Genomic DNA, 115,343 nt, shown 5'->3' with positions numbered 1-115,343 from the left:
GCACGCTATGTTCGCCATTGTCAAGCCAGGCGAGGCCCTGCATTTCGAATATTCAACATCCAAAGGGGTCGCGGCATGAGCGATAATATCCACAAGCGTCCCAGCATGGGCAGCATCATCCGCCGCATGTTCATCGGCCCGGCCGGGTTGCGCGCGGGCTGGGCGCTCGCGATTTTCCTCGTCCTCGCCGCAGCCATGGTTGCCCTCATTGGCTTTATCGTGCGTATCGCCATCAATCATCTCGATCCGGCTTTCGGCAAGCTAATCCTGAAGGTCATGCATGGCGCCGCCCATGCCCCGGTCGCGTTCGTGCTGACCAATGAAGGGCCATTATTACTGGCCTATGCCGGTGCTTTGGCCGTCATGACCTTGATCGAGCGTCAATCCTTCACCGCCTTCGGCTTGGGCGGGATCAGGCGGTGGCAACGGCTCGGTGCTGGATTTTTCTGGGGGTTCACCGCGTTGAGCCTGCTGATTTTCCTGCTCTGGAGCACCGGTCACCTCGTATTTCTCGCCCATCCGGTGCAGCCCGGTGCCGTATTGCGCAGTGGCGTGTTTTGGCTGATCGGCTGTGGCGTCATCGCGCTGGCGGAAGAAAATCTATTTCGCGGTTATTTGTTATTCCGGTTGAAAACCGGCATCGGCTTCTGGCCCGCGGCGGTCTTACTCGCGCTCCTGTTCGGTCTGGCCCATGGCGGCAACGCGGGCGAAACCCATCTCGGCGAAATTTTCGCAGGGCTTTATGGATTGGTGATTTGTATCAGTATTGCCTACACGCGTTCACTCTGGTGGGCAATCGGCTTTCACGCCGCCTGGGATTGGGCCGAATCTTATTTCTACGGCACGTCGGATAGTGGGATGATTTCGCAAGGGCGTTTGCTCGCAACAGCCCCGCGCGGCAATATTTATTGGAGCGGCGGCCCTACCGGGCCGGAAGGCAGTGTTTTCGCCTTCGTCGCGTTAGCCTTCGCGGCCCTGGTCATGGTCATCACTCTCCGCAACGCGCCGATGGAAGCGCGTGCGAAGGATGCTAAACCCGGTTGATACTTATTTCCGGCGTGACTTGGCCGGCACCGCCGGGGCTGCCGGCTTCGTGCCGAGGCCGATTTTCTTGGCGAGGTTCGAGCGTTGTTGCGCATAATTGGGGGCCACCATCGGATAGTCGGTGCGCAAATTCCAACGTTCACGATATTGCTCCGGCGTCATCCCGTAAGACGACTTCAAGTGACGGCGCAGCATTTTCAGTTTCTTGCCGTCTTCCAGACAAATAATATAGTCAGGGAACACGGATTTTGCGGGATTAACCGCCGGTTCCGGCCGTTGCGCGGCCTTGGTTTCCGCCGTCGGCTCACCCGCCAGACTGCGATAGACTTCACGGATCAATCCGCCCAGCGCTTCGGACGGCACCGAGTTGTGCGACACATGGGCAGAGATGATTTGCGCAGTCAGATGTAGAAGCTGCGCGTTCTCGGGTTCTTGCGACATAGACGATCCTTCGATATTGATAATTGGAATATGAATAGCCAGGGTGCTTAGGCACAAACATTGTATCCGTGCAAGCGCTAAAGTCAGTGTAAATTATGTCAATGTTTTGGCTGTTGAGACATGTGCCCGTCACGCGGACAGGAAGTAGGTTGATGATGAATTCGGTTCGTTCCAGTATATTAATTGAGTCTTCCGAAACGGAAACCCGTTCTGGCCTGCCCGCCCATGACCGCGCGATCGATATTACCGCCGAAACCTGCCCAATGACTTATGTGCGCACCAGACTTGCATTGGATGTGATGCAAACCGGCCAAATATTGCTGGTTCGATTACTTGGGGCAGAACCGCTGTCTAATGTCCCGCGCGCCGCGACCGATCAGGGCCATGACGTGTTAGACCGGATCGATTTAGATGATGGCAGCGCCGTCCTGGTGATTCGCAAAGGTTAGCCATAACCGTGCTGGAACATGTCCATCACGAGGCCGCCCTTCGCGTTATGATCGGCCTGCTTGGACCAGCAAAACCAAACCAAGCGAGCATGACATTACATTAAAATAACAATCGTTTCATCGGCACTCCCAATGATCGTACGATTTTTAATGGCCAATCGGTTCGCCGTCCGCCTCGATCTGATCACGCAGCGTCACATCCGCAACACCCAGGCAAAGCAGCAACGCCAACAGCGAAAACCCGCTTGCCAAGCCAAAGGTCAGATGGAACCCGCTTAGGATCGCGCTCGGCGCAGCGGCGCGATGGCTCAGCCGCGAGGCCATCACCGTGCCGGCCATGGTCGCACCAAAGGCCCCGCCCATGGCGCGCAAGAGCAGCAAGGTCGCGGTCGCCGCCCCAACATCGGTGCGCGAAGCGGCGTTTTGCACGGCCACCAGCGAGGAGGGCAACACAAAGCCAATCCCCATGCCGAACGCGAAACAAATTGTCACAATCAACAATGTCGGCGTGGAGCCAGGCAACAGCGCCAGCACAGCATAACCAAGGGACGTGGTTGCCAACCCACCAATCAGCAAAAACCGCGTGCGCCCGCTGTGCCGCGCCCATTGGCCCGCCGCATAGGCCCCCAGCGTCGTCGCAACCAGGAACGGCATGATGTCCCAGCCCGATTGCGCCGCATTGGCGTGGCGGATCAGTTGGAAAAACAACGGCAAGGTAAAAATGGCGGTAAACATCACCAAGGCCGTTAAAAATCCAATCGCGACCAGACGGTTGAACGATGGATCGGCGAAGAGGCGCATCGGCAGCAACGGGTTGGTCGCGCGCTGCTCCCAGCGCCATAACCCCGCCACCGCCACCATACCCAAACCAAACATCGACAATATCGGCCAAGACAGCCAAGCAAAGCGATGACCACCCCATGACAGGCCAACCAGCCAGCAAGCGACCGCGCCGGTCAGCAAACCCGCACCGGCAAAATCAATCCGCCCGCCCCGCGTCTGTTCGCGCAGCAAGCGCAGCCCGCGCTGGCTCAGGATCAGCGCACCGATCCCCAGCGGCAGATTGAACCAAAAAATCCAGCGCCAGGACAAATGGTCGGTCACATAACCGCCAATCACCGGCCCGGCGGTCGAGGCAACGCCCCAAGTCCCGGCAAGCCATCCCTGATATTTGCCACGCTCGCGCGGCGAGACCACATCCGCCACCGCCGCCTGCGAAATCGCGAGCAAACCCCCGCCACCAATGCCCTGCAACGCCCGTGCGGCGATCAATTCACCCAAATTCTGCGCCAGCGCGCACAGCAAGGCTGCAATCACGAACACCACAATCGCCGGCACCAGCGTGCGGCGCCGGCCAAGCTGGTCAGATAAGCGACCATAAAGCGGCGTGGTTGCGGTCGAGGTCAGCAAATAAGCGGTGACCACCCAGGATAAATCGCCGAAACTATGCAAATCGGCGGCAATCGCCGGAACAGCAGGCACCACCACCGTCTGATCGAGGGCCGCGAGCAAAATGCACAGCAGAATTGCGATAATGACGGTGCGCCGCTGCGCGTGGGTATACTCCATGGATCAGCCTATTGTTGAAAGGACAGGCAATGTGACAGATAACGGCGGCCAGAGGCAATTGCGCACCCAACGACGCTTTGCCGCATCTGCTATGCGCTCCGGCGTTGCACTGCACGCGCCAGCATGGCTTAAGTGTCGAACCTTCACCTAATGGTTAAACCCATCCTTTGAAAGATGTTGCCGATGCCCTTGAGCCCGCCTGCCCAACGAGACCTTTTGCATTTGCGGGATATCGCCATTCGCGGCTTTCTGCGGGCGGATGGATTGATCGATATCGAGGCCCGGCTGACCGACACCAAAACCTATAGTTTTGGCAATCATGATCGCGGACGGATTGGGGCCGGCGAAGCGCTGCACGGCATGGGCCTGCGCGTCACCATCGATCAATCGCTCTGTGTGATCAGTGCTGAGGCCGCGATGGATTATACGCCGCATAATGTTTGCCCCGGTGTTGCGCCAAATTTTGCCCGGCTTGCCGGATTAACCATTGGCAAAGGCTTTTTGAAGGGCGCCACCGAACGGCTCGGCGGTCCCGCCGGTTGCACCCATCTGCGCGAGCTGTTGCAGCAAGTGGCCACCGTCGCCATCCAAACCATGTTCAGCGTGCGCGCCCACAAAGACGCGCGCGAAGGCACGGCGGAGCGGATCGATTGGAAAGTACCAACATTTTTGGTCAATACCTGCTTTGCCTATGCCGAAGATGGCCCGTTGGTGCAGCAAAAGCGCGAGCGCGCCGCTCTCGCCGCTGCGGCTAATGCGGATGGATCGTCGCCATCAGCGTAAGCCCGGCTGGCCCGCCGACAATAATAAACACGCACGGCAAAATAAACAGGATCATCGGCACGGTGAGCAGCACTGGCATCCGTGCTGCCCGCTCCTCAAAGCGCGTCAATTGCTCTTCGCGTAACTCGCTGCTCAGCACCCGCAGCGCCTGGGTAATCGGCGTGCCATATTGAATAGTCTGCACCAAGGTGGACCCCAGGCGCTTCAGACTATCAAGCCCGGTTCGCCGGCCCAAATTGAGCAAGGCTTCACTGGCATTATCAGTCATGCGCAATTCACCATTGGTGATCTTGAATTCCTCCGCCACCGCAGGATGGGTCGCGGCAATATCGGTCGCCACCCGCGTCAGTCCGGCATCCAGGCTCAGCCCGGCATCCGAACAAATCACTAACATATCCAACGCTTCGGCAAGCCCCGCCTCCAGCCGTTTCAAAAACCGGCTTCGGCGGAATTTCAGCACCAAATCGGGCAGCAGCAAACCAACAATCCCGGTTGCCATCGGCACGCCAATGGTCGGCGCAACACCAAACCCGGCAATTCGGGCAACGCCCAGCCCCAGCAGAGCCAAGCCCCCCCACGACACTGTCTTAATCCCAATGAAAAGCCCCAACGTCACGTCGTTGCGCAACCCCGCGCTGCGTAATGTATGACGGGTCTCATCGAGCGAGCGAAAACTCAGCAATCCACTCCGAACAATAAAAAATCCAATAAAAATCAGCAATGAGACAAAAATATTATGCCGCCGCCCTTCAATCCGGGCCATTTCCGGCTGTAAAGCCCGCAAAACCCGCCCCCGCAACGCCTGATCCAATTCAAAATGCGCATAAAAGCCAAATGCCATCGCGATCACACCGATAAACAGCCCCGCCAACGCCAGCAATTTGATCATGACAGGCTCCGCGCGATGATCGTCTTCATCACCAAAAAGCCAAAGCATAGCAAACCAATCGCCAGCAATAATAAATGTTTCCCGGCGAGCGTGGTGACGAACGGCGCCATATATTTTGGGTCCAACAACCCAATCGCAATCCCGGTAAAAACCGGCAAACAACCAAGGATCAACGCGCTGGTGCGCGCTTCGGCTGCCAGCGCATAAGCCCGCGCCTTCGCGGCAATCCGCTTATGCACAACAGTGGCCAGCGTTTCGAGTGTTTGGGCCAGCGCACCGCCCGTGCGTGATTGCAAACCGAGGGCGGCGGCAAAAAATTTATACTCGGCAATGCCATTGCGCTCACTGATTGCCTGCAACGCCTCTTCCAGCGTCACGCCAATCGCCAGCCGATTGGCAATATCGCGGAACTCACCTGCTGTTGGTTCCGGCAAATCGCGCCCAACAATTCGCAGCGCACCCTGGATTGGAATCCCCGAGCGAATACATCGCACAATCGTAGCCAACGCATCCGGAAATTGCGACAAGAGCAGCGATGTCCGCTTCTTGCGAAAATAACCCAGCAGAAATCGGATCACCAAAATCACCAACGCCGGGTAGATCATCATCATCGGACCGCCGATCAGCAGGCGCAGCACCTCAGTGATCGCCAATGCCAGAACACCCCCGCCGATGAGCAAAATCGGCATGCGCCCACGCGCAACCGGCAACCCACCGGATTTTAACCCGAGCACCCAGCCCACAACGCCGGTCTGAAGCCAATCATCAAGCGATTTCTTGCCAAGTTTCGACTCGATCACCCGGCTATGACCATCGAAATTGATGCGCGCAACCCGTTGTGCATACCGCATTTGCTGCTGATTAAAGCTAAGCGTTTGCTTGAACGCAACAATAAAAATACCAAAAAATATAGCGCCACCCGCAAGCAAGAGTGAAATCATGACGATCCCCCTTGCGCCTCTTCGATGGCGGCATTCCAGCTACGCAGCAGCCCAAAATAGGTGAGTTGCTCCTGAAAACACGGACGACCGACCCCAATAACATAGCGCGACGTGAGCTTTCCTGAGGAATCCTCGCCCAGTATCTCCAGTTTTACAATGTCATTGAGCAGGACCGTTTCGCCCTCAATCCCGGCAACTTCGGTAATCTGCACCAGGCGGCGCACCCCATCACGCTGGCGTTCCACCTGCACGAACAAATCAACCGCCGAGACCACTTGTTGGCGGATCGCCCGCAGCGTGAGCCCCATACTCGCCATCTGCACCATATTCTCGATACGGGCCAGCGCATCACGCGTGTTGTTCGCATGGATCGTGGACATCGAACCATCATGCCCCGTATTCATCGCCTGTAACATATCAAAGGCTTCGGTGCCGCGCACTTCGCCGATGATGATGCGGTCAGGACGCATGCGCAGCGCATTGCGCACCAGATCGCGCTGATTAACCTCACCTCGCCCTTCAAGATTTTGCGGTCTGGTCTCCAGGCGAACGACATGCGGCTGTTGCAGTTGCAATTCGGCGGCATCCTCAACGGTCACAATGCGTTCGCTCGTTTCGATAAACCGGCTCATCGCATTCATCAGCGTGGTCTTGCCCGATCCGGTGCCTCCAGAAATAATCACATTCAACCGGCAGCGGGCCGCGATTTCCAATAATCGGGATATCGGCGTGGTCATCGTGCCAAACTGCACCAATTTCTTAAAATCGATTGATTTCTTGGCAAATTTCCGAATTGAAAGACAAGGACCATCAATGGCGAGCGGCGGCAGCACAATATTGACGCGCGATCCATCTTTCAGCCGCGCATCCACCATCGGGCTCGCCTCATCAACGCGCCGCCCGACCGTCGAGGCGATGCGCTGGGCAATATTGGTGGCATGAACATTGTCGCGAAACCGAATATCCACCTGCTCAAGTCTGCCGCTGCGCTCAATGAAAATCCGATCATGGCCATTGACCATAATGTCGGTAATACTGTCGTCCGCCAGGAGCGATTCCAGCGGCCCCAGCCCAATCATGTCATCGACAAGTTCAATCGCGAGCTGGCGCTGCTCGCGCGCATTGAGCTGGATCCGATGCTCGGTCGCAAGCTCGGTCAAAATCTGCTCGACCATCGCCTCGATGCGCGCACTCGGCAAGTGCGCCAAGCTCGCTGCATCGATCTTGGTCAAGCAGAGCGCGCGCAGATGGCTGGTATTGCTATCTCGCTGCACCCGGCCAACATCGCCCTGCGGTTCGATGATCGGCGGAGCCTCTAACTCGGTGCGACGGCCAAACACATGCGCGCTGCTGCTCATAAGGGGCTGGTCTCCATGGTGGCGCCGATATTTTTTACCAAATCAAGCATGGCCGTCCGAAACGGGCCTTTTTTGGCGCTGGCGAAGCGCCCTAAATCACTGGCAACACGCACCGACTTATCCCAATCGATCACGGCACGACCGAGATGATCGGGCAGCGCGCTCTCAATACTGGCGCGGCTCACGCGCTGATGCGGGCGCCGAATAAAAGCGACATGGGAAGCTGCACTGCGCCCTTGATCTTGCGCCAATATCGTTTGCACAGCGCTCACCCCGCGCGGCGAAAGATCGGTCACAAACAGGTTTTGGTTCGCAAGACCAAGCAATTCGCCAGCGAAGCCAAACAACCGACAGGGCAGATCGGCGACAATAAAATTATAACGCTGGCGTAAGGCATCGACTAACGCGTGCCCAGCTCCGTGATGATATCTCCATTTTTCGGTATAAGGCTCTTCTGCGGCCAGAACATGCAGCCGGTCAGAGGCCATTTGCGCTGATCGTTCAATTAACAGCGGGTCGATCCGATCCGGCGTTTCCAAGGCGCTGCGCAACCCCGAACTCGGCGCGACATTGGCGGCAAGCGCTGCCCTGCCAGCCAGCAAATCGCCGTCCAACAAAACTGTATGGCGCCGCGTTTCCACACCAAGCAACCAAGCGAGATTAGCCGCCACAGTAGACGCGCCAACCCCGCCCGCGAGGCCGCGCACCGCAATCAGCGAGCCACCCCGATGAATATCAACCCGAGGCTCATCGCCCATCGCCCAAGGCACCAGATCGCGCGCCAACTGCACCGGATCGAGTGGCTTGGGTAGATATTCCCGAATGCCTAAATTGCGTGTCAAAGTCCGGTAAAACCCAACACTGTGAACATCGCCCGTCACCAGCACGCGCGTGCCGGGTTCAATCACGTGTTCGAGCCGCATCAAGGCACTCAAGGGCTGATCTTCGCCGGAAATATCAACCAGCACCGTCTTCGGCGACCGCATGGCGCCGAGGGCCGCGAGCATTTCCTCGAACGAGCTCAATCGCACCCGCATCGGCCCAATTGCCGGATGGCTGAGCACGCTGCGCAGACACGCCAGTGAATTCGGATCGTTGACAAAGCCGAGAAACGTCTCTCGCTCAATTTTCGTGGCCGAACCCTTCGCTGTCGCCGTTAACCGCTCGGACAATTCATTCATGATCGGCATTCTCCCCGCTCGCGATGCACCAAGCGATCATGGCCGGAACACAATCTGCTTTGCAGTTCCCTGATAGATCGTGATTTCGCCACCGCGATGCGGGCTGGGTCGTAGATTGGCCAGCACCGGCGAAACCTGACTGCCATAAACCGGCGCCGGAATCGCCGGTCGTGGCTGCGCCGCCATGCTCGATGAGCGCACCACCAGCGATAGCGGGCCCAAATGCGCCGCCACCTCAACCCGCTCAGCCTGATCGGGGCTTACTTCAAGCGTGACCGTGCGCGCCGGGGCAGGGGCCTGACCACTGGCATCGGCGCCCTGGACCAGCCGCTGATCGATCGCAATCACCCGCACATCGGCCAGCACCGTTTCCGCCGCAACACGATGCCCCGGATTAATCCCCGGCCCATCAAGGCTTTGCGTCAAAATCAAATCAACCCGGTCGCCCGGCCAAATCAGCCCTGCCGTGCCCGAAATCGCATCAACGCCAACCGACACGGCGCGCATGCCCGGATGCAGCACCGCCGCTAGAAACCCATGATCGCCAGGACGGATCACAATCCCCGCCGTAATCAGCGCGCCCGGCGCCAGCGCGCTGCGCACCATCGCCCCGGTATAGGCCGACCGCGCGGCGGCACTATCAATCACCGCACCCGGCGGAATTTTGCCGGTATCGATCACCGCGGTCAGATCAGCGGGCTGAATCAGGCTCCCCGCATGCAGAGCGTGCGCCACACCGAGCAGCTGCACCGGTCGGATCGCGGCGGGGCGCGGCCGGGCCGGATGCAGATCAAGCCATGCGACCGTCCCGAAACCGGCAAGACCCAGGGCCAGAAATGCAAGGAGTGTTAGTCTGACGATCATGATCGGAAAACCCTTTGCTGATTTCCAATCTCTGACACCAAATACTTATCAAATCGTTACCAACCACATCAATCATTTCCAGCAAACTCGGCATCCGCACCGCGCGCGGATCAAAAACCAGGCCGCTCCCCATCACAGCGCCACATGAGCATGCACCCATCGCCCTGATCGCGGGACGCTGCCTTCAGACCGAAGAGGCTTGCTGAATCGTTAAGCGGTTAACGAAAATGACAGGCCCAGCGCTGCCAAATCCGCCGCCGCCGGGCGCGCCCCGGTGCGCGCAATCGCCAGAGCCGCCGCCTCACTCGCCAAGCCGCCGCACGCGGCCAAATCAGCCCCTTTGGTCAGCCCGGCGAGAAATCCCGCCGCATACGCATCGCCCGCACCCGTCGTATCAACCACGCGGGTCGGCACCGCCGGCACCTGATAGCGGGCCTGACCCGCGCAAATCACGCTGCCGGCTTCGCTGCGGGTCAGCACCGCGAGCGGAATATCCGCCGCCGCCTCGCGTTCGGCGGTCGCAAAATCATTGCTCTGATACAGCGCGCAAATCTCCGCCTCGTTGGCAAACACGATATCTGCCGCCTCGCCAATCAAGCGCCGAAACGCCGCCCGATGCCGATCAACGCAAAACTGATCCGACAACGAAATCGCCACCCGCCGCCCCGCCGCCCGCGCCAACCGGGCCGCATGCAAAAACGCCTCCTGCGCCGCCGGCGGGTCGAACAAATAGCCCTCCAAATACAAAATCGCCGAGTCGGCAATCAACGCCTCATCCAGATCCGCCCGGCCAAAATCAGCGCTAATGCCCAAACAGGTATTCATCGTGCGCTGGCCGTCCGGCGTCACCAAAATCAAGCATCGCGCCGTCGGTGCCTCATCGCCCGTCATGATCGCAGGTGCTGGCAGCATCGGATAATGCACGCCAATCGCCCGCATCGAGGCCGCAAACACCGTGCCCAACGCATCCGGCGCCACCTTGCCGATAAAAGCCGTCCGCGCGCCCAGCCCCGCCGCAACCGCACAGCTATTCGCGACCGACCCACCCGCCGATTCCAACCCGGCGGGCATCTGCGCATATAAATGTAGAGCCTGCGCCCCATCGATCAGCGTCATCGCGCCATTGCGCATATCGTGACGATCCAAAAATCCATCATCGGTATGGGCAATCACATCAACAATCGCGTTGCCGATACCAAGCAAATCAAACCGGGGTTGGGTCATGCATCATCCTCTTCCCGCGCGTGCTATCATCCGCGCCCGCTAACCGCAAACCAGCCGCGCGCCGTCCAGCGCCACTTGCCGACATAATGCGTCGTCAAATCTAAAAATTTTGAATGGTTGCGTTCTGCCGGTTGTCCGGCAGGCCGGTGCATGCTAGCCATTTTTGCGCAATCAACCGCCGTTAAGGCTTGATTTCTCGCCGTTCCGGCTTGGTTCGGCAGATCGCGAGCGCGGCTGTGTCAGCAATCCGTCTGGCACCGATGAGGGAGGAAAATGGGGTGATCGGATTTTTCAAACGTGACGATCCACCGAGCAACGCACCAACCAGCACACCAACTGGCGCCATGGCGCGGCCTGCGCCAGACTCCGCCAACCCGGCATCGCCGGAGATCGATGATGGTCTCAGCGTGCCGCCATTTCGCGCCGCCGAGCCCGCACCGGCGCGCCACCCTGCCGACCCGATTTCCCCCGGTTCCCCCGGTCCTCATGATCTGTCCAATAAGGAGAGTCCGATGGCTCGTTCACCCTTCGCCCCTGCCCCGAGCGCCCCGCTAAATCCAGCCGCCTCGCCGATGGCCACCGGCGCACCGATGGGGTTCCGCACCCCAACCCACGAAACCACTGAGCGGCGCACCCTGGTCGTCGGTCGCGGCATCAGCGTCCAAGGGTTGGTGCAGGATGCCGAGCGGCTGGTGGTCGAAGGCCATGTCGAAGCCACCATGATCACCGCAACCGAACTCGCCATCACCCAAGGCGGCGTGTTCAAAGGGGAGGTCGAAGTCGAAGAGGCCGAAATCGCCGGCACCATCGATGGCACCTTGACCGCTCGCCATGCGCTGATCGTGCGCGGCACCGGCCGCGTGCTCGGCACCGCCCGCTGCCGCCGCTTGCAAGTCGAAGATGGCGGTCAAATCACCGGCCGCATCGAAATGCTCTCGGATACGCCCAGCCAGCACGATCCGGTGGTCGACTGAGCTTTGGCTCGCGCATACCCAACGGGCCGATAATGAAGCTGGCGATGCAGCAACCGCGTCGCGTGCCCGCCGCCCACGTCAATGTCGCGCATTGGCGCGGGTGGATGCGCCTCGCGCTCCTGCCCTTGGCCGCCGGGTGGCTCGCTGGCTGTGCGACTCAATCGCCTCGGCTCAGCGACACCAAATCCAGTCCAGCCGCACCATCGCCGGTGCATCTGATCGGCGCCACCCCGGCGTTGCTGCGCGCTTCGCTGATCCCACCGGTCTTGCGCCGCAAGGATGGCTCGGCTGAAGTGCTGGTCTATAATTCCCAAACCTGCCGCCTCGAAATCGTGCTGTACCCGGGCGCTGGCGGTGGCAAGCTCGTCTCGCTGGTCCAACCCATGCCGCGCACCGTGCAGCTTTCCACCTGCATGGCCAGCCTACAGCGAAGCGGTACATCTTAATGCGGTCAGTCGTGACGCGGTCAATCCAATAAGAGGGCGGCAATGAGCATGTTGCGCGTGGCGGTTCAAATGGACCCGCTGGCAGAGATCGATATCGAGGGCGATTCCACCTTTGTGCTGATGCTGGAAGCCCAAAAGCGCGGTCATCGCCTGTGGCATTACGGCGTCAGTGATCTCTGGTTCGATTGCGGCACCGTGCGCGCCCGCGTGCGCCCGGTAACCGTGCGACGGGTCAAGGGCGATCATTTCACCCTCGGCGCACCCGAAATCGTCGATCTCGCGCGCATGGATGTGGTGCTGATGCGCCAAGACCCGCCCTTCGACATGGGCTATATCACCGCGACCCACCTGCTCGAGCAAATCCATCCGAAGACCCTGGTGGTGAACAACCCGGCATCGGTGCGCAACGCCCCCGAAAAATTGCTGGTCACCGAATTCCCCACTTTGATGCCCCCCACCATGATCGCGCGCGACCGTGCCGCAATCGCCGCCTTCCGCGCGCAGCATCAGGACATTATCGTCAAGCCGCTGTTCGGCAATGGCGGCGCGGGCGTGTTTCGCATCCGCCCCGATGATGAAAATCTAGGCTCCTTGCTCGATATGTTCCTTGGCGCCTCACGTGAGCCGGTGATGATCCAGCGCTATGAGCCCGCGGTGCGCGCCGGCGATAAGCGCATCATCCTGATCGATGGCGAAGCGATGGGGGCGATCAACCGGGTGCCGATGCAAGGCGATGTCCGCTCAAACATGCATGCGGGTGGCCGCGCCGAACCCACGATTCTCACCAGCCGCGACCGTGAAATTTGCGCCGCCATCGGCCCGCTCTTGCGCGAGCGTGGCCTGTTATTCACCGGCATCGATGTGATCGGCGATTACCTGACCGAGATCAACGTCACCTCACCCACCGGCCTGCAACAAGTCGCCCGGTTCGATGGCGTGCATCTCGAAGCCTCGATTTGGGATCGCATCGAAGCCCATCGCTGACGCAGTATTCGGGCGCAATGCCACCTCATTGACCGATTTGCACCAAATATTTGTGCAAATTTACGGTTCATCGTCATAATATTGAGTAACGAAGCGCCGAACCGGGTTGTCAGTCAAGCTCAGCTATGTCAGCGGTGGAAAAATTCCGCCTGCTCACGATCGAGGAAACACCATGCGCCGCCCGGTTCTGCTCTATTTCGTGATGCTCATCGCCTATCTGGTGATTGATTCCGTCTGGCTGACCTTCACCTCGAACGCTCTCTATCGCGCCACCCTCAACGATATTTTGCTGCCCGGATTTCATCTGGCCCCGGCCATCGCCGTCTATTTTTTGCAAGTTCTCGGCCTGGTGGTGTTCGTCATGCCGCGCGCCATCGCCTCCGGGCGCGGCATCACCGCCTTGTTTTACGGTGCCGCCTTCGGCCTGTTCACCTACGGCCTCTACGACCTGACCAACGACGCCACGCTGCGCCACTGGACTTTGCCGCTCACCCTGATCGACATGAGCTGGGGTGCGGTGGTGTCCGGGTTGGTCTCGCTGATTGGCTTGATTTTCGCCCGCCGCTTCGGGCGCCAACGCATTTTCTCGTGACGCCATCTTGCGATTGCGACGCCAACAGCGCCATGGCGCGCTGCTCTAGCCGGTCCGGGCGCAACCCACGAAGCCCAAAAGAAGCCAAAGCAAAGAAGCTGAATAGCGGCGCGCATACCGCCACTCAGCCACTCAGTCATTTCACCGCAAGCGGCAAAACCATAACATCACGCTTTGGCATGCTGGGTTGATTTATGCGCATCGGTCGTATGCTGATGCGCACTCGCCGACAAGCCGGACGCCTTCGTCGAATGTTCAAGTGCTGATTTTTGATCGCCCTTGCCATGCTGCTCAGCGGCCATATGATGGGCCTTCGCTGTGTCTTCGTGCGATTTGGCGGCGGCTTGGTGACTGGTTGCTGACATGATGATCTCCTTTTAAAGCAACGCGCCGGCATGATGCCGGTTGGCGGCAGAGCAAAGCCCGATCGGAGCAAAGTCCGCTCAAAGTCTCGCCCTGCACAGCATCATGTCGTTCGGCCTGATATGATAAACAACCAGCCAAATCATTATGAGAAATTATTTACCTCACCATAATCAATACTGAATTTCCGCTAATATTCAAAAAATTAACTTTCACCCTGTGGGCGCTCAAAGGCATCCTTATCATCAAACCGCTGCAATTTTTCCACATGCATCCAGGAATGACGGCTACCAATCGCCTTGACCAGATCGGCAATCCCCTGCGGCGGGTTGCCCTGTGCCGGGGCTTTCAACATGAATCTGCAATCGAAATGATCAACCAGGAATGTCTGCCCGCCCGTCGCTGGCCACACCTGCACACCCCGGTTGGAAATACTATCAAGCCGGAGCTGACTGCCTTCGGCAATCTGGGTCAATGACGCCCCCAACTCCGCCGCTGACAAATCAGACTCGATAAAAATATCAACCCCAATCAATTCGCGGGATTTCGGCTCGGTATGCGCCGTCAGGTCCGGCCAAGGCGTCAGCGTCAACGGGCTATAGGCGCGTGACGGCAAATTGCTGGAGCGGCCCAGATTCTCAATCACCTGCCCCACGAATTTGTCGGTGCCCACCCCATGACCGCGCGGCGATAAGTCGCCGGTCAAATTCTTGCCTTCAGCCAAAGTAATGAACAAAGCCTGTTCAATGGTCGCCGCCGCATCAAACGCGCCGATATGGCGCAGCAGCATAATCCCCGCCGAGAGCAAAGCCGTCGGGTTGGCCAGGCCTTTGCCGGCAATGGTCGGTGCGGAGCCATGCACCGCCTCGAAAATCGCCACATGATCCCCGAGATTGGCCGACGGGGCGATGCCCAAACCACCCACCAAACCCGCAGCGAGATCCGAAATAATATCACCATTCATGTTGGAGGTGACGATCACATCGAATTGCTCCGGCGCAATCACCAGCTGATGGGCGCAATTATCGATAATAATATGGTCCCGGCTGATCCCCGGATAATCCGGCCCCACCTGCTCGAACACCCGCTTCATCATGCCCTCGGTGAGTTTCATGATGTTGGCCTTGGTCGCACAGGTCACTTTCTTGCGGTCTTCCGCGAGCGCCAAGCCAAAAGCCGCGCGAATAATCCGCTCACAGCCCGGTCGCGTCATCAGTTTCAAGCACTGCGCCACATCGGGCGTCTGCATATGCTCAATGCCAGCATACACGTCTTCAACATTTTCGCGGACAATCACCATATCAATACCGCGCCCGGTGAAGGGCGTCTTAATCCCCGGCAGCTCACGCACCGGTCGGATATTGGCATAAAGCTCGAAATGTTTGCGCAGAGTGACATTCGCCGATTTTTCGCCAAAACCAACCGGCGTTTCTAACGGCCCTTTCAGCGCCAGACCATTTTTCGCAATCGAATCCAGCGTCTCGCGCGGTGCGCCGGAGGGAATCCCCTTTTTGAACACCGCCGCCCCGGCTTCCGCCAGCTCCCACTCAACCGGTGCCTGCGCGGCATCAAAAATCCGCCGCGTCGCGTCGAAAACCTCCATCCCAATGCCGTCGCCCGGCAGGGCGGTCACGCGGGTTTTGGTGCCGGTGGCGTGCGTCTGTGTCATCGCAATTCCCCTAAGCGTTGCAGAATGAAGCTGTGCCGCCTCTATAAGCAATTCGCCGGATCGGTGCCATCGCACCGCAGCACAGGACACCAGACGGTAGCGCACACATGGCTGACGGGCTTGGCGATGACGACCCGATCATAGGCCCCAAAACCAAACGATCCGTCACACTCGACCGTTCTGTTACCCGTTGGAGCCGATATGGCGCACCAGATTAATCAACGTCTTGCGCAACCGCTCGGCGGCCACCTGCAAAATGCCAAGCTCATTAAATTCGGTCTGCAAAACCGGCTCTTCGAGCTTTTCACCAAACGAGATCGCGCGCACCCGCTCAGTCAGCAAGCCCAACGGGGTCAAAATCCGTCGATTGACGAAATTGCGCAAATTCAAGCCAACGCCCACAAAGATGACCAGCGAGAAGAACAAACTCAGGCCAAAAATCGTGTAAGCCGTCTGCAAAATACCCGACACATCGACCCCGAACACCACAGAGCCAAACATTTTCCCGGAAAAATCTTTGAGCGGCAACACAAAGAGTTGATAGGATTTGCCAGTCCCAATCGAGGTGGTCGCCGAAAATCGAGGGTCGATATCGCTCGGATGACGTTGCAAAAACCGCGTGAGCGCAGGCGAATTGGTGAATTTCTCCTGATAAGGCCCAACCATCGGCAACGGCAGATCATGCGTTGCCGCCTTGCCACCGGCAGCCTTGAAACCAGGCGGCTCCTGGATCAGCACCGAAACCACGCTGCCGGGAATATCCTGGATGATGGTGCGGAAAATCGCTGTCACCGGCAATGAAATCTGTGCGGTGCCCACCGGCACGTTGCTCGCCGATAACACCGGCGCCACGCCACTGATCGCATAGCCAATTTTCATCAACCCAAAATCACTGACCGGCTGACCCGATTTCAACACCGCGTGAATATCGGGCCGGGCAATCGTGCGATCACCATAAACATGCGGCTTATTGGCGCGGAACAGCACATGATGATCCTGAATGAACACCACAATCGCTCGGCCATATTGATGCTGCAGCGCCTTCCACACACTGCGCGATTGCAGCGCGAGCAAAGTGCGCTGCTGCTTGGAAGGCGGCATGGCGAACGCCTCAATGATATTCGGGTTCGCCGCTAAAGCGCTCGCCTCGGCCACCGCTTGGCCCGCATAGACTTCGCGCAGCCGGTCAAACTCGTTGCGAACATTGACAACTTGCTGCTGCTCCGCACGCTGAATGATCAAATATTGTCCCACGCCGCCAATGAATAAAATCACCAAGGCATTCAGCAGCATCGCAGGGATCAGAAACCGAATGAATTCGGCGCGAAGCATGAGGCCGCGGACAGCCACCGTTTTGGGTTTTACTGCCATCGATCGTACTCTTTTCAATCGTGCTCGAGGAATATTTTGGAGAATACCGACCGGTCGATCCCATAGGGCGCCGATGGATCAGCTGTTGGCGAACGCGGCGGCGGCGGCGGAATCTCAGTGTCATCCGCCGGGCGCTCACTGACGCCCGGGTTCGGCTCCGCCTTGGGATCAGGGTTCCAAGCGGGATCAGAATTCCAATCCGCATCCCAATCCGCCGCCAATTCCGCCCCATGATCGGCGCGCCCGTCCTGCTCATCCGTCGGCGGCAAAATCTCCAGCGTTCGCGCCGACTCAAACCCGCGCGGCACCCGCAACGCCATCTCATAATACTCGGCATCCACCCCGTCATCCGAGGCAAGCACGCGCCCATTCGGCGCGGTGATGATCGCCTTGGGTGTCATCGTCACCGGGTCTCGATCATCGAACATATCATGATCGATCACATGGCCATGATCAGCCCGCCGCCCCGGCCCGGCAAACCCGTCCGGCTCCGCTTCGGCATGATCCGCATCCAGCAGGATCGCCGCGTCTCCCGCCGGTGCCCGATCCATCACCTCATCCGCGCGCTGCTCCGGCTCAACCGGCATCACCGTCTCCGCCCAAACCGGCTCGGCCAATACCGGTTCCTCGAACACCGGTTCCGCCATCACGGGCTCCGCCAACACCGGCTCCGCCGATAAAGCCTCCACCGCCGGCGATGGGTCGTGCAGCTCGGGTTCAAGCAGCGCGTGGTGCACCGGCTCAGCGACCGCGAGCGCCTCAGCCTCCGGCGTATGAACAGTCTCTGGCGCCTTAACCGCCTCCGACGCCGCTTCCACTAGCGCCGCTTCCACGGGCGGCACTTCAACCGGCATCGCAACCGGTTTAGCGGCGGGCGGTGTAGCGGCGGGGGCGGGCGCAGGCGCAGGCGCCGGTTGCGCGCTCAGCCGCGCCTCGCTCAGCCGACGAATACTCGCAATCGGGTCTTGCGGCAGAGGCCCGCTAAAATCATCCATGATCGCGAGAATACGGTCCGCCAAGGCCGAGCAATCCGCCCGGTTCAAATTACCGCCCAGCTCCTGCAACAAAAAGCTGGTCACCGAACGCGCCGGATCACGCTCAAAATCCGGTGCAAAATTGGCCTCCCAGCGCACCATCATGTCCAAAGCGCGTGGTGCTGGCACCGTGCCGCGTAAGGTTCCCCACAAAATCCGTCGAATTCTTGCGCTGGCATCCATGAAGCTAACCCCTGCATCCTTCAAGGCCGCGCCCGATGGCAAGCCCGATGCAGGACCCATCCTGATGAAGAACAAACCAGCGTGGAGCGAGGGCGCGCGCGTTCATAATCAATGTCTCTAGCGCAGCCTGAAATGTTATTCCAGCGTGTTTATTCTTTCTTGGGTTGTAGTCGGTCACGTTGTTCTCTTCACGGGTGGCAGGGCGCGTGCTATCCGGCATTATAGTGGAACGGTCACATTGGTTTGCCGTCAGATCGTTAAGACCTTGAGGAGCCGCGACGATGAGCGAAAGTCAATTACGGGCGATATTATTGGGATTGCGCGCCTTGTCGCCGGACATTCTGGCCTCTGCGGTCATCTCGACTGATGGGCTGGTCATCGCCTCCGCACTCCCGAACGATCTCGATGAAGATCGCGTCGGCGCTATGGCCACCGCCATGCTCAATTTCGGCGCCCGCATTTCCAAAGAACTCGCCCGTGGTGCGCTCGATCAAGTGGTGATCAAAGGTCAAGGCGGCTATGTGGTTCTCGAATTCGTAGGCGTCGATGCACTGCTCTGCATCGTCACCGGCGGCGATGCCAAGCTCGGCCTAGTGCTGATGGCCGCCAGCCGTGGTGCCTCCGCCCTGAACGAAGCCCTCGGCTAAATCTCAGCTCCGCAAACCGGCAGGGCAGGGGCCTCCCGCCATCCAATCCAATAATTCGATCGTGTGAATGGTCGGAATCCCCGCTCCCGCCAATTGCGTCAGGCAGCCAATATTCCCCGCCGCAATCGCATCAGGCGATAGGCTGGTGAGCGTATCAAGCTTGCGCGCCCGCAGCGATGTGGCAATTTCCGGCTGCAAAATATTATACGTCCCCGCCGACCCGCAGCATAAATGCGCATCGCGCGGCTCCACCACCCGAAACCCGGCCTGACGCAGCAGCGCCTTCGGCGCATCGGTGATTTTCTGGCCATGCTGCAACGAGCACGCCGCATGATACGCAATCGTCAGCCCCGATTCCGGACGCGTCCGCTGATAGCCAATTTTCACCAAATACTCGGTCACATCCATCGCCAAGGCCGAAATTCGTGCCGCCTGGGCCGCCAACGCCGCATTCTCGCCCCGCAACGCAAACCCGTAATCCTTCACCACCGTCCCGCAGCCTGATGTGTTGATGATGATCGCATCGGTCTGCTCATCCAGCGCCGCCGCCATCGCATGGATCGTCGCCCCCGCCTGCGCAACGAACGCCGCATGCTTGCCCAAATGATGGGTTAGCGCCCCGCAACAGCCCGCCGCCTGCGGAATAACCACCTCCACGCCCAGCCGGTTCAACAACCGCACCGTCGCCGCATGAATCCCCGGATCCAGCACGCGCTGCGCACATCCCGCCAGCAGCAACACCCGCCCTCGCCGCGCCCCGATCGCCGGATGCACCGCCTGCGCCGCCACATCAGGCCCCTCAGCAACCACCCGCTCCGAGGCCGACAGCGCCAGCATCGCCCGCATCCGCCCAAATAACGCCCCGCGCTGGGGGATCAACGCGGCAAAAGGCCGCGCCAGCCCCGCCGCGCGCAGCGCCAACCGCATCCGCTTTGGATAGGGCAAAATCGCCGCCAGCACCGCCCGCAGCGCCCGATCATGCCAAGGCCGCCGATATGTTGCCTCGACATGGGTGCGCGCATGATCAATCAAATGCATATAATCAACGCCCGACGGGCACGTCGTCATGCATGACAGGCACGACAAACAACGATCCAAATGAAACGCCACCGGCGCACTCGCCGCCGCACCGCTCTCCAGCATTTCCTTGATCAAATAAATCCGCCCGCGCGGACTATCATCCTCATCCCCCACCGTCACAAAACTCGGGCAGGTCGCGGTGCAGAACCCGCAATGCACGCAAGACCGCAAAATCGAATCCGCCACTTTGATCGCCGGATCGGTCAATTGCGCTTCGGTAAAATTGGTTTGCATCAGTGCCTCACGCCGCGTGAAGTTTGCCGGGCGAAAAAATCCCGGCGGGATCAAAAGCCGTTTGCAGCCGGCCACGAATCGCGGCCAACGCCGGCGGCTCCTCAGGCACGCAGGCCAATGAAGCCCGCAACGCCTCCGGCGCTTGCAGCAACCACCAGCCGCCGCCCACCGCTGCCACCGCCGCAGTCAGCGCCGCCGCCGCCGCTGGGGACGCAGGCCCCGCCAGCATCACCAGCCCGCCGCCCCAATCCAAATACCCATCCAGCCCCAAAGCCTGCGCCACGGCGAGAATCCCCGGCCCCTGCGATGGTGCCACCGACACCCGCCAAATCATCGCCCCCTCGGGCACTGGTGCGTCCACCGCCAATGGCGTCGCATCGCGCACCGCCTGCCAAATCGCCAGCGATCCGGCCCGATCCAGCAGCGTCGAGGCCCCATAACTGCTCAATTGCGTGCGCAGCGCCCGCAGCCGATACGCCACCGACGCCGCAACATCCTCAATCCGGATCAACGCCACGGGCCGGTCATACGCCACCGCCGCCGCCGCTCGCTCCGGCAAATACGCCGCCCCCGTCACCGAAAACGGCGATCCCAGCGCCGCCGATAACGCCGCCACCGCCCGCGCCGGCGTCAAATCATGCAGCACCAGCGTCCCGGTTTCCTCAGGGATCGGCAATACCTTCACGGTAATTTCCGTCAACAACGCGAGCGTTCCATAAGAACCGGTCAGCAGCTTGGCCAAATCCAGCCCGGTGACATTCTTCAATACCCGCCCGCCCGAGCGCATAATCTCGCCCCGCCCGGTAATCGCACGCACCCCCAGCACATGATCGCGCATCGCCCCCCAGGCAATGCGGCGCGGCCCGGACAAATTACAGGCAATCACCCCGCCAAAGCTTTGCGTGGCAGGCTCACCCCCCAAAAACCCATAGCGCGGCGGCTCGGCAATCAAATGCTGGCCAGAAGCCGCAAGCGTGGCTTCCAATTCGGCTAACGGCGTGCCCGCCCGCGCACTCAGCACCAACTCCTTGGGCGCATAAAGCGAAACCCCGCGAAACGCCCGCGTGCTCAGCGTCTCCCCGGCCACCACCGGGCGCAAAAACCCGGCCTTGGAGCCATAGCCGGTCAAATTCAACGCGCTCTTTGCCGCCGTCGCCGCCGCAATCGCGCACGCAAACCCCGCCTCGCTATCCGGGGCGATCATGCGGCCTGCGGCAGCGAGGCGCGCGCCGGCAGCCGGTCCAGCGGGAAAACTTTCGCGGTATTCAGCAGCCAATCCGGATCAAACGCCGATTTCACCGCCCGCTGCACATCAAGCTCAATCTCGGTAAATTGCACATTCATCAAATCGCGCTTTTCCACCCCCACCCCATGCTCGCCGGTCAGGCACCCGCCCACCTCAACACAAAGCCGCAAAATATCCGCACCAAACGCCTCAGCCTTTTGCATCTGCCCCGGCTGATTGGCATCGAACATGATCAATGGATGCAAATTGCCATCGCCCGCATGAAAAATATTCGCAACCTTCAACCCATAATCCGCACTCAGCGCCTCAATCCGCGCCAAAACCTGCGGCAGAGTGCTGGTCGGGATCGTCCCATCCATACATAAATAATCCGGGCTGATCCGGCCAATCGCACCAAAAGCGCCCTTGCGCCCCTTCCAAATCGCCGCCGATTCCGCGTCATTTTGCGAAATCTTCAGGCTGGTCGGCGCAAACGTGCTGCAAATATCCTTAATTCGTTCCAGCATCGCGGTCTGCTCATCCGCACTGCCTTCTACCTCGATAATCAGCATCGCCTCGGCATCCAGCGGATAGCCGGCATGGGCAAACGCCTCACAGGCATGGATCGCCGGCCGATCCATAAATTCGAGCGCCACCGGAATAATCCCCGAGCCGATAATCGCATCCACACAGGCCCCGGCAATCGCGTTGCTCGAAAACGCCGCCAGCATCGCCCGCGTGCCCTCCGCCGCGCGCAAAATCCGCACGGTAATTTCCGTCACAATCCCAAGCTGGCCCTCGCTGCCAATAACAATACCCAGCCAATCATACCCCGCGGCATCCAAATGCGTGCCGCCCAGCGTGATAATCTCGCCGGTGATGGTGACCAGCTTCACCCCGAGCACATTATTCGCCGTCACCCCATATTTCAGGCAATGCGCGCCGCCGGAATTCATCCCGATATTGCCGCCAATCATGCACGCCAACTGGCTCGACGGGTCGGGCGCATAGAAAAATCCATCCGCCTCCACCGCCCGGGTAATCCCCAAATTGGTCACCCCGGCCTGCACCACCGCATAGCGATCCGCGTAATCAATGCGCAGAATCCGGTTCATCCGCATCATCCCGATCACCACCGCATCCGCCAGCGGCAACGCGCCGCCCGCGAGCGAGGTGCCGGCACCGCGCGGGATCACCCGAACATTTTGTGCCTGGCAAAACGCCAAAACCGCCGCCACCTGCTCGGTGCTCTCCGGCAATACCACCGCGAGCGGCATTTGCCGATAGGCGGTCAAACCATCCGTTTCATAGGGTTTCAGCCGCACAGGATCGGCAATCACCGCATCCGCCGTCGGCAAAATTTTCCGCAGGCCCGCAATCAGCGCATCGCGCCGCGCCAAAGTCGCAGGATTAGGCGCCGGTAAAGCAATCATGGCAATTCTCCCGAATAACCATCAGCTTTAGCGCATCCACACGGTTCGGTGAAGCGGGCCAGCGAAGCGGGCCAACGAAGCGGAAAGGTGCAGCCGATCAAACCAACCGCAAGACGCTGATCGCCCGCAACCTGGCAACCCTGCGCCGCGCCCAATCAGCCCTGGCGGGCTTTCATCCGGGGGTTCTTCTTATTGATCACATAGACCCGGCCATGACGGCGCACGACGCGGCAATTTTTGTCGCGGGTCTTGGCAGAACGGAGCGAATTACGGATCTTCATGATGTTCAGTCTCGTTGAGGGCGGGTGAAGTTCGCCGCTGTATGGAAAGCCTTCGCGCCGATGTCAACATCGCCCCCGCCACAAACCTCCAGCACCTTGACGCGGTGGCCGGATTGACGTGCGCGAAAAGCAATCGCATGGAGTGTCGCGACCGGGCTTTCGCACCCTAGCTTCACCGAGACCCACCGGCAAACAGATAGGCACAGGCATCCTGATGGCAATCAATGACACGACAAAGCGGGTTCGGGTGTCTTCGGGTCGAATCGGCCTGCTGCTCACCGCGTTCATGATGCTCGGACTGATCGGTGTGTTCGCCACCTATGCCGCACCAATCCCCGCCATGCGCGGGCTGCTGATCCAAACCGCCTTGCTCAAAGCCATCGCCGCCCAAAACCCCGCCCAAATCCAAAGTGCGATGCAACAAGCCAAGCCCATGCTCGGCATCAGCGCGCTCCAACAATTCGCCACCCTAAAACCCACCGCCCAAGGGGCGCTCGCCACCGCCATTCTGCTACAGCATGACAGCGCTGCGGGCAGTCGGCTGATTTCCTACCGGCTCCGGCTGGAAATCATCGTGATCGGCGTCGTCGCCGCCCTGTTCGGCGTGGCGCTTCTGGGCATTGGCGATGCCTCACCGCCGCCCGTCTCGCCCGCGCCCCAAACCCCCGGCGATGACCAACCAGGGATCATGCAATCATGAGCCGAATCGCTTACGTCAATGGCCGCTACCTCGCCCATCATACCGCCATGGTCTCGATTGAGGATCGCGGCTACCAATTCGGCGATGGCGTCTATGAAGTCGTGCCAATCCATCGCGGTGCCTTCATCGATGCGGATCTGCATCTCGCCCGCCTCGCCCGCAGCCTGCGCGAGCTCGAAATCCCGGCCCCGATGGGGGATGCCGCCTTGCGCAGCGTCCTGATGATGGTCGCGCGCCGCAACCGGGTGCGCGAGGGGATCGTCTATTTGCAAATCACCCGGGGCGTCGCCCGGCGCGATCATGCTTTTCCCGCCCGCGTGATCCCCTCCATGGTGGTCACCGCCCGTCACGGCCCGCCCATACCCACCGATATCGATGGCTGGGCCGCGAGCGTGATCACCGTGCCCGATATTCGCTGGGGCCGCTGCGACATCAAATCGGTCAATCTACTCCCCAACGTGCTGGCCAAACAGCAAGCGCGCAGGGCAGGGGTCTATGAGGCGATTTTGATCGACCCGAATAATCAGGTGATGGAAGGCTCCAGCACCAATGTCTGGATCGTCGATCATGAGGGTGTGCTGCGCACCCGCAGGCTCGATCATCACATCCTGCCCGGCTGCACCCGCGCCGCCCTCGCCACCCTCCTCGCCGAAAACGCCATCCCATTCCGCGATGACGGGTTCGATCTCGACACGCTGCGCCGCGCCCGCGAAGTGTTTCTCACCAGCGCGACCTCGCTGGTCAAACCGATCATCGCCATCGATGGCCAGCCGATCGGCAATGGCGTTGTCGGCAGCACAACCGCCCAATTATTCGGATTATTTGTCGCGCACGCGCGCGCCCAAACAGACCAGCACGCGCGCGCCCAGGCAGAGCAGGAGGTGGCTTAATGAGCGACAACATGACCTATCGTCGGGTATTGCTGAAAGTATCGGGCGAGGCGCTGATGGGCAGCCGCGATTACGGGCTGGATAATGAAACCGTCAGCAATATTGCCCAAGACGTCAAAGACGTGGTGGCGATGGGCGCGCAAGTATGCCTCGTTATCGGCGGCGGCAATATTTTTCGCGGCGTCTCCGGTGCCGCCGCCGGCATGGACCGCGCCCAGGCCGATTACATGGGCATGCTCGCCACGGTGATGAACGCGCTGGCAATGCAATCGGCTTTGGAAAAATGCGGCGTGGAAACCCGCGTGCAATCCGCCATCCCGATGTCCGCCGTCTGCGAGCCTTATATTCGCCGCCGCGCTGAGCGCCATATGGAAAAGGGCAGGGTGGTGATTTTCGCCGCCGGCACCGGTAACCCGTTTTTTACCACCGATACCGCCGCCGCCTTGCGCGCCACCGAAATGAAGTGCGATGCGCTGCTCAAAGGCACCCAGGTCGATGGCGTCTATTCCGCCGACCCGCGCAAAGTCGCAGGCGCTGAGCGCTATCACGAATTGACCTATCATGACGTGCTCGCCCGCGATCTCGCGGTCATGGATGCCGCCGCCATCAGCATCGCCCGCGAAAACGCCCTGCCGATCATCGTCTTCAACATCCGCGCCCCCGGCGCGTTCGCCAGCGTGGTGCGCGGCGAAGGCCTGTTCACCTGCATCATGGAACGCTGATAAGAGGAGTTTTCGACCATGGACGCCGATCTGCAATCACTCACCGATGATCTCTCGCGCCGGATGGATGGCGCAATGGAAACCCTCAAGCGCGAATTTAGCGGTTTGCGCACGGGCCGCGCCAACCCCGCCTTGCTGGAGCCGGTGCGCGTCGAGGCCTACGGCCAGACCATGCCGCTCAACCAGGTCGCCACCATCGCCGTGCCGGAGCCGCGCCTGCTCAGCGTCCAGGTCTGGGATCGCTCGATGGTCAATTCGGTGGTCGCCGCGATCCGCGATTGCGGTCTCGGTCTCAACCCGCAGCCCGATGGTCAAATGATCCGCGTGCCGCTGCCCATCCTCACCGAAGAGCGCCGCAACGACCTCGCAAAAACCGCCGGCAAATACGCCGAAGGCGCGCGCGTCGCCGTGCGTGCCGTCCGGCGCGATGGCATGGAACAAATCAAAGCTATGGAGAAAAAACACAGTATCGGCGAAGATGTCGGTCGCGATTGGGCCGAGCAGGTGCAAAAACTCACCGACGCGACGATCAAACGCATCGATGAGCTGCTGGCGGAAAAAGAAAAAGATATTCGTCAGGTCTAACCCGGCCCGCCGATCTTTTTCCCTCATCATCCACGCATGAACCCATCCCCCCCACCAGCCGCACCGCCACGCCATGTCGCCATCATTATGGATGGCAATGGCCGCTGGGCGGCGCGCCGTGGCCTGCCGCGCGCCGCCGGCCATCGCGAAGGCGGCAAAGCCGTCCGCCGCACCATCGAGGCGGCGATTGAGCATGGTGTGGAATGGCTCACCTTGTTCGCCTTTTCCTCGGAAAATTGGCGTCGCCCGCAAACCGAAGTCACCGATCTCACCCGCTTGCTGCGCCGCTATTTGCGCAGCGAATTGAGAGAGCTGGAACAAGGCGGGATCAGGCTGCGGGTGATTGGCGAGCGTGATCGCTTCGGCCCCACCCTGCGCGCCGAACTCGCCGCCGCCGAAGAGCGCACCAAAAATAACCAAAAATTCAATCTGGTCATCGCCCTGTCCTATGGCGCGCGCGCCGAACTCCTCGCCGCCGCCCGCACCATCGCCCAACAAGCCCAATCCGGCCAGCTCGACCCCGCCACCCTCGATGAAGCCGGTTTCGCGCGCTACCTCGCCACCGCCGACATGCCCGATCCTGACTTGCTGATCCGCACCAGCGGCGAACAACGCCTGTCCAATTTCCTGCTCTGGCAGGCCGCCTATGCCGAGTTGAGTTTCGTCGATGTGCTCTGGCCGGATTTCGGGGCCACGCATCTCGCCGCCGCCCTCGCCGATTACGCCCGTCGTGACCGCCGCTTCGGCGTCCGCCCGGATGAAACGAATCCTGGCCGCGCCGCCGCGCAGAAACGGGCGGGCGCGTGACCAACGCCGCGCCCACCCGGGCAAAATGGCATGATCTCGCACTCCGCTCGGCCTCGGCCCTGGTGCTCGGTGCCATCGCTCTCACCGCCTTGCTCGCTGGCGGCTGGCTCTGGACGCTGCTGGTGCTCGCCTTCACCGCCATGCTCACCGGCGAATGGCTATCTCTCGCCCGCCGCGTTCCCGCCGCCCACCAAGCGCGGTTTCTAGCCCTCGGCGTGCCCTATATCGCGCTCCCCGCCGCCGCCCTGCTCTGGTTGCGCAACCTCCCCGGCACCGGTCGCGATGACGTTTTGCTCCTGTTGATGATCGTCTGGTCCACCGATATCGGCGCCTATCTCACCGGGCGCTGGATCGGCGGACCCAAACTCGCCCCAAAAATCTCGCCCGGTAAAACCATCAGCGGCGCCCTTGGTGGCCTACTCGCCGCCATCCTCGCCGCCCTGTTTTTCGCCCGCCTGGTCGCGGGCCCTCCGCCCACCGTGGCGGCGCTGGTGGTGATGGCCCTCATCGCCGCCCTGCTCAGCATGGTCTCAGCCCTGGGCGATTTGGTGGAAAGTGCTTTGAAACGCTGGCTCGGCGTCAAAGATTCCGGCCGCTCCATTCCCGGCCATGGCGGCGCGTTTGACCGGCTGGACGGTCTTTTATTCGCAGCCCCCTTGGCCGCCTTGCTCGTCTGGGTTGGCGCGGGGTTCACCCATGGGTTAGGGATAACTTTATGACTATAAAAACCGTCACCATCATGGGCTGCACCGGCAGCATCGGCACCCAAACGATCGATCTGCTGATGGCCAACCCGGATCGCTATCAAACCCACGCTTTGATCGCGGGCAGCAACGTCCAACGCCTGGCCGAACAGGCGCTTGCGCTCCGCCCCGCCATCGCCGTGATCGCCGATCACGCCCAACTCCCCGCCTTGCGCGCCGCTCTCGCCGGCACCGCCATCCGCGCCGAGGGCGGTCGTGCTGCGGTGATCGCCGCCGCCGCCGAAAAAGTCGATTGGACCATGGCCGCGATCACCGGCACCATTGGTCTCGAACCCACCTTGGCTGCCATCAGCCATGGCGGCGCCATCGCCCTCGCCAACAAAGAGGCCTTGGTCTCGGCGGGCGATGTCATGCTCCGCGCCGTGCGCGACGCGCGCGCCACCTTGCTGCCGGTCGATTCCGAACATAACGCGATTTTCCAAGCCCTCGCCGATGGCAACCGCACCGCCCTGGAAAAAATCATCCTCACCGCCTCCGGTGGCCCGTTCCGCCTCGCCAGCAGCGCCGAAATGCAAGCCGCCACCCCCGAACGCGCCCTGCGCCACCCGGTCTGGTCGATGGGTGCAAAAATCTCAATCGACTCCGCAACCTTGTTTAACAAAGGCCTTGAAGTCATTGAAGCCGCTCGATTATTCTCTCTCCAGCCCGATGAAATCGAAGTGCTGGTCCACCCACAATCGGTGATTCACGGCATGGTCTGCTACCGCGATGGCAGCGTCCTCGCCCAAATGGGCGCGCCCGACATGCGCATCCCCATCGCCCATACCCTGGCTTGGCCCGCCCGCCTCACCACCAGCTCGCCCCGCCTCGACCTCGCCTCAATCAGCAAACTGGAATTTTATCCCCCTGACCTTGAACGATTTCCAGCACTCCGCCTCGCCCGCGAAGTGCTGATCGCGGGCGGCGGTGCTTCCTGCGTGCTCAACGCCGCCAATGAAATCGCCGTCGCCGCCTTCCTCGAACGCCGCCTTGGCTTTCTCGACATTGCCCGCCTGGTTGAAACCGTGCTGGACCGGCTCGGCGCCCCGCCCGTGCCCGATCTCGCCGCCGTCCTCGCGCTGGATGCCGAAGCCCGCCGCGTGGCAGCCGAGTCACTTCCGGTCTTGGCATAAACCTGTCCTCGCATCACCCAGACCTGACATATCCATGCCACCATCCCATATGATCGCCATGCTCGGTGATCTCCACACACTCCTCGCCTTCATCATCGTGCTCGGGATTCTGGTCTCGGTGCATGAATTCGGCCATTACGCCGTGGCCCGCTGGCGCGGTGTGCATGTCGAAACCTTCTCGGTCGGCTTCGGCCCGGCGCTGTTCTCGCGCACCGACCGGCACGGCACGGTCTGGAAACTCTCAATCATCCCGTTGGGCGGCTATGTCCGCCTGCAAGGCTGGGCCGAGCTGGGCGGCGAAACCACCGGCGAAGACGCCCCCGGCAGCTTTCGCACTAAATCGCTCGCCGCCCGCGCCCTCATCATCGCTGCCGGCCCGTTCGCCAATTTCGTCCTCGCCCTCCTGATCCTCATCGCCGTCACCGCGACACTCGGTCGCGAAACCGTCCTGCCGGTGATCACCGGCGTGATCGCCCAATCCCCCGCCGCCCAAGCCGGCCTGCAACCGGGCGAGACAATCGTCTCAGTCAACGGCACCAAAGTCAGCAATTTCATCGCCCTGCACCGGCTGGTCGCCCCCTTTCCTGGCCAATCACTCACCTTCGTGCTGCAAAATCACGGCCAAACCCACAAAGTCGCCCTGATCCCCGCCCGCAAAATCGTCGGCGGCCACGCCATCGGCGAAATCGGCATCATCGGCGGCAAAATCGCCCGCCAACCCGTCTCCCTGCCCCACGCCATCATCATCGGTGCCGAACAAACCTACGGCCTCACCGCCGCGACCCTGCACGGGCTCTGGCGCCTCGTCGCCTATCAGCGCGGCGTCCAAGACCTCGGCGGCCCGGTCAAAATCGCCGAACTCTCCGGCCAAGCCGCCTCCCAAGGGGCGGGCGATTTCTTCACCTTCATCGCCATCCTCTCCGTCAATCTCGGCCTGCTCAACCTTGTCCCGATCCCCATCCTCGATGGCGGCCACTTGCTCTATTACGCCTACGAGGCCATCCGCCGCCGCCCGCTGCCGCGCAGCGTGCAAGAACTCGGCCTCGGCCTCGGCGCGATGATCCTGCTCACCCTGATTCTCGCCGTCTCCTGGCATGATTTGCACATCCCATCGCCCGTCACCTGGCTATCCCACGCCCTCGGCTAATTATCCCACCAATCTTAAAATTAAATTACGTATCGCGCCGCTTGCATGGCTCACAATGTCCCGGCACGATTGCCAAATGAGCGAAATTCGCCCATGCGAACGGCCATACCAACTCATCATCCGCGACAGGGAGACCCGAAATGCGCGTTTACTACGACACCGATGCCGATGTTAATCTGATCAAAGCCAAAAAAGTCGTCGTCGTCGGCTATGGCAGCCAAGGTCACGCCCACGCCCTCAATCTCAAAGAATCCGGCGTCAAAGACCTCGTCGTCGCCCTGCGCAAAGGCTCAACCGCCATCGCCAAAGCCGAAGCCGCCGGCCTCAAAGTCATGGACCCCTCCGAAGCCGCCCGCTGGGCCGATGTCGTGATGATCCTCACCCCCGATGAAGGCCAGGGCGAGCTGTACCGCGATCACCTCGCCGCCAACCTCAAGCCCGGCGCCGCCATCGCCTTCGCCCACGGCCTGAACATCCATTTCAGCCTGATCGAGCCCCGCGCCGACATCGACGTGTTCATGATCGCCCCCAAAGGCCCCGGCCACACCGTCCGCAGCGAATATCAGCGCGGCGGCGGCGTCCCCTGCCTCGTCGCCGTCGCCCAAAACCCCTCCGGTAACGCGCTCGACATCGCCCTGTCCTACGCCTCCGCCATCGGCGGTGGTCGCGCCGGCATCATCGAAACCAGCTTCAAAGAAGAATGCGAGACCGACCTGTTCGGCGAACAATCCGTCCTCTGCGGCGGCCTCGTCGAACTGATCAAAGCCGGCTTCGAAACCCTGGTCGAAGCGGGCTACGCCCCCGAAATGGCCTATTTCGAATGCCTCCACGAGGTCAAACTGATCGTCGACCTCATCTACGAAGGCGGCATCGCCAACATGAACTACTCCATCAGCAACACCGCCGAATACGGCGAATACGTCACCGGCCCGCGCATCGTCACCGCCGAAACCAAAGCCGAAATGAAGCGCGTGCTCGATGACATCCAAAAAGGCCGCTTCACCCGCGATTGGATGCTGGAAAATCGCGTCAACCAAACCAATTTCAAAGCCATGCGCCGCGCTAACGCCGAACACCCGATCGAACAGGTCGGAGCGAAACTCCGGGCCATGATGCCCTGGATCCGCGAACGCGCCCTCGTCGATAAAGCCCGTAACTAACCCGGCCCGCCGGAACCAACTTTTGAGGAACGCATCATGAAAATCGCCAGAGACGTCACCGAATTAGTCGGCCACACCCCCCTCGTGCGCATCAACCGCATGACGGCGGGCCTGCCCGGCTCGATCGTGGCGAAACTGGAGTTTTTCAACCCCGCCAATTCGGTCAAAGACCGGATTGGCGTGGCGATGCTCGAAGTCGCCGAACGCGAAGGCATGATCGCCCACGGCAGCATCATCGTCGAACCCACCTCCGGTAACACCGGCATCGCCCTCGCCATGATCTGCGCCGCCAAAGGCTATGGCTGCATCATCACCATGCCCGATTCCGTCAGCCGCGAACGCCGCGCCGTCATCCGCGCCTACGGGGCCGAAGTGATTCTCACCCCCGGCGCCGAAGGCATCGCCGGCGCCATCCGCAAAGCCGAAGAAATCGTCGCCCGCGGCTCGCAATATTTCATGCCCCAACAATTCGAAAACCGCGCCAACCCCGCCGTCCACCGCCGCACCACCGCCGAAGAAATCTGGGCCGACACCGAAGGCAAAGTCGACATGCTCGTCTGCGGCGTCGGCACCGGCGGCACCCTCACCGGCATCGGCACCCTGATCAAATCACGCAACAAAAACTTCCGCTGCATCGCCGTCGAGCCCGATGCCTCGCCCGTCCTCTCCGGCGGCCAACCCGGCCCGCACATGATCCAAGGCCTCGGCGCCGGCTTCGTCCCCGAAATCCTCGACACCAAACTGATCGACGAAGTCATCCGCGTCACCAACCAAGACGCCCTCGACACCGCCCGCCGCGCCGCCCGCCAGGAAGGCCTGCTCGTCGGCATCTCCTCCGGCGCCGCCCTCTGGGCCGCCCTCGAAGTCGCCAAACGCCCAACCTCCTTCGGCAAACTCATCGTCACCATCATCCCCTCCTACGGCGAACGCTACCTCTCCACCCCCCTGTTCGACGGCCTCACCGATTGATCGTAACGCTCACCCACACGGTGATCGCCTTTATCACCACCCTCGGCTACACAGGCATCGCAGCCCTCATGGCCATCGAATCCGCCTGCGTGCCCATCCCCTCCGAACTCATCATGCCCCTCGGCGGCTACCTCGTCTCCACCCACCGCCTCACCCTCCTCGGCGTCACCCTCGCCGGCGCCCTCGGCTGCAATCTCGGCTCCACCGCCGCCTACCTCGTCGGCGCCACCGGCGGTCGCCGCTTCATTCTCCGCTACGGACGCTACCTCCTGATCAGCCAAACCGAACTCACCCGCATCGAAACCACCTTCGCCCGCTATGGCGCCATCACCGTCCTCCTCGGACGCCTGCTCCCCATCGTCCGCACCTACATCTCGCTCCCCGCCGGCATCGCCCGCATGAATTTCTGGAAATTCCAACTCTACAGCCTCATCGGCTCCATCCCCTGGTGTTTTGCACTCGCCTACGCCGGCCTCCGCGCCGGCACCGCCTGGAATTCCGCGCCGCTCCTGCACTCAACCCTTCACCTCATTACGCTCCTCACCGCAATGTCGCTCCTCCTCGCCGCGACGTGGTACGGGCTGCATCGCTGGCGCACGCGCGACATTGAACTCGAATAATCATAAAATTCGCCCCGCAAGCATGACATTGGGTCAACGTGCATCGGCCCAACGCACCGATCCTGCCGCCAAGGGCCGGATTAATCTGGCCTATTGCCAGCAAGCGATTGCATCTCCGTTTTGCTTGCCTCTAAAATCGTCACTGAGCCGATTTTCATCAATATTTTTTTGAGGTTGCCTGCGTCCAATGACCCAAAGCCAACAACCCGTCGTGCGGTTAGATTATCATCCCTATCAGACCGAAGCCCATGCGGCGATCCATATTCGCCAGTTCATGTATTCCACCTATGGTGCCGACGCGTTTAATCACGGAGCCGTGTTCCAGGACATGTCAGGCCAGAGCAAACTCCTGTTTCCACCCACCTATGATGCCAACGGTTTCGGTCGCGTGCTGATCATCCAATCACACGGCCCCGTCCCGCCAAGACATAACCCCCTTCAAGGCGTCACCCTCGGCAAACGCGAGTCAATTGAGGAGGCGTTATGGCGATCTGTCGTCAGCAACCTTGAGATAAAACGCCACTCTTTGGCCGAACGTATTTTGGTGGCTGGGGCGTATCCCGGAATCGCCGCATGGCACGTCGTGCATGAATTTATCGCCGAACACCCGGTTTTATTCGACACGGTTGCAATCGGTCTCGATGTTTTTGGGGTGGTTTCGGATGGACTTCTAACAATTGGATTTACAGCTGGAGTTTTCGGCCTGTCCCCTACCGTTGTAGGGAGCGCGCTCAGTGGCGCCGCTGCAACAACCACAGCCGCTGGTGCCGTTGGATCTGCATCGCTGTTATTCGCCGATGGTCTAGATTGGTATTACCGCGTATTTGGGACGTCGCAGCAGGTTTCGGCCTGGGAGAAATCACCCAAGTACAATGCTATCGAGACATTTGGTCCGTTGGCAACATTGACCGACCCGCTCCGCGAAGGCTTGGGGGTTATGCGAGCAGAAAAAGCAGTTCCTGCTTTGACCAATGACTTAAATGCTGCCAAGAGCGAATTGACAAAGTCTCACGCGAATATGAGAATGTTACCAGAATCTGCGCCGGCTCGGCGCCTTGCGTCAGGCACTGGCACGGCAGATGATGTCACAGTCGTAAAGAAAGAGCTTGTAGAGAAACGCGAGGCCGTGAAGTCCGCCGCAGGAAGGGTCAAACACGCACACGATATGTTGGAAAAGGAGCAGGACAAGATTAACGAATATTTCGCTGTTGATCATTTTGCGATGTCTCATTACCGGGCTGCACTTCTCACCGCTGTTCCAGGCGCTGCACTATATGGCCTTAACCCCGATCCGATTAAAAACACATATCAGGATTTTGCTGCGCCCGCGCTAGCGCAAATCATGGCGGAGCATCCGGGTGCAAGGCCGATTCAGGGCACGCGACTTCAAAACCTGATGCCGCTCCACCCCACGAACTTAGGTCGAGGTCCCAACTATCTCACAATCAAGCACGCCGTCATATCGGCGCCAAAAAAGGGAAAAAAATAATGGAAACGGCGAAAGAGGTATTTTTCCGGGCAGTCTCCCGGCCCAGTGACCGAACATGTCGACCGCCGCAACGGGGCGGTAAATGGATTATTGCTGGATATATGATATCTCATTTATTTGGCCTGTCATTTCTCATTGTATTATATACATATTTATTTACGAATCAAAAAAATTTACTGCATTATTTATTTACAATTCCAGGCGCGGTGATAAATTTTATCCTGGTGATAAGTTTTGTTGGAATTGCAAAATTAGTTGGAACCAAAAGGGTATTATTTATTTCTTTATTCTTTATGTATGACATAATTGTATCGATAATTTTTCTGGTTGTATGGTTCTATACTGTTTATCTATTTATAATATCGTTCTCTGCTACCAGCGGTAGAGCTTTTAATGTAGCGGCGTCCACATTTATGTATGCGCTGTTAGGCTTGTTCTTTTTCTGGGTAGTCCCCGTTGGTCTCTATTTCCTGGTCACCACACCCTGGTGGCAACCTTGGGCCAAAAAGGAACAATGGTATAACCCAGACGATGATAAAGCAGCGCACCCTGATCGCCGATGACCCTTGTCGCCTGACCCCCAAAAATCTACCGATGCCCTCCCACCAACGCGGCGAACGGCCCACTCCAGCCATGTCAAATTCCCAACTACCTCACGATCAAGCACGCCGTCATATCGGCGCCAAAACGGGGAAAATAATAATGGAAACGGCGAAAGAGGTATTTTTCCGGGCAGTCTCCCGGCCCAGTGACCGAACATGTCGACCGCCGCAACGGGGCGGTAAATGGATTATTGCTGGATATATGATATCTCATTTATTTGGCCTGTCATTTCTCATTGTATTATATACATATTTATTTACGAATCAAAAAAATTTACTGCATTATTTATTTACAATTCCAGGCGCGGCGATAAGTTTTATCCTGGTGATAAGTTTTGTTGGAATTGCAAAATTAGTTGGAACCAAAAGGGTATTATTTATTTCTTTATTCTTTATGTATGACATAATAATTTCGATCTTATTCTTATTAGAGTGGTCTTACGCAACTTATTTGTTTATCTCAACTTTTCTTTCATCAAACGACCGGAAATTTGAGATTGCATCAGCAACAATGGGATTTTCTATGTTAGGCTTGTTCTTTTTCTGGGTAGTCCCCGTTGGTCTCTATTTCCTGGTCACCACTCCCTGGTGGCAACCTTGGGCCAAAAAAGAAAAATGGTATAACCCAGACGATGATAAAGCAGCGCACCCTGATCGCCGATGACCCTTGTCGCCTGACCCCCAAAAATCTACCGATGCCCACCCACCAACGCGGCGAACGGCCCACCCGAGCCACGTCAAATTCCGAATCATTTCACGATCAAGCCCGCAATCATATCGGCACCAACACCCGCCAAGCCACACCAAAGCGGCACACGTGCCCCAACCCAGCGCCAACCCGTCGCCCGATACCACCAAAATCCCCTTGCGCACCCCAAGCCCCCTATGGCAAACATCAAACCACGCGCGGCGCACACACCGTCAACTTCAAAATCAGTTTCCCTTTTTGCTCCGCTCTGACGCCCAAAAGGATGCAGATAATGATCGGCTCTCGGTTCAGCTCATCCAAACAAACGCCTCTCGCTCCAAACGCCTCGCGGCATCTGAGCAAGACCATGCGTGCCATATCTTCCTTGCCGATCGCGTCACATCACAAAATCGGAGTCGGCGATGAAACAATCTGCCGCCATTTTATCTGAACTTGCACTGAGTTGGGCAATCGTCATACCCGCAATTTGGCTGAGTTTCCCTCTAGCGCATGCGCTCCAACCCTACCCAAAACTGCATTTTCTGATGTGGATAACCGGCTTGTTCTTTATCGTGCTCCTCCACTACACCGATAAAATCACCTATCGTTATTTCGGCACCAACCAAAGAATTTTGAGAATACGAAGGTCAGACATTTATCGTGATTTCAACAATAATTGGCAAATACCGATACGGCGCGCATTGCTTAAGGCCTCCAGTTACTTTTCGGGCGGCGGTTTGATGAGCTTTTTGGCGATGATCTATGGGCTTTATCCGTTCAACAATAGAGGTGGACACGCATTTTCAACCTTCTCAGGCGTTTTGTTCGTAATCAGCACAATCAGCGTTGGATTTTTTTTGGTCTTCGTTATCTGGTTTCTCGTCTGGCCGTTAATCAAATATGGCTATCACGATCTCAGTTCCGGGAACCTGACATAACCGCACGTATCACGCTGCAAACCCCACCCCATAATCTCCACACCGTCAAACAGCCGGGCCACACATCCCCATGCCTCCGCCACCCAAATCAAATGTGCCAATCCCGCCCCGCACCAACGCGCGTGATCCGCACCCCCCGACGCCAATACGCCCCGCGCGCTCAACCGATTATGACATCATCTGCACCCTGATCGCCGAGCTTGATCGCCATCACCGCGAGTCCCGCCCGGATATTTTTCGCGAACCAATCGGCCCCACCCGTGACCGCACCAGCATCGATCAATTAATCGCCGGACCCAACAGCACCATCCTGGTCGCCGACCACCCCGATCACGGCATCATCGGCCTGATCATCCTCATCGCCAAATCAATCCCCGCAACCATTGTTAGCGACGCACGCCGCATCGTCGAACTCGATCAGTTGATCGTCGCCACCGCCCATCGCCGCCAAGCCATCGCCCAAGCCCTGATCCACGCCGCAACAGCCTGGGCCGCTCAGCACGCAATCGACAATATCGAAGTCACCGCCTGGTCCTTCAATCGCGGCGCCATCGCCCTCTATCGAAAACTCGGCTTCCAGCCAAAAATTGAACGGTTCGCCCTGTCGCTCCCCGCCGATCCATCCCCATCATAAATCCCCCACTACAAATCACCCAAAAATTCCCTTGCGCACCCACCGCCCCCTATGGCAAAAATAACGCCATGCCAGGAGCGAATAACATCCCCGCGCCGCTGACCGATCGCCTGACGGTGATCCTGACACTCCTGCGCCATTTCATCGCTGCACAGAGCCATTGCCAGCGCGCCAACCCAGTTTTGGTCCGCCTGTTCTGGAGCCGCATCAGCTTCTGCCTCAACCGGTTCCGCGCCCTCGTCGCCAACCCGCCCAAACCACGCCGCACTCCGCGACATCGCCCCACATCCCTTAACCCAAAGCCGCGCACCCAACCCATTACCCAACCCATTAACCATTCAGCGGGCCAACCTCCCATCACCCTGCCGCGCGGGCGCGGCGCATTGTTGCGCCTGCTCCCCAGCTACCAAATACGCGGCGTCGCCTCGCAACTTCGCCATCTGCTCAGCGAGGCGGACATGATCGCCCTGGTCAGCGAAATCCCACAGCTTAGCCGCACCCTGCGCCCGCTCTGCCACATGCTCGGGATTCGGCTCCCGCCCCATCTGCGCCCACCACCGCGACCATATCCAGCCTATCGCAAACCGCGTGCCAAACCGCGTGCCAAACCGCGCTCAAAATTCCGCGCCCACCCACCTGCCAACCCACCCCCCAAACGCCCAAAATCCGCCTGGGCCGCAGCACCCTCTAACCAGCCGCTGCCCAAATTATCCGCACTACAATCGCAGCACCTGTCCAATCCTCTCTACCCCGATATTCTTAATTTCGGGTAAATTACACGGCACAAACTTGCGCCCTAATCGTTACGAAATCATAATTAAATGACGGCGCCAACGCTAAAATTTGCCCAACCGCTCAAATCATGGTCCATTTGCCCGGAGAAATCGTCCCCGCCCGGAGCCCAAGGAGCAAAAATGAAACTATACACCGCACCCCGCGCCCCCAATCCGCGCCGCGTGCATATGTTCATCGCTGAGAAAAAAATCACCGGCATTGAAGAAATCCCGATCGATCTCAACAGTCTCGAACATAAAACCGAGCAATTCCGCGCCCGCAGCCCCATGGCCCGCGTGCCGATCCTGGAATTGGATGATGGCCGCAATCTCGGCGAAACCCGCGCCATCTGCAGCTATCTCGAAGGCTTGGTCCCCGAGCCGAACCTCATGGGCCATGACGCCACCGAGCGCGCTTTCATCGAAATGACCGATCGCCGCATCGAATTTCACCTCCTCGCCCCGGTCGCGAACTGGATCCGCCACTGCCATCCCGGCTTGGCCACCCTCGAAGTGCCGCAATTTCCCGATTTCGGCCAAAAACAATCCGAAAAACTCGCCGAAATCCTGAGTTGGTTGAACGCAACGCTCGCGGAGCAGCCCTATATTTTCGGCGAAAATTTCACCATCGCGGACATCACCGCCTTCTGCGGCATCGAATTCGCCAAACTCATGAAATTCCGCCCCGGCGAAGCCGGCTACCCCCACCTCCAAGCCTGGCGCGAGCGCGTCGCCGAGCGCCCCAGCGCTGCGATGTAATCAAAGCCCGATCAACGCCTCGATCTCCACCGCCGCATCGAGGGGGAGAGAAGGGACACCCACGGTCGAGCGGGCATGGCGCCCCCGCTCGCCAAAAATCTCCACCGCCAAATCCGAAGCCCCGTTCATCACCTTGGCATGATCGGTAAAATCCGCCGTCGCCGCAATAAACCCGCCCAGCCGGATAATCCGCGCCACCGCCAGCAGCCCGCCCGGCAACGCCGCCTCTAACTGCGCCAACACATTGATCAAACAAAGCCGCGCCGCATGCTGCCCCGCCGCCACATCAACGCCAGCGCCCAATTTACCCGTCACCGCCAGCGCGCCCGCCGCCATCGGCAACTGCCCGCTCACCACCGCCAACCCCCCATGCACCACCACCGGCACATAGGTCGCCACCGGCGCCGCCGGTTTCGGGAGCACAATTCCAAGTTCAGCCAGCCGCGCATGCACCGACATCGATCAACTCACCAATTTCAAATGGGCACGAACCCGGCGTGGCCGCGCCGGCTCAGCCGCCGGCCGGTCCTCCGGCAAATCCAGCGGCAAGGAGGGCGCATCCGGCGTCTCGGCGGCCTCAATCGGATCGGCAATTTCTTGCCGCCCCAAATAATTGGCCCCCAAATGCTTGCACACATAATCCACCGGCGAGGCGGCCACCCGCACCGCCGGATCACCCTCCACCGCACCCGCAGCCCCGAAATGATTATCCGCCAACGCATCCAAATACGCTGCCAGCGGCACATCATGCTGCAAGCCAACATTCAGCGCGATCGCGAAACTATCGGCAAAGCCACGCACCGCCGCACTCTCTTTAGGCAGCGAAATAAAAACCTCGCCCAACCGCCCATCCGGATACTCCCCGGTGCGCAAAAAAACCCGGTGCCCGCCAATGCTCGCCTTCTGCGTATAGCCCGACCGCCGGGCCGGCAACACCTCGCGCCGCGCCTGCGCCCCGCGCGCCACCCCACCCGCCTGCATCGGGGTCGTGCCCGGCAGCGCGCCAAAATACGGCGTCAACGCCTCTTCCATCGCCCGCACCGATGCCGCATCGGCAACCCCGAACGGATCATGCCCCGCCAAACTCTGCGCCAGCGCCGCCTCCGCACTCAGCCCGCGCGCCGCCAGCCGCGCCCGCGCCCAGCGCGCCAAACGCCCATCGCCATCCAGCGCACTCAGCGGTGCCGCCACCCCGATGGTCTCAACCCCCAATAAACGCTCCACCGCCGCAGCAGGCTTGATCCCCAAAACCCGCCGAGGCCGCGCCAAACCCGCCGCCACCAGCCGCGCCAACGCCCGATCCGCATGCGCCGCTAACAATTGGGCAACCGCCCCAGCCTGCGCCCGCGCGGCCTCCGCGCCATAATCCAAATCCATCTGTGCGAGGAACAGCGCCAAATCCGCCACCCCCACCGCCAATTCCACCGCGTGCGGCGCACTCAACGCCAAAGCCAGCACCGCCGCCTCAGCCACCGCGCCGAAACGCGGTGCGTCAAACCCGCCCTCATCATCGATAAATTGCGGCAAATTCAGCACAAAGCCCGGCACCGCCTCCGGCTCACCCCGCCACACGCCAGCGCTCGGCGCGCCACAACGATCACGCAAAGCCGCATGCAGCACCGCCGCATCCAGCCCAACATGCGCGCCTTGCGCCATCAGCGGCGCAATCCAGCCCATCGCCGCCTCAATCACCCGAACTGGCTTTGCCCCTCTCGGCGGACAAAGCTCCAACAGCCCCGCCGCACAGCGATCCGGCCAGCTCGCCGGGATCACCGCCCGCGCCAATCCGGGTCCATCCTCACTCGCCTCAAGCGTCAATGTCGCCAAGCGAACACCATGCCAGGGTGCGGGAACCTGACGGCGGGAGGCAGGGGACGTGTTTTTCATGGGCACATGATAGCGCGACTCGAAATCGGCTGCCAGAGGGAAACGCTGCATCTTGTGGTGATTTTAGCCACCGACCACAAAATGTCCGAAATTGCCCTCGCAGACCTGTGTGCAGTGCGGCATAGACCGCGTGCGCACCGCGCTGTATAAAGCGCCCATGGCAGATATCGTCGCGGCGACCCAACCCGGTCAAAAACCCTCTCTCGCCGATCTGGGCGGGCTGAAGGCCCTGTTCGTCAATCCCGGCCTGGTGCTCGGCACGCTGCGCCATGGGCTCGGCGTGGGCTCTGACCAATTGGGCAATCGTTATTTCGAAGAACGCCGTCCCACCCGCCCCGATGGCCGCAAGCGCCGCTGGGTCGTCTATGCCAATCGCGCCCGCGATGCATCGCTGGTCCCACCCGAATGGCATGCCTGGCTGCATTTTTTGACCGATGCCCCGCTGCCCATGGCCGCGCGTCGGCCCTGGCAAGCGCCTTATCAACCTAATCTGACCGGCACCCAAGGCGCTTACCGCCCGCCCGGCCATGACTACGTGGCGGCGGGCCACGCGGCCGCCAAGCCATCGTATCAGCCCTGGACGCCGGAATGACGGTGCGCGCCGTGCCCCGTCGCCTCATTCTCACTGCTGGAACCCGATAAAAATCATGCGTAGTCGAACGACCGAAATCATCGCCGGCCTCGTGGTCATTGCCGCTGCTGCCGGTTTCTTGATCTTTGCCTTTACCCGTAGCGGCGCCACCACCGTCTCCGGCTACACCCTCTCAGCCCAGTTTGGCGGGGTCGGTGCGCTGGAAGTCGGCTCGCCGGTGAAAATCGCGGGCGTGACGGTGGGGCATGTGAGCACCATCACCCTCAACCCGGCGACCTATGCCGCCGTGGTGAAATTCTCGGTTGATCCTACAGTGCAACTGCCCAAGGACAGCTCCGCGGCGATCGAGAGCGCGTCTTTGCTCGGGAGTGATTATTTGTCGGTTTCACCCGGCGGCTCGAACACCATGCTCAAGCCGGGGCAGGCGATCACCGTCACCCAGTCGGCGATCAATATCGAATCCTTGCTCGGTAAATTTGTGTTCAGCGCGGCCAATCTCGCCGGGTCAGCCGGTAAATCCGGTTCCGCACCCGCCAAACCTGCCAATGCTCTACCCTCTGGGTTGAAGCCGTGACGTTGGCCGCGACACGCATCAGCATGTTGGGCGCGATTATGGTCGGTCTGATCGCGCTGGCCCCCCATGGCCGAGCGCAGTCCAGCGATCCCTATCAAGTCGTGGTGCCACCAGCCCCACCGGTGGCCGCGGCGCCCAATGCGCCATTGCCGCCTCCGAACATCGTAGCCCCAGCCGCACCGCCGCCAGGGCTGGTTCCGGCGCAACCGCCCATCGCCGCACCATCGGGCGCTCCGGCTTCACCATCGACGAGCAGTGATCAAGCCGGATTGCCGCCGGCGGCCAATATTTGGCACGCTCGCCCCGTCGCGGTGTTGGCCGCGCTGAACCAAGAAGATGGCGCGGTGAGCCGCCTCAACGTCAAAGTCGGCTCCAGCTTCACCCGCGATTCGCTCCAGGTTGCCGTCAAAGCCTGCGTGGTGCGCCCGAAAGGGGCGATCCCGGATGCGGCGGTATTTTTGACCGTGATGGCACCCGACGGATCAAACCAAACCAAAACTTTGTTCAATGGCTGGTTGGTTCGCTCCGAGCCGGGGGCGGCAGTGGTCGCCAATGGCACGATTTCCTTTCAAGTTTTGGGGTGCAAAGCGCAATAGCAGGCGGCCAAACCCGATTTGGCCATCTTGTTGACGTATTTGGCCGTTTTACTTGAAATTGGATTCTGAATCCTTAGCTACCGTTAACATACAATAATTGGAGTGTTCCCCATGCGTCTTCGCGCTAAACTGCTCGGTGCAGCCAGTCTGCTCGCCGCCGTCGCCCTACCGGGTCTGGCTTTGGCCCAAGTGCCGCCGGTGACCGGCCCTTATGTCAGCCTCGGTCTCGGCACCGACCTGATGATGAACCAGCATTATAATTATGCGCCGGCCAGTCTCGGTCAGGCTGGTCATTTCCAGTTCCGTCCTGATTATGCTGGCCAAATTGGCGTTGGCTATGGCTTGGGCAACGGCATTCGCGTCGAGGTCGATGGCGATTTCTTCCGGAACAATGCCAGCAAGTCCGTTGATAATTTCAATGGCGCCAATCCGGTTCATGGTGGCGTGAACACCTATGGCGTGTTCCTGAACGGGTTCTATGATTTCCAGACCGGCACCAATTTCGTCCCCTTCATCGGCGGCGGCGTGGGTTATGCCTATCAGAAGTGGCAGCATCTGGCGTTGCCGGCGACTTATGGCGATGTTTATAGCGGCACCTATGGCAGCTTCGCGTTCGATGTCGGCGCCGGTGTTGCCTATAACATCACCCAGGTTCCGGGCCTCGCGCTGACCGCGCAATATTCCTACACCGAACTGACCCACACCCGTAAATATCTCGACGCGCCGGCCGCGACGGTGATTAATGTTGGCCATTCGGGCAACAACGTGCTGCTCGTTGGGCTGCGCTATCAGCTATTCCCGCCCGCACCGCCGGCCCCGCCGGCTCCGGCACCCGCTCCGGTGGCCACCCCGGCTCCGGCACCGGCCCGCACCTACCTGGTGTTCTTTGACTGGAACAAATATAACCTGACCCCGCGCGCGGATCAGATTATTGCCCAGGCGGCGGATGCATCACGCACCACCCATGTCACCTCGCTGAACGTGAATGGCTATACCGACACATCGGGCACGCCGGCTTACAATGAGAAGCTGTCGTTCCGCCGCGCGGATACCGTCGCCGCCAAGCTGGTGGCTGATGGCGTGCCGAAGCAGGATATCGTGATCAAGGGCTTTGGTGAAACGCATCTGCTGGTGCCGACCGGCCCTGGCGTGCGTGAGCCGCAGAATCGTCGCGTGGAAATTATCCTCCACTAAGTGCTAAACGCAAAAACCGGCGGAGCGCATCAAGGATGCGCCCCGCCCGGTCGGTGATCAAAGAAAAACCCGGCTTTGTGCCGGGTTTTTTATGGAAGCTGTTCGAGGGACAAATTCAGCGGTTGATGCTGACCAGAATTTCCCGAATTTGCCGGGCGGCAACGCCGCCTTTGGTGGCATCGCGCCAGGCCTGTTCGGCGATGCGCTGATGGGTTTGCAACGCATCTTCAGCGCTGGTGATCATCGCGACGCCAGTTTGGGCGTTCGGGGTCGCATCGGCGGGGAAGGGATTGATCGCGAGCGTTGCCCGATCACGGGCGCGGAGCAAAATGAACTGGCTGGTGGGTTCAGCGCCTTGGGTCAGGCCGAATTGCAGCCCCATCGGCTCGCTCTCGACCAGATCGGCCACACGCTCGACCTCACGCCGTGCCACGTCGCGGCAGCGGGTGCGCAAGGATTCTGACAGCGGCAAGGCGCCACCAATGCCCTCAAAGACGAAGCGCCGCAGTGAGCGGGGCGTGAGGACGGAAATGACCGATGGACGGCGGGCGGCGAACATGCGCTTGCGCGAGGCGAGGGCGCCGAGCACCTGTTCGGCTGAGGCTTGGTATAGCAGCCGATCAGAGCCGGCATTATCCGCAAGCTCTTCGAAAATTTGCCCAACCACGGCCTCATATTGATCCGAGGTGGTCAGAAACGAGACCGGCCCCGCGATTTCCAGGATTTGATCGGCGCTTTCTTCGATTTGACGGATGCGCTCCAAAAACCCGATCGGACGGCTGAAATACTCAACGCCAATGCCGAGCAGGGTCAAGGGCGAGATTTTGAGCAATTCTGCCAGGCGTTTAACCGTATCGAGCTTGATCACCTCGCCCTTTTCATAGCGATACAGGGCCGCGCGGGAGACGCCGAGACGTGCGGCGATTTCTTCGGCCTTCAGGCCGGATTCCATCCGATAGGCGCGAATTTGATGGCCAATCTCATTAAATTGCATCATGGTGAAGCTCTACCTCAAAAACCATCATAGTGAATGATGTGACAAAATACAATTTTCATCTCATTTTTTTGCAAATCGCAAAAATATTTGCAAAATCCATCTTATCCTCCGTTTTTTGCTATGCGTGTATCTAATCCCAAGAATTGTTATCGGACAAAGCAGCATTTTGCAATATCATATGAAGTTTTCGACGCTCTATCTTTTTGCATAAGGGTTATGTAACTTTCGGAAAGTTATGAGAACCAACGAGATAGCGCTCATCGCGCCCGTGCGGCGCCAAAAGCGGCAGGCGGCTGAGAGCAAGGGGCGGCGCTCCGAAGCGCTCGCCGCGCAGTGGCTGAGTGAGCATGGATATAAAATTCTCGGCACGCGACTGCGCACAGCCTCCGGTGAGATTGATCTGGTTGCGCAGACTGAGACCGTGCTGGCCTTCATCGAGGTCAAGGCGCGGGCCAGCGAGGCGGCGGGGCTGGATGCCATTTCGCGCCGACAGCAGCAGCGGCTGGTCGCGGCGGCAACGATTTTGCTCGCCGAACATCCGGACTGGCAGCGGCCTGATACGCGGTTTGATGTGATTGTGCTGGCCGGGGCGGCGTTGAGCCATTTTCCGGCGGCATTTCGGGCCGATGATGTTGGTTAACCATCTGGCGCGATGGAGGGCTGATTGATGGCAATCAGGACGCGGCTTGCTTATATCGGCGCTATGAAAACATCGCTCGATAAGCTCCGCACCATCGATCGTGCTGCGTGGTTGATGCAATCCTTGCAAACCGAATGGCAGCGCTTGGTCGAGCAGGGCGTGCCAATGGGGCTGGCCGGCTTTGCGGCGGGGCGCTTTAGCGCGATGGCGTGGCAGGCGGAGACCGTTAATTTGCCGCCGCTGCGGTGGCTGGAGCGGCTAGGCTCGGATTTAGTGCCGTCGATTTTCGAATTTCGGCAAATTTGGGAGCAGCTGGCACCGTTGGCACCGCAAGTAGGGGTTAGCGCACCGAGCACGCGTGAGCTTGGGCGTTTACGCAGTGTGTGGCTAATGCTGGGCACCACCGAGTCGATCATGGAGACAGGCGGTGATGTGCGCTTGCTGCGCGATCCGCAGACCGGGCTGAATGGCTATGGGTGTAGCCATCGGCCACGGCCTTGGGCGATCACTTTTGCCTCCTCCACCGCGTCATCGGTGTCTGAGCGCGGGTATCAGGCGGGTGATCGAGCGCGGCTGCGGATTACGGCTGCTTTGTTGAATAGCGGTAATCGCCGGGTGATCGCCCATGCGGTCAGTTCGATGCGGCGGCGGATTCGCACGAGCCTGGGGGTGCCGACCAGCACGCTGATTGTGCTCGCGGCATCCGGCACGGATAGCGAGTTGCTGGCGCTCAGCTTTGTGCATCTGGGTGCGGGTGATCGCCCGATAACCGCAATTTTGCTGGCCCCGGAGGAGACCGGCAGTGGCGTGCCGATGGCGGCGCGCGGACAGCATTTCGCGATTGATACTGCCAATGGCCATGATGTGGCGAAGGCCGCGCCGATTGAAGGGTTTCGGGCCGATACCGAGCTGGTGTCGATCCCGCTGCGCGATGCACAGGGCCAGGCCTTGGCGTTAGAATTCGTGCAGCATTTGGTTGCCGAGGCGATTGCCCGGGCGATCGAGGCGGGGCGTCGTCCAGTGTTGCATGCGTTGGATCTGTCAAAAACCGGCTTGCTGGCACCAAGCTTGGCGGGATTGCGGGCGTTGCGCGCCCGGTTTGGCAACGATTTTGATTTGGTTGTTGATGCCTGCCAACTCCGCATCGCGCCATCGCGCCTCTGCGCCTATTTGGCGCTGGATGGCATCGTGCTGGTGACCGGCTCGAAGTTTCTCACCGGCCCGCCTTTTGCGGGTGCGGCCTTGGTGCCGCCCGCGATGGCTGCGCGGCTGGAACATGGCGTGTTGCCGGCGGGGCTGGATGCGTATTTTGGCCGGGCCGAATGGCCGGGGCGCAGCCGGGCGGTGCAGAATTTACCCGACACCGCAAATTACGGATTATTGCTCCGCTGGTGGGCGGCCTTGGCGGAGTGGCGGGCTTTTGCCGCCGTGCCGGATGAACGCAAGGCGGCGCTGCTGGATCGGTTTGCTGCAACGGTCAATCAAGCGATTGCGCGCCATCGCTGTTTGGCATTGCTGCCTTTGCCGCCCCTGGATCGCGAGGGCCGTGGCGGGCGCGCTTGGGATGAGCGGCGGATGATTTTTGCGTTTGCCGTGCGTGATCCGGCGCGGCCTGACCGGCTGCTGGGCCCGGCAGAGGCGCGGCTGATCTATCAATGGCTGAACGCTGATTGTTCGGGGTGTTTTGACCGGCTGCGCGATCCGGCGGCGCATGCGCTGGCGCAGCGTATTTGCCATATTGGTCAGCCGGTGGCGCTGGCGGATGCGGCGGGTGGCGCGGTGGGGTGGCTGCGGGTTTCGGCGGGGGCGCGGTTGATTTCGGGTGAGCCATCATTGCGGCATTTATCGTTCGAGAAGCGGGTTGATCGGGAAATGGCCGACCTCGCCACAGTGTTCGACAAGGTGGCACTCCTGCACCAGAATTGGGCCGCGATCAGTGCGGTCAAGCCGCAGCCGCGCTACCAATCGCCCTCGCTGGATGCGTTTCGCGTACGTGAGGCGCAGAATTGACCGCTTGGTGAATGTCTGCCTTACTGGAGGCAATTAACCTTAGAAGATGGAGGATGCCGTGAACGTCAACCCCCGGATCATGCCCGATCAATCAACATTGGCGCTGGATTGTGACAGCGCCTTCAAGGCCCAGCAGGCGCGCGCGATTGAGCTGCGGCGCTCGACCTATGAAAGTCGTGTGGCACAGCTCCGGCGGCTTGAGGCGGCGATTTTGGCGCATCAGAGCGAGATTTATGCGGCATTGCAGGAAGATTTGCACAAGCCGGAGGCCGAGGCTGATTTGTCGGAAATTCTGCCGGTGCTCTCGGAGATCCGCCATACTTGCCGGCATTTACGCCGGTGGATGGCGCCGCAAAAAGTAACCGCAACGGCGGCGATGCTGGGCACCAAGGCGAAAATTCGGCATGAACCCAAGGGGGTTTCGTTGATTATTTCGCCTTGGAATTATCCGATCAACCTGACTTTTGGTCCGCTGGCATCGGCGATTGCTGCTGGCTGCACGGCGATTGTCAAACCCTCCGAGCTGACGCCGCATTGCTCGCACTTAATCGCGAAAATCATCACGAGCACCTTCGAGCCGGCGGATGTGGCGGTGTTTGAGGGGGATGCCAGCGTTGCCACCACGCTGCTTGATTTGCCGTTCGACCATATTTTCTTCACCGGCAGCCCGGCGGTGGGCAAGATTGTGATGGCGGCGGCGGCGCGGCATTTAGCCTCAGTGACGCTGGAATTGGGGGGCAAATCGCCGGTAATTGTCGATGAGACGGCCAATTTGACCAAGGCCGCGCGCAGCATCGTTTGGGGTAAGTTTGCCAATAATGGCCAAACCTGCATCGCGCCGGATTATGCCTATGTGCATGAGGCGGTGCTACCGCAATTTATCGAGGCGGCGCGCACGGCGATCACCGCGATGTATGGCGATGCGGCGAGCAGTGTCGATTATTGCCGCATCGTCAATGATCGGCATTTCCAGCGGGTGAACGCGCTGATTGCTGACGCCAAGAGCCACGGCGCGACTGTGGTGGCGGGGGGCACGGCGGATGCGGCGCAGCGTTATATTGCGCCGACCTTGATGACCGGCGTGCCTGATGAGGCGGCGTTGATGCAAGAGGAGATTTTTGGCCCGGTGCTGCCGATCCGCCCGTATCGCGATATCAACCAGCCGATCCGCGAGATTAACGCCAAACCCAAGCCGTTGGCGCTTTATATGTTCACCAAAAATCATGCCCAGGCGGATGCGGTGATTGAGCAAACCTCGGCGGGCGGTTCGTGCATCAATGGGGCGATGACGCATTTTCTGCACGCCAAGCTGCCCTTTGGCGGTGTTAATAATTCGGGCATTGGCAATGCGCACGGCTATTACGGGTTTCGCGCCTTTTCCCATGAGCGGGCGGTGCTGACCGATCAGTTTTCGGCATCGCCGATGCTGTTTCCGCCTTATAATGGGCGGGTGCGGAAAATGATCAAATTGACGATGAAGTTCTTCACCTGATGGGAGCGGGCCGCGCAGATGATACGCAGGTGGTGATGATTATCCGATCATGAACCACAGGCGGAACAACAGATTTTCCATCCAGGTTTGCCGGTGCAGACCTGGACAGGTGAGGGCGTGAACCCGGCGCGGCAGATCGCCGCGCAGGCCGCGTTCGATCCGCCGGACGTCGCGCTGGGCGTCTTCGGAGAGGAATTCGCCAAATTTGCTGAGTTGGATCACGTGGCGGCGCATCATCGCCATGAAGCTGCCAGGGCCACGGCGAATTGCGCTGATGGCGCGCGCGGCCGTTGAGGGTGGAGAGCCGATCAGATTGCTTTTATGCTGGCGATACAGCACCACCGGTTCCGGGTCGATCTCGACTTTGCCGCCGCAGGCGGTGACGACGATATAGCTCCACCAATCATGCACGGTGCCATCGGGGCCGGGCAGGCGCGCGACCAAATCGGCGGCGGCGCGGTTCATCACCATCGTATTGCCATGCACGATATTCTGGGTGAGGCTGGCCGGGAAACCGGGCCGCGAGCCGGGCAGGATCGACAGGCGGCGGCCGGCCAAATGCTCATCGACCAGATATTGTCGCGCGCAGTATAAATAAGCGCTGTTGCCGGCATGGCGCAGGCAGGAGGCGGCGCGGGCGAGTTTTTCGGGCAGCCAAACATCGTCCTGATCGGCGAAGGCGACGGCATCGGCGTGGGCGGCTTCCGGGAGGAGTGCGAGAAAACTTTGCGCGGCGCCCAGATGCGGCCCGGAGCAGGCGGCCTCGCGGCAGCGATCAGCGCCAAGCCGTTCGGCGAAATTGCGCATGATTGCAATCGTATCATCCTGCGAGCCATCATCGCGCCAGATTAATTGCCAGCCGGCGAAGGTTTGCTGCTCGAAGCTGGCGAGCTGTTCGGGCAGGTACCGTGCGCCATTAAAGGTCGAGAGCAAGATTGCGATGCGCGGTTCAGGCGCGGTCAAGCTGGCTCCCTCGGGGCTCATGGCGCGCTGGCTGGCTGGGTGAGCATGTCGGCAATCACCCGGCGGGTCGCGTCACGCCAATCGGGGAGCGTGATGCCGAAAATCGCGGCGAGCTTTTGACCATCGAGGCGGGAATCGGCGGGGCGGCGCACCGGGGTGGGCCATTCTTGCGTGGTGATCGGCACGATCTTGGGCGCGGTTTCGCCATGGTGCGCGGCTTGGGCAAAGATTTCCGTGGCAAAACCGTGCCATGTGGTGTCACCCTGATTGGTGGCATGGAAAATGCCGCCATAGGTTGGCTGCCAGCCGGTGCGCTGGATATGTGCGACGATGCGTAAAATGGCTGCGGCCAGGTCGGGCGCTGCGGTGGGTGTGCCGCGCTGATCCGCCACCACGCGCAATTCGGGCCGTTTGCGCCCGGCCTCGATCATGGTGCGGGCGAAATTGGCGCGCCCGGCGGAGAACACCCAGGCGGTGCGCAGCACCATCGACGGGGCGCTGACGCTGAGCACCGCACGTTCGCCGGCCTCTTTGCTCGCGCCGTAAACGCCGAGCGGGGCGACGTCATCGCTCTCGTGATAAGGCGCGCCCTTGCTGCCATCGAACACGTAATCGGTTGAAATATGGATCAGCGGGATCTGATGTTGGGCGGCGTAGGCGGCCAGAATGGCGGGCCCATCACGGTTGGCGCGCCAAGCCGCGGCTTGGTTGGTTTCTGCGGCGTCAACGGCGGTCCAGGCGGCGGCGTTGATGATCAAAGACGGGCTGGTTTCGGCGCAGATTTGGCCGATGGAGGCCGGGTTGTCGAAATCAAAGGCCGGCCGCTGCACGGCACGATGGGCCAACCCGGCGGCTTGCGCGCCTTTGACCAGGGCCGCACCAAGCTGGCCGGAGGCGCCGGTGATCAGGAGCGGCCCAGCGCTTATCCGTTCAGGGCTCATCAGCGCGAAAACCAATCGGGGCAGTGAGCCAGCGTTGGCATGACCAAGTCCTTATCCGACAAGACAGCTTTGTCTGCGGCAACGGGCCAGGGGAGCGAGAGATCGGGGTCGTTCCAAATGACGCCGCGTTCTGAGGCTTTGTCGTAGCCGCTCGTCACTTTGTAAATCACTTCGGTATCGGGGGCCAAGGTGCAAAATCCGTGCAGGAAGCCGCCCGGTATCCATAATTGCGCGCCGTTATCGGCGGAGAGTTCGGCGGCGGCGAATTTTCCATAGGTGGGTGAGCCGCGCCTGATATCGACCGCGACATCCCAGATCGCGCCGCGCACACATCGCACCAGCTTGCCTTGCACGAACGGGGCGATTTGACAGTGCAAGCCGCGAATGGTGCCGACCGCACGGGAATAAGAGTGATTATCCTGGACGAATTGATGATCGAACCCTTGCGCCTTGAGTTTGGCTTGGTTCCAGCTTTCACTGAACCAGCCTCGGTTATCGGCGAACCGGGCCGGGGTGATATGAAGCACGTCGGCGATGGCGAGGGGTTCGATGTTCATTGGTGACCATCCGCGATTTCGGCCATGATCCGGCCCAGTTCGGTTTTGCCCAATTGCCCGGCGCGCCGACGCAGCGCCACCGCATCGATGAAGCCCATGCGGAACGCGACCTCTTCGGGGCAGCCGACCAGATGGCCTTGCCGCGATTGGATGGTTTGCACGAACGTGGCCGCTTGCAGCAGGGAATCCGGGGTGCCGGCATCGAGCCAAGCGGTGCCGCGCCCGAGCCGTTCGACCTGCAAGGAGCCTTCTTCGAGATAGCGGTGATTGAGATCGGTGATTTCCAATTCGCCGCGCCCGGAGGGTTGGATGGCGCGGGCCAGGGAGGTGACGCGCTCATCGTAGAAATAAAGCCCGGTGACCGCCCAGTTCGAGGCGGGAACGGTTGGTTTTTCAACAATATCAATGGCGCGGCCATCAGCATCGAACGACACCACGCCATAGCGCTCAGGGTCGCGCACTTGATAGGCAAACACGGTCGCCCCTTTGGGGCGGGCGGCGGCGGCGCGCAGCATGGTTGATAGATGATCGCCATGGATCAGATTATCGCCCAGCGCCAAGGCGCAAGGCTGCCCGGCGAGCCAGTCCGCGCCGATCAGAAAGGCTTGGGCGATGCCCTCAGGCTTGGCCTGCTCGGCATAGCTGATGGTGATGCCAAATTGGCTGCCATCGCCAAGCAAACGGCGAAATTGCGGGAGGTCAGCCGGGGTGGAAATCAGTAAAATATCCCTGATCCCCGCCAGCAGTAGCGTGGAGAGCGGATAATACACCATCGGCTTGTCATAGACCGGCAAAAGCTGCTTAGAGGCGGCTTCGGTGATTGGATGCAGCCTGGTTCCTGAGCCGCCCGCGAGAACGATGCCTTTTTGTATCAATTTGTTGCTCCTAGCCGAACCGTCATCGCCGCGACCGATGCGCTGATCATGCTGCTGTGCCCAAACGGTTGCCCGCGTAGCGCTTGGCGCGAATCGCCTGCCACCAGGCCTCGTGATCGAGATACCAATCGATGGTCGCGGCGAGGCCGGTTTCGAAATCATGATCGGCGTGCCAACCCAGAGCGGCTTGCGCGTGGGATGGATCGATCTCGTAGCGAAAATCATGGCCGGGGCGATCGGTGACGAAGCGGATCAGGCGCTCGCGGGGGCCAGCAGGGTCGGGACGCTTGGCATCGAGCAGGCGGCAAATACTGCGCACCACATCGATATTGCGGCGGGGCTGGCGGGCGCCGATTGCGTAGGTCTCGCCGGGGATTCCCATGGTGGCGACGCGCACCAGAGCTGTCGCGTGATCCTCGACATAGAGCCAATCGCGGCATTGGGTGCCATCGCCATAGACGGGTAACTCTTTGCCCTCGAGCGCATTGATGATGGTCAGCGGGATGAGTTTTTCGGGAAATTGCCACGGGCCGTAATTATTGGTGGTGTTCGAGACCAAAGTGGGCAGCCGGTATGTATGGAACCAGGCGCGCACCAAATGATCGGACGCGGCTTTCGAGGCGGAATAGGGGCTGCGCGGATCATAGGGCGTGGTTTCGGTGAAAGGCGGGTCGTGCGGGGCGAGGGCGCCGAACACTTCATCCGTGGAGATATGGTGAAAGCGGAACGCGGCGCGGCGATCATCAGGCAATGTCTGCCAATAGGATCGGGCGGCTTCGAGCAGCGCGAACGTGCCGGTGATATTGGTTTCGATGAAGTCGCGCGGGCCATCGATCGACCGATCAACATGCGATTCGGCGGCGAGATGCATCACAATGTCCGGTTGATGGGACATGAAGGCGGCGCGCATGGCGGCGTAATCGACGATATCGGCCCGGATCAAATGATGGCGCGGGTCGCCCAGTGCGGGGCCTAAGGCGGCTTCGGAGGCGGCGTAGGTCAGTTTATCGATGGTGACGATTGTGGTGTCGGGACGCGACATCAGATGCCGGATCACCGCCGAGCCGATAAAGCCACAACCACCGGTAATTAAAACCTTCATGAGCTACCCGCATTCGTTCAGAGAGGGCGAGCGGTATCGCGCCGCACGCCCGTTATCATTAACAGTCTTTTAAGCAGCCTATCGTGGTTTCTGCAATGCGTGTTCAGCTTGTGCGATGGCGGCTTGCTCAACGCCAAGCTGTATCGCGAGCTGGTCGCGATAGGCGCGCTGCCGGTGCGCAAATCCGGCATCCAAATCCAACCGCTCGCGGGCAATTTCCTGCACGGCGGCGATTTCAGCAATATGGCGGGCGGCGTCTAGGCTTTGGGTGACGCCGGATGCATGCCGCCGATGACGATTGAGGGCTTCAGGGAGAAAAAGCACGCAACCATCAGACTCTGCAAGAATTTCGAGATAAACCAACCAATCGCCCGCCAGTTTGAATTGCCCAAGCCTTGCGCCGATACGATCCAGGGCGGCGGCGAGCGCGTCTTTGCGCATCAGCACGCCGCTTACATTCAGGATCAGGTTGCGCTCGGCGAGGAAACGCTGGGCGAAGTCACGCGCCGCGAACCGGCCAAAGCGCGAGAGTTCCGGGGCGCCGGCCTCGGTGAAATAACGCTGATAATCGGGCATGATTACCGCGCCGTGCTCATCAATCGCGCAGGCATCGCTGATGGCCATCACCGCATCCGGGTGTTGGCGCAAGGCGGCGGCGAGCCGGGCGAGGAATTGCGGCTGCGCGCTATCATCGGCTTCGGCGATCCAGATATACTCGGCATCGCACAAAGCTGCGGCGCGCCGCCATTGGGCGAATACCGAGCCGGAATTGGTTGGGTTGCGATGGATGCTTAAATCGCGCTTGCGCTCGGTGGCAAGATGTTCTGCTATCGCAATAGAATTGTCACTCGAGGCGTCATCGAGCATCACGATGTTCGCAAGCGGGTAGGTTTGCGCAAAAATCGAGTTGAGTCGCTCGGGCAGATAATGACCGTAATTATAGTTCGGCACCGCGCAGCCAATCGGCACGATGTCTGGGCGGGCCAAGTTGAGTAGATTTTGGGCGTAGCGGGCGAAATCGAAGCGCTCGGCGGCGATGGCGGCGAGGCGCTCGCGGTCTGCGGCCAATGCGGCGTGATCGCAGAGGGTTGATAGGGCCTCGGCAAAGCCTGCGAGGTCGCCGGCGGCGATGATGCGCCCGGTTGCGGTGCTGCGTAACAGATCAGGGATGCCGCCCGCGCCCTCAAACGCGACGCTGGGCACGCCGGCGGCCAGTGCTTCGATGACCGTGCTGGGCAGCGGGTCTTCGCGCGAGGTGAGCGCGTAAATATCGGCGGCGGCGTAGGCTGGCATGACGTCATTCTCGAATTCCAGCCGATGAAACCGCCCAGTTGCGGTGAGGGTGGTGATTTCTGCGCACAGATAATCGCGGGTCCAGAGATGCATCTCACCCATCCAGACGAAATGGATGTCGGGGCGCGACGCCAGCAACTGCCGGGCGATATGCAAAAACAGATCAAACCCTTTGCGCAAATCGGCAAAGCCGACACCGAGCACCATGTAATCGGTCTCAGTCAGGCCGAGCTTGGCGCGGAACGCGGCACGCGCCTCCGGCGAAAAGGCGACGCGCTGGTAATTGCCCTGTGGCAAGATATGGCTGGCGCGCGGCTTCACATCGATCGATTGATCGAGCAGGTCACGCACATAGGATGAGGAGAACACCACCCGCGCGGCTTGGGCGAAGCCGAGGCGCAAATCGCCGCGCAGCGATTTTTCCTGGATCAAGCGCGGCATTTCATGGATCAGCAGGGTTGCTTCGATGCCATGGCGGGCGAGCTCCTGACAAACCCGTGCCGCCGCCGCCGAATTGACCAGCGCATGGGTGATGCCCTGGGTGGCCAAACTTGCCACCAGCTTTTGCAGCGCCGCCTCGCTATTGACCAGAGTGACCGATCCTTCGCTTTGATACGCATCGACCAACGGGCCGCCGCCGAGCAGGATGATCCGGGGCGCGATACCGTGCGCGCGGCGCCAGGCGCGGGCGATATGCAGGAGCAGAAGCTGCGCGCCATGCACCAGCGCGTCATGGCCGATCAGCAGCATTTGACGCGCTTGGGCGGGGTCGGTTTCGCCGATGGCGGCGCGCCCGGTGGCGTTCAAAAACGCGGCACCAAAATGCAAATCCGGTTCCAAATAGGCGCCTTCTGCCCATTCATTCCACGCATTGATGCACACGATGGGTTGGCCAAAGACCGGTGTGGCGCGGGCGCGCTCAATCAGGCTGGTTAGCCAGCGCTGATAGGCGGAGGGGGTCGCTTGGTGCAGCACCACGCCATGACCTTCGCGGCGCGGATCATTATCCCAGCCGGGAACGGCGGTGCGGATCAGGGGGTAATCAGGGTCCGGCGCATTGAGTGAGGCGGTGATGACATCGTTATAATCATAGACATCGGCATCAAACTCGGGGTCGAAACGATCCAAGCGTGCGTTGATTTTGGGAATCTCGACGATCAATTTGTGAGGCGGAAACTCAACCGCGCCATCCAGACCATAGGGTTTGGGGTCATAATCATGGAAACTTTGCGCCATCATCATGATCGGGTTTTCGCCATGACGTTCGGCGAACAAGGCGCGCCAGCGTGCGATGGAGCCAGCGGCATCGGGGATCAGGGCGGCGCGATACACCATCAACAAGGGGCGACCTTCGAGCCTGATATAGCGCGGATCGGCGAAATGGCGGGCGAAATCATCGATCAGGGCGATATCGTCCTCATCACGATAATCCTGCTCAATCAGCACTTCGCGCGACAAGCCATCCCAGCGGCGGGTCCAGTTTTCATTGGCCCACATTAGGCAAAATTGATGATCGAGGTCGCGCTCGGCGAGAAATTGTTCAAGCGGGCGCTGCAGCAGGCGATGGCCGTTGAACCAATAATAATAGAACACCATCCCCGCGATGCCGGCACCACGGGCGAGGGCGATTTGGCGACGCAGCGTGCGATCATCATCGAGCGCGTAGAAGCCGAGATCGCGCGGGATGCGGGGTTGATAATGGCCATAAAAGCGCGGTGTTGCGCGGGCGAGATTGGTCCAATCGGTGAAGCCGGTGCCCCACCAGGAATCATTTTCGGGGATCGGATGAAATTGCGGCAGGTAATAAGCCAGCAGCATCGCTTGACGCGGCGCGCTGGCAGGGATGGGCTGCACCGTCTCGAAATTGGGGCCGGGGCGGGTTGCGGCGCGCACGGCGCCGGCGATGAGCTGTTCGGCGCGCGGGCGTAGCGGCAGGAAACCGTGCTGGCGGTGCGCGAGGTAATGCAAAAGCGGATTTTCGCCGCCCAGCTCGCTGGCATAGCGGGTGCGGTAGAATTTCACGTCGAAATCGGGGGAGGGGTCGCGCCCCTCGATTACGCCGAATGCGCAAAAATGCTCGAACGGATCGGTTCGGCTGGCCGCGACATCGGGGTTGCGGTCCAGATACCATGTTGGATCGAATAATGGCACCGGGCTGACTTTGCCGGAATGGCGCCGTTCTAGAAAATCGGCCAGGGCGTTGGAATCTGCGCCGAGACCATATTGATCGCGATACCAGGCGGGATCGAACCGCGCCGATGGAAGACGCCCTTCGCGGTCGCCGAACTCCAGATAATGCACCAGCGGGTTAATTTCGGCGCGGGCGATGTCTGGATTGGTTCGCTGGTAGAAGGCCGGGTCGAAATACGGGTTGGGGTAGCGCCCCTCGCGCCAGCCCGATTGGCAGAAATGCGTAATTGGGTCGATGTCCGATGGAATATCCGCGTTTTGGCGGCGATAATACGCGGCATCGAACAAGGGGGAGTCTTGCAGCAACGCGTAAGCGCGGTCCAGGTCGGGCATAGGATCCATGATTAGAATCCCGGCGGGCGCAGATCGAGCGATAGAGATTGCGCGAGCGCGCGGCCGAGGCTGAGGATTGGGGCTTCTTCAAACAAGCGCCCCCACAGGCTGATCGAGTGGGGCACGCGGTGCGTTGCGGGGGGCGGGTTGGTTGATGGGGTTGGTTCATCGTCGGTTCGGCTGCGCATCTCGATGAAACCATTGGGCAGGCACAGGCAGGGATGGCCGGTGAAATTGGTTGCGGCGAGCATCGGGCCGGCGAAGCTGGGGCCGATCAGCACATCGATATCGCGCATCACCGCATCGATGGCGATCATCGCGCGACGCCGCAGCCGATCGAGCTGCACATGATCGACAGCGGAGAGAAACCGCGCCATGCGGAATTGGTTGGGCCAGGCATCCGCCGATTGCCAGGTGAGCTGATCATCGCGATCACTCAAAGTTAGCTCTTCGAACGAGGCGGCGGCTTCGGCCATCAGGATTGATACCAGACTATCATAAGGCAGATCATCGCGGGTGCGCTCGATTAAGGTCACACCCAGCGTGCGGCAATGATCCAGCATCAGCCGGTCTTCGGGGCGAGCGCCCTCGGCCTCGAAATCCGCTGCGATATAGCCAACGCGTAACCCGCTGCACGGCGCGGCACAATCGCCGCCGAAGCTGATCGCGAGGCTCGCGGGGTCATGATCATCGGCACCATTGATCACCGAGAGGATCAAGGCCGTATCATCAACGCTGCGGCAGATCGGGCCGATTTTATCAAGGCTGGGGCAGAGCGCCATGGTGCCGGTGCGGGCGACGCGCCCAAAGCTGGGGCGCAGGCCGACCGTGCCGCAGCGTGTGGAGGGCGAGACGATCGAGCCATAGGTTTCGGTGCCGAGCGAAAATCCGCACAAGCCCGCAGCGGTGGCGGCGGCGGAGCCGGCTGAGGAGCCGGACGATCCTTCTTCGAGATTCCACGGATTGCGGGTGCGCCCACCAAACCAGAGATCGCCATAGGCGAGCGCGCCGACGCTGGTTTTGCCAAGCAAGATCGCGCCGGCTTGCGCGAGTCGGCGTACCACCACCGCATCCTGCGTGGGCATGCGGTCGCGATAAGGTTCGGCCCCCCAATCGGTCACCAAGCCTGCGGTATCGATAATGTCTTTGCAGCCATAAGGGATGCCATGGAGCGGGCCGGCCCAGCGCCCCTGCGCGGCCATCGCATCGAGTTCATCGGCGCGGGCCAAGGCGGCCTGATTCAGGCGGGCATAGCACTGTAATTGCGGGTTATGCGCGGCGATGCGGGCGAGATAGATTTCGGTCAAGCGCCGCGCGCTGAGCACGCCGGCGCGAAGCCAGGAGATTTGCGCCGTGACCGGCGCGAAGGCGATGGCGTCATCCTGGGCGGGCAGGGCGGTGGCGGTGGTGGTGGCCAAGACCAGCGCGCCAGGATCGCGCCGGGTGAAGGGGCGTAGCCGAGGATCGAACCGGGTGGCCGGGGCTAATTCGGGATCGAGCCGATAATGGCGACGGGCATGGGCGAGGGCGGTTTGCTCGGCGAGGCCAACCTGCATCAATTTTCGCTCGGCCTCGGTATAGCGCACGCCTAAAATCCGCTCGGCGTCTTCGATGTCGGTGAGGTGGCAAAAAGGTGGTTTGGGCGATTCTGGCGGGTTCAAACTGGCTCTCCCTGAAGGTCGCTCGACATAGCGCATCCTTATTCACCAGAATAGCGCCCTGCTCGGCGTGGACAATTGGGCCGCCATGATTGGATCAAAGCGTGATGTTGCACTGCGACAAGTGCCGCGCTAAGCCGCGCCTCGGGATGCGTGCAGACGCTCAATTGTGCTGCGGGGAGTGTTGATCGTGGATGGTAGCGCCGCCGCCAGTGGCGAGAGTGTTCTCAGCCGATATCGTGCGATGATCGGCGCCGGGCGGCTTGCGGCTGATCCGGCGCAGCGGCTTGCGGCGGAGCAGCTTGATCGCTTGTGGCGACGCCTGCTGCAATATGATCCGCAACCCAAAGCCCCGGCCAATGGCTGGCTGGGCCGTTTGCTCAATAAGCGGCGGGTGGATGAAATGCCGGTGGATTATCCCTCGGGCTTGTATTTGGTTGGCGAGGTTGGTCGCGGCAAATCGATGTTGATGGATTTGTTTTTCGAGGCTGCCGATGTGCCGCGCAAGCGGCGGGTGCATTTTCATCAATTCATGCAGGAAACCCATGCGCGCTTGCATCAGTTGCAAGTGGAGGCTCCGGATGCCGACCCGATGGTGGCTCTGGCGGACCTGATCGCCGCCGAATCGGCTTTGCTCTGTTTTGACGAGTTTCAGATCCACGATATCGGCGACGGCACGATCTTGGCGCGGCTGTTTCAGGCTTTGTTCGATCGTGCGGTGGTGATGGTCGCGACCTCGAACACGCTGCCCGATGATTTATTTCGCGGCAAACCGGGCTATGAGACCCTCCAGCCGTTTATAGCGCTGCTGAAGCGCCACCTTGATGTTCTCGTGCTGGATGCGGCGCGCGATTATCGGCGTGAGCTGCTGAGCACGGTGAAGACCTGGTTGGTGCCAGCCGATGGCGAGGCTGAACGCGCGCTCGATGCGGTATTTGCTGATTTGATCGGCGATACCATGCCGCGCGCGAAGACGATTACCGTTTTTGGTCGGCAATTGCCGATCCCGCTATCGGCGGCGGGTGTGGCGCGGTTCGATTTTTCAGCTTTATGTGCGCAAAATCTCGGTTCGGGAGATTATTTGGCGATTGCCACGCAGTTTCACACGGTTTTGATCGATGCAGTGCCGATCCTCACGCCGGATAATTTTGACGAGGCCCGGCGGTTCATCACCTTGATCGACGCGCTCTATGAGCATCGGGTGAAATTATACGCCTCGGCGGCGGCGGAGCCGGCCTCGCTCTATGTAGCGGGGGATGGTGTGGCGATTTTTGAGCGCACGGTTTCGCGACTCGAAGAAATGCGCAGCGCGACCTATGGCGGCTTGGCACATCTGCCATGAAGGGTTCGGGCGGTTGCGCGGCGCTAGGCGATGGTCTAGAGCGAACTGGTTCGAAATGATCGTGCTGATGACTGTGAGTTCTTTCACTTTTTGAAGCTCAATCAACATGTTAAAGGGCCAATTTGAATGCGTTTAGACGCATATATTCGGCACAATCAACCGGCGCCCTGTTCGCCGTTGGCCCGCATCCTGGTTTTTGCGCGGCGGCCTGCTTGGACATGGCTGTTCGGGCTTGCCGTTAGCGTGCCGGACCGTCGATCATTCCCCATCACCCAAGGCCTAACCAGCGGCTCGTAACCGTGCGGAGAACCCATGAATATCCATGAATATCAAGCCAAGGAACTGCTCAAATCCTATGGCGTCGCTGTGCTCGACGGCTATGTGGCCTGGAGCGCCGAAGAGGCGGCACAGGCGGCAGCGAAACTGCCTGGTCCGGTCTATGTGGTGAAGTCGCAAATCCATGCCGGTGGCCGGGGGGCGGGGCATTTCAAGGACGATCCGCAGGGTAAGGGCGGTGTGCGTTTGACCCGTTCGGCGGATGAGGCGGCGGCGGTGGCGGGGGCGATGCTGGGCCAGACGCTGGTGACCAAGCAAACCGGGCCGGCCGGGCGCGTGGTGCGGCGGGTTTATGTCGAGGCGGGCTGCGATATCAAGCGTGAGCTGTATTTGTCGCTGCTGGTTGATCGGTCAGTTTCCGAGGTGGTGATCATGGCCTCGACCGAAGGTGGGATGGAGATTGAAGAGGTCGCTGAGCATCACCCCGAGAAAATCATTCGGGTGGCCATTGATCCGGCGGCGGGAATTTCCGGATTTCATGCGCGCAAGCTGGCGTTCGCGCTGGGGCTTGATGCGAACCAGCAGAAATCCTTCGGCAAATTTGTCAACGCGATGTACAAGGCGTTCATCGCGCTTGATTGTGCCATTGTCGAAATTAATCCGCTGGTGGTGACGGGGGCGGGTGATGTCGTGGCACTCGATGCCAAGGTCAGTTTCGATGACAATGCGCTCTATCGGCATCCGGATTTGGAAAAATTGCGCGATGAGTCTGAGGAAGATCCCAAGGAGCTGGAGGCGACCAAGCATAGTCTGAATTATGTGGCGCTCGATGGCTCGATTGGCTGCATGGTCAATGGCGCGGGTCTCGCGATGGCGACGATGGATATCATCAAGCTCTATGGCGCAGCACCGGCCAATTTCCTTGATGTGGGCGGTGGGGCGACCAAGGAGCGGGTGACGGCGGCGTTCAAGATCATTCTATCGGATGCCAATGTTGAAGGTATTTTGGTCAATATTTTCGGTGGCATCATGCGGTGCGATGTGATTGCCGAGGGCGTGGTGGCGGCGGCGCGGGAAGTGTCGTTGTCGGTGCCGTTGGTGGTTCGGCTGGAGGGCACGAATGTGCAACTCGGCAAGGATATTCTCTCGAAATCAGGGCTGCCGATCATCGCAGCCGATAATCTGGCGGACGCTGCACAGAAAATTGTCGCCGCTGTGAAGGAGGCCGCATAATGGCTATTCTCGTGAATGCTGAAACCCGCGTGATTACCCAAGGTTTTACCGGCGCGCAGGGCACTTTTCACTCTGAGCAGGCGATTGCCTACGGCACCAAGGTGATGGGCGGGGTCACGCCCGGCAAGGGCGGCACGCGGCATCTCGATTTGCCGGTGTTTGACACGGTTGCCGCGGCGCGTGAGGCGACGGGGGCGGATGCCAGCGCGATTTATGTGCCGCCGCCTTTCGCGGCGGATGCCATTCTGGAGGCGATTGATGCGGAAATTCCGCTGATCGTGTGCATCACCGAGGGGATTCCGGTGCTGGATATGGTGCGGGTGCATCGGGCGTTGAGCGGTTCGAAATCGATCCTGGTGGGGCCGAATTGCCCCGGCGTGATCACCCCGGATGCGTGTAAAATTGGCATTATGCCGGGCCATATTCACCGGCGCGGCAAAGTTGGCATTGTTTCGCGCTCGGGCACGCTCACCTATGAGGCGGTGGCGCAGACTACGGCGGCGGGGCTGGGTCAATCCACCTGCGTTGGGATTGGCGGCGATCCGGTGAAGGGGCTGGATTTCATTGAGGTGCTGGAGTTGTTTTTGGCCGATGCCGAGACCGAAGCGATGATTATGATCGGTGAAATTGGTGGGCAAAGCGAGATTGATGCCGCGGAATTCCTGGCACGGCATAAAGTGAAAAAGCCGGTGGTTGGATTTATCGCGGGTGTGACCGCGCCGCCGGGTCGGCGCATGGGCCATGCCGGTGCGGTGATTTCGGGTGGGCGCGACACGGCGGGCGCGAAAATCGAGGCGATGAAGCTGGCGGGCATTCACGTGGCGGACAGCCCGGCGTCGCTTGGCTCGACCATGGTTAAAGCGTTGCGCGGGTAAAGTTGTTGGTAATATTTTGTGCCTATCTGGTTGGGGCTTATGCAAATAAAGCATCCCAGCAGCTTGCGGAGACGGTGCAATTTGGGTTTGACTTGAACTAAAGGCAAGCGCGTCAGGTTGACGCGTTTGCTGACTGGCTGTTTGCTCCGCGCCGTTATCTGACGATCGGTTAACGGCGTGCTGTTTTGAGGCTATAGCATCGGTGGGTTAAAGCGACCCAAAGGATTATGATCATGGCGGGTATGGATGTTTTGGCGACTGCGATGAATGGCGGCAATGCCGCGTTCATTGCCAATCTTTATGCCAAATGGGTTGAGGCTCCTGACACGGTTGATCGGGATTTTGCCGCGTTGTTCGCCTCGCTGGGCGATGAAGCGAAATCGGTGCTGACCGATGCGATGGGGGCGTCTTGGGCGCCGCGCCCAACGCAGTTTGAGAGCGAAGCGAAGTCTGCCCCGGTTGCGTTTAGCGGTGCGGCCTCGCGGCAGACCACGATCGATTCCATCCGGGCGTTGATGTTTATTCGCGCCTACCGGGTGCGCGGGCATCTCGAAGCGGACCTTGACCCGCTGGGGCTGAAACAGCCGGGCCATCATCCTGAGCTTGATCCGGCCAGCTACGGGTTTACCGAGGCTGACATGGACCGGCCGATTTTCATCGATATGGTGCTGGGCCGCGAAACCGCGACGATGCGGGAAATTATTGGCATTTTGCGCGAAAGCTATTGCGGCAAAATTGGCGTTGAGTTCATGCATATTCAGGACCCTGAGCAAAAATCCTGGATCCAGCGGCGGATTGAGGGCGCACCATGGCGCAACTTTTTCGCGCCTGAGCAAAAGCGCACCATTTTACAGCATCTGACCGAGGCTGAAGGGTTCGAGAGCTTTTGCCAACGGCGTTATGTCGGCACCAAGCGGTTTGGACTTGAGGGCGGCGAAAGCACGATCCCGGCGTTGCACGAAATTATCGCGACGGCGGCGCGCGATGGGGTGCGGGAAGTGGCGATTGGTATGCCGCATCGTGGCCGGTTGAGCACTTTGGCCAATGTGGTGAAAAAGCCGTTCACCGCGCTGTTTTCCGAATTTGGCGGCGAGAGCTTCAAGCCCGATGCGGTGCAAGGCTCGGGCGACGTGAAATATCATTTGGGTACGTCAACGGATGTGTCGATTGACGGTAATCAGGTGCATCTCTCGTTACAGCCGAACCCCTCGCATCTTGAGGCGGTGGACCCGGTGGTGGTTGGCAAGGTGCGTGCGCGGCAAGATATGGCCGGGGACACGCGGGGCCGGCGTTCGGTGATGGCGATTTTGATGCATGGCGATGCGGCCTTTGCTGGGCAGGGATTGGTGTATGAGACGCTGGCGATGAGCCAGTTGATCGGGTATCGCACCGGCGGTACGGTGCATGTGGTGGTGAATAACCAAATCGGCTTCACCACAGTGCCGGCGCATGCTTATTCGGGGCTATATTGCACCGATGTGGCTAAATCCGTGCAGTCGCCGATTTTCCATGTCAATGGCGATGATCCTGAGGCGGTGGTGTTTGTTGCTCGCCTGGCCACGGAATTTCGCCAGCAATTTGCTGTCGATGTGGTGATTGATCTGGTTTGTTATCGGCGTCATGGCCATAACGAGACCGACGAGCCAGCCTTCACCCAGCCGCTGATGTATCAAGCGATCCGTGCGCGCAAAACCACCCGCACACTCTATGCCGAACGGCTGGCGGCGGAAGGCACCGTGAGTGCCGCGGACGCCGAGAAACTCAATCAGGATTTCTCCGACACGCTTGAGGCGGCCTATAAGGATGCGACCGGCTATAAGCCGAACAAGGCCGATTGGTTAGAAGGGCATTGGGCCGGCTTGAACTCGGCGCGCGATGAAGATGGCGAGACTGAGGAACCGACGGCGATTGCGCTGGAGACGCTGCGCGAGATTGGCCAGGCATTAGCGCATGCGCCGGCTGATTTGGATTTGAACCCGAAGATTGCGCGGCAACTTGAAGCCAAGCGGGTGATGATTGAGACCGGCGAGGGCATTGATTGGGCAACCGGCGAGGCCTTGGGCTTTGGCTCGCTGTTGCTGGAAGGCCATCGCGTGCGCTTGTCTGGCGAAGATTGCCAACGCGGCACGTTCAGCCAGCGTCATGCGGTGTTGATCGATCAAACCAATCAGCATGAATATGTGCCGCTGAATAATATCAGCGAGAACCAAGCGAAAATCGAAATTTTCAATTCGCTGTTGTCAGAGGCTGGGGTTCTCGGTTTTGAATATGGCTACTCGGTGGCCGATCCCCATACCTTGGTGTTGTGGGAAGGCCAGTTTGGCGATTTTGCCAATGGCGCGCAGGTGATTATCGATCAGTTCATTGCGGCGGGCGAAAGCAAATGGCTGCGCATGTCGGGGCTGACCTTGTTATTGCCGCATGGTTATGAAGGGCAGGGGCCTGAACATTCATCAGCGCGGCCAGAGCGGTTTTTGCAACTTTGCGCGGAAAATAACATGGCGGTGTGCAATATCACCACGCCTGCGAATTATTTTCATGCGCTGCGCCGCCAACTCAAGCGTAATTTCCGCAAACCCTTGGTGATTATGACGCCGAAATCATTGCTGCGTCATAAGCTTGCGGTCTCCAACCTGGAGGAGATGAGCAACGGGTCGGCGTTCCGCACCGTCATCCCAGAGATCGATGCGATCGGCGCACCGGACAAAGTCAAGCGCGTGGTGATTTGCTCGGGTAAGGTTTATTACGATTTGCTGGCCGAGCGGCGTGACCGTGGTATCCAGGATGTTGCGATTGTTCGGTTAGAGCAATTTTATCCGTTCCCGAAAAAATCGCTCAAAATGGCCATTGAACTTTATCGCCATGCCGAGGTGATTTGGTGCCAGGAAGAGCCCGAGAATATGGGCGGTTGGCATTTTGTTGACCGCCGGATTGAGCAGGTGTTGAGCTGTATGGGCGGTGCAATGGTGGCGACGCGGCCAAGCTATGTGGGCCGCAAATGCGCGGCGAGCCCCGCGACCGGTTTGGCCAAGACCCATGCCGCCGAGCAGGCCGCACTCGTGAAACAAGCGTTAGGCGTATAGCGCGCGAACAGGAGAGACCATGTCCACCGAAATCAAAGTGCCGGCGTTAGGCGAATCGGTTACCACCGCGACGGTTGCGCGCTGGATGAAAAAGCCGGGCGAGCGGGTTGAGCGCGATGAGCCGATTGTTGAGTTGGAAACCGATAAGGTGACGGTTGAGGTCAACGCGCCGGCTGCGGGCGTGATTGAAGCGATTGCCGCCGATGAAGGGGCGGAAGTCGAAGTCGGTAGTTTGCTGGGTTCAATTGCGGCGGGTGAAGGTGCGGGAACGCCAGCGCCCAAAGCCGCGCCGCCTGCCGCCAATCCGCCGAGCGGGGTTAATGCGCCGCCGCCGCCTTCCGGGCCGGTGGCACGGGGGTATCATGCGCCATTGCCGGCTGCCCAAAAAATGATGACCGAGCAGAAGCTGAGCGCTGAGCGCATTGGCGCAGGCTCGGGCAAAGATGGCCGGATTACCAAAGGCGATGTGCTGGCCTTCCTTGACAAGCCCGCAGCGGCGCCAGCCATGACAGCCCCCAAGGCTGCGCGGACGGCGGATGTGCGTGAAGAGCGGGTGAAGATGACCCGTTTGCGCCGGACCATCGCGGCCCGGTTGAAGGAAGCGCAAAACACCGCCGCGTTGCTGACCACGTTCAACGAAGTGGATATGAGTGCGGTGATGGCGCTGCGCGCCGAGTATAAAGACGCTTTCGAGAAAAAGCATAAAGGTGTGCGGCTTGGCTTCATGAGCTTTTTTGTCAAAGCTTGTGTGGCGGCTTTGCGTGAGTTCCCCGCCGTGAATGCCGAGATCGATGGCGATGACATTGTTTACAAAAACTTTGTGAATATGGGCATTGCGGTGAGCAGCCCGAATGGCTTGGTGGTGCCGGTGTTGCGTGACGCCGACACGCTCAGCTTTCCACAAATCGAGGCGGCGATTGCTGAATTTGGCAAGCGGGCGCGTGATGGGGCCCTCAAGCTTGAGGATCTCGCCGGGGGCAGCTTCTCGATTACCAATGGCGGCGTGTTTGGTTCGCTGATGTCCACCCCGATTATCAACCCGCCGCAATCGGCGATTATGGGCATGCATAAAATCCAGGACCGCCCGGTTGCGGTTGCGGGCAAGGTCGAAATTCGGCCCATGATGTATTTGGCGGTGTCGTATGATCACCGTATCATTGACGGTCGTGAGGCGGTGTCGTTCCTGGTGCGTGTTAAAGAGAGCATTGAAGATCCTCGTCGTTTGATGCTGGAAATCTGAGGAGCGTATTATGGCCGAGCAGTTCGATGTTATCGTGATTGGTGGTGGGCCGGGCGGCTATGTTTGCGCCATTCGCGCGGCACAGCTTGGTATGAAGGTTGCCTGTGTCGAAAAGCGCGCAACGCTGGGCGGCACGTGCCTGAATGTTGGCTGCATCCCATCGAAGGCGCTGCTGCAATCCTCGGAAAATTACCATGCGCTCGCGCATGGTTTTGCCCAGCATGGCGTCATTGCCAAGGAGATTGGTTTCGATTTGACGCGAATGATGGGGCATAAGGACGAGGTTGTCGGCGCAAACGTCAAAGGCGTTGAATTTCTGTTCAAGAAGAACAAGGTGACCTGGATCAAAGGGGCGGCACGGTTCACATCTGCTCAGCAGGTTGAGGTTGCCGGCAGCACGTATACCGCCAAACATATCGTTGTCGCCACGGGCAGTGAGAGTGTAGCACTCCCTGGCGTTGAGGTGGATGAAACCCAGATTGTGACATCGACCGGCGCGATTGCGCTGAGCCGTGTGCCGAAGCATTTGGTGGTGATTGGCGGGGGTTATATCGGGTTGGAATTGGGCAGCGTTTGGCGCCGGTTGGGTGCGGACGTTACGGTTGTCGAATATCTTGATCGGTTGGTCCCCACCATGGATGGGGAGATTGCGACTGCGTTTCAAAAGATTCTCGGTAAATTGGGGATTAAATTCAAGCTTGGTACCAAGGTCACCGGTGCCGTTAAGCACGAGCATGGCGTGACGCTGGCGCTTGAGCCGGCGAAGGGCGGGGCGGGCGAATCGTTGGAAGCTGATATTGTGTTGGTCGCGATTGGCCGACGGGCCAACACCGATCAATTGGGTTTGGACGCCGTTGGTGTGGCTCTTGATGAGCGCGGCCGGGTCAAGACCGATGGTCATTTCGCGACCAATGTGCCTGGCATTTATGCGATTGGTGATGTGATTGCAGGGCCGATGCTGGCGCACAAGGCGGAGGAAGAAGGGGTTGCGTTAGCAGAATTGTTGGCGGGCCAGGCGGGTCATGTGAATTATGGGGCGATTCCGGGGGTCGTTTATACATGGCCGGAAGTGGCTTCCGTCGGTAAGACCGAAGACGAGCTGAAAGCGGAGGGTATTGCCTATAAAGTTGGGAAATTCCCGTTCATGGCCAATGGCCGGGCGCGCGCGATGGGCGATACGGACGGGTTTGTGAAGCTGCTTGCCGATAAAGCCACGGATCGGCTGCTCGGTGCTCATATTATTGGGCCGGATGCTGGCACGATGATTGCTGAATTGGTGCTGGCCATCGAGTTCGGTGCGTCGGCGGAAGATGTTGCACGCACCAGCCACGCGCATCCGTCACTTAATGAGGCGATTAAAGAGGCGGCTCTTGCCGTTGATGGGCGCGCGCTTCATATCTGACGCTGATTGAAGGCGGGCAAATCGATCCAGGATAAATGCCCGCCTTTGCCGGCGCCGGTATCCATAAAAACGGCGCGGCCGCCGGCGCGATTGGTTAATGTCAACGGGCGGCCATCCGAACTGCGCTGATCATGACCGCAATACACCGTAAAATCGGGCGGGACCGCCTCGACCCAGCGCAAGAGCCGTTCGGGGCGCCCAGCGCCGGTGGTGCGGCCAGTGGTTTCCCCATAAAGCGCACGCGCGGTGAGTGGGTCCGGTTGTTTGGCGGGAAAGGCTGGCGAGGGCGCATAGGCCATGGCGGGATGAAAACCGCCGTGAACGAACAGGCATTTCGCACCGACAAGCCAAATCGGCGCGGCGGTGATGGCATGATAGGCGCGCTCGGCTAACGCGGGGCTGAGGCTTGCCAGCGTGTCGACCAAGGCAGGGCCGCGCACGACCCGATCGCCACGTAAGGCACGGGCCAGTTTGTAATCGTGATTGCCTAACAGAAAAATACCATCGCCCGCATCAAGCCGGTCGAGCATTAATGTCAAAGTGCCTGCACTGTCTGGCCCATCATCGACCAAATCGCCAAGCTGGATCACGAACCGATCTGTCGCCAGCGCGGCAGCCAGGCCGCGCCGATCACCATGCACATCACCAACAATGCGCAGGCCACGGTCATGGGGGATGGTGGCGGGTTTAAGCACGGATGGTGATTTCGGCGCGCAACGCCGCCTGGTGTTGGCGATCCAGCGGGAAATGCCACATCAACAAAGCGGCGATGATTTTCAGTGTCGCGGGGATCACGCAATACATCACTAACAAGGCTCCAAGTGCCGTCTCGCTATTGTGACCATTGGTTGAAAATCCGAACGCCTGCAATATAGCGAAGCCAATGCCCGGGGCCAGAGAATTGCCAGCTTTCTGCGCCATGGTGGCGGCAGCAAAATAAAGCCCGGCGCGCTGCTCGCCCGATGCGGCCTCATCGACATCGACCACATCGGCTTGAATTGCGGGCGGAATGGTGAAATCAGCACCAAGCCCCGCGCCCGTAAAGACGCTGATGACGCCAAACAGCACTAACGCATTCGGTAAATGGCGGATGATCGGCACGAAGATGAAGGCGATGCCGGACATGGCCATAGCGATTGTCCAGGCCAGATGCTTGCTGCGGGCGCGCGCCAATAATTGCCAGAGCGGCACGGAGAGAATTGCGGCGGCAAAATAGACCAGTAAAATCGGGCCTGAGGCGGCTGAGGCGTGCAAAACCTGCGCGATGACCAGCAAAAATAGGGCGGCTGGGAGGCCATTGGCCAAGCCATTGACTGCCCAGGCCGCGATTAATCGGCGAAATGGCCGATTGGCCCACACGACGCGCAAGGTCGAGCGCATATTGGCTGATGCCGTGCTGACGCGTGGCACTGGATCTGGCACATAGCGCAGAGCGAGCATGATGAGCGGCACGCTCATCGCTAAGGTGATAATGGCGAGAAGATGCACCTTGCCCGCGTTACTGGTAACGCTGAGCGCGACCGGGGCCGCAGCGGAGATCAGAATGCCGACAATTGTGCCGCCTTCGCGCAGGCTGGTGATGCGTTGGCGTTCATCATAATTATCGGAAAGTTCGGCCCCCCAGGCCCAATAGGGCAGTGACAAAGCGGTCCAGGACCAGGTGACTAACGCGTAGGTGATGAAGAGCCAAACCGCGCCAGCGCCGTGCGGTGGAAAAAATAAGCCGATCGTGCCGACTCCGGCAATCGGGATGGCACAGGCGATGAAGGGTTTTCGGCGGCCATAGCGCGAGCGGGAGAGATCCGATAATCGGCCAATCGTGGGGTCGATCAGCACATCGAAAATCCGCACCGCGCTCAGCACATAGCCCACGGTGGCAAGGCGCACGCCGATATCATGCGCCCAGAAATCGGGCAAGATTACTAACAACGGCAAGCCAAGCATGGCCAAAGGCAAGGCAGGACCAGCATAAATCAGCAAGAGGCGAAGCGGCAGCTTCGCCCGTGCGGGCGTAATCAGATGGTTCAATCAGGGCCGCGCGATCACGAACTGACCGACATCGGTCCAGCCGGCGCGGAAACCGGCCTCGCAATAGGCGAGATAGAATTCCCAGAGCCGTTTGAAGCGCGTGTCATATTGGCGGGAAAATTTGGCGATGCGCGGCCATGAATCCTGAAAGGCCTTGCCCCAACGCGCCAGTGTATCGGCATAATCGGTGCCGAACCAAAAACTATCGCGCACATGTAAGCCGGCTCGATTGATTTCCGCGTGCAGGCGGCTCGGTGAGGGCAGCATGCCGCCGGGAAACACATAGCGTTGGATAAAGTCAGCGCTGGAGCGGTAATCATCGAAATAGCGATCGGCGATTGTGATGATTTGCAACCCGGCCAGCCCGCCGGGGCGCAGCCGATCATGCAGACAATTGAAGTAGGTCGGCCAGTACGATTCGCCAACGGCCTCGAACATTTCGATTGAGGCGATCCGATCGAATTGCTGTGACACATCGCGATAGTCGCGCAATTCGAGCGTCACGCGATCAGATAAGCCGGATTTGGCAATGCGGGACTGGCCGAATTCCAACTGCTCGCGTGACAAGGTGATGCCGGTGACCGTTGCGCCATAATCGCGCGCGGCGATTTCGGCAAAGCTGCCCCAGCCGCAGCCAACTTCGAGAACACTCATGCCCGGCTGCAATTCCAACGCCTTGCAGAGACGGTGGATTTTCGAGCGCTGGGCGGCTTCCAGATTAGACGCATCGCGATCAAACAAGGCAGCGGAGTAGGTCATGGTGCCATCAAGCCAGGAGGCGTAAAAATCATTGCCCAGATCATAATGTTCGGCGATATTGCGCCGCGCGCCTTTGCGGGTGTTCGGGCGCAATTTATGCGCGATGGCGCTCACCACCCGCGCCCATAATTTGCCGCGCAACATATCTTCCCATGCCGCCTCGTTCAGCGTGCCGAGGCGGAGCACATCGATCAAATTGGGGCTGTCCCAATCGCCATCCAGATACGCTTCGCTGAGGCCTAAACTGCCGCCAAATACCAGCTTTGCGATCATCCGGGCGTCCCGCACGATCAATGTTGCGGCGGGGCCGGGTTCAGCGCCCGCGAAATGATGCACGCTGCCATCAGGCAAAATCACTTCCAAGGTGCCCGCTTTGATCAAGCGGGCGATGCTGAGACCAAGCCGCAGGCGGCGGTCACGCGGCAGGCTCGCATGGTTGAGGGTGGTCGCGTCGGTCATGACGTTTCTCCAGGAATAACGGGCGGATGGATCGTTGAGGGTTCGCGATGGAACATCGCACCGCGCAGGAACAGGCGCAGGGCGTGCCAGTGAATTGCCGCCATCACCTTGAACGCCATGAATGGCATGCGCAGTAATTGGACGGCCAATGCGTTGTCGGTCGCGGGCATAGCGCGTAGCGCCATTACGACATTCAAGCGCGGCGCAGAGGCTTTATAGCGAATGCCCAAACGAAATTGCGGGCCGGGGCGGCTGAAGGTGAAATCATACTGCCCTTTCATGTCGAAAAACGGCGAGACATGCATGGATTTCGCGGCAACTTGCCGCACCGTGCCCGTGCCGGGGGCAACAGGGATTGCGTAAATCACCTGGTCGCCAAAGGTGTTTTTCACTTGATGCAAAACCACACCGAGCGTGCCATCAGCCGCATAACAGAAGAAAAACGCAATCGGGTTGAATGCATATCCCAAGATACGGGGGATCACCATGAAACGGATGCGCGCGGCATAGATTTCCTGGCCATGCGCCGCAAGAATGGCCTCAGCCCAAGGCCGCAGCGCGGTGCCGTCACGCGGGCCGTGATCGCGATCATGCACGCTGATCAGGCCGGTGTGATTATGGCGAAACAGCCTGCTGCGGGCAGCGAATTGATCAAGGTCATCCAAATCCACAGCGAGCATCCAGAGCCGATAGATAAAGCGATGGATGAATTTTTCGACCCGCACATGACTAACCTTGCCCGCATAGATTTGCGGCGGCTCGATCTGTGCTGCGGGCGCGGCGAGATTATTCATGCGGCCTGCGCCGCCGGGCGGTGATCGGCGGCACGCCAGGGGATGCTGATGCCCAAAGCGCGGGCGATCTGCACGGCGGAGGCGATACCATCCTCATGAAAGCCCCAGCCGGTCCAGGCGCCGGCAAACCATAGCCCCGCCTTGCCCTGAATGGTGGGAAGCTGTTCCTGAGCCGCCATGGCCTGCGCGTTGAATTGCGGATGCCGATAATGCCGCTCGAGCAAAATTGTTTCTGCAGCGGGTTCGATCAGCGGGTTCAGGGTGACCAGAAGTGGCTTGCTGGTTTGCATGCCTTGCAGAAGGTTCATCCAGTAGGTTAGGCTAACGCCATGTTGGTGATCGCTGCTGTTGCGCGCTAAATAATTCCATGAGGACCAAACGGCGCGGCGCTTGGGCATTAAGGTTGCATCAGTATGCAGCACGGCGCGGTTATCCTGAAAGCCAATGGCCCCCAAGATTGATCGCTCTTGTGCGCTGGGGGCGGCGATCATCGCCAGGGCTTCATCGGCGTGGCAGGCGAGCACGGCCTGATCAAACCGGATTGCCTCGCCATCGATCATGATGGTAACGCCCTGCGCATCACGCTGGATTTCACGCACTTTGCTCGCGGTGCGCACGCGTGTGCCCAAGACTGCGCGCAGCTTGGCGACATAGCAGCACGAGCCACCGGTGACGGTGCGCCATTGCGGCCGGTTATTGACGGTGAGCAGGCCATGATTATGAAAAAACCGCACGAAATTGCGCGCTGGAAATTCGCGCATCCCCTCAATCGACGCTGACCAGATCGCGGCACCCATCGGCAGGATATGGTCCTCGGCAAAGCCCGCGCTGTAGCCATTGCGATCGATATAGGCGCCCAGACTTTCGGTGCTATTGCTGCTCATCAGGGCAGGGGCTTCGCGGTTAAACCGCAAAATATCCTGGATCATTCGCCAGAAGCGCGGTTTGAGCAGATTGCTTTTTTGCGCGAAGAGCTGACCGATGGAGCCGCCGCCATATTCCAAGGCGCCATCGCCAATCGATACGCCGAATGACATGTCGCTATCATGGGTTGCGACCCCCAATGCGGCGAATAATCCCTCAAGATTGGGATAATTGCGATCATTGAGCACAATGAAGCCGGTATCGACCGCAATGTCGCGTCCATCGATCATGACATGTTGGGTATCCGCATGACCGCCGAGCCGGTCTTCGGCTTCGAATAACGTCACGTCATAATCATTGCGGGCGAGCCATGCCATCGCAAGGCCGGCAATGCCCGCACCAACCACCGCGAGACGGGGTTTTTCACTGTTCATGCCGCGTTCTTTCCCAACACTTTGAAAGCGGCGAGCACACGCTCACGGCCATATTTCAAATCAACCAATGGCTTTGGGTAATCCTTGCCCAACACCACGCCCGCGCCACGGAGGATCAAGTCGGGGGCCTGCCAGGGCGCATGCAGATGTGCATCCGGCAGGCGGGCCAGTTCGGGCACATAGCGGCGGACATAAGAACCGTCGGGATCGAATTTTTCGCCTTGTAAAACCGGGTTGAAAACCCGGAAATAGGGCGCTGCATCGGCCCCTGATCCGGCTACCCATTGCCATGACGCGGCGTTCGATGCGTGATCGGCATCGACCAGCGTGTCCCAAAACCAGGCCGCGCCAACCTGCCAGGGGATCAGCAAATGTTTGACCAAATAGGAGGCGACGATCATCCGCACCCGATTATGCAGCCAGCCGGTTTGCCAAAGTTGCCGCATGCCAGCATCAACGATTGGCACGCCGGTCATCCCGCGCTGCCAGGCGCGCAGGTCTGAGGGGGAATCGCGCCAGGCAACACGCTCGAATTCGGCGCGCATGGGCGTTGTTTCCAAGCTTGGATGATGCCACAGCAAATAGGCTGCGAATTCGCGCCAGAGCAATTCCTTCAAATAGGTTTGTTTGCCCTCATGACGCGGGGTTGGCAATGCCTCGATCCTGCGCCAGACGGCATCGATGGCAATTTCGCCCCAGTGCAAATGCGGCGAAAGCATCGAGGTGCCAGGAATGCCGGGTTGATTGCGGTTGAGATCATATTGATCAAGCCGGGCGGGACTAAAGGCTGCGAGTTGCGCCTGCGCACCGGCCTCGCCGGGCTGCCAGGTGGCGCGTAGGCCGCCGGCCCAATCGGGTGCGGTGGGCAGCAGGCCCCAATCGGCCAGATGATCGCTCGTGATGGATCGGGTGGCGGGGAACTTGGCCGGGGCTGGAATTGGCGGGCGGAGCGCTAATTTATCCAAGCAGGCCCGGGAAAACGGCGTATAGACGCCATACACCCCGCTCGCTTGGGTCAGCACCGCTTCTGGTGGCAGCGCCAAGGCTGAGCGATGGCGATGAAACGCAACCCCGATTTTTTGCAAGGATGCGGCAACCTCGCGGTCAATCGCGCGCAGATAAGGCTCATGCGCGCGTCCCGCCTGCACGCTGGTGGCGCCGATTTCGCGCGCCAAGGCGGGGATGATCGTGCAGGAATCACCCCGCCGGAGCACCAATTGTCCGCCGCGCGCGGCAATGTCTGCCCCCAGCCGTTCGAGCGAATGATGCAGCCACCAGAGCGACGCGCCACCCCAGCGCGCTGCCGGGTCCAGTACGTAAACCAGCACCACAGCACCCTCGGCGAGGCCGGCAGCCAAAGCGGGATTATCGGCGAGGCGCAAATCATTGCGCAGCCAGACCAGTGATTGGGCCATCACGCGGCTCGCGCTGCTCGCGCGGCATCGGCCAACGCGAAACAATGCAAACGGTCGGTGCCGAGTAAAAACACCTGGCCACCACGGGGAAACAGCCGCCGGATCGGTGCGGCGGTCACGTCAAACCCGCCGGTATAAGCGCCGAAGCTCGGTAGGATCACGCGCTGGTGATCGACCACGAAGCAAGGGCGGGTAATCCGCGCGGCGCGGGTGATAATGCTCGCTTTGGGATGAAAATGCCCGGAAAACTCCAGCGCGCCGGGCGGCTCGGTGCCCGCTTGGTGGCGCAGCGTCACCGCATCGAGGGTCCAATCGGTTGGCCACTGGGTCGCGGAGTCGTGATTACCGGCGATCCACACGAATCGCTGCTCTGATTCCAGCCGCGCGAGCCGGGCGGCGTCTTCGGCGGCCATCCGGTGCCGCCCTGCGGAGTCGTGAAACGAATCGCCAAGGGCGACGATGGTCTCTGGTCGGTACCGGCGCACCAGCCGTGCCAGCCGATCAAGCGTGGTGCGGCTGTCATAGGGTGGCATTAATTGGCCGTGGACAGCGCCGGCAGAGGCTTTTTCCAGATGCAAATCGGCCACGATCAAGGTTTTGTGCGCGGGCCAAAACACGATCCCTGCCGGGTCGAGCAAAAACCGGTGACCGGCACGGTGGAGCGGCGCAGCATTCATCCTCTGGTCAATTTCACATCGTGGCCCGTTGCGCCAGAGTGGCCGGGCGGGCAGGGGGGTCATCGAAACATTCGGCAAGCAGGGCGGCGGCCTCATCGAGGAGCGCATCTTCGGCGCTAAGCCCACGGATCGGCTCACGACCGATCTCGAGCAGCACCGGCACCGCGAGCGGTGAGACGCGCGCGAGGGCGCGGTGCGTGATCCGGCCTTGGATGCGGTTGAGCATGCCGGCGATGCGGCTGAGATCGACCAGCCCATGCGCGGCATCAGCACGGGTGGCGCGGAGAAGAATATGGTCAGGTTCATGTTTACGCAGCACATCATAAATTAGATCGGTATTGATCGTGATCTGTCTACGGTTGCGTTCGCCGCCAGGATGCACCCGTTCGATTAAACCTGCGATAACTGCAACGGCGCGAAAGCTGCGCTTTAGCATGGCGCTCTCGGCGAGCCATTCTTCCAAATCATCGCCGAGCAAATCGGGCGCGAATAATCGGGCAATATCGTGTGGCGGGCGGGCACTCCAAATGCCCAGCACATAATCGGTCGCAACGAAGCCCAAAGGCTGATCGCCAAACCGTTCCATCCGGCGGGTCAGCAACATGCCCAGCGCTTGATGCGCCTGGCGACCTTCGAAGCAATAGGCTACCAAATACCAACGCCCGCCTCGGGGGAAGGTTTCAACCAGCAAATCGGTCTCGCCGGGCAAATCCGAGCGCAGCGCTTGCATCTCCAGCCATTCGCGCACCGGGATTGGCAAATGCTCCCAATCCGCCCGGCGCTGCAATAAGGCGCGCACCCGGTCCGCTAGATGGGTTGATAGCGGCATGCGGCCGCCGACATAGGCCGGGATTTTCGGCTCGCCGACGCCGCCATCCACCGCGATCAGGCTGGTTTCACGCAAACCAACAAAGCTTAGCCGCCTTCCTGCGAATAGAAACGTGTCGCCGGGGCGCAGCATAGCGGCAAAATATTCCTCAACCTCACCCAACACCGGGCCGCGCTCATGTTTGAGGCGCAATTTCAGGGTCGGCGCTTCGACGATGGTGCCGAGATTCATTCTGAATTGGCGCACCAGTTTTTGGTTTCGCACATGCACGAGGCCCTCGGCGTCGCGGAATAATTTCCGGTAGCGCTCATAGACGGCGAGGGCGTAGCCGCCATCCTCGACATAGCGCAGTACATCCTCGAAATCGGTGCGCGGCAGATGCGCATAGGGGCTGGCGCGGGTGATTTCGGCATAAAGATCATCAGGGTGGAAGGGACCGGCGCAGGCGCAGCCCAGAATATGCTGGGCCAGCACATCGAGCGCGCCGGGGCGCGGCGGATCACCGTCCAGCTCGCCAGCCGCGACGCTGGCGATGGCCGCGACACATTCCAGCACTTCGAAGCGGTTGGCGGGGACCAGCAGGGCGTGGGAGGCTTCATCGAGCCGATGATTGGCGCGGCCCAAACGCTGCATCAGCCGCGACACGCCTTTCGGCGCCGCCACTTGGATGACTTGATCGACCGAGGCCCAATCGATTCCCAGATCGAGCGAGGACGTTGCCACCACGGCGCGCAACGCCCCTTGCGCCATCGCCGCCTCAACCCGGCGCCGCTGCTCGACCGCGAGGCTGCCATGATGCAGGGCAATCGGGATCGTCTCGTCATTATGCCGCCAGAGCGCCTCGAACATCAGCTCGGCCTGCGCCCTGGTATTGACGAACACAATGCTCATCCGCGCCGCTTTGATCCGTTCCAAAATCGCGCCCGCCGCCATCAGCCCCATATGGCCAGACCAGGGCATGCGCACCGGGGCGATCAGCATCTCGATGACCGGGGCGGACCCTGCTGCACCGATGATCAGCCGGGTTTTAGCCCCTTGGCCATCCGGGGAGATAAAGCGCTGGATCGCTTGCGGATGCGCGATGGTCGCTGAGAGCCCGATGCGCCGGGCCGCGGGTGCCAGGGTGCTGAGCCGGGCCAGGCAGAGCGCGAGTTGATCGCCGCGCTTGGTGCCGGCCAGCGCGTGAACCTCGTCAATCACGATCATGCGCAGCCCGGCGAAATAATCACCTGCATTGGGCGCATACACCAGGAGTGCTAGGCTTTCCGGCGTTGTCAGCAACAGATGCGGCGGACGCTCACGCTGGCGCGCCCGGCGATTGGCCGGGGTATCACCGCTGCGGGTCTCCACCCGGATGGGCAAGTTCATCTCCTCGATCGGCGCTTGCAAATTGCGGGCGATATCGGTGGCCAGCGCCTTGAGCGGGCTGATATAGAGCGTGTGCAAATGATCCGTCGGTGCCTCGGTCAGATCAATCAGGCTCGGCAAAAACCCGGCCAGGGTTTTGCCGCCGCCCGTGGGTGCGATCAGCAAGGCGTGGTGCTGATCGTGCGCGGCTTGCAGCACCGCAAGCTGATGCTCGCGCACATGCCAGCCGCGCGCGGCAAACCAATCGGCAAAGCGGGGTGGCAAAGCGGTCACCGCCGTAAGATGGCAGGCTTTGCGAAAGCTGCAATCCGACCCATCATAGCGAGATGGCGCCGCATCCTTCGACCTGGCTGCAACCCCGGCCTGAGGGGTTATTCTGCCTTCCCGGCGGATTTTTCATCGACCCGACCCGTGCCGTGGAGCGTGCGGTGATTACCCATGGCCATGCCGATCACGCACGCCCCGGCCATGCGCATGTGCTGGCCAGCACCGAGACACTCGCGATCATGCGGGTGCGCATGCCAGAGGGCAAGGCCGGCACCCAGCAACAAAGTGCGGCGCCCGGCGAGACCATTCGGGTGAATGATGTGATCATCCGCTTAGTGCCGGCGGGGCATGTTCTTGGTTCGTGCCAGATTGTGCTTGAGTATCGCGGGAGCCGCGCGGTGATTTCCGGTGACTATAAGCGCCAGCCGGACCCAACCTGCGCGCCGTTTGAGCCGATCAAATGCGATGTCTTTGTCACTGAAGCGACGTTCGGGCTGCCGATTTTCCATCACCCGGATGCCGGCCTGGAAATCGCCCGGCTGCTCGCATCGGTTTCGCTGTTTGAGCACCGCGCGCATCTGATTGGCGCTTATGGGCTGGGCAAAACCCAAAGGCTGATCGCGCTGTTGCGGCAGGCGGGCTATGACGCGCCGATTTTTCTGCATGGCGCTTTGGTGAAATTATGCGCGCTCTATGAAGAATTCGGCGTGGCGCTTGGTGATTTGCGCCAGGCCACCGTGGCGGATAAGGCGGCGTTGCGCGGTGCCATTGTGCTCGCGCCGCCATCCGCGATGGCAGATCGCTGGGCGCGGCGCCTGGATGATCCGGTGATTGCCGCTGCGTCAGGCTGGATGATGGTGCGTCAGCGTGCCAAAGCCAGCGGTGTCGAGTTGCCGTTGGTGATTTCCGATCATGCCGATTGGCAGGCGATTTTGCACAGCATCGCGCAGACCGAGGCTCCGGAAATTTGGGTCACGCATGGCGCGGAAGCGGCTTTGATCCATCAGCTTGGTCAGCTCGGTTTGCGTGGCCGCGCTTTGACGCTGATTGGCTATGGCGATGATGGCGAGGCCCCATGAAGGCGTTTACCACGCTGCTGGAGCGCTTGCTCTATACCACGGGGCGCAATGCGAAACTTCTGCTCCTGGCCGATTATTTCGCCCGGCGGCCCGATCCTGAGCGCGGCTTGGCACTGGCCGCGATTGCCGGGGCGTTAGATTTTCCGGGTGCGAAACCCGCAATCCTGCGGGCCTTGGTGGCAACCCGTGTTGATCCGGTATTATTCGAACTTTCCTATGATTTTGTCGGGGATCTCGCCGAGACTATGGCGTTGATTTGGCCCGCGCCGGTGCAGGGCGCGCCGCCTGAATTGGCGGAGATTGTCAGCGCGCTGCGCGCGACACCGAAGGGCGATATTCCGGCGTTGATCGGGAAATGGCTGGATTTTAGCGATGTTGCCACGCGCATTGCCTTGATTAAGCTGATCACCGGGGGTTTGCGCGTCGGCGCTTCGCTGCGATTGGCGAAATTGGCGCTGGCCCAGCAATTTTCGGTCGATGTCGATGCGATTGAAGAGATTTGGCACGGGCTTACCCCGCCTTATCAGCCGCTGTTCGACTGGCTGGAGCGGCGTGCGCCCCGGCCTGAGCCGGGGGCGACCCCGATGTTTCGCCCGCCGATGCTGGCGCATCCGCTGGAACCGAGCGATCAGGCGCGGCTGAATTGGGCCGATTACCGCGCCGAATGGAAATGGGATGGGATTCGCGTGCAGCTTGCCGCCACGCCGAGTGGGCGGCGGCTCTATTCGCGCGGGGCCGATGATATTTCCGCGAGCTTTCCCGAGATCATCGCTGCGATGGATTTTCACGCCGTGCTGGATGGTGAATTGCTGGTAATCCGCGATGGGGTGGTGGCGCCGTTCGCCGATTTGCAGCAGCGGCTCAACCGCAAGAGCATCTCCGCGCGCCACCGCGCCGCTTATCCGGTTGCGGTGCGGCTCTATGACATGTTGTTTGACGGTGCCGAGGATGTGCGTGAGCTCGCGTTTGATGGGCGCCGGGCGCGGCTTGAACGCTGGTATCAGGCGACCCAACCGGCCATGATGGATCTCTCGCCGCAAATCGCGTTTCGCACCGAGGCCGATTTGGTGGCGCTGCGCGATACCGCCCGGCGCGATGGGATTGAGGGGTTGATGCTCAAAGCGGGGGCCAGCCCTTATGTCGGTGGGCGACCGAAGGGCTTATGGTGGAAATGGAAACGCGACCCGCTCAGCCTTGATTGTGTGCTGATGTATGCGCAGCGCGGCCATGGCAAACGCAGCTCGTTTTATTCGGACTATACGTTCGGGGTTTGGACGGCGGATCGCCGGTTGGTGCCGGTGGGCAAGGCCTATTCCGGCTACACCGATGCCGAGCTCTCATTCCTTGATCGCTGGATTCGCGCCCATACGGTGGCAAGCTACGGGCCGGTGCGCGAGGTGGAACCGGGAATTGTGTTTGAAATTGGCTTCGATGCAGCGCAGCGATCGACCCGGCATAAATCGGGCATTGCGCTGCGTTTTCCCAGAATTTTGCGGCTGCGGCCCGATAAACCAGCGGCGGAGGCCGATACGTTGGAGGCCGCATTGGCGCTGCTGGATTGAGCCGCGCAGCGCATCGAGCATTTTCCGTTCGCCTCGGCCCCCCGACAATGCTCAAGCGCATTGTTTTGGCGCGCAATTTTTACCCGATCAGATGATTCTATCTGATTGGATGTTGCGTTAGCGGATGAGCCGCGCGAGGCGCACCGCCGTGTGTAGCCGTGAGGTCCACAGGCTTGGCATGATCAGCAAACAATCATCATGCGGTGTGCGAATTTCCCGCCCGCCATCATGGCCGATCAGCGTGCCGCGGCGGGCGATGATCTCGCCGCCCCGAAACCGGCGCACAAATTGAAACCGGTCCGTCATCGCGGTCACCAACTCGGTTACCTCGGCAAAGCGCGGCGGCGGACGATGCGCCAGCGTCGCATCACGCAGCCCGCTATGGCGCAGCACGGCGGCAATGGTTTCCTGCATTTGCGCGACCGTTGGTTCGTGCCAATGCTGCCCGGCTTCGACCAGCACGCAAGCCGCCTCGTTCATGGAATGGGTGAAACGCGGATAATCGATCAGGCGCCGCCCGCCAGCGTGGCCGGAATCCGCGACCACCAAATCCGGCGTGCCAAGCGCCAGCGCCAACGCCTTGCCGCGTGCGCCCGAGCCGCACAGCATCAGCGGTTCAGAGGGCCAAAGCATTGAATGGAGATCGAGCACCATGTCGGCACTCTCGATCACCGGGCGTATGGCCCGGGCGCGGTCCAACTCACGCGAGCGACGCGCGCCATCGAGCAAGGCTGGGCTCCAAACCCGGTTCATATCTTCATCAATGAAGCGCGAGGCGATAGGCCGAGCCGGATCGAACCGGTCATACGCGTCGAGATTGGCAAAGCCGATGGTCAATCGCCCGCGCAGCGGACGGATTTCGGCGCGTAGCATCGCTTCCAGGGCGATGGCGCCGGCGATTTCATTGCCATGGATCAGGGCAATCAGGGCAACATGCGGGCCGGGCTTTGGCGCATCGAAACTCCAAAATCCGTCCACGCCGCAATTGCCGACGCGCCAGGGCGTTAGATCCGGTGGCTGGAGTGTGACGGTGAAATGCGGGAGTGCTGGGGCTTCGAGCGTGGTATCCAGCAGATGATTGGATTGCGGATCGGCAGGCTGTTCAAGTGTCGCGTTGATCCATTCGGCGGTTGCCGAACCTGTTGGCGCCGCCGCCGAGGTAACCGTGGTCGGCGCGACCGCTTCTGAAAGCCCCTGGTCTCCATCAGCCATGGCGTTTACTTTAACGACAGATCGTGGCTTCGCAACTCTTGGTCGTGCGATTCTCTCACGGTGCGCTTCGGATAGGAGTAAAAATGGCCGACCGGCTCGGATTTCTGCACCGTATCTGGCGTTTGGTGCCGCCCACGCTGCGCCGTGCCGCGTTGGGCGTTGCCGTGCGGGCGGCGGCACCGCGCCCGGATCGCGTGCCGCCCACCGCAAGCTTGGGCGTGCAGATTGCCGGCGAAATGGGCCGCATTTCGGGCCTCGGTGAAGCGGCGCGGCTGCTCCATAGCGGGATTGCCGCGCTGCAGGCCGATGCGGGCACGATCGACCTTGCCATCGGCAAGCGCCCAATGCTGATACGCGAGATGCCGCGCTCCGCACTGATTTTGCACGTCAATGCGCCGTCGATTCCGCTCTTTCTTGCCCGTGCGCCACGCGATTTTTTACGCGAACGGCGGGTGATTGGGTTTTGGAATTGGGAAATCGAGACGGTTCCCGCCATTTGGCGCAAAAACGCCGATTTTGTTCATGAAGTTTGGACGCCGACCATGTTTACGGCGACCGCCCTTGAGCCGATCATGCCTGGGCGCGTTCGCGTTGTGCCTTATCCGCTCGCCGCTATTCTGCCGCCAGCCATGGCGGATCGCGAGGCGCTTGGTTTGCCCGCGCATGCGGTGATTGTTACCGTCATCGCTAATCTTGGGGCGAGTTTCGACCGTAAAAACCCGCTCGGCGCGATTGCCAGTTTTCGGGCGGCTTTTGGTGATCGGCCCGATCGCTTGTTGGTGCTTAAGCTTGCGGGGGCCAGCCTGTTTCCGCGCGATTTTGAGCGAATTCGCACCGCCATCGGCGCGAGTGCCAATATTCGCCTGATTGATGCCACGTGGAATTCGGCGCGGATGCGCACCTTGTTTGCCAGCACCGATATTTTACTGTCGCTGCATCGCGCCGAGGGATTTGGCATTGTGCCTGCCGAGGCGATGCTGCGCGGGATTGCGGTGATTGCTACCGGTTGGTCGGGGACGCTGCAATTCATGGACGCTCAAAGCGCCGCGCTGGTGCCGTATCGACTGGTGCCGGTTATTGAGCAGCGCGGTGATTATGCCGTGCCTGGCGCGCGCTGGGCGGAACCTGATCATGACGCCGCCGTGCAGTGGTTGCGTCGCTTGGCCGATGACCCGGTTGAACGCGCGTCCTTGGCCGCACGCGGGCAAGCCTATGCCAGCGCGGCTTTGACGCTCGATCCGCTGGCCAATGCGTTGCAATCCTGCGGTATCGCCCGCCTCGATTGACGAAACCCAAGCGCGCTCGCAAAACCCCCGGCATGGTTACCCCACCCCCATCGCTGCCACGCCCATCGACGCCGCTTCAGGCAACTCCGCCCCAGCCAGGCCCAACCACCATGGTGGACCCGGCCAAGCTAGCCTTGGTCTTCACCACTGATCTCGCCGGGTTGCGCGCCCAAGCGCAGGGTTTGGTGGAGGCCGCTGGTCTTCAGGCCGATTACCGGATCATGCGGCCGCGTGCGCCTTGGTCGTTGGTGTCCCCGAAACTCTGGCCCGGCGCGCGCCGTGTGGTGCCTGCCGCGTCCTTGGCGCCGCCCACCGGCGATGTGCTGATTGGCTGTGGCGGCGCGGCGGCGCGGTTGCTCGCCGAATTGCGGCGCCCGGAGCGCCCCGCCGTGATTATTCAGCACCCACGGCTGGACCCGGCGCGCTTTGACCTGATCATTATCGCCCCGCATGATCGCCTCGCTGGCCGGAATATTTTCATTGCGCGCACCGCTCTGCACCGCATCACCCCGCCCTTGCTGGCCGAGCACGCGGCGCGCTGGGCGCCAGTTTTTGCCGATCGGGCGCGCCCGCTGGTTGCCGTGCTGATCGGTGGCTCGAATGGTCGTTATAGTCTCAACGACGCGACGGCGCGCAGCTTGGCCGCTGACCTCGCGGCGATGATGCAACGCGATCATGTTGGCTTAGTGCTGACGCCATCGCGCCGCACCTCGGCCTCGGCGCGGGCGATTCTGACCGATGCCCTTGCCCCGTTGGGCGCTTATATTTGGGATATGCAGGGGGAAAATCCGTATTTCGGTATGCTCGCTCTGGCCGATGCGATTATCGTGACCGCCGATTCGGTCTCGATGGTGTCCGAAGCGGTCGCGACCCGTGCGCCGGTGCTGCTCGCGCGTTTGCCGGGTCGCTCAGCGCGGATCGGCGCTTTCATGGACGACATGGTGACGCGCGGGCGGGCGCGCTGGTTGGCCGGGCGGCTGGAAAGCTGGTCCACCGATCCGCTGAACGATACACCGGCGGCAGCCGAGGCGCTGCGCCACTGCTTGGGATGGTGATGCATGCTCGATATTGAAACATTCGATAATGTGCGCGGTGGCAACAGCGTCTATAAAGCGCTTGCCCATCCGCTCGCCGCTGAAAAATTATCCACGCTCGCTGAGCGGTTGCGCGGCGCGCGTGCGCTCGCTGTGTTTGACCCCGATGGTATTTTTGCACCGTTGCGCGCCCTGGCACCAGATTTTCCGGTGGCGGGATTATATGTCGATAATACGCTCGCCCTCGGCACGGAGCGGGCCGGATTTCGCGCCCAGCCGCTGACCGATTTGCCGCAGGCCGGCGCGGACATGGTGCTGATTGCTGCGTTTGATGCCCAACGTCTGGTATCGCGGCTGCGGGCGATTCTGCCGCATGATTGCACCATCATCAGCCTCGATGCGGTGCGCCTGCCCGATGGAATGTTGACCAATCACCGACGCTATCTCGACCCATTGAATTTTGCCACCAATTTCGTGCTGTTTCGCGATGATGATCATTTGGCAACCCGCCTGATCACCGCCAATTACTGGTCAGGTTACGGTGCGAGCGGGGTAAAACTGTGGCTCCGGCTCTATGATGGGCAGGGGATTGTCCGTGCTGAATTTGAGCAGAATGTGCCGCCGGGTGCGGGCAGCATCGTGATCGATAGCCGGGCGGTGCGTGCGGCGCACCAATTGGGCCCGTTCACCGGGCAATTATTCATCCACGCGATCGGCGTCGCGGGGCATGACGTGGTGAAATACGCGCTGGATATTTATGCGACCGATCAGAGTGGCAGCCTGTCTTGCACCCATGACGCCAATGCCTGGCCCTCCGAGCGCTTCGCCGGGTTGCCGGCACCTCGCGCTGATGAGCAGGTAATCCTGTGGGTGCAAAATAGCCACGCCGTGCGCATTCCCGCGGGCGCGATGAGCCTGGATCGGATGGGCGCGGAACAGCCGGTGCCGATTGCTGAGGCGATTGCGCCATTCGCGACCCGCGCCATTGACGTGGCGACCTTGCTGCCCGGCGTGAATTGGCCGGCGCAAATCGAGTTGCGCGCCGGGCGGCACCTGGTTCGCCCGCGCTATGAGGTGGTGCGCCATCAGCGCACGCGCATCGCTCATATCAATGTCGAACGCGCCGATTTGCGCCCTGACCCGGCGATCAAGACCTTGTCGCCGCTGCTCGGGCGCGGATTTTTGCTGCCATTTCCAATCCTGCCGCGGCGCGATTTTTCAACCATCGCGTTGCCGACACCGATGGCCCATCACCAGACCAATTTGCCGCTGCGCGTTGATATTTTTGCGCCGGACGGTGCCAAAATCACCGAGCATCATCTGGGTGTGCTCGCGCGCGATCATGCAATGGCGCTTGACCTCGATACAGTGTTGGCGCCGGACGCGTTGCCCAATGGCGGTCATGGCGAGCTGGTTTATGATTTTGCGGCGGGTGGCGACGCGGATGGCTGGCTGCACGGGTTATTCCGCTACGAACGGCGCGACCAGAGCCATGCGGCGGAAACTAGCTTTGGGGCGCATATTTTCAATACCATCATGACCTGGAAAAACGAGCCGCAATCGTATGCTGGCCCGCCGCCCGGCCTATCGACCCGGCTATTTCTCGATCTCGGCACGCCGGCGCAGGAAAGCTTTGCCGTGTTGATTTATCCGGCCTCGGCGCCCTGGCACGCGCAATCTGATACAACGCTGATATTGCATGATAAAACCGGTATCATTGTTGCTGAATCAAACCTGCATATCGCGTGTTCCGGCTCATGCTTGATCGCCCCGCACCAGATTTTCGCGCGGGATGCGCTCGACGCGGCGGCGGGTGGTTACGTGTTGATCCGCGATATGACCTGCCGGTTATTCGGCTATCACGGTAAAAGGCGGCACGATGGCGCGTTTTCGCTCGATCACATGTTTGGTTTTTGAGCAGCCGGATCAACACATCTTCATCCCGCCAATGCGCCGCCCCATATGGTGGTGTCGGGCGTCGGTTATCGCGTGTTTTGTCATGGTGTGTTCTGTCAGGGCGTCGGCGATTATAGCGTAAAGGAGACCCAGCATGCGGCTGCGACGGCTTATTCTCATCGGTATCGGCGTGATCGTCATACTGCCGGTTGCTGCGATCCTGATTGTCGTCGCGCGCTTCAATCCTAATCGCTACAAGCCGCAAATTATTGCCGCGATGGAGAAGGCAACACATCGTTCGGTGACGATCGCAGGGTCGCTGCATATGGGGGTCTCGTTGACCCCGACCATCAGGGCTTCGGCCATTACCATCGCCAATCCTGCGGGTTTTACCGATCCCACCTTGCTGAGCTTGCCGCGCTTGCAAGCGCGGCTCTCACTCCTGCCGCTGCTGCACGGCACGGTCGATATCGTGTCGCTTCGCCTGATCGACCCGGTGGTGACATTAGAGCGCAATCAGGCGGGTATCGGCGATTGGGTATTTGCGCCACCGCCGCCGGGTGGGGCGCGCACGGCGACAGGCACAGCGGATCACGCCGCTACCGCGCGCTTGATGAAGATTGGCCTGCAATCGGTCAGCATCACGAATGCGACCATCATCATTCAGCATCGTCCCGTCGCTTTGGGAACAACGACCCCAAAGGCGGTCGCGCCGGAAACTTTCAAGATCAGCAAATTCACCGGCCAAGCGGCTAGTCTGAATACGCCCTTGCACGTGACTATGATTGCGGCGTTGAACAGTCAAAATCTCACATTGGCAGGTCAGATCGGCCCACTGGCGCGCCTGTTGAACGCAGCGCCGGGCGGAGATGCGCGCCCGTGGCCGGTTGATCTGACCTTGTACGCGGCGGGCGGGCAGGTTTCGGTGCAGGGCAGCGTGACGCATCCGCTACATGGTGCCGGATTTTCATTGAAAATCAACGGCCTATTACCCAATCTTGCGGCGCTGAACGCGTATTGGCCCGGCGCCCACCTGCCACCCGCGCAAAATCTCAGCCTTGCGGCGACGATTGGGCTGAGCCAGCCGGGCGCACTGCCCAGCATTACCGATGCCCAACTCGCCATCGGTGCGTCTGATCTCACGACATGGCGGCCTGGGTTGCGCCTGACCTCCTTCACCGCATCGATGCTTTCGCTGGATCAACCGATGACCATTGGCCTCGCGGGCACCCAGGCCGGCCAGCCGGTGCAACTGAATGGCACGATTGGCCCGCTGGGTCCGGTTCTATCGGGCATGTTCGCCGGATCGCAGTCTCCAGGACAAAAGCGTGCCGCGCCGCTCAAGGTTGATCTGCACGCGACGATTGCCAATGCGACGGCGGCCATCCAAGGTGCGATTAGCCAGCCGCGCACCCTCGCCGGTGTGGATCTGGCGCTGCGCGTTCAAACACCCGATCTTGCGCAGCTTGGCACGCTGATTGGTGTTGGCTTGCCCAAATTGACCCATTTCGCTGCGGCGGCGACGTTGACCGACCCGAACCAGCAAGGGCTGCGCCACGCAATCGCGCTGGACCAGGTGGCGATCAGCGCCGATCAAGCCCAAATCGGGGGTGCAGCAACGATCGATTTCGGGGCGATTCCGGATATCCAGGCATTAATCAACGCACCTCGGATCAACCTCGCGGCCCTGCGCGCCGCTTGGCCGAAGCCAGCCCTGTCCGCCAAGAGCACGCCCGCCGCGCGCGAGCCGGCGCCGGGTGCGACGCCACCGGCCAGCGCGACCTTGATCCCCGACACGGCTTTGCCGTTCGGCCTGTTGCATCGGGCCAATTTTAATATTGAACTCTCGATTGGTCATTTGACCGATGGCAAGGCCGATTATCAGGCGATTGTGCTGCACGCGCTGCTCAATCAGGGACAGCTCACCATCCGCCCGCTCGACGCGCAGCTTCCCGGTGGTGCAGTTTCTGCGCAGCTCAGTGTCAATGCCAATGCCGCGCCGCCGCAGCTGGCGTTCAGCGCGCAAGCGCCGGCATTTCGTCTGCAATCCTTACTGGGCTTGCTCGGGGTGCCCGGTGCCGGTGGGAGTACCGGCACGGCGCAGCTTTACGCCACGCTGTCGGGCAGTGGCGAGACGGCGCATGGCATCGCGTCCCGGTTGAATGGGGCAATTGGGGTTTCGGCGGTCAATGGCAGCCTTGATGGCACGGCGCTGAGCCAAGCAGTGGCGCCGATGCTGGCAAGTGTTGGTCTATCCAACGCAATCACCCAGCCCGGCCCAGTGGCGCTGCGTTGTTTTGCGGCGCGGCTCAATGCACATCAGGGGATTGCGGGCCTCAGCGCATTCACGCTGGATTCGAGCCGGTTAGCCCTTACCGGCACAGGTAATCTTAACCTTGGATCAGAACAGCTTAATCTGGTGTTTCTGCCCACCGTGCGCGTCGGTGGCAATCCAGTTCCGGTGGCTGTTGGCCTGTCCGGCGCGTTTGCGCATCCGCATTTCGGTTTGGCGCCGCCCGGCGCTTATCGAGGGGCGGCGGTGGCGCTGGCGCAGCAATTCGGGGCCAATCAAGGGGGTTCAATCCTTGGCAATGTGACCCAAGCGCTCGGCCTCACCAGCCAACCAAACCCGCAAGGGTGCCGCGCGGCGCTGGCGCAGGCGCGGATGGGTCATCCGGGACCAGCGCCCGCAGCCGCTATTCCCGGCGCCCATCAGGCCGCACCGAATACCACGCCACGCCTCTTGCAAGGTCCGCAAAATCTGCTGAACTCGCTGCTGAAATAGGCAATAATGGTCAGGCGATGGGATAATGGGCGATGGGGATAATGGGCGATGGGGATAATGGGCGATGGGTGAGCATTGATGCGGCGCTTTTGGAGCGAAACGTCGGTTGCCGAGCAAGCCGGGTTGTTCACCATCTTGCTTGATGCCAAGACGCTGCGCCTGCCCAACGGACATCAGCTCGCTGTGCCGCAGCGTGGCTTGGCCGAGGCGATTGCGACGGAATGGCAGGTCGCTGCTTTGGGCGGCGAGATCGATGCGACCACGCTGCGCCTGACCAGCCTGACCGGGCAAACCCAATTGGTAATTGCCCCGGACCCACAAGCCCTCACCAGCGCGTTGCTCGCGCGGCTGCGCGGCGATTTGCTGGTCTATCGTGCTGATGATCCACCCGAACTCGCCGCCCTGCAGCAGCAGGCCTGGCAACCTTGGCTTGATTGGGCGGCCAATGATCTGGCGGCACCGCTGCGTGCGACGCATCAACTGATTGCCCATGATCCTGATCCCGCGACCTTGGCCAGCCTCGAGCGGGTGCTGGCTCGCTTTGATCCTTGGGCGCTTGCTGCGCTTGATCAACTGACCCGAAGCCTGAATTCCTTGATCCTGGCCCTCGCGGTGCTGCGCGCGGCGCTCAGCCCGCAGCAAGCCCATGAACTCGCCACGCTCGAGACGCGCTTTCAGGCCGAGAAATGGGGCGTTGATCCGGCGATTACCGCACGCGAGGCGGAAATCGCGGCTGATGTCGAGGCGGCTGCGTTATTTTTCCGGCTGACCCGGCCATGATTTGCAAGTTCCTGGTGATTGCCGGTCGTGTCCAGGGGGTCGGTTTTCGTGATTGGATCATCCGCCGCGCCCGTCGGCAGGGCATTGCCGGCTGGGTGCGTAACCGGCGTGACGGCACGCTCGAAGCCCTGATCGCCGGCGAGGCGGATGCGGTCGAGGAATTGCTGCGCGCCTGTCGCCGTGGCCCGCCCGGCGCTGAGGTTCGCGCAATTACCGAACATTTCGCCGATCCGCCTACCGAACCAGGCTTTACCAAGCGCACGACGGCTTAGATCAATATGGGTTTAGGTTGAATCGACAGATTCGAGCTAAGCCAATGAAATTGATCGCACTCTAGATCGACCTAATCGCGCTTTAACCGGGCAAACGGGTTTTCGCGGGCCGCACGCGCCGAATCGGGCAGCTCAGCATCGGGTTTGCGCGGATAGGGATCAAGCGCCAGGGCGAGCTGATCGGTCAGCAATGCCCCTAAATCGATGGTGGGGCCGCTGATCGGCACCCAATCGGGCTGGTCTGGGTCCAGCCAATCCTCTGGCTCCTCCAGGCTGGCATCGGCGAGAATGAGCGCGGCGCGCTCGGTAATCGCCTGTTCGACCGGCTCCAGCGTCACGATACAGCTCTGGGTTACCCGGGCGGACATGTCGAGCCGGGTTAAAATCTTGCCATCCGGCTGGGGCGTGAAGGCGAATCGTCCACTGAGTTTGGCGAGACCGACGAGGCCGAACGCGGCGACAATGGCAGCGCGCGCCTTGGCATCTGCGGTTACGGTGAGGGTCAATGGCCCGTCCAGCGCTTTGCGTTCGATCAAATGCGAGAACGGGCGATCAGTGTCTTGCGTCATGCATCCTATCTCCCCCATCTTGCGCGCCAAGGGAAGCTCCCGCATACGACGCAAAGACGGACCGGTTGCGCCTGCGCACTCCGCCCTGCGCAGACCGGTCATTGCTAGGGACGCGCCACGTAATGCCGAATTTTCTGCGCCTAATCTGCCGCACCACCGCCCCATTGCTGCTCATCACGGCCTTGTCGGGCTGCGCGATATTCGCCGCACAGCCGCATTATCGCGGCAATGCCGTATCGCAATCTGCGCTCAAGCAGTTGGTGCCGCATGTCGCGACCGAGGCCGATGCCCGTGCTTTGCTCGGCTCGCCCACATTGCGCGAGACGTTCAATGATCACGATTGGCTCTATGTCAGTCAGATCACCAAGCGCCGCATTGGGCGCACCCAAGGTGTGCTGCACCAGCATGTCGTGTCGCTGCATTTCAATGACCAGGGCGTGTTGCAGAGCATCAAGCAATATGATCGCAAGGCCAGCGTCAACGTGGCGATGGCGAGCGGTGCGACCAAGGCGCCCGGTGGCAGTGCATCGTTCTTTCAGGAACTGGTTGGCGGTGTTGGGTCCTATAATCCGCTCGGCGCTGGAGCCAGCAACAGCCTGGGCGGCGGGGTTAGCCCCGGCGCGGGCGGCGGCGGTGGTGGTGGTGGCGGGCTGTCAGGGTTCTGAGCCATGCGGCGCCGCGAATGGCTGATTAGCAGCGCGCTGTTTTGCTCAATGGCGGGGCTTGCCCGTGCGCAATCGGCCCTGGGCGTGCCGACCTTTGATATCGAAGCGCCGACGCTGGATGATTATCGGGCGCTGGGTTGGCAACGGCGCGTGCTGATCCGCTGGGGCGATCCGGTGGTGCCCAGCGCGCCCGCCTTTGACCCGGCGCAGATCAGCCCGAGTGCTGCGGCTCGGCAATTTGGCTGGGACGCGATGATTGCCGGGATTATCACTCCGCCACCGGCGGAGGATGGGGTGGATCGACTGATTCTGGTGGTCGCACATCCTGATGTCGAGGCGCGGATGGCGTTTGCGGATGAGCGCGATCATCCGCGGATTGCCGGGCTGATGCAGGGGCTATCGGTGCTGAACCTGTCTTATCGCGGCGGGCAATGGGTGACGGTGGATGGGGGCTATCAAGCGCGCCGGATCACCGATGGCACGCTTTGCCAAATCACCGGGCCGGCCGCTTCGGTGATTGGTCATGCGGTGCAGGGCGTGCTGGCGCCACAACTTGGCTGCGTGACGCCGTGGAACAGTATTTTGGTGCCCGAAGGCCATACCGCGCCTTGGCTGCGCCGACTTGCGCCGCGCGATCCAGCTTTTGCCAAGCCTGAGATCGGCTTTGGCTTCGGGTGGGTGGTTGAAATCGATGCGCTTCGGCCCCTGAGTTTTCCCAAGAAACGCACGGCTTTGGGCCGGTTTCCTCGCGCGGGATTAGCCTGTGCAACGGCTGCGGACGGCACGCCGGTTGTGTTCATGAGCGAGGCTGGGCTTGGCGGGCGATTGTTCCGCTACAAGGGTGCGCCACCCGTCGCCGCGCCTGCAAGCGCACCAACTCTTCCGGCCATCAGCCCGCCGCAAGCAGCCAGTCCGCTCGATAGCGGCACGCTCGCGGTCGCGGTGATCGAGGGCCACGATATTGTCTGGCATGATCTCGCTGCAGCGCCGACCAGCCTGACCGCGACCTTATCGGCGGCAGGGCAGGGGAGCCGGTTTGATGATCCAAAGGGGCTTGCGCTCGATCATAGCGGGCATCTTTATCTCGCTTGCGCGGGAAACCGGGCGCGCGGGATTGACCAAATCAACCCGCTTAATCCGCGCGCCGGCCATGATGGCGGCCATGTCATTCGCTTTGAACCGGCCAATAACGATCTGGGAAGCAAGCGGTTCAGCGGCGCGGTTGTGCTGCTTGGCGGTGATCCGCAAACCGATCCATCAGCGCGCTACGCGCCGGGTTCCACTGCCTTTTTGCGCAAACCCGTCACCCTGTCGATTGATCGCGATGGCGATGTGCTGATCGGCACCGATCAGGGCGGCGACAGCACCATCATCGCGGACGGGCTATACCGGCTTAGCCGCAGCGAGGCCGCGCCGGATGCGCTCTCACTGATCTATCGCGCGCCGATTGGCGCGGCGCTTGGCGGCAGCGCGCTCGACCCGATCAAAAATCAGATCTTCGCCGCCATTCGCCATCCAGGCGCCACGCCAGACGCAACTTTTTCCAACCCGGCCACACGCTGGCCGAGCCTGCAACCGCAAATGCCGCCGCAAACCACGATTATCGCTCTGGCGCGAACGGCCAACCAGTGATACTCGAGCCTCGAAACCGCATTTGCACCGAAATACGGATGGGTGGCCGAGCGGTTTAAGGCAGCGGTCTTGAAAACCGCCGTACGTGAAAGCGTACCGTGAGTTCGAATCTCACCCCATCCGCCACTTCAGTCCCTGAGTGGGCACTGAATTTACGCTATTTTTTCCGGTTAGCACCTGTAGCAGCCGAGACTTCGATCCCATGATCCGGACCTCGCCATCTGCGACCTCAACGCGCTGGGCGAGCGCGCGAAGATGGTCACGGCGATAACCACCCCCTTCAAGGCGGATATGCCGCCGCGCGGTTTCGGCTAACGTGCGCACCATCTGCGGGGTAACGGCATTTTTGCCGGAGTTTTCAAGCATGGCCTGGGCGCGCTCGGCATCGGCCTTCGCCTGATCGCGGATGGCCTTGAGGCCGTCGATACGGTCCTTGAGCGCCGGTTCGTTCAAGTCGGCGACGCCTGCCTCGATGGCGTCGTAGAGGCGCTTGAGGCGGGCTTCGGATTCCGCCGCACGCCGGTTCAGTTCGCCAATGTGCTCATGCTGGCGCTCGGATCGCTCCCGCCGCCGGTCGAGTACGGTGGCGAGTATCTTCTCCAGCCTCTCGGGCTGGAGAAGACGGTCTTCGAGATGGCTGGCGACAAGATCGTCCAGCTTGTCCATCGGCACCGCCATGCCTTCGCAGGCTGTCGGCCCTTGCCGGGCTTTCATCGAACAGGCGTAGTAACGATAGCGCCCGCCTTTGCCGGTGCGGATGGTCATGGCGCCACAGCACTTGGCGCAGTGGATCAGCCCGGTGAGCATTGTCGGCCCGCTGATGACGGCGGATGGCGTCACCGTGGGATGGCGGGCCTTGAGTAGCGCCTGCACCGCGTCGAAGGTCTCGCGGTTGATGAGCGGCGGGACGGGCACGACCACGATCTCGCTGAGGGGTTTCAGCTCTTTGGACTTGGCCCGCTTGTTGAACTCATGCTCGCCCATGTAGGTGCGGCGGGTCAGGATGCGATGGACTTGGCCGATGCCCCAACGGCCTCCGTCGCGCGTGAAGATACGGTTGCGGTTCAGGTGGCTGACGATGTTCTTGACGCCCATCTGGCCCTTGGCGCCGTCGCCGTGGAGCGCGAGCCGGTAGATCAGGCGCACCGTTTCGGCGTGGAGCGGGTCGATCTCCAGCTTCTTCTTGACCTTCGCGCCGCGTTGCTCGGCCGCGACGACACGGTAGCCGATGGGCGGCAGCGAACCGTTCCAAAAACCCTGCCGGGCGTTTTCCTTCAAGGCGCGGATGACATGCTTGGCGTTTTCCTTCGACTGGTATTCGTCGAACAGCGCCATGATCTGGCGCATCATGACGTGCATCGGATCGTCGCCCATTTCCTGGGTAATGGAGACGAGCTTCACCCCGTTCTTGGCGAGCTTCCTGACGTAGAACTCCAGCTCGAAGTGATCGCGGAAAAAGCGGCTGAACGAATGGACGATCACCACATCGAATGGCGCGGGCTTGGACGTGCCCGCCTCGATCATTCGCTGGAACTCGGGGCGACGGTCATTGGTCGCAGACGCGCCGGGCTCCACATAGGTCTCGACGAGCTGGTAGCCGCGTGAAACGCAATAGGCTTCGCCCTGGCGCTTCTGATCGGGGATGGAGACATCATGCTCGGCCTGCCGCGCCGTCGAGACGCGCAAGTAAAGGGCGGCCCGTAGCGGCACGGTCATGGTGTATATCTCCCTGTCACATCATCGGCACGACCCGAACAACTCATCGAAGATATCGCCGAACCACGCTTCGAACACGTCCACCTCTTCGTCCGTGACCGGGATATGCTCGGGCCAGTCGTCGGTGACGGTCCAGGTGGAGAGGTCATGCTTCGGCGGCCGGCCCAGAAACGGCCAGGGTTGGCCGAGCAACGCTTTAAGTTGCTCCGATGCGGTTGGGGTGCATTCTTTGCGAAGTCTTGCCATTGCGCCAGAATCGCCGAACCTGACGCGTGAAAGAATAGCCTTTTCTTACGCTGGAAGCACCCGCGCACCATGGCGCAAAAAGACTTGCGCGCGGCGGCGCAGGGCTGAAACGGCGTATGGGCGAAGGCGGTCGTCATGGCGATAACAATCTCAGCGCCGTCGCCACCGGCAGATAGAGGGTGCGTGGCTGCCGCACCAAGGGCGCGAAGCCGAATGCCAAATAGAAGGCCGCTGCTTGGTCGTCGATCGCGTCGGCAAAGATGGCGTGGGCGCCGATCGGGGCTGTGGCGACGGTCTTGATGGCGTCAAACAGCAGGGCTTCGCCAAGCCCCTGTCCGGCATAGTCGCTATGGCGGCCAAGCCAGCCGATCAGCACTGCCGGAACAGTCGGGTAGCGCGGCAGTTTCTTTGCCAGTGGCTCGGGAACCTCGGTCAACGGCACGTTGCTGGAGGACAGCGTGTAGAAGCCCGCCACCCGGTCCGTTGCAATCTCCCTCGCGACGAAACAGGTGGCGTATTTGCGCTTCACGTCCTGCGAGACGGTCTCGCGGAAATAGCTGTCGATCCGGTCGTTGCCGCAGGTGAAATCCGCCCGCTTGTGCGCCTTCGCCAGCGGCTCGATGGCGAAGCGGACACTCACCGGCGTTCGATCAGCTCGGCATGGCGCTTCGCGGCGCGGATCAGCCGCTCATTCGGCTTGGGCGGATTGATCAGCGCCTCGGCGAAGCGGATTTGATCCTCGCGCGCCAGGCGCATGATGTCGGCGTCCTCGACGACGCGCCTTGCGTCCTCGCCGGCGGTGGAGATGAGATAGCCTGTCAGGGTCATCCCGCGCAGACGGGCGGCGCGCTGCATCTGGTCGTAGACCTGGACCGGGACGCGCGCTTCCAACCGGGCGGTTTCGGCTTCAACTTGGGGCTTGGGCATGGGGGCCTCCTTTGGTCCCGTCATATACGGCATAATGCCGTATTGTTCAAGCTGAATCACATGCCTATCCCAATCTGTCGCTTGCGGCTGAAACTCCAATCGATGCCGCCGTCGTCGCGGCGGACGCCGCTGATGTGCTGGTTGAGGCGCTTCTCCAGGACCGGCTGCCACGGCACGAGTTGGAACCCAAGCCCGTTCTCGATCATGGCGAAGCGCCCACTGGCGAGGTTGGCGGCGCCCGCCAACCGCCCAGTCACGTACTCGCCCGGCCGGGACGAGGCATAGGTCAGCCCGCGCTCGGCGGCCATCTCTTTGCCCACGCGCTCGACCTCCTGACTCTCCAGCGCGGCGATCGTGCGCCGGGGGATGGAAATGAACCCGTCCTTCACGCTGGCATTGCCCATTTCGACGAGACGCGCGGCGCGCCGGTCGAGCGCGGCGTTCACCTCCCGGCCGAAGCCGGTTCCGGCAAGGGGCAGATGGTCTTTCGCAACCAACTCCCTGTCGAGCCAGGTCGCGCCGTCGCTGCCCACCTGCCGGTCGAGGTCGAGCGTGGACAATGTGCGGATGCCGAAATCCTTGGGCCGGCCGGGGGCGTCATAGGCGATGCCTCGCTCGGCGATGTCGCCCGGGATTTTCCAATGGTCGGCATCGATGCGCTCGACATGCCCGGCGCGGCGTAAGGCTTCCAGCCGGCGCACATGGGAGCGAATGAAGGCGTCGGGGTCGCCGTGGCGCTGCTCGATGATGTCCCGCGTCGCTTCCAGATGAAGGCTTGGCTGGTAGATGCCGCCATTGGCCTCCGCCATGATCTGGATGTTGACGTCCGCCGGCCGGGGCTCGGCCTTGGTCGGCGCCGGATCAAGCGTGACGATGTGGCCGCGTCTTATCTCGTCGAGTCGGCCGGCGTCCGCCATCTCGACATGATGAGTGCGCCCGTCCACGCCATCGATCACGAGGTGCAGCCGGTCGCCCATCTCGTCGCCGGCCAGACCCTTGGCTAGCACGCGGCCCACGATCGTTTCGGTGATCTGCTTGCCGTGCGCCACATATTGCGCGGGGGCGCGTTCGTCGGCGAGGCCGCGGTCTGCCAATGCTCGGTGCATGGTCTTAATGATGTCGCCGCGCTCGCCTAATTCGCGCAAGGTCGGCTCGGCCTGTGCTGAGATGGACCAGCGGCCAACCTCCACCTCGGTCGCCAGCCCCATGCTTTCCAATCTGTGGGCGCGGGAAATCAGCAGCGCCCGGTTCCTTCGCGCCGTCTCCAGCATGTCCCGCTCGGGGCGCAGATCGGCGAACGCGTGGCTCGCCTCTTGCTCGGCGATCAGCATGCGGTCCAGGCGGGTAAAGCGCTCGGCGTCCACCTCGCACTCAAGCTGGCGGCTGACCTCCTGCTCGGTCTGCCGGCCCAGCTCCAGCGTGACGATCTCGCTGGCCCGTTCGCGGATGCCGTGGGCGATGTAGTCGCCGGCGATGTTGAGTATCTTCCCGTCGTCGGTGACACCGCGCGCCAGGATGTGGGTGTGCGGGTGGCCGGTGTTGTGATGATCGACCGCGATCCAGTCGAGCCTGGTGCCGAGGCCAGCCTCCATCGTCTTCATCAGGTCGCGGGTGGTCTCGCGCAAGTCGGCCAGCTCCACGCCTTCCTCGGCGGAGACGATGAAGCGAAACTGGTGGCGGTCGTCTCGGCCCCGGTCGAGGAAGGTGCTGCCGTCCTCGACGTCGCGCTCGGCCGAATAGACCTGTCCCTTCTCGCCGTCGCGGTTGACACCATCGCGCTCCAAATAGCGCAAGTGGGCATCCACCGCCTTCGCGCTGACGAACGACCGTCCGCGCGCCGCGCCGCGCTGCGGGTTAAGCTTCACGATGCGCGCCTTCACCGTCACGCGGCGGGCGCGGGTCCGCACGCCGCTGGCGTCCCGGCTCCAGCCGCTCCGCCCCTTCAGCCCGGCGGCGGCCGTAGCGCCCCGGCCTCGCGCGTTGAACCGGCCGCTTCCCTTCCCGGCTGAACCCAGCCGATTGGGGTCGCCGCCGGCACGCCGGATGGCCTGATGCACCTCGGCCAGGAAGGTCTTCGGGCGCGGGCGGACGGTGCGCGTGGCGCGCCCGCCACCACGGTCGCGGACCCGACCGGGACGGATGCGGAAATGGTCTTCGTCGTTCGCCATGATGCGACGATTGGAAGATAAAACGGCCGACACAAGGTCGAAAATGACGGCGTAGGGCCGTGGCGTAGAAATACTTGCTGTAGAGTAAAAGCGGCGGAACGGCGCACGACGCACATTGGCGGTGCCACCCAAAATACCATTGAAAACATTGCGGAAATCGACTTCTCCGACGCCGCCGCACCTCGCACCTTCAGCGGCAAGCCGCCAAAAAACAATGTGCAGACAAACACTTAGGAACGAAGTTCCGGCAGCGAGGCAACTTGCTTTATCTTGCCGTCATCTTCTCTTTGGCTGTCCGATCTGTGGTGCAACCTTCAACGCGAAGTCCTAAGCGCGAATCAGCCAGTGAGAAATAATGCAGAAACACGACCTTGGACCTGCCAGGAATTTACCTCACCGGTGCTTTCACGGTGTTGCCAATTTGACGACGATGCGTGGATGATCTGCCGATCACACGGTACTCGCCGCGCCGATTACGGCGATATATAAACGCGAGCGAGCGCGTATAACGTGAACACTTGACGACAATGGGGTGCAGGATTGGATGCGAGATCAGTATGCCGGTGATGTCAGCGACGTTCTCAAATTCGCCTTCCTGCGCGCCCTCGCCGGCAAGGACAGAACGCTTGGCATCGCATGGTATTACGCACCCGGTGATGATGGACGGTCGGACGGTCGGCATCTTGAATGGCGCGACGAGACGGCATGGCGCGTGCTTGATGAAGAACTACACACCGGTCTTGCTGCCTTGCAGGAACGCAGCGTTGCCGCACTTGAACGGGCGATGTTCTGGCCGAAAGCCGTGCTGTTTCATCGCGAGCCTATTCCGCCCCGCGCCGGACGCAGTGCGTGGGGAATACGCAAGCGAAGCGCGCTCGACAGCGCGGATATCGTGTTTCTCGATCCGGACAACGGCATCGGCGAGGAAACTGAGAAACACGCAACCTTTTCGAAAATCAGGCTTCTGCGCAAACCGGGACGCGCCATCGTATTCATCACCTTTCCGGGCCGAAGCATGAAGCACGACGCCCTTCTGCGACGGTTACATGAACGGCTGGCCGTTGAAACGGACGCCGAGAACATCATCACGCTACGGACCAATGTCTCCGTACCTGCTGCCGAACGACCGCGTTCATATGTGCAGCGCCAGCGATGGTTTACGGTCATCGATCCGGACGCCGAGCTGATCGCCAGGGCGCGCGCGTTCGCCAGCAATCTCACATCCATTCCGCGTGTCCGGGCAGTGTTGGACGGTATCGCATGAGCTTTCGGGGGACCCAGAATCCATGAGTGCATCAATCTTAGACCCGCAGCTTTTGAGCGAACTGAAGGCTGCGTTTGACCGTGGATTGGCATCCGGAGAACTGATGACGCCCACGCAGATCAAGCAGCAAACCACGCTGTTCCGTGATCGCTTCGGACCTGCGGTGCTACGAGGCTTGGACGGCGAGGCGCTATTGCGGCTGATGCACGGGCGCGAAAGCAGCGAGTCCAGGTGCCTTGCATATTGGCTGGAGTTCAAGAACGACGACGAGTTCACTGGCAACCGGTTCGGGGGAATTGGTGGCGGTTCTGCCCTGAAGTTTGGCATCTTCCAGCGCCAAAGCGATGGCGCCTGGATGACCGGGTCACCGCAGACGCAGCAAGCTCTGTCTCTCGAAGATGCCATCGCGATTGCGCGAACGCAGCGTGACGAGCTGCTAGCCGGTGCCGATGTGCTGACATCGCTAGATGCCGGTGACACGTCGGATAGGTCATACGCCCAGCTTCAGACCGCCATGGAGAAAGCGGCGCCAAAACTGTCCGGGGACGGCTGGGCTCACAAGTACTGGTTCCTGATTAGTCCCGACCGGCTCGATGACTATCACAGTCCGCGTTATCAGCGATTCCACCTGTTCAAGCTGTTGCAGATGCCGCCCGATAAGGTCGGCATCTTGGATGGCAGCGCACCGCGTTTCATCTGCGCTGGCCGATTCATTGGTGCTGCGCGCGAGCTTGGAGTCCCGGTTACGACACTGAACACGATCCTGAATCGGCGTGACGGTGCAATCCATCGCTATTGGCGCATAGGCACCACTGAAGGGGACACGGGAGAAAGCCATTGGACCGAGATGCGTGACGGAGGCTTCGTTTCCATCGGTTGGTCGGAACAGGTTCCAGACCTGACTAAAGTCATCGGCCAGGAGAAAGGCGCTGCGAAGAATCAGATACGGGAGTGGCTTCTCCCCGGGTATCCGGATAGCGCTAGCGTGGCATCGCGCAAGGCAGGCGAGATCCTGAATTTCGCGTCGGAAATCGCTGAGAAGGATTTGGTGCTCGCCTGCAAGGGGCAGACCGTTCTCGCAGTGGGGCGTGTGAGAGGGCCTTACGAATACTGGCTTTGCTACTGAATATTGGCCCAGCAGTGATGGCGAATTTTGGCCCACCTCCATCGATAGACCTAGGGTCTCCTCGGCACGATCGAGGAGCCAAACATGGACTGGAAGACCAAAGTGGAATTATTCGAGCAGCTTCGTCGGGAGCATGAGTTTGGGATCGGCACGGTAGCCGGTGTTGCGGCAAAATTTGGGGTTCATCGGCGGATGGTTCGCCAGGCGCTGGCGGGTGCGGTGCCGCCTGTGCATCAGTATCCGGTGCGGGTGAGGCCGAAGCTGGATGCCGTGGTGGCGTTCATCGACGGTGTTTTGGAGGCGGATCAGCGGGCACCGCGCAAGCAGCGGCATACGGCGCGGCGGATTTACCGGCGGATCCTGACCGAGTTTCCCGGCGTATCGGTTGCGGAATCGACGGTGCGCAACCACGTGCGCGAGCGCAAGCACCAGATTGGGCTGATCCGGCGCGAGACCTTCGTGCCGCAGAGCTACGCGCTGGGCCAGGAGGCGCAGGTCGATTGGTATGAAGCCTGGGTCGATTTTGAGGGTGAGCGCACCAAGGTTCAGGTCTTCGCGATGCGCTCGATGGCGAGTGGGGCGGCGTTTCATCGGGCGTATCTCAGCGCGACGCAGCAGGCGTTTCTCGAAGCGCATGAGATGGCGTTCGCGTATTTCGGCGGGGTCTTCCGCCTGCTGCGGTATGACAATCTGGCGAGTGCGGTGCGCAAGATCCTGCGCGGCCATCGGCGCGAGGAGACGGTGCGGTTCGTGGCGTTCCGCTCGCATTGGCGGTTCAGCGCTGAATTCTGCAATCCGGCTCAGGGTCATGAGAAGGGCGGCGTCGAGGGTGAAGGCGGATATTTCCGGCGCAATCATCTGGTGCCGGTCCCCGCCATGGCCGATCTCGATGCGCTGAACGCCAGTCTGCTCGCCGACTGCCGGGTTGATGAAGCGCGCGTTCTGGCCGGGCGGATCGACACGGTGGGCACCACGATGAATGTGGAGCGCGACCATCTGCTGCCATGCGCGATCGAGGGGTTCGACATCGCAGAGATTGCCTTCCCGCTGGTCGACAAGCACGGCTGTGTCACGTTGAAGACAAATTTCTACTCGGTGCCGGTGAAGGTCGGCACACGGGTGGAGGCGCGGATCCGGCCGCTGCATGTCGAGATCTGGCACGCCGGCAAGCAGATTGCCCGCCACGAGCGTTGCCATCGGCGGTGCCAGCATGTGCTTGATCTCGAGCACTATCTCGAGGTGTTGAACCACAAGCCAGGCGCGTTCGCGGGCTCCAAGCCGTTGGCGCAATGGCGCGCAGCGGGGCGCTGGCCCGACAGCTACGACGTATTATGGGCTCGGTTGCGGGCACGCCACGGCAAGGAGAAGGGCACGCACGCGATGATCACCGTGCTGCTGCTCGGCCAGGAATTCGGCCATGATCGGCTGTGCACGGCGATCGCTACCACCGTCTCGCTCGGGGCCTGCGACGTAGGGGCGGTGCGTTACCTGCTGACGGAGGCGCGATTGAACAAGCCCAGAGCAGCGCCGATCGATGTCGGCGAACTGGCCCGTTACGACCGGCCGATGCCGAGCGTCGCCGATTATGACACGCTGCTCACAGCCCCCTGCCAGGGGCACGCGTGATGGGCGACATGCAGGACCAGGCGATCCGCCAGCAGTGCAAGGCGCTGCGGATGCCGACCATCGGCAGCCAGTTCGCACGCTTGGCCGAGGCGGCGATCTGCGAGACGCAATCGCATGTCGGGTATCTCGAAGCCCTTCTGGCGGCTGAGATGGAGGAGCGCGAAAGTCATACGATCGCGCGGCTGCTGAAGGAAGCAAGGCTGCCCAGAATGAAGACCCTGGAAGGGTTCGAGTTCGACCGCTCTGGCGTCTCAGCGGCGCACCTGCGGGATCTGGCCGCGGGCGATTACGTGACCAAGGCGGAGCCGATCCTACTGGTCGGCGAAGCGGGCACCGGGAAGACGCATCTGGCGACGGGGTTATGCGTGGCCGCCTGCCGTCAGCGCCGGCGAGTGCGGTTCACCACGGCGACGGCGATGATCAACGAACTGGCCGAGGCGGCGCATACCAACCAGCTCAGCCGCGCGCTCGGCCGTTGGGAACGGCTCGACCTGATCTGCATCGATGAGCTCGGCTACGTGCCGCTGGCCGAGACCGCGTGCGAGTTGATGTTCCAGGTCATCGCCGACCGTGCGGAAAAGGCGGCGGTGATTGTCACCACCAACCTGCCGTTCTCCGAATGGTCGCAGGTCATTCCCAATCCGCGCCTGTGCAAGGCGCTGATCGACCGCCTGACCGACCGTGCCCACATCATCACAACCGGCACGGACTCCTACCGCTTCCGCCGCACCACGGCACAACGGACGGTCAGCAAAACATAAACAGGAAGGAGAAAAACACCCGCTGACAGGCATTGCCGCCCCGCGGGGCGGCAATGCCTGTCCACCCCCCGGAGGTGGGCCAATATTCATCAGCACAAGTGGGCCAGAATCCATTGTCACAGCCAGAATACGATCAAAACCTTGGTTTCCCGCACAAGCGGCCGGTGGAGTGGCTGCTGCTCGATTCGTGGCGATTGCCAGATCAGGAAGGGCTGCTCACCACGGTCTACGAACTCGGGAGGAGCGCAGCCAACCTCCTTGAGCTTGAGCAGCGGCTGTACCGGAGAGACCCCGCTGCGATGCCCGTCCTGCGCTCGGTGACGGCGGAAACCAACCATGTGCGCGCCACTCTGGCACCGCTCGATCAATTCTCCGCAAGGGTCGAGGCAATTCTGCGACGCAAAGGCCAGGTAGTATTTTATGGCCCACCGGGCACCGGCAAGACCTACCGTGCGCTGGCTGTGGCCAATGAACTTGCGGCGCGCCATGCATTCCAGAAGAGCCTTGCCGATCTCACCCAGCCGGAGCGAACGACAGTCGCGGGTGGTGACGGCCTAGTACGCATCTGCACCTTTCACCCTGGTTGGGGTTACGAAGACTTCATTGAAGGATTGCGGCCTGCGACTATTAACGGCCAAATGGTTTTTGAGCCTCGCGATGGCATCTTCAAGCGTCTTTGCCTCGACGCCGCCAAGCAGGCTAACAGGCAATTTTTCCTGGTTTTGGACGAGATCAATCGCGGTGACCTGCCACGCATCTTCGGCGAACTGATTACAACGATAGAGTACGACAAGCGGGACAGGCAAATTAAGCTACCGATTACTGGATCGTCTTTCGCCATACCGCGCAACGTCTTCCTGATCGGCACGATGAACACCGCTGATCGTTCGATTTCTCTGATGGATACCGCGCTTCGGCGACGCTTTGGATTCGTCGAATTGATGCCGGATAGCGCCTTGTTGGCGGGACGAAAGGCAGGCGGGCTGCTGCTTGGGGCTTGGCTGGATGCATTAAACGCGCGCTTGCGTCGCCACCTCAAGCGCGACGCTCGCAATCTACAGATAGGGCACGCTTACTTGATGCCGCCTCAGCCGATCACGTCTGTGGCAGAGTTCGCCCGCGTCCTGCGCGATGACATTATCCCTTTGCTCGAAGAATATTGTTACGACGATTTTGCCACCCTCAGAGACATCCTCGGGGGTGAGCTGGTCGACGTAGAAGCTGGGCGCATTCGCGAAGAGATGTTCGGTGTAAACCGGGAAGGCGATCTAATCCAAGCCGTGTCATTCGAAGAAATGCAGCCACTTGTCCTTGACCAGGAGCCAACAGAGAGCTCGCTAATCAGCGAGGCTTCTGATCTCCCTGCTGATGACGGCGAGGGCCAGGATGACTCCGAAACTGCGGCCTGACGACACGCCTCGATTCGTCGTCGAGCTGACTGAATGGGAACAGATCGGCCCCGCACAGGACCCGCGCCTGAAGGGGTGTTCGTTGGCAGGCGATCCTCAATCCCGCCGACTGACCGAGACATTGCGGGGGAAGTTGGACATTCGCGAAGGGTATGAAGGTCTGGAGATCACGAGCACGTCGTACGTCGGACGTGTCGACATAGGGCCGGTGCGCATCGCGATCACGCCGAAGCTGCCGGCAATGCCGCTCGCCCGATTGTTGAGTTATGCGTACGGGTTGCGCCATCTCGCGGTAATCGAGGAAACGCACGCCCCAACCACCCGCTATGGTTTGCATGATCTACTAATTGCATTACTCGCGGCAGAGGTAGAGGAGCTACTGCATCGTGGTCTGGCGCGTCGCTATGTCCCGCTATCGGAAAAATTGGAGAGCCCGCGGGGCCGCCTCCTAATTGATCAGGTGATCCGACAGGGCGGTGTACAAGAGGCGCGGCTTCCCTGCCGGCACTTCGAGCGCCGGGCCGATTGGCATCTGAATCGAGTATTGCGCGCGGGCCTAGAGGCCGCAGCGCGGATGGCTGAGGATCGTGATCTCCGGCGCCACACGCATCAGCTTTCGACGAGGTTTGGCGATGTCGAGCGTTTGGCGCGACTCGATATTGGCGATATTGACCGAGCCGAGCGTGAGCTAACTCGCCTGACAGGCGCCAATAAGCCGGCGTTGACGATCATCCGGCTATTACAGGACACGCTCGGGTTAGCATTCGAAACTGCGCAACCGTCCAGTCGAATGCCAGGGTTCCTATTCGACATGAACATGTTCTTTCAGCGTCTTCTCTCGCAGTTTCTGCACGACAACCTTACGAGCACACGCATTGCGGACGAGGTGCCAATCCGCAACCTGTTTGCCTACGCGCTCGATGGGAACCCCAGACGGCGTAGCGCACCGGCCCCACGGCCGGACTACGCCCTTTTCCGGGGCAATACGCTGTATGCATTCCTCGACGCAAAGTACCGCGATATTTGGGAACGGGGTCTCCCGGCTGAATGGCTCTACCAACTTTCTCTTTACGCACTTGCCTCGCCGACCCAGGTGAGCGTACTACTTTATGCCTCGATGGCTGCTGACGCGTGCGACGAGCGGGTCGAAATCCGCCAGCCAGTAATGTGGTCCGATAAAGGGCCGGCTTCGGTCATCCTTCGCCCGGTGCCACTGCCCTACCTCGCGGAAATTCTCGCACCTAATCGATTTGCGGCTTTGGCCGGCAAGCGGCGGGAATTCGCAAACCAGTTCGTCGTTCCTCAAATCCGCAAGCCCGACCTGATGGCCGCCTGTTGATCCCGCATCTACTCGTCTGGCCTTTCATAGGGCTATGGCGTAGATGTAGTGATCATTGCTATCGGTCGTGGCCCGCCATTTTACGCCGATTTTGCGCCTCGCACGCTGGATCAAGCGAACAATGCTGATGTCCTGGCGGCGCGGGGGTAACGTGCGAAAATCATTTGCGTGTCGATGCATCGGCGACTAACCGAGGCCCAGCGTGCGGAATAGCCTCATTTTCGATGCGTCAACCATCAGCGCAAAAACTAAGGCCGCGCCTAGCACGCTGAGCACCAGGGTGATTGGCAAGCGCGTCATGGCGAAGCCGGTTGTTGCCATGATGATCGCCATGAGGACCGCTGCTACGCTTGAGGTAACAAGCCAGAGGCTTGGGGCTGCGCGCCAGAACCGCTCGCGCCCACGGATTGCGTAAATCAAGCTTTGACTGCCAAACATCAAGGCCAGGAAAGCGAGACTACGCAATGCCCCGGGCGCTAAATGCAGCCACATCGTCCCGACCAGCAAAAGCGCCGTGTAAAAGCCGAGCAAGCCAAGACCTAAGATAACCCCTGCCTTGGTGAGTGCGCCGATGCGCCAGAGATTTGGCATCGGCGAGGGATGGACATGATCGGTTGCAAGCGACATCGATAAAAAATCACCCGCCACCAGAAAAATCACAATCAGCAGCGGTGTTAATATGGCATGGCCAGTCACGATCAGCCCAATCGCGAGAAATAACACCGTCGCTAATTTCCGAATGATGGTGTTCAGCGTGTATGTTTGAATCCGTTGAAAGGTAATCCGTCCCTCTTTCACCGCCGCGACGATGCCTTCTAAGCCGGCATTGGTGAGCACCATGCCGGCTGACGATTTTGCGACATCCGTTGCACTCGCCACGGCAATGCCCATCTGCGCTTGGCGCAAAGCGGGCGCATCATTAGCGCCGTCGCCACACATGCCGACAATATGGCCGCCTTGTTGAAATGATTTTACCAGCTGATATTTGTCTTCCGGCAAAACACCATCAAAAACTGCAAAGCGATCAGGCTGGACGTGATCGGGGATTGCATCGCGTTCGCAAACCAACCCGTCCAACCCAACTAATTTTGCGACAATCGCTGCGGTTGCGGGTGCATCCCCCGTTACCATCACCGTGCGGATGCCCAGTGATTTCAACTCGGCAATCAGCGGCGCGGAATCGGCACGCGGCGGATCACTCAGCGCAATCAGCCCTACCAAGCTCAGCGCACCTTCCGGTCCCATCGCGACCGCTAGAACACGAAAGCCTTGGGCCAGTAAGGCATCCGACGCTGGCCCGGCTGCTGGGTCTGGCGCGGCGAGGGCACGCACCACGGCATAAGCCCCTTTCACCACGCGCGTGACGGACCCATTGGCCGACACCACCAAAGCGGCAGACATCTTGGTGGCTGGATCGAACGGTACAAATTGCGTCAGTCGGGGCGCGTCATGGATCATAGGCGCCGATGCGGCTGCCCGAATGGCGCCATCCACCGGGTCTTGCCCACCTTCGGAACTAGCCAAGGCCGCCAGCATCAAGACCTGCGGCGCGTCATACCCCGCCATGGGTATGACGTTAGTCACGCTGAGTTCATTGCGTGTGAGTGTTCCAGTTTTGTCGGCGCAAAGCACATCGATACTTGCCGCCTCATCCACCGCTGAAAGCCGCGTTGGCAGAACATTGCGCTTGGCTAACGCGCGCGCGCCAATTGCTGCGGCTAGCGTAAAGGTTGCTGGTAGCGCCACCGGGATTGATGCCAAAATTGCGGTGAGCACCAGCATGGTGATTTTGGCAATCGGCATGTGCAGCCAAGCCGCGTATGAAATCAAAAATAATGTGACCAACCCGTTGAACACCGCAAGATTGCGCACCACAAGCAGCACAGCATTTTGCTGTGAACTAACAACGTGTGCGGTGCGCACCAGCTCCGCTGTGCGGCCAAATTTGGTGCGCGCCCCGGTCGCGGTTACCTCAGCCACTGCCTCGCCACGGCGCACCAGCGCGCCGGCAAAGGTTTTTGCTCCCGCGCTCGCTTCAATGGGCACAGATTCGCCGGTCAACATCGATTGATCCAGCAGCACCTCACCGCTCACGAGCGTAACATCAGCCGCCACCACACCGCCGAGCGATAGCTTGATCATGTCGCCCGGCACTAAATCAGCGGCCGGGAGCGATTGCCAGGTCCCATCGCGCCGCACCGATGCAGTTAATGCCAAGCGTGATTTCAATGCGGCGAGCGTCGCTTGTGCGCGCCCTTCCTGCGCCAGCCCGAGCATGGCGTTGAACAGGAGTAAGCCAGCAATGACCGCCGCCTCGATGCGATCGCCCAGGGCGATTTGTAAAATCACCGCAGCTTCTAACATCCAGGGTACCGGCGCCCAAAATTTACCGATAAGCCGTGTGCCCAGGCGTTCGGCGGTGTCCGGCATGGCGTTGGCGCCGAATTTGCGCAGCAAGGCTTGCGCCTCAGCCGTGCTCAGGCCGTCTTTGATCGGAGGCGTTGGTTGTGTTGTGGGGGGCAGGGCAGGGGGCTTCATCTACTATCCTCAACGCGTGAGCCGATCATTCGGCTTAGATCACGGCGATGATGGCGTCCGTTAAGCCACCTTGGAGGGCGGTGCGTTGATCTAGGTCAATCCACCCAAGCGCGCCGATCCTTACCGCGCTATTGTTTCAGCCTGACGGAGGCTTTGCCAAATACGCTGCGGGGTGCAGGGCAGAGCGGGCAACGCTGCCCCCGCTTGTGCCAGCGCATCGGCGATTGCGTTGGTTGCCGCCGCCAGCGCGCCGGTGGTGCCGGCCTCGCCCAAGCCTTTGACCCCAAGCGGGTTATGCGGCGACAAGGTTGGCCGTTCTGCCGTCATAAAAAACGGCATGTCGGCGGCCCGTGGCATCGGATAATCCATGAAACTGCCGCTCAACACTTGGCCCGCCTCATCATAGATCATCGCCTCGCCAAACACTTCGCCCAAGCCTTGTGCGATGCCGCCATGGATCTGACCCTCCGCCGCCATCGGGTTCAGCACCAGCCCGGCATCATCAACCGCGACATAGCGCACCAAAGTTGCAACGCCAGTCTGTGGGTCAATTTCAACCTCCGCCACATGGCAGCCAGATGGAAAGCTGGCCGACAAGGGCATGGCACCCACCGCGATCAATGGCGCGTCAGCCGCCTCGATGGCATCGGCCAGCCACAACACCAACGATCCATCCTGACGGCAAATTGCGCCGTCGGCCAAGATCAACTCATCCGGCGCCGCATTGGCCCGCAACCCGGCTAGGGCCAAGAGCCGCGTGCGTAATTGATCACCCGCATTGGCAACCGCACTGCCCGCACTCAAGGTCGAGCGTGACGCAATCGAGCCGGCGCCTTGCAATGTCGAATCGGCTGGACTGGCCACCAATTCAATATCCGCCGGATCAAGACCCAGGCGCGGCGCCAGAATGAAAGCGTAGGTCTCGGCCTGGCTCTGCCCGCTACCCCCGGTCACGGTTTCAATCCGCGCCCGCACCTGTCCGTTCACCAAATGCAGTGTCACCCGCGCCTCGTCGCGCGCTGCGGCGCCACCACCGGCGATTTCGGTGAAGAGCGCAACGCCGCGACCGAGCAACCGCCCGCGCGCCCGCGCCGCATCCCGCCGGGCGGCAAAATTTTCCCAATCAGCCGCGTGCTGCGCCGCCTCGACTAGCTGCGGGTAGTCGGCATTGTCATAGGTAACACCCAGCGCTGTTTGATAGGGAAACGCGGCATGGGCAATGGCATTTCGTGCGCGCAATGCCAGCGGATCATCGCCCCGTGCGGATGCGGCGCAATCCACCAGCCGCTCGATGAGCAGCGCCATGTCCGGCCGGCCCGCGCCGCGATACGGCCCAATCGGTCCGGTATGGGTGAAATATTGCCGGAACTCGACGGCGATGGCTGGAATATCATAGGTTCCGCCACTGGTCATCAGCGGATTATGCACATTCACAAACGCGCCCACCGTGGTGATATAGGCCCCCAAATCGGTCTCATAACGCAGGTCCAGCGCGGTAAATTTGCCGGTTTTATCCAGCGCCAAACGTCCCGTTAGGCGCGTGCTGCGGCCATAATAATCAGTGAGAAACGCTTCGCTGCGGCTCGCGACCCAACGAACCGGTCGCCCGGTCAAGCGCGCTGCCAGCAACAAGGCAGCGTGCTCCGGATAGGCCGGGCTGCGCGCGCCAAAGCCACCGCCAACATCGGGCAGTTCGATGTGAATTTTCGCCTCTGCCACATTCAAGATTGCGGCGAGATCCGCGCGGATTTCGTTGATCCCCTGGTGCGGCGTGATCAAATGATAGATCCCCGCCGCTTGATCGTAACGGGCGAGCGCGCCGCGCAGCTCCATTGTGGTTGGCGCGAGGCGGGGCAGTTCGAATTGGGTGCTGACGATCTGGTCTGCTTGCGCAAAGGCTGCGTGCACCGCCTCGGCATCACCCGCGTGATGGACAAAAGCGAGATTATCCGGTGCGACTTCATGCACAATCGCCTGTGCTTGTGATGATGCCTCAAGGCCAATCACCGTGGGCAACTCACGATAATCGACCATGATCGCTTCAATCGCATCCAGCGCCATGGCCGGCGTTTCCGCGATGACGCACGCCACCGCCTCGCCCACATGCCGCACGCGATCCTGCGCGAGCACGGGGCGGAATGGCACAATCATCGGATTTGGACCACCCGCGCCATAGCGCATCAACGCGCGGAAATTGCCAAATCCCGCCGCTGCGCAATCGGCACCGGTGAGCACCGCCACCACCCCCGGCATGGCCTGCGCTGCTGTAGCATCAAGCCTGATAATTTCGGCATGGCCATAAGGCGAGCGCAAAAACGCGGCACTGAGTGCGCCCGGTGCGGCAATATCGGCGAGATAACGCCCGGCGCCGGTGACCCAGCGTGTGCGGTCTTGGTCCGATTGCGTGGGGCGAGCGCGTGAGGTGTGAGCATCCATATCAGGAAATGGCCTCCAGCCGGCGTTGGCGCGTTTCCACACCCAGCAGCAATACCGCAACAATCAAGAGAACCAACAAGCCGATCATCATCGCCAAAACCCCCTTCACCCCGTCAGCCTTGAACAGCGACACCACCATGAATGGCGTGATAATGGTCGCGCCACGGCCAAACATATTACATAAACCCGAGGCGCGCAGCCGAATTTCGGTTGGAAACAGCTCGGGGATATAAATGGCGAACAGCATCGCCACCAGCACGTAAATGGGTACGGTCAAGGCAAACCCAAAGACCGGCAACAAAGCCGGATCGCGGACAAAAGGGTAGATCGCGCCGAATAGGATCGCGAAACACGAAGCGGTGACGATGCTCGGCTTGCGCCCCCAACGATCAGCGCCAAATGCACCAATTACCGAGCCTACCGGCGCGCCAATGGCCATCAACACGGCATAGCCAAATGTTTGCGCGACCCCCAGCCCTTGCTTGACCATGAATGTCGGCAGCCAGGTAATGAACCCGTAAATCAGCGTGTTGATCACGATCAATGCGATGCAGCCGAGCACCAGGCGTGCGAGCAAAGGCGGGCTGAACAAGGCGGCAAAAGGCTGCAACGGTGCGGCTGCATCTTGCAACGGCATCGGCAGTGGCTTGCCGTCCGCGGCTTGCATCTCGATGCTGCGCAACAAGGCGTCGGCTTCATCGTCACGACCCACGGTTTGCAGCCAGCGCGGCGATTCCGGCAGCGATTTGCGCGCCTGCCAAACGAAGAGCGCGCCGACGCCGCCGAGCACAAACATAATCCGCCAGCCAAAATGCGGCACCAACACATAGCCGAGCAGTGCAGATACCGGCAGCCCGGTGACTACGATAACCGCCATCAGTCCGAGTAAGCGCCCACGCGCTGCGGGGGGGATGAACTCGGTCAGGGTGGAATATCCAACCACGTTTTCGGCACCCAAGCCAAACCCCATGACAAAGCGCAGCAAGATTAGCACGCCCATGTCCGGCGCAAAGGAAGCAGCGAGCGAGGCAAGGCCGAAAATCGCCAAATTCACCTGATAGGTGAAACGCCGCCCGAACCGATCACCCAGAAAACCTGTCACGACCGACCCTAACATCATTCCAACAAAGGTCGCGGAGACAAATAACGCTGCCTGCGGCAACGTCGCGAAGCCACTGCGAATGGTTGCTCCCAGGACCGTTGCGGCGATGTAGATATCAAACCCATCGAAAAACATACCAATGCCGATGAGCCACATGATACGCCGATGAAACGGGCCGACCGGCAGCCGGTCTAGCCGTGCTCCCGCTGAAAACTGCGACATATCCTGATCCATTTTTGTCTCCCCCGATATTATTGGCGTTTAAGCGACGATTGCGGCGCGTTTGAGTGCGGTTAACACCCGCGCTTCCGCGGCATCGATATGGGCGCGGAGCAGCCGCGCTGCGGTTCGCCCGTCACCCTCGGCAATGGCCTCTGCGATGGCTTGATGCTCTGCGATCAGTAAATCCGGACGCCGACCCGCAATTTGATCCAAACTGACCCGGACCAGCCGCTCGGATTGTTCAATGACGTCGACGCATGAAGCCACGAGCCGCCGGTTCGACGCCAATGCCGCAATCGCACAGTGAAATCGCCGATTATCATCGATGAACGAGTTTGTTTCATCGTGCGCCGTCGCTTTGAGCAAACTCTGACGCGCTGCTTGATCGGTCGAGCGAGCGGCTTGCAATGCCGCCTCCGGTTCGAGCACGCGGCGCAAGCCGAAAAGATCCGCCGCATCGCGCAGCGAAATTGGCGCGACCCGATAATATTGCCGAGGCACGATCACCACCAAGCCTTCGGCTTCCAGTCGCAGCAATGCTTCGCGCAGCGGCGAGCGTCCGACCTGATACCGCGCACTGGTTTCGGGTTCACGCAACTCGGCACCGGGCGGCAAGCGGCAGGCGAGAATGTCACTTTTCAGCGCGGAATAAACGCTTGATCGCATCAGCATTTTAGTCCTCCACCACCTTTGTGATATATCATAGTGCAGAAAACAAGACAAAAATGCCACTTTTGATCCGGTAATTTCTCTGCTATGCCATTGCATAAGCGATGTATTAACAAATAGATGATATATTCTTGTCATCGAGATTTGCGGGAGACGACATGACCACACGCATTCTGGCATCTGGGCACATTCGCGCCCACCGTACTGGCGCGGGCCAGCCGATTCTGCTGTTACATTCGTTGCTCGCCGACGCTTCAAGCTGGTCCGCTCTCGCTGGCCTGCTCGAATCACACGCTGAGATTATTGTGTTTGACCTTCCCGGCTTTGCCGGCCTTCCCCCGATCGAGGGTGGTCTGCGCCCAATTGCTCAGGCGCTCAGTATTGCCATCGACGAGCTTGCGCTCGCGCGTGCGCCGATGGTTATCGGCAATGGGTTCGGCAGCTTCCTGGCTTTGCAATTGGCGCTCGATCATCCGGATCGGGTTGGTGCGCTGACCCTGATCGGTGCGGGTTTACGCTTCTCTGATTCTGGCCGAGCTGCCTTCCGCGCCATGCGCGAAGAAGCTGCCGCGCACGGGCTTGCCGCCATCGCTGATACCGCGATGGCCCGCTTGTTCGGTGCCGATTTTCGCGCCGATCACCCCGAGCTGATCGCCGAACGGCGCGCGGCCTTTTTGCGCACCAACCCGACCCAATTCGGCGCTGCCTGTGCGGCGCTAGAAGCGCTTGATTTCGCACCGGATATTGATCGCCTCACGGCTAGCACTCGAATTCTGGTCGGCGCCGAAGACCAGGCCACGCCCCCGGCGATGGCTCAAGCCCTGGCCGCCGCAATCCAAGGCGCGACGCTCGATATTCTCGCGGGCCTGGCCCATGTTCCGCAGCTGCAAGACCCGGCTGCCATCGCCCAGCTTATTGCCGCCTAGATCACTGAAATTGATCGGCGAGCAAGGGCTGGAGCGTGCGTGATGATCCGCAATAACGCTCGGGTCCTCTGGACGCTCCGAATATCCCGCTTATAGTCGCGCTGTATCTCATCGGGCCGGGAACCACGGAGCGTCTCATGTCCCATTCTCTCAGCGCGTTGGCGGGCCAACCCGTGCCAGCGGCGCTGCTTACCAACATTCCCCGGCTGATAACGGCCTATTTTACCCAAACACCTGACCCCGCGCACCCCGCCCAGCGCGTTGCTTTTGGCACATCCGGGCATCGCGGCAACGCGCTCGCCACCAGCTTTAACGAGGCCCATATCCTCGCCATTACCCAAGCCGTTTGCGATCATCGCGCCAGTATCGGCATTACCGGCCCACTCTTTCTTGGCATGGATACCCATGCTTTGTCCGAAGCGGCTTTTTGCACCGCCCTCGAAGTGCTCGCCGCCAATGGCGTTGAGACTATGATTGATCACCAGAGCGGCTATACGCCGACCCCGGTGATCTCGCACGCCATCCTCACCTATAATCAAAGCCGTGAACCCAGGAGCAATAGGGGTCGCGCTGACGGCATTGTTATCAGCCCGTCGCATAATCCGCCTGATGATGGCGGTTTCAAATATAACCCGCCCCATGGTGGCCCCGCCGATACCGACGTGACGCGTGCCATTGAGCGCGCTGCCAACGCCTTGCTTGCCGCGGGCAATCGCGCGGTCAAACGCATGCCCATCACCCGCGCCCTGGTGAGTGCGTGCATCCACCGGCATGATTACATCACGCCCTATGTCAGCGACCTTGGCAGTGTGATTGATATGGAGGCCATTTCTGCTGCGGGCCTACGCATTGGCATTGACCCGCTGGGCGGCGCTGCTCTCGCCTATTGGGGCCCGATCATTGAGCGCTACCGCCTCGCCGCCACAGTGGTGAACCAACAGATTGACCCGACTTTCAGCTTCATGACCCTCGATGGCGATGGTAAAATCCGCATGGATTGCTCGTCGCCTTTTGCCATGACCAAGCTGATTACGCTGCAGCATCAATTTGACATCGCCTTCGCGACGGACCCCGATGCGGATCGCCACGGCATTGTTACCCCTAGCGCCGGGCTGATGCCGCCCAACCAATATTTGGCCGCCGCCATTGGTTATCTCGGCACCCACCGCCCCGGCTGGCCGGCAACCAGCGCCATCGGCAAAACCGCCGTCTCCAGCGCGATGATTGATCGGGTGGTGGCAGCGCAAGGCCGCCGCCTGACCGAAGTGCCGGTTGGTTTCAAATGGTTCAGCCAAGGTCTGATTGAGGGCAGCCTCGCATTCGGGGGCGAGGAGAGTGCCGGCGCGTCATTCCTCAGGCGCGACGGCACGGTTTGGACTACCGACAAAGACGGGTTGATCCTCGGCCTACTGGCCGCCGAACTGACTGCCCGAACCGGCAAAGATCCAGCACTCTACTACAATGATCTGACTACAAACCTCGGCACGTCCTATTATCAACGCATTGATGCCCCTGCCAATCACGCCCAAAAAGCGGCCTTGGCTCAACTTACCCCAGAGGCCATCAGCGCGACCAGCCTCGCTGGTGAGACGATCATCGCAAAACTCATTGCCGCACCCGGCAATAACGCGCCGCTCGGTGGCGTGAAAATTACCACCGAAAATGGCTGGTTTGCCGCGCGCCCGTCCGGCACCGAGGATGTCTATAAAATTTATGCGGAAAGCATGCTCAGTGCTGCTCATCTGGCGCGCCTGCAAACCGAGGCGCAATCGCTAATTTTCACTCTGTTCGCGCCTTGACCAAGACCCGCGATGCCAGCGCGCATGGAGCGCCTAGTCGGGCAGGACACTCCAACAGGAAAAGTTGCCCAGCGGGTGACATCTGAATGCCAGCGGTCACCACCGTAAGTCTATGTTGCAGTGTCCGATTTTCAGATCGCCAAGCATTTTTTGTTCACTGTCTGTTTTGAGAGCATTAAATGATCGCTAAATATTCAATACTGGACAATTCTGACATAGTCAGCTATTCTTGCTCATGTGTTCTTTGGCGTAACAGTTCAGTGCAAAAAATTGGTTGCGATTGATGAAACAGAAATCTACTATTTTAATTTGCTCGTTGATCTGTCTGTCGGGATGCGCCAATCCTTATTCACCAATCGGCACCCCAAAAATGTCTGAGAGTCTGACTCGTAATTTGGTCTGATTTTTTCATGCGCGTGCGACAAATCTGACGGTTCGGC

The 115,343-nt window shown here is 60.7% G+C and carries 104 protein-coding genes and 1 tRNA gene (1 of these 105 running past the window's edge); 60 read left to right on the top strand and 45 right to left on the bottom strand.

Translation table 11 applies throughout. The features are described 5' to 3' along the window. Together ACYUCQ_RS07300 and ACYUCQ_RS07295 are read left to right on the top strand one after the other, a co-directional pair. Positions 1 to 79, top strand: the 3' end of a protein-coding gene (locus ACYUCQ_RS07300; protein ID WP_460253859.1) for an NAD(P)/FAD-dependent oxidoreductase. Its footprint begins 935 nt before the window's first position; only the last 79 of its 1,014 coding nucleotides appear in the window; its start codon lies off the left edge, out of view; the stop codon is at positions 77 to 79. Further along, positions 76 to 1,044: a lysostaphin resistance A-like protein gene (locus tag ACYUCQ_RS07295; protein ID WP_460253858.1), complete on the top strand. Its 969-nt coding sequence runs from the start codon at positions 76 to 78 to the stop codon at positions 1,042 to 1,044. The genes ACYUCQ_RS07300 and ACYUCQ_RS07295 overlap by 4 nt, the downstream gene beginning before the upstream one ends. Before the next feature lie 3 nt (positions 1,045 to 1,047). On the opposite strand, the gene ACYUCQ_RS07290 is transcribed toward ACYUCQ_RS07295, so the two are convergent. After that, positions 1,048 to 1,485, bottom strand: a complete 438-nt coding sequence (locus ACYUCQ_RS07290) for a Ros/MucR family transcriptional regulator (RefSeq protein ID WP_460253857.1) — start codon at positions 1,483 to 1,485, stop codon at positions 1,048 to 1,050. Between the two features lie 155 nt (positions 1,486 to 1,640). On the opposite strand from ACYUCQ_RS07290, the gene ACYUCQ_RS07285 reads away from it, so the two are divergent. Continuing rightward, a complete protein-coding gene (locus ACYUCQ_RS07285) occupies positions 1,641 to 1,934 on the top strand; it encodes a sulfurtransferase TusA family protein (protein ID WP_460253955.1) in 294 nt (97 codons plus the stop codon). Between the two features lie 147 nt (positions 1,935 to 2,081). Here the strand turns inward: ACYUCQ_RS07285 and ACYUCQ_RS07280 are convergent, their stop codons facing one another. After that, entirely contained in the window at positions 2,082 to 3,503 is a 1,422-nt protein-coding gene (locus tag ACYUCQ_RS07280; RefSeq protein ID WP_460253856.1) for an MDR family MFS transporter, read from the bottom strand. A gap of 183 nt (positions 3,504 to 3,686) precedes the next feature. Between ACYUCQ_RS07280 and ACYUCQ_RS07275 the strand changes: the two genes are divergently transcribed. After that, on the top strand, positions 3,687 to 4,286 hold the full coding sequence (locus ACYUCQ_RS07275; RefSeq protein WP_460253855.1) for a DUF2889 domain-containing protein: 600 nt from the start codon (positions 3,687 to 3,689) through the stop codon (positions 4,284 to 4,286). Here ACYUCQ_RS07275 and ACYUCQ_RS07270 read toward each other — a convergent pair. Together ACYUCQ_RS07270 and ACYUCQ_RS07265 are read right to left on the bottom strand one after the other, a co-directional pair. After that, on the bottom strand, positions 4,255 to 5,175 hold the full coding sequence (locus ACYUCQ_RS07270; RefSeq protein WP_460253854.1) for a type II secretion system F family protein: 921 nt from the start codon (positions 5,173 to 5,175) through the stop codon (positions 4,255 to 4,257). The genes ACYUCQ_RS07275 and ACYUCQ_RS07270 overlap by 32 nt on opposite strands. Beyond that, positions 5,172 to 5,975: a type II secretion system F family protein gene (locus tag ACYUCQ_RS07265; protein WP_460253853.1), complete on the bottom strand. Its 804-nt coding sequence runs from the start codon at positions 5,973 to 5,975 to the stop codon at positions 5,172 to 5,174. The genes ACYUCQ_RS07270 and ACYUCQ_RS07265 overlap by 4 nt, the downstream gene beginning before the upstream one ends. Before the next feature lie 6 nt (positions 5,976 to 5,981). On the opposite strand from ACYUCQ_RS07265, the gene ACYUCQ_RS07260 reads away from it, so the two are divergent. After that, positions 5,982 to 6,110, top strand: coding sequence for a hypothetical protein (locus ACYUCQ_RS07260; protein WP_460253852.1), 129 nt, complete (start codon positions 5,982 to 5,984; stop codon positions 6,108 to 6,110). Positions 6,111 to 6,112: 2 nt separating this feature from the next. On the opposite strand, the gene ACYUCQ_RS07255 is transcribed toward ACYUCQ_RS07260, so the two are convergent. From ACYUCQ_RS07255 to ACYUCQ_RS07240, 4 genes are all read right to left on the bottom strand, one after another. Then, the gene (locus tag ACYUCQ_RS07255; protein WP_460253851.1) at positions 6,113 to 7,474 is read right to left on the bottom strand and encodes a CpaF family protein; all 1,362 of its coding nucleotides are present in this window, start codon (positions 7,472 to 7,474) and stop codon (positions 6,113 to 6,115) included. Continuing rightward, complete coding sequence (locus ACYUCQ_RS07250; RefSeq protein WP_460253850.1) at positions 7,471 to 8,655, bottom strand: AAA family ATPase; 1,185 nt, start codon at positions 8,653 to 8,655, stop codon at positions 7,471 to 7,473. The genes ACYUCQ_RS07255 and ACYUCQ_RS07250 overlap by 4 nt, the downstream gene beginning before the upstream one ends. Positions 8,656 to 8,691: 36 nt before the next feature. Further along, complete coding sequence (gene cpaB / locus ACYUCQ_RS07245) at positions 8,692 to 9,519, bottom strand: Flp pilus assembly protein CpaB (protein ID WP_460253849.1); 828 nt, start codon at positions 9,517 to 9,519, stop codon at positions 8,692 to 8,694. A 210-nt stretch (positions 9,520 to 9,729) separates the two neighbouring features. Then, the gene (locus ACYUCQ_RS07240; protein WP_460253848.1) at positions 9,730 to 10,743 is read right to left on the bottom strand and encodes an adenosine kinase; all 1,014 of its coding nucleotides are present in this window, start codon (positions 10,741 to 10,743) and stop codon (positions 9,730 to 9,732) included. A 278-nt stretch (positions 10,744 to 11,021) separates the two neighbouring features. Between ACYUCQ_RS07240 and ACYUCQ_RS07235 the strand changes: the two genes are divergently transcribed. From ACYUCQ_RS07235 to ACYUCQ_RS07220, 4 genes are all read left to right on the top strand, one after another. Further along, complete coding sequence (locus tag ACYUCQ_RS07235; RefSeq protein WP_460253847.1) at positions 11,022 to 11,717, top strand: bactofilin family protein; 696 nt, start codon at positions 11,022 to 11,024, stop codon at positions 11,715 to 11,717. Positions 11,718 to 11,761: 44 nt separating this feature from the next. Next, positions 11,762 to 12,163: a hypothetical protein gene (locus ACYUCQ_RS07230; protein ID WP_460253846.1), complete on the top strand. Its 402-nt coding sequence runs from the start codon at positions 11,762 to 11,764 to the stop codon at positions 12,161 to 12,163. Positions 12,164 to 12,205: 42 nt separating this feature from the next. Continuing rightward, positions 12,206 to 13,147: a glutathione synthase gene (gene gshB, locus ACYUCQ_RS07225; RefSeq protein WP_460253845.1), complete on the top strand. Its 942-nt coding sequence runs from the start codon at positions 12,206 to 12,208 to the stop codon at positions 13,145 to 13,147. Between the two features lie 172 nt (positions 13,148 to 13,319). Next, positions 13,320 to 13,739, top strand: a complete 420-nt coding sequence (locus ACYUCQ_RS07220; protein WP_460253844.1) for a DUF2177 family protein — start codon at positions 13,320 to 13,322, stop codon at positions 13,737 to 13,739. Positions 13,740 to 13,906: 167 nt separating this feature from the next. On the opposite strand, the gene ACYUCQ_RS07215 is transcribed toward ACYUCQ_RS07220, so the two are convergent. From ACYUCQ_RS07215 to ACYUCQ_RS07200, 4 genes are all read right to left on the bottom strand, one after another. Continuing rightward, positions 13,907 to 14,104, bottom strand: coding sequence for a hypothetical protein (locus ACYUCQ_RS07215; RefSeq protein WP_460253843.1), 198 nt, complete (start codon positions 14,102 to 14,104; stop codon positions 13,907 to 13,909). A 203-nt stretch (positions 14,105 to 14,307) separates the two neighbouring features. Further along, a complete protein-coding gene (locus ACYUCQ_RS07210) occupies positions 14,308 to 15,771 on the bottom strand; it encodes an NADP-dependent isocitrate dehydrogenase (RefSeq protein ID WP_460253842.1) in 1,464 nt (487 codons plus the stop codon). Positions 15,772 to 15,954: 183 nt separating this feature from the next. Continuing rightward, positions 15,955 to 17,121: a cache domain-containing protein gene (locus tag ACYUCQ_RS07205; RefSeq protein ID WP_460253841.1), complete on the bottom strand. Its 1,167-nt coding sequence runs from the start codon at positions 17,119 to 17,121 to the stop codon at positions 15,955 to 15,957. Positions 17,122 to 17,156: 35 nt separating this feature from the next. Next, entirely contained in the window at positions 17,157 to 18,419 is a 1,263-nt protein-coding gene (locus ACYUCQ_RS07200; protein ID WP_460253840.1) for a hypothetical protein, read from the bottom strand. Between the two features lie 221 nt (positions 18,420 to 18,640). Here ACYUCQ_RS07200 and ACYUCQ_RS07195 point away from each other — a divergent pair, with 221 nt between their 5' ends. Beyond that, positions 18,641 to 19,006 (top strand): roadblock/LC7 domain-containing protein, encoded by a 366-nt coding sequence (locus ACYUCQ_RS07195; RefSeq protein ID WP_460253839.1) that lies wholly within the window; start codon positions 18,641 to 18,643, stop codon positions 19,004 to 19,006. Between the two features lie 3 nt (positions 19,007 to 19,009). Here the strand turns inward: ACYUCQ_RS07195 and glcF are convergent, their stop codons facing one another. The 4 genes from glcF to ykgO all read right to left on the bottom strand — a co-directional run bounded on the left by glcF (position 19,010) and on the right by ykgO (position 23,259). After that, the gene (gene glcF, locus ACYUCQ_RS07190; RefSeq protein ID WP_460253838.1) at positions 19,010 to 20,320 is read right to left on the bottom strand and encodes a glycolate oxidase subunit GlcF; all 1,311 of its coding nucleotides are present in this window, start codon (positions 20,318 to 20,320) and stop codon (positions 19,010 to 19,012) included. Between the two features lie 7 nt (positions 20,321 to 20,327). Then, positions 20,328 to 21,524 carry an FAD-binding protein gene (locus ACYUCQ_RS07185; protein ID WP_460253837.1) on the bottom strand — a complete coding sequence of 399 codons (1,197 nt, stop codon included), beginning with the start codon at positions 21,522 to 21,524 and terminating at the stop codon, positions 20,328 to 20,330. Further along, complete coding sequence (locus ACYUCQ_RS07180) at positions 21,521 to 22,978, bottom strand: FAD-linked oxidase C-terminal domain-containing protein (protein ID WP_460253836.1); 1,458 nt, start codon at positions 22,976 to 22,978, stop codon at positions 21,521 to 21,523. The genes ACYUCQ_RS07185 and ACYUCQ_RS07180 overlap by 4 nt, the downstream gene beginning before the upstream one ends. 155 nt (positions 22,979 to 23,133) lie before the next feature. Further along, a complete protein-coding gene (gene ykgO / locus ACYUCQ_RS07175) occupies positions 23,134 to 23,259 on the bottom strand; it encodes a type B 50S ribosomal protein L36 (protein WP_235704685.1) in 126 nt (41 codons plus the stop codon). A gap of 214 nt (positions 23,260 to 23,473) precedes the next feature. Here ykgO and ACYUCQ_RS07170 point away from each other — a divergent pair, with 214 nt between their 5' ends. From ACYUCQ_RS07170 to ACYUCQ_RS07085, 18 genes are all read left to right on the top strand, one after another. Beyond that, positions 23,474 to 23,959, top strand: a complete 486-nt coding sequence (locus tag ACYUCQ_RS07170; RefSeq protein ID WP_460253835.1) for a hypothetical protein — start codon at positions 23,474 to 23,476, stop codon at positions 23,957 to 23,959. Further along, positions 23,956 to 24,849, top strand: coding sequence for a D-amino-acid transaminase (locus ACYUCQ_RS07165; protein ID WP_460253834.1), 894 nt, complete (start codon positions 23,956 to 23,958; stop codon positions 24,847 to 24,849). The genes ACYUCQ_RS07170 and ACYUCQ_RS07165 overlap by 4 nt, the downstream gene beginning before the upstream one ends. Continuing rightward, entirely contained in the window at positions 24,849 to 25,571 is a 723-nt protein-coding gene (gene pyrH / locus ACYUCQ_RS07160; RefSeq protein ID WP_460253833.1) for a UMP kinase, read from the top strand. The genes ACYUCQ_RS07165 and pyrH overlap by 1 nt, the downstream gene beginning before the upstream one ends. Positions 25,572 to 25,589: 18 nt before the next feature. Beyond that, on the top strand, positions 25,590 to 26,156 hold the full coding sequence (gene frr / locus ACYUCQ_RS07155) for a ribosome recycling factor (RefSeq protein ID WP_460253832.1): 567 nt from the start codon (positions 25,590 to 25,592) through the stop codon (positions 26,154 to 26,156). A gap of 36 nt (positions 26,157 to 26,192) precedes the next feature. After that, positions 26,193 to 26,963 carry a polyprenyl diphosphate synthase gene (uppS, locus tag ACYUCQ_RS07150; RefSeq protein ID WP_460253831.1) on the top strand — a complete coding sequence of 257 codons (771 nt, stop codon included), beginning with the start codon at positions 26,193 to 26,195 and terminating at the stop codon, positions 26,961 to 26,963. Then, positions 26,960 to 27,682 (top strand): phosphatidate cytidylyltransferase, encoded by a 723-nt coding sequence (locus ACYUCQ_RS07145; protein ID WP_460253830.1) that lies wholly within the window; start codon positions 26,960 to 26,962, stop codon positions 27,680 to 27,682. Before uppS ends, ACYUCQ_RS07145 begins: the two co-directional genes overlap by 4 nt. Beyond that, positions 27,679 to 28,839: a 1-deoxy-D-xylulose-5-phosphate reductoisomerase gene (dxr, locus tag ACYUCQ_RS07140; protein ID WP_460253829.1), complete on the top strand. Its 1,161-nt coding sequence runs from the start codon at positions 27,679 to 27,681 to the stop codon at positions 28,837 to 28,839. Before ACYUCQ_RS07145 ends, dxr begins: the two co-directional genes overlap by 4 nt. A gap of 58 nt (positions 28,840 to 28,897) precedes the next feature. Beyond that, positions 28,898 to 29,986, top strand: a complete 1,089-nt coding sequence (gene rseP, locus ACYUCQ_RS07135; RefSeq protein WP_460253828.1) for an RIP metalloprotease RseP — start codon at positions 28,898 to 28,900, stop codon at positions 29,984 to 29,986. A gap of 140 nt (positions 29,987 to 30,126) precedes the next feature. Further along, positions 30,127 to 31,146: a ketol-acid reductoisomerase gene (ilvC, locus tag ACYUCQ_RS07130; RefSeq protein WP_460253827.1), complete on the top strand. Its 1,020-nt coding sequence runs from the start codon at positions 30,127 to 30,129 to the stop codon at positions 31,144 to 31,146. 36 nt (positions 31,147 to 31,182) lie between these two features. Next, on the top strand, positions 31,183 to 32,115 hold the full coding sequence (gene cysK / locus ACYUCQ_RS07125; RefSeq protein WP_460253826.1) for a cysteine synthase A: 933 nt from the start codon (positions 31,183 to 31,185) through the stop codon (positions 32,113 to 32,115). Further along, positions 32,112 to 32,735: a DedA family protein gene (locus ACYUCQ_RS07120; RefSeq protein WP_460253825.1), complete on the top strand. Its 624-nt coding sequence runs from the start codon at positions 32,112 to 32,114 to the stop codon at positions 32,733 to 32,735. The genes cysK and ACYUCQ_RS07120 overlap by 4 nt, the downstream gene beginning before the upstream one ends. A 187-nt stretch (positions 32,736 to 32,922) precedes the next feature. Beyond that, positions 32,923 to 34,224: a hypothetical protein gene (locus ACYUCQ_RS07115; protein ID WP_460253824.1), complete on the top strand. Its 1,302-nt coding sequence runs from the start codon at positions 32,923 to 32,925 to the stop codon at positions 34,222 to 34,224. Continuing rightward, on the top strand, positions 34,224 to 34,787 hold the full coding sequence (locus tag ACYUCQ_RS07110; RefSeq protein ID WP_460253823.1) for a hypothetical protein: 564 nt from the start codon (positions 34,224 to 34,226) through the stop codon (positions 34,785 to 34,787). The genes ACYUCQ_RS07115 and ACYUCQ_RS07110 overlap by 1 nt, the downstream gene beginning before the upstream one ends. Then, positions 34,756 to 35,490, top strand: coding sequence for a hypothetical protein (locus ACYUCQ_RS07105; RefSeq protein WP_460253822.1), 735 nt, complete (start codon positions 34,756 to 34,758; stop codon positions 35,488 to 35,490). The genes ACYUCQ_RS07110 and ACYUCQ_RS07105 overlap by 32 nt, the downstream gene beginning before the upstream one ends. A 446-nt stretch (positions 35,491 to 35,936) precedes the next feature. Beyond that, positions 35,937 to 36,452 (top strand): hypothetical protein, encoded by a 516-nt coding sequence (locus ACYUCQ_RS07100; RefSeq protein WP_460253821.1) that lies wholly within the window; start codon positions 35,937 to 35,939, stop codon positions 36,450 to 36,452. 94 nt (positions 36,453 to 36,546) lie between these two features. Further along, a complete protein-coding gene (locus ACYUCQ_RS07095) occupies positions 36,547 to 37,086 on the top strand; it encodes a GNAT family N-acetyltransferase (protein WP_460253820.1) in 540 nt (179 codons plus the stop codon). A gap of 68 nt (positions 37,087 to 37,154) precedes the next feature. Further along, positions 37,155 to 37,859: a hypothetical protein gene (locus ACYUCQ_RS07090; protein ID WP_460253819.1), complete on the top strand. Its 705-nt coding sequence runs from the start codon at positions 37,155 to 37,157 to the stop codon at positions 37,857 to 37,859. A gap of 141 nt (positions 37,860 to 38,000) precedes the next feature. After that, positions 38,001 to 38,618, top strand: a complete 618-nt coding sequence (locus tag ACYUCQ_RS07085) for a glutathione S-transferase family protein (RefSeq protein WP_460253818.1) — start codon at positions 38,001 to 38,003, stop codon at positions 38,616 to 38,618. On the opposite strand, the gene ACYUCQ_RS07080 is transcribed toward ACYUCQ_RS07085, so the two are convergent. Further along, the gene (locus ACYUCQ_RS07080) at positions 38,619 to 39,077 is read right to left on the bottom strand and encodes a RidA family protein (protein ID WP_460253817.1); all 459 of its coding nucleotides are present in this window, start codon (positions 39,075 to 39,077) and stop codon (positions 38,619 to 38,621) included. A 3-nt stretch (positions 39,078 to 39,080) separates the two neighbouring features. After that, positions 39,081 to 40,505 (bottom strand): TSCPD domain-containing protein, encoded by a 1,425-nt coding sequence (locus ACYUCQ_RS07075; protein WP_460253816.1) that lies wholly within the window; start codon positions 40,503 to 40,505, stop codon positions 39,081 to 39,083. Between the two features lie 157 nt (positions 40,506 to 40,662). On the opposite strand from ACYUCQ_RS07075, the gene ACYUCQ_RS07070 reads away from it, so the two are divergent. From ACYUCQ_RS07070 to ACYUCQ_RS07055, 4 genes are all read left to right on the top strand, one after another. After that, complete coding sequence (locus ACYUCQ_RS07070; RefSeq protein ID WP_460253815.1) at positions 40,663 to 41,097, top strand: NADH-ubiquinone oxidoreductase subunit NDUFA12 family protein; 435 nt, start codon at positions 40,663 to 40,665, stop codon at positions 41,095 to 41,097. Positions 41,098 to 41,152: 55 nt separating this feature from the next. Beyond that, positions 41,153 to 41,671 (top strand): outer membrane lipid asymmetry maintenance protein MlaD, encoded by a 519-nt coding sequence (gene mlaD / locus ACYUCQ_RS07065; protein ID WP_460253814.1) that lies wholly within the window; start codon positions 41,153 to 41,155, stop codon positions 41,669 to 41,671. Positions 41,672 to 41,709: 38 nt separating this feature from the next. Continuing rightward, a complete protein-coding gene (locus ACYUCQ_RS07060) occupies positions 41,710 to 42,267 on the top strand; it encodes a DUF2155 domain-containing protein (RefSeq protein WP_460253813.1) in 558 nt (185 codons plus the stop codon). A 111-nt stretch (positions 42,268 to 42,378) separates the two neighbouring features. Continuing rightward, positions 42,379 to 43,461: an OmpA family protein gene (locus ACYUCQ_RS07055; protein WP_460253812.1), complete on the top strand. Its 1,083-nt coding sequence runs from the start codon at positions 42,379 to 42,381 to the stop codon at positions 43,459 to 43,461. A 115-nt stretch (positions 43,462 to 43,576) separates the two neighbouring features. Here ACYUCQ_RS07055 and ACYUCQ_RS07050 read toward each other — a convergent pair whose 3' ends face one another. After that, entirely contained in the window at positions 43,577 to 44,455 is an 879-nt protein-coding gene (locus ACYUCQ_RS07050) for a helix-turn-helix domain-containing protein (RefSeq protein WP_460253954.1), read from the bottom strand. A gap of 271 nt (positions 44,456 to 44,726) precedes the next feature. Between ACYUCQ_RS07050 and ACYUCQ_RS07045 the strand changes: the two genes are divergently transcribed. From ACYUCQ_RS07045 to ACYUCQ_RS07035, 3 genes are read left to right on the top strand one after another with little or no spacing between them, the layout of a single operon-like run. Continuing rightward, entirely contained in the window at positions 44,727 to 45,098 is a 372-nt protein-coding gene (locus ACYUCQ_RS07045; RefSeq protein WP_460253811.1) for a YraN family protein, read from the top strand. A gap of 27 nt (positions 45,099 to 45,125) precedes the next feature. Further along, complete coding sequence (locus ACYUCQ_RS07040) at positions 45,126 to 47,108, top strand: hypothetical protein (RefSeq protein WP_460253810.1); 1,983 nt, start codon at positions 45,126 to 45,128, stop codon at positions 47,106 to 47,108. A 58-nt stretch (positions 47,109 to 47,166) separates the two neighbouring features. Continuing rightward, positions 47,167 to 48,600 carry an aldehyde dehydrogenase family protein gene (locus ACYUCQ_RS07035; protein ID WP_460253809.1) on the top strand — a complete coding sequence of 478 codons (1,434 nt, stop codon included), beginning with the start codon at positions 47,167 to 47,169 and terminating at the stop codon, positions 48,598 to 48,600. 39 nt (positions 48,601 to 48,639) lie between these two features. On the opposite strand, the gene ACYUCQ_RS07030 is transcribed toward ACYUCQ_RS07035, so the two are convergent. The 7 genes from ACYUCQ_RS07030 to ACYUCQ_RS07000 all read right to left on the bottom strand — a co-directional run bounded on the left by ACYUCQ_RS07030 (position 48,640) and on the right by ACYUCQ_RS07000 (position 58,515). Then, the gene (locus tag ACYUCQ_RS07030) at positions 48,640 to 49,563 is read right to left on the bottom strand and encodes a glycosyltransferase (protein WP_460253808.1); all 924 of its coding nucleotides are present in this window, start codon (positions 49,561 to 49,563) and stop codon (positions 48,640 to 48,642) included. 17 nt (positions 49,564 to 49,580) lie between these two features. Next, complete coding sequence (rfbD, locus tag ACYUCQ_RS07025; protein WP_460253807.1) at positions 49,581 to 50,504, bottom strand: dTDP-4-dehydrorhamnose reductase; 924 nt, start codon at positions 50,502 to 50,504, stop codon at positions 49,581 to 49,583. Next, a complete protein-coding gene (gene rfbC, locus ACYUCQ_RS07020) occupies positions 50,504 to 51,061 on the bottom strand; it encodes a dTDP-4-dehydrorhamnose 3,5-epimerase (RefSeq protein ID WP_460253806.1) in 558 nt (185 codons plus the stop codon). The genes rfbD and rfbC overlap by 1 nt, the downstream gene beginning before the upstream one ends. Beyond that, positions 51,058 to 51,936 (bottom strand): glucose-1-phosphate thymidylyltransferase RfbA, encoded by an 879-nt coding sequence (rfbA, locus tag ACYUCQ_RS07015; RefSeq protein WP_460253805.1) that lies wholly within the window; start codon positions 51,934 to 51,936, stop codon positions 51,058 to 51,060. Before rfbA ends, rfbC begins: the two co-directional genes overlap by 4 nt. Before the next feature lie 46 nt (positions 51,937 to 51,982). Then, entirely contained in the window at positions 51,983 to 53,038 is a 1,056-nt protein-coding gene (rfbB, locus tag ACYUCQ_RS07010) for a dTDP-glucose 4,6-dehydratase (protein WP_460253804.1), read from the bottom strand. Positions 53,039 to 53,116: 78 nt separating this feature from the next. Further along, a complete protein-coding gene (locus ACYUCQ_RS07005; RefSeq protein WP_460253803.1) occupies positions 53,117 to 56,854 on the bottom strand; it encodes a glycoside hydrolase family 99-like domain-containing protein in 3,738 nt (1,245 codons plus the stop codon). Between the two features lie 11 nt (positions 56,855 to 56,865). After that, complete coding sequence (locus ACYUCQ_RS07000; protein ID WP_460253802.1) at positions 56,866 to 58,515, bottom strand: amidase; 1,650 nt, start codon at positions 58,513 to 58,515, stop codon at positions 56,866 to 56,868. Between the two features lie 187 nt (positions 58,516 to 58,702). Between ACYUCQ_RS07000 and zapE the strand changes: the two genes are divergently transcribed. The 6 genes from zapE (at position 58,703) to lpdA (ending at position 67,963) form a co-directional block, all read left to right on the top strand. Then, entirely contained in the window at positions 58,703 to 59,854 is a 1,152-nt protein-coding gene (gene zapE / locus ACYUCQ_RS06995; protein WP_460253801.1) for a cell division protein ZapE, read from the top strand. A 312-nt stretch (positions 59,855 to 60,166) separates the two neighbouring features. Continuing rightward, positions 60,167 to 61,363, top strand: coding sequence for an ADP-forming succinate--CoA ligase subunit beta (gene sucC / locus ACYUCQ_RS06990; protein WP_460253800.1), 1,197 nt, complete (start codon positions 60,167 to 60,169; stop codon positions 61,361 to 61,363). After that, positions 61,363 to 62,238: a succinate--CoA ligase subunit alpha gene (gene sucD, locus ACYUCQ_RS06985; protein ID WP_460253799.1), complete on the top strand. Its 876-nt coding sequence runs from the start codon at positions 61,363 to 61,365 to the stop codon at positions 62,236 to 62,238. Before sucC ends, sucD begins: the two co-directional genes overlap by 1 nt. A 233-nt stretch (positions 62,239 to 62,471) precedes the next feature. After that, positions 62,472 to 65,321 carry a 2-oxoglutarate dehydrogenase E1 component gene (locus ACYUCQ_RS06980; RefSeq protein ID WP_460253798.1) on the top strand — a complete coding sequence of 950 codons (2,850 nt, stop codon included), beginning with the start codon at positions 62,472 to 62,474 and terminating at the stop codon, positions 65,319 to 65,321. 19 nt (positions 65,322 to 65,340) lie between these two features. Beyond that, positions 65,341 to 66,561, top strand: coding sequence for a 2-oxoglutarate dehydrogenase complex dihydrolipoyllysine-residue succinyltransferase (gene odhB, locus ACYUCQ_RS06975; RefSeq protein ID WP_460253797.1), 1,221 nt, complete (start codon positions 65,341 to 65,343; stop codon positions 66,559 to 66,561). A gap of 10 nt (positions 66,562 to 66,571) precedes the next feature. Beyond that, complete coding sequence (gene lpdA, locus ACYUCQ_RS06970) at positions 66,572 to 67,963, top strand: dihydrolipoyl dehydrogenase (protein WP_460253796.1); 1,392 nt, start codon at positions 66,572 to 66,574, stop codon at positions 67,961 to 67,963. Here the strand turns inward: lpdA and ACYUCQ_RS06965 are convergent. Genes ACYUCQ_RS06965 through ACYUCQ_RS06930 form a run of 8 tightly spaced genes read right to left on the bottom strand, consistent with a single transcriptional unit; the run spans position 67,954 to position 77,863 of the window. Continuing rightward, entirely contained in the window at positions 67,954 to 68,658 is a 705-nt protein-coding gene (locus tag ACYUCQ_RS06965) for a metallophosphoesterase (RefSeq protein ID WP_460253795.1), read from the bottom strand. The two genes, lpdA and ACYUCQ_RS06965, sit on opposite strands and share 10 nt — an antisense overlap. Then, positions 68,651 to 69,991 carry an MFS transporter gene (locus ACYUCQ_RS06960; RefSeq protein ID WP_460253794.1) on the bottom strand — a complete coding sequence of 447 codons (1,341 nt, stop codon included), beginning with the start codon at positions 69,989 to 69,991 and terminating at the stop codon, positions 68,651 to 68,653. Before ACYUCQ_RS06960 ends, ACYUCQ_RS06965 begins: the two co-directional genes overlap by 8 nt. Next, positions 69,992 to 71,209 (bottom strand): class I SAM-dependent methyltransferase, encoded by a 1,218-nt coding sequence (locus ACYUCQ_RS06955; protein WP_460253793.1) that lies wholly within the window; start codon positions 71,207 to 71,209, stop codon positions 69,992 to 69,994. Beyond that, the gene (locus ACYUCQ_RS06950; protein WP_460253792.1) at positions 71,206 to 72,003 is read right to left on the bottom strand and encodes a DUF1365 domain-containing protein; all 798 of its coding nucleotides are present in this window, start codon (positions 72,001 to 72,003) and stop codon (positions 71,206 to 71,208) included. Before ACYUCQ_RS06950 ends, ACYUCQ_RS06955 begins: the two co-directional genes overlap by 4 nt. Next, positions 72,000 to 73,301 (bottom strand): NAD(P)/FAD-dependent oxidoreductase, encoded by a 1,302-nt coding sequence (locus tag ACYUCQ_RS06945; protein ID WP_460253791.1) that lies wholly within the window; start codon positions 73,299 to 73,301, stop codon positions 72,000 to 72,002. The genes ACYUCQ_RS06950 and ACYUCQ_RS06945 overlap by 4 nt, the downstream gene beginning before the upstream one ends. After that, positions 73,298 to 74,716: a cryptochrome/photolyase family protein gene (locus ACYUCQ_RS06940; RefSeq protein WP_460253790.1), complete on the bottom strand. Its 1,419-nt coding sequence runs from the start codon at positions 74,714 to 74,716 to the stop codon at positions 73,298 to 73,300. The genes ACYUCQ_RS06945 and ACYUCQ_RS06940 overlap by 4 nt, the downstream gene beginning before the upstream one ends. Then, a complete protein-coding gene (pdeM, locus tag ACYUCQ_RS06935; RefSeq protein ID WP_460253789.1) occupies positions 74,716 to 75,393 on the bottom strand; it encodes a ligase-associated DNA damage response endonuclease PdeM in 678 nt (225 codons plus the stop codon). Before pdeM ends, ACYUCQ_RS06940 begins: the two co-directional genes overlap by 1 nt. Positions 75,394 to 75,406: 13 nt before the next feature. Beyond that, the gene (locus ACYUCQ_RS06930; RefSeq protein ID WP_460253788.1) at positions 75,407 to 77,863 is read right to left on the bottom strand and encodes a ligase-associated DNA damage response DEXH box helicase; all 2,457 of its coding nucleotides are present in this window, start codon (positions 77,861 to 77,863) and stop codon (positions 75,407 to 75,409) included. Between the two features lie 53 nt (positions 77,864 to 77,916). On the opposite strand from ACYUCQ_RS06930, the gene ACYUCQ_RS06925 reads away from it, so the two are divergent. Together ACYUCQ_RS06925 and ACYUCQ_RS06920 are read left to right on the top strand one after the other, a co-directional pair. Further along, entirely contained in the window at positions 77,917 to 78,936 is a 1,020-nt protein-coding gene (locus tag ACYUCQ_RS06925) for a ligase-associated DNA damage response exonuclease (RefSeq protein ID WP_460253787.1), read from the top strand. After that, entirely contained in the window at positions 78,933 to 80,498 is a 1,566-nt protein-coding gene (locus tag ACYUCQ_RS06920) for a cisplatin damage response ATP-dependent DNA ligase (protein ID WP_460253786.1), read from the top strand. The genes ACYUCQ_RS06925 and ACYUCQ_RS06920 overlap by 4 nt, the downstream gene beginning before the upstream one ends. Positions 80,499 to 80,615: 117 nt before the next feature. Here the strand turns inward: ACYUCQ_RS06920 and ACYUCQ_RS06915 are convergent, their stop codons facing one another. Continuing rightward, positions 80,616 to 81,710: a M14 family metallopeptidase gene (locus ACYUCQ_RS06915; protein WP_460253785.1), complete on the bottom strand. Its 1,095-nt coding sequence runs from the start codon at positions 81,708 to 81,710 to the stop codon at positions 80,616 to 80,618. 83 nt (positions 81,711 to 81,793) lie between these two features. On the opposite strand from ACYUCQ_RS06915, the gene ACYUCQ_RS06910 reads away from it, so the two are divergent. The 6 genes from ACYUCQ_RS06910 (at position 81,794) to ACYUCQ_RS06885 (ending at position 89,763) form a co-directional block, all read left to right on the top strand. Next, the gene (locus ACYUCQ_RS06910; protein ID WP_460253784.1) at positions 81,794 to 82,996 is read left to right on the top strand and encodes a glycosyltransferase; all 1,203 of its coding nucleotides are present in this window, start codon (positions 81,794 to 81,796) and stop codon (positions 82,994 to 82,996) included. Positions 82,997 to 83,028: 32 nt separating this feature from the next. Continuing rightward, positions 83,029 to 84,051: a mitochondrial fission ELM1 family protein gene (locus ACYUCQ_RS06905; protein ID WP_460253783.1), complete on the top strand. Its 1,023-nt coding sequence runs from the start codon at positions 83,029 to 83,031 to the stop codon at positions 84,049 to 84,051. Between the two features lie 3 nt (positions 84,052 to 84,054). After that, complete coding sequence (locus ACYUCQ_RS06900; RefSeq protein ID WP_460253782.1) at positions 84,055 to 85,947, top strand: hypothetical protein; 1,893 nt, start codon at positions 84,055 to 84,057, stop codon at positions 85,945 to 85,947. Positions 85,948 to 86,080: 133 nt separating this feature from the next. Further along, positions 86,081 to 88,711 (top strand): AsmA family protein, encoded by a 2,631-nt coding sequence (locus ACYUCQ_RS06895; RefSeq protein ID WP_460253781.1) that lies wholly within the window; start codon positions 86,081 to 86,083, stop codon positions 88,709 to 88,711. 78 nt (positions 88,712 to 88,789) lie between these two features. Next, entirely contained in the window at positions 88,790 to 89,491 is a 702-nt protein-coding gene (locus tag ACYUCQ_RS06890; RefSeq protein WP_460253780.1) for an ATP12 family protein, read from the top strand. Further along, complete coding sequence (locus ACYUCQ_RS06885) at positions 89,488 to 89,763, top strand: acylphosphatase (protein ID WP_460253779.1); 276 nt, start codon at positions 89,488 to 89,490, stop codon at positions 89,761 to 89,763. The genes ACYUCQ_RS06890 and ACYUCQ_RS06885 overlap by 4 nt, the downstream gene beginning before the upstream one ends. A 71-nt stretch (positions 89,764 to 89,834) precedes the next feature. On the opposite strand, the gene ACYUCQ_RS06880 is transcribed toward ACYUCQ_RS06885, so the two are convergent. Beyond that, entirely contained in the window at positions 89,835 to 90,332 is a 498-nt protein-coding gene (locus ACYUCQ_RS06880; RefSeq protein ID WP_460253778.1) for a DUF177 domain-containing protein, read from the bottom strand. 122 nt (positions 90,333 to 90,454) lie between these two features. On the opposite strand from ACYUCQ_RS06880, the gene ACYUCQ_RS06875 reads away from it, so the two are divergent. The 3 genes from ACYUCQ_RS06875 to ACYUCQ_RS06865 all read left to right on the top strand — a co-directional run bounded on the left by ACYUCQ_RS06875 (position 90,455) and on the right by ACYUCQ_RS06865 (position 92,755). Further along, the gene (locus tag ACYUCQ_RS06875) at positions 90,455 to 90,997 is read left to right on the top strand and encodes an outer membrane protein assembly factor BamE (protein WP_460253777.1); all 543 of its coding nucleotides are present in this window, start codon (positions 90,455 to 90,457) and stop codon (positions 90,995 to 90,997) included. A gap of 3 nt (positions 90,998 to 91,000) precedes the next feature. Beyond that, positions 91,001 to 92,629: a PhoX family protein gene (locus tag ACYUCQ_RS06870; protein ID WP_460253776.1), complete on the top strand. Its 1,629-nt coding sequence runs from the start codon at positions 91,001 to 91,003 to the stop codon at positions 92,627 to 92,629. A 36-nt stretch (positions 92,630 to 92,665) separates the two neighbouring features. Next, positions 92,666 to 92,755 (top strand) — tRNA-Ser (locus ACYUCQ_RS06865). Here ACYUCQ_RS06865 and ACYUCQ_RS06860 read toward each other — a convergent pair. The 5 genes from ACYUCQ_RS06860 to ACYUCQ_RS06840 all read right to left on the bottom strand — a co-directional run bounded on the left by ACYUCQ_RS06860 (position 92,741) and on the right by ACYUCQ_RS06840 (position 97,686). Next, entirely contained in the window at positions 92,741 to 94,345 is a 1,605-nt protein-coding gene (locus ACYUCQ_RS06860; protein WP_460253775.1) for a recombinase family protein, read from the bottom strand. The two genes, ACYUCQ_RS06865 and ACYUCQ_RS06860, sit on opposite strands and share 15 nt — an antisense overlap. Before the next feature lie 21 nt (positions 94,346 to 94,366). Then, the gene (locus ACYUCQ_RS06855; protein WP_460253774.1) at positions 94,367 to 94,537 is read right to left on the bottom strand and encodes a hypothetical protein; all 171 of its coding nucleotides are present in this window, start codon (positions 94,535 to 94,537) and stop codon (positions 94,367 to 94,369) included. Positions 94,538 to 94,724: 187 nt separating this feature from the next. Next, positions 94,725 to 95,231 (bottom strand): GNAT family N-acetyltransferase, encoded by a 507-nt coding sequence (locus ACYUCQ_RS06850; protein ID WP_460253773.1) that lies wholly within the window; start codon positions 95,229 to 95,231, stop codon positions 94,725 to 94,727. Further along, the gene (locus ACYUCQ_RS06845; RefSeq protein ID WP_460253772.1) at positions 95,228 to 95,518 is read right to left on the bottom strand and encodes a type II toxin-antitoxin system TacA family antitoxin; all 291 of its coding nucleotides are present in this window, start codon (positions 95,516 to 95,518) and stop codon (positions 95,228 to 95,230) included. The genes ACYUCQ_RS06850 and ACYUCQ_RS06845 overlap by 4 nt, the downstream gene beginning before the upstream one ends. Before the next feature lie 56 nt (positions 95,519 to 95,574). Beyond that, a complete protein-coding gene (locus ACYUCQ_RS06840) occupies positions 95,575 to 97,686 on the bottom strand; it encodes a DUF3363 domain-containing protein (RefSeq protein WP_460253771.1) in 2,112 nt (703 codons plus the stop codon). 544 nt (positions 97,687 to 98,230) lie between these two features. Between ACYUCQ_RS06840 and ACYUCQ_RS06835 the strand changes: the two genes are divergently transcribed. The 6 genes from ACYUCQ_RS06835 (at position 98,231) to ACYUCQ_RS06810 (ending at position 105,211) form a co-directional block, all read left to right on the top strand. Continuing rightward, entirely contained in the window at positions 98,231 to 98,950 is a 720-nt protein-coding gene (locus ACYUCQ_RS06835) for a hypothetical protein (protein WP_460253770.1), read from the top strand. A 22-nt stretch (positions 98,951 to 98,972) separates the two neighbouring features. Continuing rightward, complete coding sequence (locus tag ACYUCQ_RS06830; protein WP_460253769.1) at positions 98,973 to 100,076, top strand: hypothetical protein; 1,104 nt, start codon at positions 98,973 to 98,975, stop codon at positions 100,074 to 100,076. An 84-nt stretch (positions 100,077 to 100,160) separates the two neighbouring features. Then, positions 100,161 to 101,702: an IS21 family transposase gene (gene istA, locus ACYUCQ_RS06825; RefSeq protein WP_460253768.1), complete on the top strand. Its 1,542-nt coding sequence runs from the start codon at positions 100,161 to 100,163 to the stop codon at positions 101,700 to 101,702. Further along, complete coding sequence (istB, locus tag ACYUCQ_RS06820; RefSeq protein ID WP_460253767.1) at positions 101,702 to 102,463, top strand: IS21-like element helper ATPase IstB; 762 nt, start codon at positions 101,702 to 101,704, stop codon at positions 102,461 to 102,463. Before istA ends, istB begins: the two co-directional genes overlap by 1 nt. Before the next feature lie 74 nt (positions 102,464 to 102,537). Beyond that, complete coding sequence (locus tag ACYUCQ_RS06815) at positions 102,538 to 103,872, top strand: McrB family protein (RefSeq protein ID WP_460253766.1); 1,335 nt, start codon at positions 102,538 to 102,540, stop codon at positions 103,870 to 103,872. Then, positions 103,850 to 105,211, top strand: a complete 1,362-nt coding sequence (locus tag ACYUCQ_RS06810; RefSeq protein WP_460253765.1) for an McrC family protein — start codon at positions 103,850 to 103,852, stop codon at positions 105,209 to 105,211. The genes ACYUCQ_RS06815 and ACYUCQ_RS06810 overlap by 23 nt, the downstream gene beginning before the upstream one ends. A gap of 186 nt (positions 105,212 to 105,397) precedes the next feature. Here the strand turns inward: ACYUCQ_RS06810 and ACYUCQ_RS06805 are convergent, their stop codons facing one another. From ACYUCQ_RS06805 to ACYUCQ_RS06790, 4 genes are all read right to left on the bottom strand, one after another. Beyond that, positions 105,398 to 107,749 carry an HAD-IC family P-type ATPase gene (locus ACYUCQ_RS06805; RefSeq protein WP_460253764.1) on the bottom strand — a complete coding sequence of 784 codons (2,352 nt, stop codon included), beginning with the start codon at positions 107,747 to 107,749 and terminating at the stop codon, positions 105,398 to 105,400. A gap of 120 nt (positions 107,750 to 107,869) precedes the next feature. Continuing rightward, complete coding sequence (locus tag ACYUCQ_RS06800; protein ID WP_460253763.1) at positions 107,870 to 110,185, bottom strand: xanthine dehydrogenase family protein molybdopterin-binding subunit; 2,316 nt, start codon at positions 110,183 to 110,185, stop codon at positions 107,870 to 107,872. A 1-nt stretch (position 110,186) separates the two neighbouring features. After that, positions 110,187 to 111,521: an MFS transporter gene (locus ACYUCQ_RS06795; protein ID WP_460253762.1), complete on the bottom strand. Its 1,335-nt coding sequence runs from the start codon at positions 111,519 to 111,521 to the stop codon at positions 110,187 to 110,189. A 27-nt stretch (positions 111,522 to 111,548) separates the two neighbouring features. Next, entirely contained in the window at positions 111,549 to 112,181 is a 633-nt protein-coding gene (locus tag ACYUCQ_RS06790) for a GntR family transcriptional regulator (protein WP_460253761.1), read from the bottom strand. A gap of 155 nt (positions 112,182 to 112,336) precedes the next feature. Here ACYUCQ_RS06790 and ACYUCQ_RS06785 point away from each other — a divergent pair, with 155 nt between their 5' ends. Next, positions 112,337 to 113,104, top strand: a complete 768-nt coding sequence (locus ACYUCQ_RS06785) for an alpha/beta fold hydrolase (RefSeq protein WP_460253760.1) — start codon at positions 112,337 to 112,339, stop codon at positions 113,102 to 113,104. A 137-nt stretch (positions 113,105 to 113,241) separates the two neighbouring features. Further along, positions 113,242 to 114,903, top strand: a complete 1,662-nt coding sequence (gene pgm, locus ACYUCQ_RS06780) for a phosphoglucomutase (alpha-D-glucose-1,6-bisphosphate-dependent) (protein WP_460253759.1) — start codon at positions 113,242 to 113,244, stop codon at positions 114,901 to 114,903. Positions 114,904 to 115,343 lie beyond the last annotated feature (440 nt).

The sequence above is a fragment of the Acidiphilium sp. MT5 genome (genome assembly GCF_054767495.1).
The sequence above is the reverse complement of the archived record's forward strand: the minus strand, read 5'-3'. Positions and strand labels throughout refer to the sequence as shown.

Coding starts and splice junctions, on each gene's coding strand:
- ACYUCQ_RS07295 (WP_460253858.1), top strand. CDS start 76: ATGAGCGATAATATCCACAAGCGTCCCAGCATGGGCAGCATCATCCGC.
- ACYUCQ_RS07290 (WP_460253857.1), bottom strand. CDS start 1,485: ATGTCGCAAGAACCCGAGAACGCGCAGCTTCTACATCTGACTGCGCAA.
- ACYUCQ_RS07285 (WP_460253955.1), top strand. CDS start 1,641: ATGAATTCGGTTCGTTCCAGTATATTAATTGAGTCTTCCGAAACGGAA.
- ACYUCQ_RS07280 (WP_460253856.1), bottom strand. CDS start 3,503: ATGGAGTATACCCACGCGCAGCGGCGCACCGTCATTATCGCAATTCTG.
- ACYUCQ_RS07275 (WP_460253855.1), top strand. CDS start 3,687: ATGCCCTTGAGCCCGCCTGCCCAACGAGACCTTTTGCATTTGCGGGAT.
- ACYUCQ_RS07270 (WP_460253854.1), bottom strand. CDS start 5,175: ATGATCAAATTGCTGGCGTTGGCGGGGCTGTTTATCGGTGTGATCGCG.
- ACYUCQ_RS07260 (WP_460253852.1), top strand. CDS start 5,982: ATGACCATCGAAATTGATGCGCGCAACCCGTTGTGCATACCGCATTTG.
- ACYUCQ_RS07255 (WP_460253851.1), bottom strand. CDS start 7,474: ATGAGCAGCAGCGCGCATGTGTTTGGCCGTCGCACCGAGTTAGAGGCT.
- ACYUCQ_RS07250 (WP_460253850.1), bottom strand. CDS start 8,655: ATGAATGAATTGTCCGAGCGGTTAACGGCGACAGCGAAGGGTTCGGCC.
- cpaB (WP_460253849.1), bottom strand. CDS start 9,519: ATGATCGTCAGACTAACACTCCTTGCATTTCTGGCCCTGGGTCTTGCC.
- ACYUCQ_RS07240 (WP_460253848.1), bottom strand. CDS start 10,743: ATGACCCAACCCCGGTTTGATTTGCTTGGTATCGGCAACGCGATTGTT.
- ACYUCQ_RS07230 (WP_460253846.1), top strand. CDS start 11,762: ATGCAGCAACCGCGTCGCGTGCCCGCCGCCCACGTCAATGTCGCGCAT.
- gshB (WP_460253845.1), top strand. CDS start 12,206: ATGAGCATGTTGCGCGTGGCGGTTCAAATGGACCCGCTGGCAGAGATC.
- ACYUCQ_RS07220 (WP_460253844.1), top strand. CDS start 13,320: ATGCGCCGCCCGGTTCTGCTCTATTTCGTGATGCTCATCGCCTATCTG.
- ACYUCQ_RS07215 (WP_460253843.1), bottom strand. CDS start 14,104: ATGTCAGCAACCAGTCACCAAGCCGCCGCCAAATCGCACGAAGACACA.
- ACYUCQ_RS07210 (WP_460253842.1), bottom strand. CDS start 15,771: ATGACACAGACGCACGCCACCGGCACCAAAACCCGCGTGACCGCCCTG.
- ACYUCQ_RS07200 (WP_460253840.1), bottom strand. CDS start 18,419: ATGGGTCCTGCATCGGGCTTGCCATCGGGCGCGGCCTTGAAGGATGCA.
- ACYUCQ_RS07195 (WP_460253839.1), top strand. CDS start 18,641: ATGAGCGAAAGTCAATTACGGGCGATATTATTGGGATTGCGCGCCTTG.
- glcF (WP_460253838.1), bottom strand. CDS start 20,320: ATGCAAACCAATTTTACCGAAGCGCAATTGACCGATCCGGCGATCAAA.
- ACYUCQ_RS07185 (WP_460253837.1), bottom strand. CDS start 21,524: ATGATCGCCCCGGATAGCGAGGCGGGGTTTGCGTGCGCGATTGCGGCG.
- ACYUCQ_RS07180 (WP_460253836.1), bottom strand. CDS start 22,978: ATGATTGCTTTACCGGCGCCTAATCCTGCGACTTTGGCGCGGCGCGAT.
- ykgO (WP_235704685.1), bottom strand. CDS start 23,259: ATGAAGATCCGTAATTCGCTCCGTTCTGCCAAGACCCGCGACAAAAAT.
- ACYUCQ_RS07170 (WP_460253835.1), top strand. CDS start 23,474: ATGGCAATCAATGACACGACAAAGCGGGTTCGGGTGTCTTCGGGTCGA.
- ACYUCQ_RS07165 (WP_460253834.1), top strand. CDS start 23,956: ATGAGCCGAATCGCTTACGTCAATGGCCGCTACCTCGCCCATCATACC.
- pyrH (WP_460253833.1), top strand. CDS start 24,849: ATGAGCGACAACATGACCTATCGTCGGGTATTGCTGAAAGTATCGGGC.
- frr (WP_460253832.1), top strand. CDS start 25,590: ATGGACGCCGATCTGCAATCACTCACCGATGATCTCTCGCGCCGGATG.
- uppS (WP_460253831.1), top strand. CDS start 26,193: ATGAACCCATCCCCCCCACCAGCCGCACCGCCACGCCATGTCGCCATC.
- dxr (WP_460253829.1), top strand. CDS start 27,679: ATGACTATAAAAACCGTCACCATCATGGGCTGCACCGGCAGCATCGGC.
- rseP (WP_460253828.1), top strand. CDS start 28,898: ATGCTCGGTGATCTCCACACACTCCTCGCCTTCATCATCGTGCTCGGG.
- ilvC (WP_460253827.1), top strand. CDS start 30,127: ATGCGCGTTTACTACGACACCGATGCCGATGTTAATCTGATCAAAGCC.
- cysK (WP_460253826.1), top strand. CDS start 31,183: ATGAAAATCGCCAGAGACGTCACCGAATTAGTCGGCCACACCCCCCTC.
- ACYUCQ_RS07115 (WP_460253824.1), top strand. CDS start 32,923: ATGACCCAAAGCCAACAACCCGTCGTGCGGTTAGATTATCATCCCTAT.
- ACYUCQ_RS07110 (WP_460253823.1), top strand. CDS start 34,224: ATGGAAACGGCGAAAGAGGTATTTTTCCGGGCAGTCTCCCGGCCCAGT.
- ACYUCQ_RS07105 (WP_460253822.1), top strand. CDS start 34,756: ATGATAAAGCAGCGCACCCTGATCGCCGATGACCCTTGTCGCCTGACC.
- ACYUCQ_RS07100 (WP_460253821.1), top strand. CDS start 35,937: ATGAAACAATCTGCCGCCATTTTATCTGAACTTGCACTGAGTTGGGCA.
- ACYUCQ_RS07090 (WP_460253819.1), top strand. CDS start 37,155: ATGCCAGGAGCGAATAACATCCCCGCGCCGCTGACCGATCGCCTGACG.
- ACYUCQ_RS07085 (WP_460253818.1), top strand. CDS start 38,001: ATGAAACTATACACCGCACCCCGCGCCCCCAATCCGCGCCGCGTGCAT.
- ACYUCQ_RS07080 (WP_460253817.1), bottom strand. CDS start 39,077: ATGTCGGTGCATGCGCGGCTGGCTGAACTTGGAATTGTGCTCCCGAAA.
- ACYUCQ_RS07075 (WP_460253816.1), bottom strand. CDS start 40,505: ATGAAAAACACGTCCCCTGCCTCCCGCCGTCAGGTTCCCGCACCCTGG.
- ACYUCQ_RS07070 (WP_460253815.1), top strand. CDS start 40,663: ATGGCAGATATCGTCGCGGCGACCCAACCCGGTCAAAAACCCTCTCTC.
- mlaD (WP_460253814.1), top strand. CDS start 41,153: ATGCGTAGTCGAACGACCGAAATCATCGCCGGCCTCGTGGTCATTGCC.
- ACYUCQ_RS07060 (WP_460253813.1), top strand. CDS start 41,710: ATGGTCGGTCTGATCGCGCTGGCCCCCCATGGCCGAGCGCAGTCCAGC.
- ACYUCQ_RS07055 (WP_460253812.1), top strand. CDS start 42,379: ATGCGTCTTCGCGCTAAACTGCTCGGTGCAGCCAGTCTGCTCGCCGCC.
- ACYUCQ_RS07050 (WP_460253954.1), bottom strand. CDS start 44,455: ATGCAATTTAATGAGATTGGCCATCAAATTCGCGCCTATCGGATGGAA.
- ACYUCQ_RS07040 (WP_460253810.1), top strand. CDS start 45,126: ATGGCAATCAGGACGCGGCTTGCTTATATCGGCGCTATGAAAACATCG.
- rfbD (WP_460253807.1), bottom strand. CDS start 50,504: ATGAGCCCTGAACGGATAAGCGCTGGGCCGCTCCTGATCACCGGCGCC.
- rfbC (WP_460253806.1), bottom strand. CDS start 51,061: ATGAACATCGAACCCCTCGCCATCGCCGACGTGCTTCATATCACCCCG.
- rfbB (WP_460253804.1), bottom strand. CDS start 53,038: ATGAAGGTTTTAATTACCGGTGGTTGTGGCTTTATCGGCTCGGCGGTG.
- ACYUCQ_RS07005 (WP_460253803.1), bottom strand. CDS start 56,854: ATGCCCGACCTGGACCGCGCTTACGCGTTGCTGCAAGACTCCCCCTTG.
- sucC (WP_460253800.1), top strand. CDS start 60,167: ATGAATATCCATGAATATCAAGCCAAGGAACTGCTCAAATCCTATGGC.
- sucD (WP_460253799.1), top strand. CDS start 61,363: ATGGCTATTCTCGTGAATGCTGAAACCCGCGTGATTACCCAAGGTTTT.
- ACYUCQ_RS06980 (WP_460253798.1), top strand. CDS start 62,472: ATGGCGGGTATGGATGTTTTGGCGACTGCGATGAATGGCGGCAATGCC.
- odhB (WP_460253797.1), top strand. CDS start 65,341: ATGTCCACCGAAATCAAAGTGCCGGCGTTAGGCGAATCGGTTACCACC.
- lpdA (WP_460253796.1), top strand. CDS start 66,572: ATGGCCGAGCAGTTCGATGTTATCGTGATTGGTGGTGGGCCGGGCGGC.
- ACYUCQ_RS06955 (WP_460253793.1), bottom strand. CDS start 71,209: ATGACCGACGCGACCACCCTCAACCATGCGAGCCTGCCGCGTGACCGC.
- ACYUCQ_RS06950 (WP_460253792.1), bottom strand. CDS start 72,003: ATGAATAATCTCGCCGCGCCCGCAGCACAGATCGAGCCGCCGCAAATC.
- ACYUCQ_RS06945 (WP_460253791.1), bottom strand. CDS start 73,301: ATGAACAGTGAAAAACCCCGTCTCGCGGTGGTTGGTGCGGGCATTGCC.
- ACYUCQ_RS06940 (WP_460253790.1), bottom strand. CDS start 74,716: ATGGCCCAATCACTGGTCTGGCTGCGCAATGATTTGCGCCTCGCCGAT.
- pdeM (WP_460253789.1), bottom strand. CDS start 75,393: ATGAATGCTGCGCCGCTCCACCGTGCCGGTCACCGGTTTTTGCTCGAC.
- ACYUCQ_RS06925 (WP_460253787.1), top strand. CDS start 77,917: ATGGCGCCGCATCCTTCGACCTGGCTGCAACCCCGGCCTGAGGGGTTA.
- ACYUCQ_RS06920 (WP_460253786.1), top strand. CDS start 78,933: ATGAAGGCGTTTACCACGCTGCTGGAGCGCTTGCTCTATACCACGGGG.
- ACYUCQ_RS06915 (WP_460253785.1), bottom strand. CDS start 81,710: ATGGCTGATGGAGACCAGGGGCTTTCAGAAGCGGTCGCGCCGACCACG.
- ACYUCQ_RS06910 (WP_460253784.1), top strand. CDS start 81,794: ATGGCCGACCGGCTCGGATTTCTGCACCGTATCTGGCGTTTGGTGCCG.
- ACYUCQ_RS06905 (WP_460253783.1), top strand. CDS start 83,029: ATGGTTACCCCACCCCCATCGCTGCCACGCCCATCGACGCCGCTTCAG.
- ACYUCQ_RS06900 (WP_460253782.1), top strand. CDS start 84,055: ATGCTCGATATTGAAACATTCGATAATGTGCGCGGTGGCAACAGCGTC.
- ACYUCQ_RS06895 (WP_460253781.1), top strand. CDS start 86,081: ATGCGGCTGCGACGGCTTATTCTCATCGGTATCGGCGTGATCGTCATA.
- ACYUCQ_RS06890 (WP_460253780.1), top strand. CDS start 88,790: ATGCGGCGCTTTTGGAGCGAAACGTCGGTTGCCGAGCAAGCCGGGTTG.
- ACYUCQ_RS06885 (WP_460253779.1), top strand. CDS start 89,488: ATGATTTGCAAGTTCCTGGTGATTGCCGGTCGTGTCCAGGGGGTCGGT.
- ACYUCQ_RS06880 (WP_460253778.1), bottom strand. CDS start 90,332: ATGACGCAAGACACTGATCGCCCGTTCTCGCATTTGATCGAACGCAAA.
- ACYUCQ_RS06875 (WP_460253777.1), top strand. CDS start 90,455: ATGCCGAATTTTCTGCGCCTAATCTGCCGCACCACCGCCCCATTGCTG.
- ACYUCQ_RS06870 (WP_460253776.1), top strand. CDS start 91,001: ATGCGGCGCCGCGAATGGCTGATTAGCAGCGCGCTGTTTTGCTCAATG.
- ACYUCQ_RS06860 (WP_460253775.1), bottom strand. CDS start 94,345: ATGACCGTGCCGCTACGGGCCGCCCTTTACTTGCGCGTCTCGACGGCG.
- ACYUCQ_RS06845 (WP_460253772.1), bottom strand. CDS start 95,518: ATGCCCAAGCCCCAAGTTGAAGCCGAAACCGCCCGGTTGGAAGCGCGC.
- ACYUCQ_RS06840 (WP_460253771.1), bottom strand. CDS start 97,686: ATGGCGAACGACGAAGACCATTTCCGCATCCGTCCCGGTCGGGTCCGC.
- ACYUCQ_RS06835 (WP_460253770.1), top strand. CDS start 98,231: ATGCGAGATCAGTATGCCGGTGATGTCAGCGACGTTCTCAAATTCGCC.
- ACYUCQ_RS06830 (WP_460253769.1), top strand. CDS start 98,973: ATGAGTGCATCAATCTTAGACCCGCAGCTTTTGAGCGAACTGAAGGCT.
- istA (WP_460253768.1), top strand. CDS start 100,161: ATGGACTGGAAGACCAAAGTGGAATTATTCGAGCAGCTTCGTCGGGAG.
- istB (WP_460253767.1), top strand. CDS start 101,702: ATGGGCGACATGCAGGACCAGGCGATCCGCCAGCAGTGCAAGGCGCTG.
- ACYUCQ_RS06810 (WP_460253765.1), top strand. CDS start 103,850: ATGACTCCGAAACTGCGGCCTGACGACACGCCTCGATTCGTCGTCGAG.
- ACYUCQ_RS06805 (WP_460253764.1), bottom strand. CDS start 107,749: ATGAAGCCCCCTGCCCTGCCCCCCACAACACAACCAACGCCTCCGATC.
- ACYUCQ_RS06800 (WP_460253763.1), bottom strand. CDS start 110,185: ATGGATGCTCACACCTCACGCGCTCGCCCCACGCAATCGGACCAAGAC.
- ACYUCQ_RS06795 (WP_460253762.1), bottom strand. CDS start 111,521: ATGGATCAGGATATGTCGCAGTTTTCAGCGGGAGCACGGCTAGACCGG.
- ACYUCQ_RS06790 (WP_460253761.1), bottom strand. CDS start 112,181: ATGCTGATGCGATCAAGCGTTTATTCCGCGCTGAAAAGTGACATTCTC.
- ACYUCQ_RS06785 (WP_460253760.1), top strand. CDS start 112,337: ATGACCACACGCATTCTGGCATCTGGGCACATTCGCGCCCACCGTACT.
- pgm (WP_460253759.1), top strand. CDS start 113,242: ATGTCCCATTCTCTCAGCGCGTTGGCGGGCCAACCCGTGCCAGCGGCG.